The organism is Sphingomonas sp. SORGH_AS_0438, from assembly GCF_031453475.1.
Taxonomy (GTDB): Bacteria; Pseudomonadota; Alphaproteobacteria; order Sphingomonadales; family Sphingomonadaceae; genus Sphingomonas.
On the sequence record NZ_JAVIZS010000001.1, the window covers coordinates 2,387,505 to 2,500,813 of the forward strand.

The 113,309-nt window shown below is 68.3% G+C and carries 104 protein-coding genes (2 of these 104 cut by a window edge); 46 read left to right on the forward strand and 58 right to left on the reverse strand.

Annotation, left to right across the window (positions count from 1 at the left end; all coding sequences use genetic code 11):
* Both QE452_RS11215 and QE452_RS11220 read left to right on the forward strand, forming a co-directional pair.
* Window positions 1-143, forward strand: partial view of a hypothetical protein gene (locus QE452_RS11215; RefSeq protein WP_309657779.1) — the 3' portion only. Its footprint begins 76 nt before the window's first position; only the last 143 of its 219 coding nucleotides appear in the window; the start codon falls outside the window, past its left edge; it ends in the stop codon at window positions 141-143.
* Window positions 140-823, forward strand: coding sequence for an ATP12 family protein (locus QE452_RS11220; RefSeq protein WP_309657778.1), 684 nt, complete (start codon window positions 140-142; stop codon window positions 821-823). The genes QE452_RS11215 and QE452_RS11220 overlap by 4 nt, the downstream gene beginning before the upstream one ends.
* A gap of 142 nt (window positions 824-965) precedes the next feature.
* Here QE452_RS11220 and QE452_RS11225 read toward each other — a convergent pair whose 3' ends face one another.
* Together QE452_RS11225 and QE452_RS11230 are read right to left on the reverse strand one after the other, a co-directional pair.
* Window positions 966-1,382, reverse strand: a complete 417-nt coding sequence (locus tag QE452_RS11225; protein WP_309657777.1) for a GNAT family N-acetyltransferase — start codon at window positions 1,380-1,382, stop codon at window positions 966-968.
* Window positions 1,379-1,864: an SspB family protein gene (locus QE452_RS11230; RefSeq protein WP_125992941.1), complete on the reverse strand. Its 486-nt coding sequence runs from the start codon at window positions 1,862-1,864 to the stop codon at window positions 1,379-1,381. Before QE452_RS11230 ends, QE452_RS11225 begins: the two co-directional genes overlap by 4 nt.
* A 75-nt stretch (window positions 1,865-1,939) precedes the next feature.
* Between QE452_RS11230 and hisB the strand changes: the two genes are divergently transcribed.
* From hisB to QE452_RS11275, 9 genes are all read left to right on the forward strand, one after another.
* Window positions 1,940-2,548, forward strand: a complete 609-nt coding sequence (hisB, locus tag QE452_RS11235) for an imidazoleglycerol-phosphate dehydratase HisB (protein ID WP_309657776.1) — start codon at window positions 1,940-1,942, stop codon at window positions 2,546-2,548.
* The gene (locus QE452_RS11240) at window positions 2,545-2,844 is read left to right on the forward strand and encodes a YciI family protein (protein WP_309657775.1); all 300 of its coding nucleotides are present in this window, start codon (window positions 2,545-2,547) and stop codon (window positions 2,842-2,844) included. The genes hisB and QE452_RS11240 overlap by 4 nt, the downstream gene beginning before the upstream one ends.
* On the forward strand, window positions 2,841-3,446 hold the full coding sequence (hisH, locus tag QE452_RS11245; protein WP_309657774.1) for an imidazole glycerol phosphate synthase subunit HisH: 606 nt from the start codon (window positions 2,841-2,843) through the stop codon (window positions 3,444-3,446). The genes QE452_RS11240 and hisH overlap by 4 nt, the downstream gene beginning before the upstream one ends.
* A 31-nt stretch (window positions 3,447-3,477) precedes the next feature.
* Window positions 3,478-4,212: a 1-(5-phosphoribosyl)-5-[(5-phosphoribosylamino)methylideneamino]imidazole-4-carboxamide isomerase gene (hisA, locus tag QE452_RS11250; protein WP_309657773.1), complete on the forward strand. Its 735-nt coding sequence runs from the start codon at window positions 3,478-3,480 to the stop codon at window positions 4,210-4,212.
* Entirely contained in the window at window positions 4,209-4,979 is a 771-nt protein-coding gene (gene hisF / locus QE452_RS11255; RefSeq protein ID WP_309657772.1) for an imidazole glycerol phosphate synthase subunit HisF, read from the forward strand. Before hisA ends, hisF begins: the two co-directional genes overlap by 4 nt.
* A gap of 37 nt (window positions 4,980-5,016) precedes the next feature.
* Window positions 5,017-5,385 carry an STAS/SEC14 domain-containing protein gene (locus tag QE452_RS11260; RefSeq protein ID WP_309657771.1) on the forward strand — a complete coding sequence of 123 codons (369 nt, stop codon included), beginning with the start codon at window positions 5,017-5,019 and terminating at the stop codon, window positions 5,383-5,385.
* A 50-nt stretch (window positions 5,386-5,435) separates the two neighbouring features.
* On the forward strand, window positions 5,436-5,750 hold the full coding sequence (locus tag QE452_RS11265; protein ID WP_309657770.1) for a phosphoribosyl-ATP diphosphatase: 315 nt from the start codon (window positions 5,436-5,438) through the stop codon (window positions 5,748-5,750).
* A 32-nt stretch (window positions 5,751-5,782) separates the two neighbouring features.
* Window positions 5,783-6,160 (forward strand): histidine triad nucleotide-binding protein, encoded by a 378-nt coding sequence (locus QE452_RS11270; RefSeq protein WP_125992932.1) that lies wholly within the window; start codon window positions 5,783-5,785, stop codon window positions 6,158-6,160.
* 184 nt (window positions 6,161-6,344) lie between these two features.
* Complete coding sequence (locus QE452_RS11275; RefSeq protein WP_309657769.1) at window positions 6,345-7,883, forward strand: amino acid permease; 1,539 nt, start codon at window positions 6,345-6,347, stop codon at window positions 7,881-7,883.
* Window positions 7,884-8,024: 141 nt separating this feature from the next.
* Here QE452_RS11275 and QE452_RS11280 read toward each other — a convergent pair whose 3' ends face one another.
* On the reverse strand, window positions 8,025-9,023 hold the full coding sequence (locus QE452_RS11280) for an adenosine kinase (RefSeq protein WP_309657768.1): 999 nt from the start codon (window positions 9,021-9,023) through the stop codon (window positions 8,025-8,027).
* 56 nt (window positions 9,024-9,079) lie between these two features.
* On the opposite strand from QE452_RS11280, the gene QE452_RS11285 reads away from it, so the two are divergent.
* The 3 genes from QE452_RS11285 to QE452_RS11295 all read left to right on the forward strand — a co-directional run bounded on the left by QE452_RS11285 (window position 9,080) and on the right by QE452_RS11295 (window position 11,534).
* Window positions 9,080-9,793 (forward strand): EI24 domain-containing protein, encoded by a 714-nt coding sequence (locus QE452_RS11285; RefSeq protein ID WP_309657767.1) that lies wholly within the window; start codon window positions 9,080-9,082, stop codon window positions 9,791-9,793.
* Window positions 9,790-10,155, forward strand: coding sequence for a hypothetical protein (locus QE452_RS11290; RefSeq protein ID WP_309657766.1), 366 nt, complete (start codon window positions 9,790-9,792; stop codon window positions 10,153-10,155). Before QE452_RS11285 ends, QE452_RS11290 begins: the two co-directional genes overlap by 4 nt.
* Window positions 10,156-10,517: 362 nt before the next feature.
* Window positions 10,518-11,534, forward strand: coding sequence for a PEPxxWA-CTERM sorting domain-containing protein (locus QE452_RS11295; RefSeq protein ID WP_309657765.1), 1,017 nt, complete (start codon window positions 10,518-10,520; stop codon window positions 11,532-11,534).
* A gap of 54 nt (window positions 11,535-11,588) precedes the next feature.
* Here QE452_RS11295 and queG read toward each other — a convergent pair whose 3' ends face one another.
* Entirely contained in the window at window positions 11,589-12,644 is a 1,056-nt protein-coding gene (gene queG, locus QE452_RS11300) for a tRNA epoxyqueuosine(34) reductase QueG (protein WP_309657764.1), read from the reverse strand.
* A 38-nt stretch (window positions 12,645-12,682) separates the two neighbouring features.
* Here queG and QE452_RS11305 point away from each other — a divergent pair, with 38 nt between their 5' ends.
* From QE452_RS11305 to msrB, 3 genes are read left to right on the forward strand one after another with little or no spacing between them, the layout of a single operon-like run.
* Window positions 12,683-13,621 carry an ATP-binding cassette domain-containing protein gene (locus QE452_RS11305; protein ID WP_309657763.1) on the forward strand — a complete coding sequence of 313 codons (939 nt, stop codon included), beginning with the start codon at window positions 12,683-12,685 and terminating at the stop codon, window positions 13,619-13,621.
* Entirely contained in the window at window positions 13,618-14,859 is a 1,242-nt protein-coding gene (locus QE452_RS11310) for an ABC transporter permease (RefSeq protein ID WP_309657762.1), read from the forward strand. The genes QE452_RS11305 and QE452_RS11310 overlap by 4 nt, the downstream gene beginning before the upstream one ends.
* Window positions 14,860-14,899: 40 nt before the next feature.
* Window positions 14,900-15,394: a peptide-methionine (R)-S-oxide reductase MsrB gene (gene msrB / locus QE452_RS11315; RefSeq protein ID WP_309657761.1), complete on the forward strand. Its 495-nt coding sequence runs from the start codon at window positions 14,900-14,902 to the stop codon at window positions 15,392-15,394.
* A 15-nt stretch (window positions 15,395-15,409) separates the two neighbouring features.
* Here msrB and QE452_RS11320 read toward each other — a convergent pair whose 3' ends face one another.
* Window positions 15,410-15,955 carry a CHAP domain-containing protein gene (locus tag QE452_RS11320; RefSeq protein WP_309657760.1) on the reverse strand — a complete coding sequence of 182 codons (546 nt, stop codon included), beginning with the start codon at window positions 15,953-15,955 and terminating at the stop codon, window positions 15,410-15,412.
* Window positions 15,956-16,160: 205 nt separating this feature from the next.
* Here QE452_RS11320 and QE452_RS11325 point away from each other — a divergent pair, with 205 nt between their 5' ends.
* Window positions 16,161-16,946, forward strand: coding sequence for an SDR family oxidoreductase (locus tag QE452_RS11325; RefSeq protein ID WP_309657759.1), 786 nt, complete (start codon window positions 16,161-16,163; stop codon window positions 16,944-16,946).
* Window positions 16,947-17,125: 179 nt separating this feature from the next.
* Here QE452_RS11325 and QE452_RS11330 read toward each other — a convergent pair whose 3' ends face one another.
* Together QE452_RS11330 and QE452_RS11335 are read right to left on the reverse strand one after the other, a co-directional pair.
* On the reverse strand, window positions 17,126-17,791 hold the full coding sequence (locus QE452_RS11330; RefSeq protein WP_309657758.1) for a peptidylprolyl isomerase: 666 nt from the start codon (window positions 17,789-17,791) through the stop codon (window positions 17,126-17,128).
* Between the two features lies 1 nt (window position 17,792).
* On the reverse strand, window positions 17,793-20,051 hold the full coding sequence (locus QE452_RS11335; protein ID WP_309657757.1) for an NADP-dependent malic enzyme: 2,259 nt from the start codon (window positions 20,049-20,051) through the stop codon (window positions 17,793-17,795).
* A gap of 125 nt (window positions 20,052-20,176) precedes the next feature.
* Between QE452_RS11335 and QE452_RS11340 the strand changes: the two genes are divergently transcribed.
* Together QE452_RS11340 and mutS are read left to right on the forward strand one after the other, a co-directional pair.
* Window positions 20,177-20,353 carry a hypothetical protein gene (locus QE452_RS11340; RefSeq protein WP_309657756.1) on the forward strand — a complete coding sequence of 59 codons (177 nt, stop codon included), beginning with the start codon at window positions 20,177-20,179 and terminating at the stop codon, window positions 20,351-20,353.
* 171 nt (window positions 20,354-20,524) lie between these two features.
* Window positions 20,525-23,098 (forward strand): DNA mismatch repair protein MutS, encoded by a 2,574-nt coding sequence (gene mutS / locus QE452_RS11345; RefSeq protein ID WP_309658119.1) that lies wholly within the window; start codon window positions 20,525-20,527, stop codon window positions 23,096-23,098.
* Between the two features lie 89 nt (window positions 23,099-23,187).
* Here the strand turns inward: mutS and QE452_RS11350 are convergent, their stop codons facing one another.
* Entirely contained in the window at window positions 23,188-23,862 is a 675-nt protein-coding gene (locus QE452_RS11350) for a PEPxxWA-CTERM sorting domain-containing protein (RefSeq protein ID WP_309657755.1), read from the reverse strand.
* 458 nt (window positions 23,863-24,320) lie between these two features.
* Between QE452_RS11350 and QE452_RS11355 the strand changes: the two genes are divergently transcribed.
* Window positions 24,321-27,023, forward strand: a complete 2,703-nt coding sequence (locus tag QE452_RS11355; protein ID WP_309730055.1) for a [protein-PII] uridylyltransferase — start codon at window positions 24,321-24,323, stop codon at window positions 27,021-27,023.
* Window positions 27,024-27,044: 21 nt separating this feature from the next.
* On the opposite strand, the gene QE452_RS11360 is transcribed toward QE452_RS11355, so the two are convergent.
* From QE452_RS11360 to uvrA, 9 genes are all read right to left on the reverse strand, one after another.
* Window positions 27,045-27,221: a hypothetical protein gene (locus tag QE452_RS11360; RefSeq protein ID WP_309657753.1), complete on the reverse strand. Its 177-nt coding sequence runs from the start codon at window positions 27,219-27,221 to the stop codon at window positions 27,045-27,047.
* Window positions 27,222-27,756: 535 nt separating this feature from the next.
* Window positions 27,757-29,838 carry a catalase gene (locus tag QE452_RS11365; protein WP_405052763.1) on the reverse strand — a complete coding sequence of 694 codons (2,082 nt, stop codon included), beginning with the start codon at window positions 29,836-29,838 and terminating at the stop codon, window positions 27,757-27,759.
* A 152-nt stretch (window positions 29,839-29,990) separates the two neighbouring features.
* Window positions 29,991-32,855: a TonB-dependent receptor domain-containing protein gene (locus QE452_RS11370; protein WP_309657752.1), complete on the reverse strand. Its 2,865-nt coding sequence runs from the start codon at window positions 32,853-32,855 to the stop codon at window positions 29,991-29,993.
* Window positions 32,856-33,479: 624 nt separating this feature from the next.
* Window positions 33,480-34,013 carry a translation initiation factor IF-3 gene (infC, locus tag QE452_RS11375; RefSeq protein WP_125992916.1) on the reverse strand — a complete coding sequence of 178 codons (534 nt, stop codon included), beginning with the start codon at window positions 34,011-34,013 and terminating at the stop codon, window positions 33,480-33,482.
* A gap of 123 nt (window positions 34,014-34,136) precedes the next feature.
* Window positions 34,137-34,709, reverse strand: coding sequence for a sugar O-acetyltransferase (locus QE452_RS11380; RefSeq protein ID WP_309657751.1), 573 nt, complete (start codon window positions 34,707-34,709; stop codon window positions 34,137-34,139).
* 21 nt (window positions 34,710-34,730) lie between these two features.
* Window positions 34,731-36,737, reverse strand: coding sequence for a threonine--tRNA ligase (gene thrS, locus QE452_RS11385; RefSeq protein WP_309657750.1), 2,007 nt, complete (start codon window positions 36,735-36,737; stop codon window positions 34,731-34,733).
* A gap of 89 nt (window positions 36,738-36,826) precedes the next feature.
* The gene (locus QE452_RS11390) at window positions 36,827-37,105 is read right to left on the reverse strand and encodes a type II toxin-antitoxin system RelE/ParE family toxin (RefSeq protein WP_309657749.1); all 279 of its coding nucleotides are present in this window, start codon (window positions 37,103-37,105) and stop codon (window positions 36,827-36,829) included.
* Window positions 37,102-37,278, reverse strand: a complete 177-nt coding sequence (locus QE452_RS11395; protein WP_309657748.1) for a stability determinant — start codon at window positions 37,276-37,278, stop codon at window positions 37,102-37,104. Before QE452_RS11395 ends, QE452_RS11390 begins: the two co-directional genes overlap by 4 nt.
* A gap of 54 nt (window positions 37,279-37,332) precedes the next feature.
* Window positions 37,333-40,242: an excinuclease ABC subunit UvrA gene (gene uvrA / locus QE452_RS11400; RefSeq protein ID WP_309657747.1), complete on the reverse strand. Its 2,910-nt coding sequence runs from the start codon at window positions 40,240-40,242 to the stop codon at window positions 37,333-37,335.
* 173 nt (window positions 40,243-40,415) lie between these two features.
* Between uvrA and QE452_RS11405 the strand changes: the two genes are divergently transcribed.
* Complete coding sequence (locus QE452_RS11405) at window positions 40,416-40,829, forward strand: hypothetical protein (protein WP_309657746.1); 414 nt, start codon at window positions 40,416-40,418, stop codon at window positions 40,827-40,829.
* Window positions 40,830-41,038: 209 nt separating this feature from the next.
* Window positions 41,039-44,725, forward strand: a complete 3,687-nt coding sequence (locus tag QE452_RS11410; protein WP_309730058.1) for a DNA methyltransferase — start codon at window positions 41,039-41,041, stop codon at window positions 44,723-44,725.
* Here the strand turns inward: QE452_RS11410 and QE452_RS11415 are convergent.
* The 10 genes from QE452_RS11415 to QE452_RS11460 form a co-directional block, all read right to left on the reverse strand.
* Complete coding sequence (locus QE452_RS11415; RefSeq protein ID WP_309657743.1) at window positions 44,692-45,561, reverse strand: glycoside hydrolase family 16 protein; 870 nt, start codon at window positions 45,559-45,561, stop codon at window positions 44,692-44,694. The two genes, QE452_RS11410 and QE452_RS11415, sit on opposite strands and share 34 nt — an antisense overlap.
* Window positions 45,562-46,154: 593 nt before the next feature.
* Complete coding sequence (lpdA, locus tag QE452_RS11420) at window positions 46,155-47,558, reverse strand: dihydrolipoyl dehydrogenase (RefSeq protein WP_309657742.1); 1,404 nt, start codon at window positions 47,556-47,558, stop codon at window positions 46,155-46,157.
* A gap of 134 nt (window positions 47,559-47,692) precedes the next feature.
* Window positions 47,693-48,904, reverse strand: a complete 1,212-nt coding sequence (gene odhB / locus QE452_RS11425) for a 2-oxoglutarate dehydrogenase complex dihydrolipoyllysine-residue succinyltransferase (RefSeq protein ID WP_309657741.1) — start codon at window positions 48,902-48,904, stop codon at window positions 47,693-47,695.
* A gap of 124 nt (window positions 48,905-49,028) precedes the next feature.
* A complete protein-coding gene (locus QE452_RS11430) occupies window positions 49,029-51,989 on the reverse strand; it encodes a 2-oxoglutarate dehydrogenase E1 component (RefSeq protein WP_309657740.1) in 2,961 nt (986 codons plus the stop codon).
* Window positions 51,990-52,096: 107 nt separating this feature from the next.
* The gene (sucD, locus tag QE452_RS11435) at window positions 52,097-52,981 is read right to left on the reverse strand and encodes a succinate--CoA ligase subunit alpha (RefSeq protein WP_309657739.1); all 885 of its coding nucleotides are present in this window, start codon (window positions 52,979-52,981) and stop codon (window positions 52,097-52,099) included.
* 54 nt (window positions 52,982-53,035) lie between these two features.
* The gene (locus QE452_RS11440) at window positions 53,036-53,305 is read right to left on the reverse strand and encodes a GIY-YIG nuclease family protein (RefSeq protein ID WP_125993010.1); all 270 of its coding nucleotides are present in this window, start codon (window positions 53,303-53,305) and stop codon (window positions 53,036-53,038) included.
* Window positions 53,306-53,391: 86 nt separating this feature from the next.
* Entirely contained in the window at window positions 53,392-54,354 is a 963-nt protein-coding gene (gene mdh / locus QE452_RS11445) for a malate dehydrogenase (RefSeq protein ID WP_125992903.1), read from the reverse strand.
* Window positions 54,355-54,493: 139 nt separating this feature from the next.
* Window positions 54,494-55,600 (reverse strand): cell division protein ZapE, encoded by a 1,107-nt coding sequence (gene zapE / locus QE452_RS11450; protein WP_309657738.1) that lies wholly within the window; start codon window positions 55,598-55,600, stop codon window positions 54,494-54,496.
* Between the two features lie 148 nt (window positions 55,601-55,748).
* Window positions 55,749-56,540 carry a succinate dehydrogenase iron-sulfur subunit gene (locus tag QE452_RS11455; RefSeq protein ID WP_309657737.1) on the reverse strand — a complete coding sequence of 264 codons (792 nt, stop codon included), beginning with the start codon at window positions 56,538-56,540 and terminating at the stop codon, window positions 55,749-55,751.
* 89 nt (window positions 56,541-56,629) lie between these two features.
* Window positions 56,630-57,205, reverse strand: coding sequence for an ATP-dependent Clp protease proteolytic subunit (locus QE452_RS11460; RefSeq protein ID WP_309657736.1), 576 nt, complete (start codon window positions 57,203-57,205; stop codon window positions 56,630-56,632).
* A 113-nt stretch (window positions 57,206-57,318) separates the two neighbouring features.
* Between QE452_RS11460 and QE452_RS11465 the strand changes: the two genes are divergently transcribed.
* Window positions 57,319-58,326, forward strand: a complete 1,008-nt coding sequence (locus QE452_RS11465; RefSeq protein WP_309657735.1) for an SDR family oxidoreductase — start codon at window positions 57,319-57,321, stop codon at window positions 58,324-58,326.
* 219 nt (window positions 58,327-58,545) lie between these two features.
* Here the strand turns inward: QE452_RS11465 and QE452_RS11470 are convergent, their stop codons facing one another.
* From QE452_RS11470 to sdhC, 4 genes are read right to left on the reverse strand one after another with little or no spacing between them, the layout of a single operon-like run.
* Window positions 58,546-59,451, reverse strand: coding sequence for a glycoside hydrolase (locus QE452_RS11470; protein ID WP_309657734.1), 906 nt, complete (start codon window positions 59,449-59,451; stop codon window positions 58,546-58,548).
* A gap of 22 nt (window positions 59,452-59,473) precedes the next feature.
* The gene (sdhA, locus tag QE452_RS11475) at window positions 59,474-61,276 is read right to left on the reverse strand and encodes a succinate dehydrogenase flavoprotein subunit (RefSeq protein WP_309657733.1); all 1,803 of its coding nucleotides are present in this window, start codon (window positions 61,274-61,276) and stop codon (window positions 59,474-59,476) included.
* Window positions 61,276-61,653: a succinate dehydrogenase, hydrophobic membrane anchor protein gene (gene sdhD / locus QE452_RS11480; RefSeq protein ID WP_125992897.1), complete on the reverse strand. Its 378-nt coding sequence runs from the start codon at window positions 61,651-61,653 to the stop codon at window positions 61,276-61,278. Before sdhD ends, sdhA begins: the two co-directional genes overlap by 1 nt.
* Window positions 61,653-61,997 carry a succinate dehydrogenase, cytochrome b556 subunit gene (gene sdhC, locus QE452_RS11485; protein ID WP_405052799.1) on the reverse strand — a complete coding sequence of 115 codons (345 nt, stop codon included), beginning with the start codon at window positions 61,995-61,997 and terminating at the stop codon, window positions 61,653-61,655. Before sdhC ends, sdhD begins: the two co-directional genes overlap by 1 nt.
* Window positions 61,998-62,249: 252 nt before the next feature.
* On the opposite strand from sdhC, the gene QE452_RS11490 reads away from it, so the two are divergent.
* The 5 genes from QE452_RS11490 to QE452_RS11510 all read left to right on the forward strand — a co-directional run bounded on the left by QE452_RS11490 (window position 62,250) and on the right by QE452_RS11510 (window position 66,184).
* Window positions 62,250-63,629: a methyl-accepting chemotaxis protein gene (locus QE452_RS11490; protein ID WP_309657731.1), complete on the forward strand. Its 1,380-nt coding sequence runs from the start codon at window positions 62,250-62,252 to the stop codon at window positions 63,627-63,629.
* A gap of 111 nt (window positions 63,630-63,740) precedes the next feature.
* The gene (locus QE452_RS11495) at window positions 63,741-63,917 is read left to right on the forward strand and encodes a hypothetical protein (RefSeq protein WP_309657730.1); all 177 of its coding nucleotides are present in this window, start codon (window positions 63,741-63,743) and stop codon (window positions 63,915-63,917) included.
* On the forward strand, window positions 63,914-64,543 hold the full coding sequence (locus tag QE452_RS11500) for a hypothetical protein (protein WP_309657729.1): 630 nt from the start codon (window positions 63,914-63,916) through the stop codon (window positions 64,541-64,543). Before QE452_RS11495 ends, QE452_RS11500 begins: the two co-directional genes overlap by 4 nt.
* Window positions 64,544-64,575: 32 nt before the next feature.
* Window positions 64,576-65,265, forward strand: a complete 690-nt coding sequence (locus QE452_RS11505; RefSeq protein ID WP_309657728.1) for an SDR family oxidoreductase — start codon at window positions 64,576-64,578, stop codon at window positions 65,263-65,265.
* Window positions 65,255-66,184 carry a 50S ribosomal protein L11 methyltransferase gene (locus tag QE452_RS11510; RefSeq protein WP_309657727.1) on the forward strand — a complete coding sequence of 310 codons (930 nt, stop codon included), beginning with the start codon at window positions 65,255-65,257 and terminating at the stop codon, window positions 66,182-66,184. The genes QE452_RS11505 and QE452_RS11510 overlap by 11 nt, the downstream gene beginning before the upstream one ends.
* A 129-nt stretch (window positions 66,185-66,313) precedes the next feature.
* Here QE452_RS11510 and phhA read toward each other — a convergent pair whose 3' ends face one another.
* Complete coding sequence (phhA, locus tag QE452_RS11515; protein ID WP_309657726.1) at window positions 66,314-67,186, reverse strand: phenylalanine 4-monooxygenase; 873 nt, start codon at window positions 67,184-67,186, stop codon at window positions 66,314-66,316.
* A 22-nt stretch (window positions 67,187-67,208) separates the two neighbouring features.
* Between phhA and QE452_RS11520 the strand changes: the two genes are divergently transcribed.
* Window positions 67,209-67,877, forward strand: coding sequence for a TIGR02117 family protein (locus tag QE452_RS11520; RefSeq protein ID WP_309657725.1), 669 nt, complete (start codon window positions 67,209-67,211; stop codon window positions 67,875-67,877).
* Here QE452_RS11520 and QE452_RS11525 read toward each other — a convergent pair.
* Both QE452_RS11525 and QE452_RS11530 read right to left on the reverse strand, forming a co-directional pair.
* Window positions 67,874-68,158, reverse strand: a complete 285-nt coding sequence (locus tag QE452_RS11525) for a hypothetical protein (RefSeq protein WP_309657724.1) — start codon at window positions 68,156-68,158, stop codon at window positions 67,874-67,876. The two genes, QE452_RS11520 and QE452_RS11525, sit on opposite strands and share 4 nt — an antisense overlap.
* Entirely contained in the window at window positions 68,151-69,116 is a 966-nt protein-coding gene (locus QE452_RS11530) for a glycerophosphodiester phosphodiesterase (RefSeq protein ID WP_309657723.1), read from the reverse strand. The genes QE452_RS11525 and QE452_RS11530 overlap by 8 nt, the downstream gene beginning before the upstream one ends.
* Window positions 69,117-69,214: 98 nt before the next feature.
* On the opposite strand from QE452_RS11530, the gene QE452_RS11535 reads away from it, so the two are divergent.
* Genes QE452_RS11535 through QE452_RS11555 form a run of 5 tightly spaced genes read left to right on the forward strand, consistent with a single transcriptional unit; the run spans window position 69,215 to window position 74,556 of the window.
* On the forward strand, window positions 69,215-69,751 hold the full coding sequence (locus QE452_RS11535) for a 2Fe-2S iron-sulfur cluster-binding protein (RefSeq protein WP_309657722.1): 537 nt from the start codon (window positions 69,215-69,217) through the stop codon (window positions 69,749-69,751).
* Window positions 69,748-70,731, forward strand: a complete 984-nt coding sequence (locus QE452_RS11540; protein ID WP_309657721.1) for a xanthine dehydrogenase family protein subunit M — start codon at window positions 69,748-69,750, stop codon at window positions 70,729-70,731. The genes QE452_RS11535 and QE452_RS11540 overlap by 4 nt, the downstream gene beginning before the upstream one ends.
* Before the next feature lies 1 nt (window position 70,732).
* Window positions 70,733-72,976 carry a xanthine dehydrogenase family protein molybdopterin-binding subunit gene (locus tag QE452_RS11545; RefSeq protein ID WP_309657720.1) on the forward strand — a complete coding sequence of 748 codons (2,244 nt, stop codon included), beginning with the start codon at window positions 70,733-70,735 and terminating at the stop codon, window positions 72,974-72,976.
* Between the two features lie 24 nt (window positions 72,977-73,000).
* Window positions 73,001-73,930 (forward strand): XdhC family protein, encoded by a 930-nt coding sequence (locus QE452_RS11550; protein ID WP_309657719.1) that lies wholly within the window; start codon window positions 73,001-73,003, stop codon window positions 73,928-73,930.
* Window positions 73,927-74,556 (forward strand): NTP transferase domain-containing protein, encoded by a 630-nt coding sequence (locus QE452_RS11555; protein WP_125992883.1) that lies wholly within the window; start codon window positions 73,927-73,929, stop codon window positions 74,554-74,556. The genes QE452_RS11550 and QE452_RS11555 overlap by 4 nt, the downstream gene beginning before the upstream one ends.
* On the opposite strand, the gene QE452_RS11560 is transcribed toward QE452_RS11555, so the two are convergent.
* The 12 genes from QE452_RS11560 to QE452_RS11615 all read right to left on the reverse strand — a co-directional run bounded on the left by QE452_RS11560 (window position 74,525) and on the right by QE452_RS11615 (window position 88,689).
* A complete protein-coding gene (locus QE452_RS11560) occupies window positions 74,525-75,730 on the reverse strand; it encodes an ABC transporter permease (protein WP_309657718.1) in 1,206 nt (401 codons plus the stop codon). The genes QE452_RS11555 and QE452_RS11560 overlap by 32 nt on opposite strands.
* A gap of 175 nt (window positions 75,731-75,905) precedes the next feature.
* Window positions 75,906-76,628, reverse strand: a complete 723-nt coding sequence (locus tag QE452_RS11565) for an ABC transporter ATP-binding protein (RefSeq protein WP_309657717.1) — start codon at window positions 76,626-76,628, stop codon at window positions 75,906-75,908.
* Window positions 76,618-77,994, reverse strand: coding sequence for an efflux RND transporter periplasmic adaptor subunit (locus tag QE452_RS11570; RefSeq protein ID WP_309657716.1), 1,377 nt, complete (start codon window positions 77,992-77,994; stop codon window positions 76,618-76,620). Before QE452_RS11570 ends, QE452_RS11565 begins: the two co-directional genes overlap by 11 nt.
* Entirely contained in the window at window positions 77,994-79,469 is a 1,476-nt protein-coding gene (locus QE452_RS11575) for an efflux transporter outer membrane subunit (protein WP_309657715.1), read from the reverse strand. Before QE452_RS11575 ends, QE452_RS11570 begins: the two co-directional genes overlap by 1 nt.
* 108 nt (window positions 79,470-79,577) lie before the next feature.
* Window positions 79,578-81,560 carry a biotin carboxylase N-terminal domain-containing protein gene (locus tag QE452_RS11580; RefSeq protein ID WP_405052800.1) on the reverse strand — a complete coding sequence of 661 codons (1,983 nt, stop codon included), beginning with the start codon at window positions 81,558-81,560 and terminating at the stop codon, window positions 79,578-79,580.
* A gap of 270 nt (window positions 81,561-81,830) precedes the next feature.
* Window positions 81,831-82,076 (reverse strand): hypothetical protein, encoded by a 246-nt coding sequence (locus QE452_RS11585; RefSeq protein ID WP_309657713.1) that lies wholly within the window; start codon window positions 82,074-82,076, stop codon window positions 81,831-81,833.
* Window positions 82,073-83,110 (reverse strand): biotin synthase BioB, encoded by a 1,038-nt coding sequence (gene bioB, locus QE452_RS11590; RefSeq protein WP_206433054.1) that lies wholly within the window; start codon window positions 83,108-83,110, stop codon window positions 82,073-82,075. Before bioB ends, QE452_RS11585 begins: the two co-directional genes overlap by 4 nt.
* A 49-nt stretch (window positions 83,111-83,159) precedes the next feature.
* Complete coding sequence (gene scpA, locus QE452_RS11595) at window positions 83,160-85,376, reverse strand: methylmalonyl-CoA mutase (RefSeq protein ID WP_309730065.1); 2,217 nt, start codon at window positions 85,374-85,376, stop codon at window positions 83,160-83,162.
* Window positions 85,377-85,431: 55 nt separating this feature from the next.
* Window positions 85,432-86,214 carry an enoyl-CoA hydratase-related protein gene (locus QE452_RS11600; RefSeq protein ID WP_309657711.1) on the reverse strand — a complete coding sequence of 261 codons (783 nt, stop codon included), beginning with the start codon at window positions 86,212-86,214 and terminating at the stop codon, window positions 85,432-85,434.
* Entirely contained in the window at window positions 86,211-86,630 is a 420-nt protein-coding gene (gene mce, locus QE452_RS11605) for a methylmalonyl-CoA epimerase (protein WP_309657710.1), read from the reverse strand. The genes QE452_RS11600 and mce overlap by 4 nt, the downstream gene beginning before the upstream one ends.
* Before the next feature lie 81 nt (window positions 86,631-86,711).
* The gene (locus tag QE452_RS11610; protein ID WP_405052764.1) at window positions 86,712-86,981 is read right to left on the reverse strand and encodes a GIY-YIG nuclease family protein; all 270 of its coding nucleotides are present in this window, start codon (window positions 86,979-86,981) and stop codon (window positions 86,712-86,714) included.
* Between the two features lie 181 nt (window positions 86,982-87,162).
* Window positions 87,163-88,689 (reverse strand): acyl-CoA carboxylase subunit beta, encoded by a 1,527-nt coding sequence (locus tag QE452_RS11615; RefSeq protein ID WP_309657709.1) that lies wholly within the window; start codon window positions 88,687-88,689, stop codon window positions 87,163-87,165.
* A 114-nt stretch (window positions 88,690-88,803) separates the two neighbouring features.
* Between QE452_RS11615 and QE452_RS11620 the strand changes: the two genes are divergently transcribed.
* From QE452_RS11620 to QE452_RS11635, 4 genes are all read left to right on the forward strand, one after another.
* On the forward strand, window positions 88,804-90,150 hold the full coding sequence (locus QE452_RS11620; RefSeq protein ID WP_309657708.1) for a short-chain fatty acyl-CoA regulator family protein: 1,347 nt from the start codon (window positions 88,804-88,806) through the stop codon (window positions 90,148-90,150).
* A gap of 16 nt (window positions 90,151-90,166) precedes the next feature.
* Window positions 90,167-91,456: a Gfo/Idh/MocA family oxidoreductase gene (locus QE452_RS11625; RefSeq protein WP_309657707.1), complete on the forward strand. Its 1,290-nt coding sequence runs from the start codon at window positions 90,167-90,169 to the stop codon at window positions 91,454-91,456.
* 338 nt (window positions 91,457-91,794) lie between these two features.
* Entirely contained in the window at window positions 91,795-92,508 is a 714-nt protein-coding gene (gene otsB, locus QE452_RS11630; protein ID WP_309730068.1) for a trehalose-phosphatase, read from the forward strand.
* Complete coding sequence (locus tag QE452_RS11635) at window positions 92,505-93,881, forward strand: trehalose-6-phosphate synthase (protein WP_309657705.1); 1,377 nt, start codon at window positions 92,505-92,507, stop codon at window positions 93,879-93,881. Before otsB ends, QE452_RS11635 begins: the two co-directional genes overlap by 4 nt.
* A gap of 7 nt (window positions 93,882-93,888) precedes the next feature.
* On the opposite strand, the gene QE452_RS11640 is transcribed toward QE452_RS11635, so the two are convergent.
* The 4 genes from QE452_RS11640 to dnaK form a co-directional block, all read right to left on the reverse strand.
* Window positions 93,889-94,962, reverse strand: a complete 1,074-nt coding sequence (locus QE452_RS11640; RefSeq protein ID WP_309657704.1) for a mechanosensitive ion channel domain-containing protein — start codon at window positions 94,960-94,962, stop codon at window positions 93,889-93,891.
* A gap of 234 nt (window positions 94,963-95,196) precedes the next feature.
* Complete coding sequence (locus QE452_RS11645) at window positions 95,197-95,616, reverse strand: hypothetical protein (protein WP_309657703.1); 420 nt, start codon at window positions 95,614-95,616, stop codon at window positions 95,197-95,199.
* 34 nt (window positions 95,617-95,650) lie between these two features.
* Window positions 95,651-96,775 carry a molecular chaperone DnaJ gene (gene dnaJ / locus QE452_RS11650; RefSeq protein WP_309657702.1) on the reverse strand — a complete coding sequence of 375 codons (1,125 nt, stop codon included), beginning with the start codon at window positions 96,773-96,775 and terminating at the stop codon, window positions 95,651-95,653.
* Window positions 96,776-96,853: 78 nt separating this feature from the next.
* Window positions 96,854-98,767 carry a molecular chaperone DnaK gene (gene dnaK / locus QE452_RS11655; protein WP_309657701.1) on the reverse strand — a complete coding sequence of 638 codons (1,914 nt, stop codon included), beginning with the start codon at window positions 98,765-98,767 and terminating at the stop codon, window positions 96,854-96,856.
* A 174-nt stretch (window positions 98,768-98,941) separates the two neighbouring features.
* Between dnaK and QE452_RS11660 the strand changes: the two genes are divergently transcribed.
* Both QE452_RS11660 and QE452_RS11665 read left to right on the forward strand, forming a co-directional pair.
* Window positions 98,942-99,421 carry a copper chaperone PCu(A)C gene (locus QE452_RS11660; RefSeq protein ID WP_309657700.1) on the forward strand — a complete coding sequence of 160 codons (480 nt, stop codon included), beginning with the start codon at window positions 98,942-98,944 and terminating at the stop codon, window positions 99,419-99,421.
* 47 nt (window positions 99,422-99,468) lie between these two features.
* Window positions 99,469-99,888, forward strand: coding sequence for a vgr related protein (locus QE452_RS11665; protein ID WP_309658116.1), 420 nt, complete (start codon window positions 99,469-99,471; stop codon window positions 99,886-99,888).
* Between the two features lie 9 nt (window positions 99,889-99,897).
* Here the strand turns inward: QE452_RS11665 and QE452_RS11670 are convergent, their stop codons facing one another.
* Both QE452_RS11670 and QE452_RS11675 read right to left on the reverse strand, forming a co-directional pair.
* Complete coding sequence (locus QE452_RS11670) at window positions 99,898-100,839, reverse strand: rhodanese-related sulfurtransferase (RefSeq protein ID WP_309657699.1); 942 nt, start codon at window positions 100,837-100,839, stop codon at window positions 99,898-99,900.
* Entirely contained in the window at window positions 100,836-102,062 is a 1,227-nt protein-coding gene (locus tag QE452_RS11675) for a threonine synthase (protein WP_309657698.1), read from the reverse strand. The genes QE452_RS11670 and QE452_RS11675 overlap by 4 nt, the downstream gene beginning before the upstream one ends.
* Before the next feature lie 231 nt (window positions 102,063-102,293).
* On the opposite strand from QE452_RS11675, the gene QE452_RS11680 reads away from it, so the two are divergent.
* Window positions 102,294-103,457, forward strand: a complete 1,164-nt coding sequence (locus QE452_RS11680; protein WP_309657697.1) for a glycosyltransferase — start codon at window positions 102,294-102,296, stop codon at window positions 103,455-103,457.
* 48 nt (window positions 103,458-103,505) lie between these two features.
* Here QE452_RS11680 and grpE read toward each other — a convergent pair whose 3' ends face one another.
* Together grpE and hrcA are read right to left on the reverse strand one after the other, a co-directional pair.
* Window positions 103,506-104,066: a nucleotide exchange factor GrpE gene (grpE, locus tag QE452_RS11685; protein WP_125992859.1), complete on the reverse strand. Its 561-nt coding sequence runs from the start codon at window positions 104,064-104,066 to the stop codon at window positions 103,506-103,508.
* A 13-nt stretch (window positions 104,067-104,079) separates the two neighbouring features.
* Window positions 104,080-105,123, reverse strand: a complete 1,044-nt coding sequence (gene hrcA / locus QE452_RS11690) for a heat-inducible transcriptional repressor HrcA (protein WP_309657696.1) — start codon at window positions 105,121-105,123, stop codon at window positions 104,080-104,082.
* 76 nt (window positions 105,124-105,199) lie between these two features.
* Here hrcA and rph point away from each other — a divergent pair, with 76 nt between their 5' ends.
* Both rph and rdgB read left to right on the forward strand, forming a co-directional pair.
* On the forward strand, window positions 105,200-105,916 hold the full coding sequence (rph, locus tag QE452_RS11695; RefSeq protein ID WP_309657695.1) for a ribonuclease PH: 717 nt from the start codon (window positions 105,200-105,202) through the stop codon (window positions 105,914-105,916).
* Complete coding sequence (gene rdgB, locus QE452_RS11700; protein ID WP_309657694.1) at window positions 105,913-106,542, forward strand: RdgB/HAM1 family non-canonical purine NTP pyrophosphatase; 630 nt, start codon at window positions 105,913-105,915, stop codon at window positions 106,540-106,542. Before rph ends, rdgB begins: the two co-directional genes overlap by 4 nt.
* 42 nt (window positions 106,543-106,584) lie before the next feature.
* Here rdgB and QE452_RS11705 read toward each other — a convergent pair whose 3' ends face one another.
* A complete protein-coding gene (locus QE452_RS11705) occupies window positions 106,585-107,886 on the reverse strand; it encodes a hemolysin family protein (protein ID WP_309657693.1) in 1,302 nt (433 codons plus the stop codon).
* A 135-nt stretch (window positions 107,887-108,021) separates the two neighbouring features.
* On the opposite strand from QE452_RS11705, the gene QE452_RS11710 reads away from it, so the two are divergent.
* On the forward strand, window positions 108,022-108,690 hold the full coding sequence (locus QE452_RS11710; RefSeq protein WP_125992854.1) for an OmpA family protein: 669 nt from the start codon (window positions 108,022-108,024) through the stop codon (window positions 108,688-108,690).
* Between the two features lie 94 nt (window positions 108,691-108,784).
* Window positions 108,785-109,162 carry a hypothetical protein gene (locus tag QE452_RS11715; RefSeq protein WP_309657692.1) on the forward strand — a complete coding sequence of 126 codons (378 nt, stop codon included), beginning with the start codon at window positions 108,785-108,787 and terminating at the stop codon, window positions 109,160-109,162.
* A gap of 261 nt (window positions 109,163-109,423) precedes the next feature.
* On the opposite strand, the gene QE452_RS11720 is transcribed toward QE452_RS11715, so the two are convergent.
* From QE452_RS11720 to QE452_RS11730, 3 genes are all read right to left on the reverse strand, one after another.
* Window positions 109,424-110,905 (reverse strand): undecaprenyl-phosphate glucose phosphotransferase, encoded by a 1,482-nt coding sequence (locus QE452_RS11720; protein ID WP_309657691.1) that lies wholly within the window; start codon window positions 110,903-110,905, stop codon window positions 109,424-109,426.
* Between the two features lie 76 nt (window positions 110,906-110,981).
* A complete protein-coding gene (locus QE452_RS11725) occupies window positions 110,982-112,151 on the reverse strand; it encodes a glycosyltransferase family 2 protein (RefSeq protein ID WP_309657690.1) in 1,170 nt (389 codons plus the stop codon).
* Window positions 112,148-113,309, reverse strand: the 3' portion of a protein-coding gene (locus tag QE452_RS11730; protein ID WP_309657689.1) for a glycosyltransferase family 4 protein. The gene runs 50 nt beyond the window's last position; 1,162 of the gene's 1,212 nt are visible here — the last part of the coding sequence; its start codon lies off the right edge, out of view — the gene reads right to left on this strand; it ends in the stop codon at window positions 112,148-112,150. The genes QE452_RS11725 and QE452_RS11730 overlap by 4 nt, the downstream gene beginning before the upstream one ends.

A 113,309-nucleotide genomic window follows, 5' to 3' on the forward strand; every position in this document is an offset into this window, starting at 1 on the left:
CGATCCTGGGCCTGATGCTGGTCGCGCGCGCACCCGACTGGCCGAGCAAGGTGATCGGCATCGCCCTCACCCTGTCGGCGATCGCCGTGACCGTGATCGTGCCGGCCGGACTGGCGCATCGCTGGCGGAGTGAGGATACGTGAAGCGGTTCTGGAAAGACGTGTCGATCGCCGATGGCGAGGTGGCGCTCGACGGGCGGCCGGTGCGGACCCCCGGTCGGGTCGCGCTGCGCCTGCCGACAGCGGCGCTGGCGGAGGCGGTGGCCGAGGAATGGCGCGCGGTCGGCGAACGGGTCGATCCGCGCACGATGCCGCTGACCGGCCTCGCCAATGCCGCGATCGACCGGATCGCGCCGGCCCCCCAGGGCTATGCCGAAACGCTTGCCCGTTATGGCGAGAGCGACCTGCTCTGCTACCGCGCCGAGTCGCCGCCCGAACTGGTCGCGCGGCAGGCCGCCGCCTGGGACCCGCCGCTCGCCTGGGCGATGCGCCGCTATGACGCGCATTTCGAAATCGCGACCGGCATCATCCATGTCGCGCAACCGCCCGCGACTCTTGCACGACTGCATGAGGCGGTGGCGGCGCTCGACGCCTGGACGATCACCGGCCTGACGCCGCTGGTGACGGTGACCGGATCGCTGATCCTGGGCCTGGCGCTGGTCGAGGGGGCGATGGACGCCGACTCGGTCTGGCACGCCGCGCGGATCGACGACGACTGGCAGGTGGAGCGCTGGGGCGAGGACGAGCTCGCCACCCGCACGACGGAGGCGCATCGCGCCGAATTCGATGCGGCGGTGCGGTTCCTGGCGGCGCTTCGGGGATGATGCGGCGCTGATCCCCCTCCCCCACCTCGTTCCCCGGCGAAGGCCGGGGCCCGGTTGGGGGACGCTGGTGACGAAGGGAAGCGCCCTGTTACATCAGCCTTCCCAACTGAGCCCCGGCCTTCGCCGGGGAACAGATTGTCAGTCAATCCAGCCGCTTGGACAGGAAATACCGCGCCTCGCCCGGCGGATAGTCGGCGATCTCGCCGAACACCGCATAGCCCAGCTTTTCATAGAACCCACGCGCCTGGAAGCTGAACGTATCCAGCCACACGCCCGTGCAGCCCAGCCGCCGCGCCTCCGCTTCGGCGGCCAGCATCAGCGCGCGCCCCTGCCCGCGCCCACGCGCCGCCTCCGGCACGACCAGATATTGCACGAACAGCCAGCCATAGCTGGCCATGCCCCATAGGCCGCCGGCCACCACGCCCGATTCGTCGCGCAGCACGATGGCGACCGGATGGCGCTTGCCCGGCGCGACGCGCGTGTCGTTATAGGCGACCAGCGCAGCCAGGATCGCCTCCCGCTCGGCATCGCCGGGCGCAGCGACGATCTCGGGCGTCATTTCTTGCGCTTGAAGTCCACCGCGACGACGTTGGAGCCGTCCTCGACCGGGGTGGCGATGGGGCCGTCATTCTCCGCGGCGTCGTGCGCGTCGGACAATTCCTCCATCGACTCGGTCGCCTGGAAGCGCAGCTCGAAATTGACCGCCGGATCGTGGAAGCCGGTGATCGCCGAATAGGGGATGACCAGCTTGGACGGCACCTGGTTGAAGCTGAGCCCGACCGAGAAGCGCTGGTCGTCGACGGTCAGGTCCCAAAAGCGGTTCTGCATCACGATCGTCATCTCGTCCGGGAACCGGTCGATCAGCCGCTTGGGGATGTCGACACCCGGCGCCTGGGTCTTGAAGGTGATGTAGAAATGATGCTCGCCCGGCAATCCGCCGGACTGGGCCACCGATCCCAGGACGCGGCCCACCACGGCCCGCAGGGCTTCCTGCACGATCTCGTCATACGGGATCAGGCTGTCGGGCAAAGTATCGCTCATGTCCCCGGGGTTAGGCCTGTCCTGCCCCGAGCGTCAAGCTTGCATGGCGCGTCATGCGCGTTAGGGACCGCTTTCATGCGCAGCGCCACCATCACCCGCGACACCAGCGAGACCCGGATCGCCGTCACCGTCAACCTGGACGGCACCGGTGCCTATGACGTGAAGACCGGAGTCGGCTTCTTCGACCATATGCTCGAACAGCTCTCCCGCCATTCGCTGATCGACCTGCACGTCCGCACCGAGGGCGACCTGCATATCGACGAGCATCACACGGTCGAGGATACCGGCATCGCCATCGGCATGGCGGTGGCCAAGGCGCTGGGCGACAAGCGCGGCATCCGCCGCTATGGCGACACCCTGTCGCCGATGGACGAGACCCTGACCCGCGTCGCGCTCGACATTTCCGGCCGTCCCTGGCTGGTGTGGAAGGACCTCTTCACCCAGTCGCGCCTGGGCGGCATGGATACCGAGATGTTCCAGCACTGGTTCCACAGCTTCGCCCAGGCCGCCGGCATCACTTTGCATATCGAGACGCTGTACGGCAGCAACAACCACCATATCGCCGAGGCCGCCTTCAAGGGGCTGGCACGCGCGCTGCGCACCGCGATCGAGATCGATCCGCGCAAGGCCGACGCCATTCCCTCGACCAAGGGGACCCTGGGCGGCGAGGAGCACGCATCATGATCGTCATCACCCTCACCTATGTCGTACCGATCGAGCGGATCGACGAACTGCGCGCGCCGCATCTCGACTGGCTGCGCGAGGCGGCGGCCTCGGGCCGGCTGCTGGTCGCGGGGCGGCAGGTGCCGCCGGCCGGCGGGCCGGTGAACGGCGGCATGATCATCGCGCGCGGCAGCCGCGACGAGGTCAAGGCCTGGGCCGCCACCGATCCCTTCGCCATCCACGGCGCGGCCGAATACAGCTTCGTCGAGGTCGCCCCGTCGGTCATGGCGCCTGGGCTCGAAGCCCTTAGCGCATGACGCTGGCGCTGATCGATTACGGCGCGGGCAACCTCCATTCGGTCGCCAATGCGCTGAAGGCGGCGGGCTGCACCGATCTGGCGATCACCGCCGATCCCGCGCTGGTCGCGCGCGCCGACCGGATCGTGCTGCCCGGCGTCGGGGCGTTCGGCGCTTGCGCGGCGGCGCTACGCGGCGTCGACGGCATGGTCGAGGCGATGGAGCAGCGCGTGCTGCGCGAGGCTGCGCCCTTCCTGGGCGTGTGCGTCGGGATGCAGTTGCTCGCCGAGACGGGCGAGGAACTGGGCACCCATCGCGGCCTGGGCTGGATCGCCGGCACCGTGCGCCGGATGGAGCCGACCGACAGCACCGCCAAGGTGCCGCATATGGGCTGGAACGACGTGGTGCCGGTGGCCGACCATGCGCTGGTCCGGCCGGGCGAGGCCTATTTCCTGCACAGCTACGCCTTTGACGGCGCGGACGTGATCGCGACGACCGACCATGACGGCCCGGTCACCGCCGCGATCGGCCGCGACACCATGTTGGGCGTGCAGTTCCATCCCGAAAAGAGCCAGCATTACGGCCTCGCCCTTCTCCGCCGCTTCCTCGACTGGCGGCCCTGACCATCACGCCTTCACGGGCAGGAGTGTTTCTTTGAGCCTGATCGTCTTTCCCGCCATCGACCTGAAGAACGGCCAGGTCGTCCGCCTTGCCGAGGGCGATATGGACCGCGCCACCATCTATGGCGACGATCCCGCCGCGCAGGCGATGCTCTTCGCCGGGGCGGGCGCGCAGCATCTGCACGTCGTCGACCTGGACGGTGCCTTTGCCGGCCAGTCGGTGAACGGCGAAGCGGTACGCGCGATCGTCGAGCGCTTCCCCGGCCATGTCCAGCTCGGCGGCGGCATCCGCAGCCGCGACAGCGTCGAGCGCTGGTTCGACCTGGGCGTCGCCCGCGTCGTCATCGGCACCGCCGCGCTGGAGGACCCGGACTTCGTGCGGGGCGCGGCGCGCGACTTTCCAGGCGGCATCGTCGTCGCGGTCGACGCGCGCGACGGCATGGTCGCGACCAAGGGCTGGGCCGATGTCTCGACGGTCAGCGCCACCGATCTCGCCCGCCGGTTCGAGGATGCGGGCGTCGCCGCCCTGCTCTTCACCGATGTCGGTCGCGACGGGTTGCTGAAGGGCTGCAATGTCGAGGCGACGGTCGACCTCGCCCGCGCCGTCTCCATCCCCGTGATCGCCAGCGGCGGCGTCGCCGGCATTGCCGACATCCATGTGCTGGCGCTCCACGCGCGCGACGGGATCGAGGGGGTCATCACCGGCCGCGCCCTCTATGACGGCCGGCTCGACCTCGCCGCCGCGCTCAGCGTCGCAGGCGCGGCGTGACCGTCCGCGCGCGCGTCATCCCCTGTCTCGACGTCGCCGCCGGCCGCGTCGTCAAGGGCGTGAACTTCGTCGAGCTGCGCGATGCCGGCGATCCGGTGGAGCAGGCGCGCGCCTATGACGCGGCGGGGGCGGACGAACTCTGCTTCCTCGACATCACCGCCAGCCACGAGGATCGCGGCACCATCCTGGATGTGGTGCGGCGGACGGCGGCGGTGTGCTTCATGCCGCTGACCGTGGGCGGCGGCGTCCGCACCGCCGACGACGCGCGCGCGCTGCTGCTGGCGGGGGCGGACAAGGTGGCGGTCAACAGCGCCGCCGTCGCCCGGCCGCAGGTGGTGGCTGAGATCGCCGAGCGGTTCGGCAGCCAGTGCTGCGTCGCCAGCGTCGATGCACGCCGGACCGAGCGCGGCTGGGAGGTCTTCACCCATGGCGGCCGCCGCGCGACCGGCATCGACGCGATCGACCACGCGCTGCGCCTGGCCGATCTGGGCGCGGGCGAGTTGCTGGTCACCTCAATGGACCGCGACGGCACACGCTCGGGCTATGACCTCGACCTGATCCGCACCATCGCCGACCGGACGGGTGTGCCGGTCGTCGCCTCGGGCGGGGTCGGCGGCCTGTCGGACCTGGTCGACGGCATCGTCACCGGCCATGCCTCGGCGGTGCTCGCCGCCTCGATCTTCCATTTCGGCGAGGCGAGTGTCGCCGACGCCCATGCCGCGCTCGCCGCGGCGGGCGTGCCGGTCCGAAAACCCATCATGGATTAGGTATTTTGCAAGGTCGTGCCTATAGGATGCGCCCTCTATGTACAGCATCGCCTTCCGTCATGACCTGAACCTGCTCGACGTGGCCTGGACCGGCCTGATGACCGAGGCCGTCGCCCATGCCTATGTCGAGGAACTGACCGCTCGCTTCGTGCGCGAGGGCTTCCGCAGCGGCTATCGCCTGCGCATGGATTTCTCCCGCGTGGCCGTGCAGCCCCAGGAGGCGGTGATGACGATCAACAGCCGGTGCCGGGGCTTCCCCCGGGCCAGCCGGATCGCCATCGTCACGACCAGCGGCATCACCCGGCTGCAGGTGCGCCGACTGATGCCGCAACCCTATCTGTCGATCTTCGACACCGCCGATGCGGCGCTCGCCTGGCTGGTCCAGGGCAACGCGATCGCCGCCTAAATCCGGCGAACGGGATTGACCGGGCCGTTCCGCTCGGCCACCCGCAGGCGATGGATGCGCTCGACCGTCTCGAAGCCACGATCCGCGCGCGGCGCGGAGAGGATGCCGCCACCTCCTACACCGCCAGCCTGTTCGCGCGCGGTCGCGGCAAGATCGCGCAGAAGCTGGGTGAAGAGGCGGTGGAAACCGTGATCGCCGCGATGGGCGACGACCCGCAGGCCATCGTGCCCGAGGCGGCCGACCTGCTCTTCCATCTCTGCGTGCTGCTGGCGGATGCCGGCCTGTCGCTGGACGATGTCCGCGCCGAACTCGCCCGGCGCGAGGGCGTGTCCGGCCATGCCGAAAAGGCCGCCCGGCCGCGCTGATCCCTTCCCCCTTTCGATCCGGAGAGCCTGCGATGCCGATCGACGCCACCCTGCCCTATGACGACGGCAACATCTTCGCCCGCATCCTGCGCGGCGAGATCCCGTCGAACCGCGTGTACGAGGATGCGTGGGCGATCGCCTTCCACGACATCGCGCCCCAGGCGCCGGTGCATATCCTGGTGATCCCGCGCGGCCGCTATGTCTCCTGGGACGATTTCAGCGCCCACGCCTCGGCGGAGGAGATCGCCGGCTTCGTTCGCGCGGTCGGCACGGTCGCGCGCGAGCAGGGACTGGTCTCGCCGGGGTATCGCCTGCTCGGCAATGTCGGTCCCGACGCGGGACAGGAGGTGCCGCACCTCCATGTCCATCTCTTCGGCGGCACGCCGCTCGGCCGCATGATCGCCAACTAAGGCGTTAACAAATATCGGTAAATCGCGATCGACCGCGCCGAGGCCGCTCGGCTGGGCGCGGATCGGCGGGCGGAGGCGCACTAAGGGATTGCGCGTACCGTATTTACGATTAGGCTCGTTCCCTTAACTTATACGACATGGCGGCCCGGTCGGGGACCGTCTTCCCTTGGGGGGATCTGAATCGATGATTTTCGGACGTGTTAAGTCCCTGGACGCCATTTTGGCGACCGCCGAGAAGCGAGGATTGCACCGATCGCTCGGCGCGTTCCAGCTCACCATGCTGGGCGTCGGGGCGGTCATCGGCACGGGCATCTTCGTCCTGACGTCGGAGGCCGCGCAAAAGGCGGGCCCCGGCATGATGCTGTCCTTCTGCATCGCCGGCTTCGTCTGCGCGGTGGCGGCGCTCTGCTATTCCGAGCTTGCCTCGATGGTGCCGGTCGCCGGCTCCGCCTATACCTATACCTATGCGGTGATGGGCGAATTGCTGGCCTGGATGGTCGGCTGGGCGCTGATCCTCGAATATGCGGTCGGCGCCAGCGCGGTCGCGGTCGGCTGGTCCGGCTATGTCGTCGGGCAAATCCGCAGCCTGCTCCACATCGACATACCGATGGAATGGGTCAACGGCCCCTCCTCGGGCGGCTATATCAACCTGCCGGCGGTGATCATCTCGCTGCTCGTCACCTGGCTGCTGGTGATCGGCACCACGGAGAGCGCGCGCGTCAACGCCGTGCTGGTGGCGATCAAGGTGGCGGCGCTGACGCTGTTCATCGCGCTGTCGGTGCCGGTCATGAACGGCGCGAACTTCACCCCGTTCATGCCGACCGGGTTCAGCGGCGTCGCGGGCGCGGCGGCCTCGATCTTCTTCGCCTATGTCGGCTTCGATGCGGTGTCGACCGCCGCCGAGGAGACCAAAAACCCGCAGCGCAACGTACCGATCGGCCTGATCGCCTCGCTGGTCTTCTGCACCATCTTCTACCTGCTGGTGTCGGCGGGCGCGATCGGATCGCCGCTCGGCGCCCAGCCGGTGCGCGACGCGGCCGGCACGGTGCTGTCGCCCGGCACGCCCGAGCTGGCCGACCGCTGCCGCGCGATCGTCGCGAGCGGCGCGCTGGAGCCGCTGTCCTGCTCGCGCGAGGCGCTGGCTCATGTGCTGCGCGTGATCGGCTGGGAGAAGATCGGCAACCTGATCGGCCTGGCGGCGACGCTGGCACTGCCCTCGGTCGTGCTGATGATGATGTTCGGCCAGACCCGCGTCTTCTTCACCATGGCGCGCGATGGCCTGCTGCCGGACAAGCTCGCCTCCGTGCACCCCAAGTACCGCACGCCGCACGTCGTCACCATCGTCACTGGCTGCGCCGCGACGCTGGCCGCCGCCTTCCTGCCGGTCGGCAAGCTGGCGGACTATTCGAACTCGGGCACGCTGTTCGCCTTCTTCATGGTGGCGCTGTCGGTGATGGTGCTGCGCAAGGCCGATCCGGGCCGCCGCCGGCCATTCCGCACCCCGGCCGTGTGGATCGTGGCCCCGCTGGCGATGGCCGGTTGCGCCTATCTCTACTTCTCGCTGCCGCTGGTGGCGATCCTGGTCCTGCCGGGCTGGGGGGCGATCGGGCTGCTGATCTATTTCGGCTATAGCCGCCATCGCAGCCATGTCGGCCGCGGCATCGACGACAGCGTCGCCGATCCGTCGCTCCAGCCGGAAACGGCGAAGCCGCTGGAGCCGTAAGGCTCCGGTTACCGGTATGACGAAAAAGGGCCGCGGGAGGATGCTCCCGCGGCCCTTTTTCCGTGCCGTCATATGGAAGGCCTCTCCCCTACCGTTCCCCGGTGAAGGCCGAAGAACTCAGAAAAAGGCCGCGGCGTCCCCTCAGCTCAGCGTCCGCGCCGCCAGCGCCTTCAGGTCGACCTGCGGGCGCGCGCCGACATGGCTGATGATTTCCGCCGCGCACAAGGCGCCCAGCGTCAACGACGCCTCCAGTTCGCGGCCCTGCGCCTGCGCATGGAGGAAGCCCGCCGCGAACAGGTCGCCGGCCCCCGTCGTGTCGACCACCTGCGCCACCGGCGCCGCCGGCACCGTGGTGCGCGCACCGCCACGGACCGCGCACGCGCCCTTCTCGGCCAGCGTCACCACCACCGTCTCGACCTTGTCCTGCACGGCCGCGATCGCCGCATCCACATCGCTCGTCTCGGTCAGCGCCATGATCTCCGCCTCATTGGCGAACAGCACATCGATCATCCCGCCATCGATCAGCGCGTGGAAGTCCGCGCGATGCCGGTCGATCACGAACTCGGCCGAGGCGGTGAAGGCGATCTTGCGGCCGGCCTCGCGCGCGACCTCGATCGCGGCGCGCATCGCGGCGCGCGGCTCCTCCGGATCCCACAGATAGCCCTCGATATAGAGATAGGCCGCATCCGCGATCAGCGCGCGGTCGAGCGCGCCGGCGGGCAAATAGTGCGACGCGCCGAGAAAGGTGTTCATCGTGCGCTGCCCATCGGGGCTGACGAAGATCATGCAGCGGCCGGTGGTCGGCTGGCCGGCCCGCTCCGGCGTGTCGTAGCGGACGCCCGCCGCGCGGATGTCATGGGCGAAGACCGCGCCGAGCTGGTCGTCGGCGACCTGGCCGATGAACGCCGTCTTGCCGCCGAGCGCGGCGATGCCGGCCAGCGTGTTCGCGGCCGAGCCGCCCGACACTTCAAGGCCGGGGCCCATCTTGGCATAGAGGGCATCGGCCTCCTCGGGCGAAAAGACGAGCTGCATTGCGCCCTTGGTCATGCCCTGTTCGGCGAGGAAGGCGTCGTCGGCCTGGGCGAGGATGTCGACGATGGCATTGCCGATCGCGACCACGTCATAATGCGGCTGGGTCAAGCGTAAGCTCCGAGAATGGAAAGCCGTCGCCGTAGAGAGACGGGACGCCGCACGCAATGTTGACGCTCGGGCGACGCCACGGCATCGCATCGATCATGTTCGGCGCGCTCCTCCTGTCGATCGGCCAGCTCGGCGACCCGCCGGTGCTGCGGGTCTTCGTCCGGTCGATGACGGTGACGCTGGCGATCTTCGCGCTCACCGGCATCGGCGTCTGGTGGGGGACGCAGGCGCTGCTGGCGCATTGGATCGGATGGGGCGCGGGCGGCATCGCCGCCGCCGTCGCGATCGTCGTGACCGGGCTGGCGCTGTGGGTGCTGTTCCGCGCCGTCGCGGTGGCCGTGGTCGGGCTGTTCGCCGACGAGGTGGTGGCGGCGGTCGAGGCGCGCCACTATCCGCCCGCGCTGGCGACCGCCCGCCCCCTACCCTTTGCCGCCAGCCTGTCGCTGGGCCTGCGCTCGGCGGCGCGGGTGGTGATCGTCAACCTGGTGATGCTGCCCGTCTATATCGTCCTGCTCGCCACCGGCGTCGGCACCGCCGCCGCCTTCTTCCTGGTCAATGGCTGGCTGCTCGGCCGCGACCTGGGCGACATGGTCGCGACCCGGCATCTGCGGGGCGACGCGCTGGCGGCGTGGCGGCGGCGGACGCGGGGACAGCGTTTCCTGCTCGGCCTGGGCGGGACCGCGCTGTTCGTCGTGCCGATCATCGCGCTCGCCGCACCGATCCTGGGCGCGGCGATGGCCACGCATCTCTATCACCGGAAACCCGCATGAAGCCTCTGCCGCCGCTGCTCCTGTCGCTCGCCCTCGCCGCCTGCGCCGCCCCCGCGACCAGGGTGCCCGCCGTTTCGCAGCCGGTCGCCATCCCCTATACCAATGTCGGGCTGGAACGCGTGGTCGGCGCCGACGCCGCCGGCCTGGCCAAGCTGTTCGGCCAGCCCGACGCCGATGTCCGCGAGGGTAGTGCGCGCAAGCTGCAATATAGCAGCGGCATCTGCGTGCTCGACGCCTATCTCTACCCCAAGGACGGAGGCGAGCCCAAGGTCACCTATGTCGACGCACGCGAGCCCGACGGCAGCGCGATCGACCGCGCGAGCTGCGTCGCCGCGCTGGTCCGCCGCGACGGCGGGCGGTAGCCGGCACATCTGAACAGTCACGGACGGTAGCACGTTTGCCACCCGATTCCGTCAACGTCGTGCAACAGTCATGATCGATCACGGGATCACCGATCCTTGTGCATGCTCAACCGCCCTGGTCCCGAAGCAGGGGTAAGCTCGTGCGTCCGGCTGATCGGTAATTCCATCCGCCATGGATGAGTTGCCGCACGATCTTCGTTAAGCTCTTCTACAAAAGCAATATTCGCCTTGTCGCGCCTTTGCACTAAGTAGTTTATCCAAGTGCACAACCCCGCCACCCATGGTTAACAAGACATTAACCGAGGCAATCGACAATGTACTTCTGGTGCATATACCCATTGTCGAGAAAATGGGGGGAATATATGAAGAAAACTAGCATTAAATTCATGACGTTACTGGCTATGATGGCGGCGCCATTCGCCGCACCGACGGCCGCCAATGCCAGCCTCACCTTGTTTCAGCAGTTTAACGGCAGCTACGGCCTGTCGACCAATGGTCGCGGCTCGCTGTCGAGCAGCTATAGTCTCCAAGCCTTTGTTCCGAAGGGAGCGACTGTCGCCGGCGCCTATCTCTATCAGGCAAATTTCTCCGTCAGCAACAATTGGGCAAACCAGCCGGTCACGTTCAACAATCAGCAGGTCGTGTTCGGAACGCCGGCGATCAACGTCACCGGAAAGTCCACCCTCTCGATGACCTCGGCCCGCGCCGACGTCACCTCGCTCGTTGCCGCGATCGTGGACGGAGGAGCTGGCGGGACATATGACTTCGCGGTGACCGAGGGCAACTCGGGGATGACCGACGGCACCGCGTTGGTCGTGGTGTACAAGGATGCGGCATTGGCGCAGCAGACAGTCGCCTTGTTCGACGGTTACTCCGCCGTCGGGGGCGACGCCCTGTCCATGACGTTTGAAAAGCCGCTTGATCCGACCAGTTCGGGCTTCGTCGCCGATCTACGTCTCGGCATCAACTTCAGTGCGGCTGGACAAGCGTCGAACGTCTTTGTCAACGACCGCATCATCACGAGCGCGGCCGGCAACTTCGACGATGGCGCCGGTTCCAATGGCGCGCTGATCACGGTCGGCGGCAATGACGACCCCTACTCGCCGATCAATCCCAGCTATGCCGATGATCATGAACGCTACAATATCGCACCGTACATCGCGCCGGGCAGTTCCACGATCCGCGTGACGACGAACAACCCGTCGCGGGACGACAATATCTTCCTGGCCACGATGGTCGTCAGCGGCAATGGCAGGGCGACAGCCGTCTCCGCCGTCCCGGAGCCGAGCAGCTGGGCGCTGATGATGGTGGGACTGGGCGCGGTCGGCGCATCGCTGCGGCGTCGTGGACGGCGACCGGTCACCCGTCTAGCGGCCTGACCCGCGGCCTTATCCATCCGGGGAGCCGGCGGCATTGCCGGACGGCTCCCCGGCTCATGACATAGTCCGGTCACCCTCCAGCCGCGCCAGCGCCCAGCCCGCCGCGTCGCGGACCACCGGGTCGGGATCGTCCAGCAACGGGCGCACGGCGCGGGCCAGTTCCGGTCGGCCGCTATTGCCCGCCGCGATCGCGGCGTTGCGGACCATGCGGTCGCGGCCAATCCGCTTGATCGGCGATCCGGCGAAGACCTGCCGGAAGCCGGCATCGTCCAGCGCAAGCAGGTCGGCGAGTTCCGGTGCGGCCAGCTCCGCCCGCGCCGCGAAGGCGAGGTTGGCCCGCGCCGCCGCCGCGAACTTGTTCCAGGGGCAGACCGCCAGGCAATCGTCGCAGCCATAGATGCGGTTGCCGATCCCGACCCGGAACTCCTCCGGGATCGGCCCGGCATATTCGATCGTCAGATAGGAGATGCAGCGCCGCGCATCGATCTGATAGGGCGCGGGAAAGGCATCGGTCGGGCAGGCGCGCAGGCAGGCGTCGCACGATCCGCAGCCGCCCCGCCCAGCGCCATCGGGCGTCAGGTCCAGCGTGGTGTAGATCGCCCCCAGGAACAGCCAGCTTCCCGCCTGCCGGCTGACCAGATTGGTGTGCTTGCCCTGCCAGCCGAGCCCTGCCGCCTCCGCCAGCGGCTTCTCCATCACCGGCGCGGTATCGACGAAGACCTTGAGGTCGCACCCCGCCTCGCGCGCCAGCCAGCGACCGAGCGCCTTCAGCGCCTTCTTCACCACGTCGTGATAATCGGCCCCTTGCGCATAGACGGAGATGCGGCCGCGATCCCCCTCCCCGGCCAGCGCCAGCGGATCGCCGGCGGGGGCGTAGCTCATGCCGAGCGAGATGACGCTGCGCACCGCCGGCCACAGGGCGGCGGGGCCGACGCGGTGATGCGCGCGCTCCTCCATCCAGATCATGTCGCCATGCCGCCCCTCGTCCAGCCACTGGCGCAACCGCACGCCGGCCAGCGGCGCGGCGTCGGCCGGCGCGATGCCACAGGCCGCGAAGCCCAGTTCCGCCGCCATCGCCTTGATCCGGTCTTCGAGCTTGTCTCCGGCCATGACCGCCCGCTACCACGCGGAACGGCAGGGGATAAGTCATGACGACAGCATGGGCGGTGACCGCCGAGACTCTGGTGAAGCGGTTCGGCGAGCGCCCGGTGGTGGACGGTGTCGACCTGCGCGTGCCACGCGGCGCGATCTACGGCGTGCTGGGGCCGAACGGCGCGGGCAAGACGACGACGCTGCGGATGCTGCTCGGCATCATCGAACCCGATTCGGGCCGGCGCACGCTGCTCGGCGAGGATGCCCCGCGCGAGGCGAGCGACCGGGTCGGCTATCTGCCCGAGGAACGCGGCCTCTATCCGACCATGAAGGCGCGCGAGGCGGTCGCGTTCCTGGGTGCGTTACGGGGCCTGCCCCTGAGCGAAGGCCGCCGCCGCGCCACCGACCTGCTCGAACGTGTCGGCCTGGGCCATGCGGTGGACGAGAAGATCCGCAAATTGTCCAAGGGCATGGCGCAGCTCGTCCAGCTGCTCGGCGCGATCGTCCACCGGCCCGAGCTGATCGTGCTCGACGAACCCTTTTCCGGCCTGGACCCGGTCAATCAGGAGAAGCTGGAGGCGCTGATCGTCGGCGAGCGGGATCGCGGTGCGACCATCCTCTTCTCCACCCATGTCATGGCCCATGCCGAACGGCTGTGCGACCGGCTGGCGATCATCGCCGGCGGCAAGCGCCGGTTCGAGGGGACGGTGGACGAAGCACGCGCCACCCTGCCCAGCCGCGTCCATTATCTGCCGCGCCATCCAGGTCCCGACATCGCCGCATTGCTCCCCGCCGATGCGGCGCCGGAGGGGGATGGCGGCTGGCGCTTCACCCTGCCGGATGCGGGGGTGGAGCCGGTGCTGCTGCCGCTGATCGCAGCCGGACACGGCATCGCCGGGCTGACCATCGAACGACCCAGCCTGCACGAGGCGTTCGTGCGGATCGTCGGCGACCATGCCGGCCATGACCGCACCGCCGGGGAGACGCACGCATGAGCCGCCTGCCCCGCTCGCTGCGCCAGATGCTGACGATCGCGCGGCGGGATTTCATCGCCACGGTGTTCACGCCGATCTTCCTCCTCTTCCTGTTCGCGCCCGCGCTGATGGGATCGCTGAGCGCGCTCGGCGGCATGAGCGCGGCGGCGATGGACGACAGCACCGCCGACAAGAGCCGGATCGTCGCGATCGTCGCCCCCGCCACCGCCGAGGTGATGCGGCGCGAGGATGCGCGGCTGCGCGCCCTCTATCGCCGTGACGACACGCCGTCCGACCTGCTGATCCAGTCCCCCGGCCGCGATCCCGCCGTCCAGGCGCGCGCGCTGATGGCGGACCGCACGCGCGATGTCGATGCGGTGCTCTACGGTCCGCTCGACCGGCCGCAATTGCTGCTCGCCCCGCGCAACCGGCGCACCGGCGACTATATGGACGCGCTGGCCCAGGCGACGCTGGCGGCCGAGCGGCTGGGCGGCACCCTGCCCCGCGTCATCGCGACGCGGACCGTGGTCGAGCGGCGGACGACCTCGATCGGCGGCCAGCACCAGGCCGGCTTCTTCGCGGTGTTCGGCATCTTCTTCCTGACCCTGTTCCTCGCCAGCCAGGTGGTCGGCACCATGGCGGAGGAACGCAACAACAAGGTGATCGAGGTGCTGGCCGCCGCCGTGCCGCTGGAGGCGGTGTTCGGCGGCAAGCTGATCGGCATGTTCGGCGTCGCGCTGCTGTTCGTCGGCTTCTGGGGGACGATCGTCACCCAGGTCGCCAGCCTGTTGCCGCCCGCCGCCGCCGGTGCGCTCGGCGACATCGCCCCCGCGATCGGCGGCCCCGCCTTCGCGCTGCTGTTCGCCGCCTATTTCTCCATGGCCTATCTGCTGCTCGGCTCGGTTTTCCTGGGGCTGGGCGCACAGGCCTCGACCCCGCGCGAGATCCAGATGCTGTCGCTGCCGATCACACTGATTCAGGTCGGCATGTTCGTCCTCGCCTCCGCCGCCGCGCGCCGGCCGGACAGCTGGGTCGCGACCGTGGCGGAGATCTTCCCGCTCTCCTCGCCCTTCGCCATGGCGGGACGCGCGGCGAACGCGCCGGAGGTCTGGCCCCACCTGCTCGCCCTGCCGTGGCAGATGCTGTGGGTGGTGCTGTTCGTCACCATCGGCGCCCGGCTGTTCCGGCGCGGCGTGCTGCAATCGGGCAGCGCCACCCCCTTCTGGCGGCGCGGCCGGCGTGGCGGCGCCGCGCGCTGACCCCCCTCGCAAGCCGGAGAAGCCATCTTATATCAGCGGGATGGAACATTCATCCGATCGTCGGGGCTTTCTCGGCTTGGCCGGCGTCACCAGCGCCGCACTGGCGCTGATCGGCTGTCGCGGCAGCCGGGCGGAAGCGGCCACCGCCTATCCGGTCCAGCATAGCGACGCCGAATGGCGGCAGCGGCTCGATCCCGCCGCCTATGACGTGCTGCGGCATGAGGGGACCGAACGCCCCTATTCCAGCCCGCTCAACGCCGAGCATCGCGCCGGGCGGTTCCTGTGCAAGGGCTGCGCGCAACCGCTGTTTAGTTCGCGCACCAAGTTCGACAGCGGTACGGGCTGGCCCAGCTTCTGGGCGCCCTTGCCGGACAGCGTCGGCACCTCGACTGACCGGTCGATGCTGATGCGGCGGACGGAGGTGCATTGCGACCGCTGCGGCGGCCATCTGGGTCATGTCTTCGACGACGGGCCGAAACCGACCGGCAAACGCTATTGCATGAACGGCGCGGCGATGACCTTCCGCCCCGCCTGACCGGCGATCAGCGGATCAATGCGTCGGGGCGGCGAAGGTCAGGATGCCCGACGCGCGGTCGAAGCCATGGGCATATTGCACCGGGGCGACCGGCTCGGCGGCTTCGGGGGCCCGGCCGGCATAGATGAAGCCCTTGACCGGATAGGTGGAGGTGCCGAGATCGCGCTGCGGCCCGTACCAGACCTTCACTTCGCTCCAGTCGCCCGCCGGCGACACATCGACCGCGCGGACATCGGTCTCGATCCCGCCGCGGCGCGACCAGTTGGCGTGGGTCAGCAGCACCTCGCGGTCGCTGACCACCTTCGACACCATAGCGACATGGCCGACGCGCATCCGGCGGGTCGCCTCGAACGCCAGCACCGCGCCGACCTGCGGGGCATGACCACGGGCATAATGGCCCTCGGCCTGCGACCACCAGGTGTTGGCATTGCCATGGATATCGATGCCCGAAATCTCGCGGGCATAGGGCGCACACTGCCAGAACTGGGCCGCCGCAGGAGCGGCCATCATCAGGCCGCACGAAACCACCAGCGCAAAACGCGCTGCCAACGCCTTGATCATCTTCGGGAACCCCCCGGCTCTCAATCGGTGTGAGGTTCGGCTACGGGCCTTGGGGACAAAAGAAAAGTGGCCCGGGAACCTTATCCGACGAACCGTGTTAACGCGCCGTTCAACGCCCTGTCGGGTCAGGACCCATGTCCTTCTTCACCGTCTTCCCAGCCGCCCGGCACGCTTCTACCCTGTCCGAAACGATAGGAGAGCGCCGATGGATTGCAGCAGCCTGTTCCGCCTCGATGGCCGCATCGCCCTGGTCACGGGGGGCAGCCGGGGCATTGGCCGGATGATCGCCGAGGGATTCCTGGCGCAGGGCGCGACAGTCTATATCGCCGCGCGCAAGGCGGCGGCCTGCGCGGCGACCGCCGAGGAACTGGGGCCGAACTGCATCCCCCTGCCCGTCGACGTCGCCACCGTGGAGGGGTGCCGCGCGCTGGCGGCGGCGCTGGCGGAGCGCGAAGCGCGGCTCGACATCCTGGTCAACAATGCCGGCGCCGCCTGGGGCGTGGCGTTCGAGGAGTTTCCCGAACAGGGGTGGGACAAGGTGATGGACCTGAACGTCAAATCGCCCTTCTTCCTCACCCAGGCGCTGCATCCGCTGTTGAAGGCGGCGGGCGGCGACCGGCCGGCCAAGGTCATCAACATCAGCTCGATCGACGGACAGCGGCTCAATCCCTGGGAGACGTACAGCTATCACGCGTCCAAGGCGGCGCTGATCTACCTGACCAAGCGGATGGCGGCGCGGCTGGTGCGCGACCGGATCAACGTCACCTCGATCGCGCCCGGCGCCTTCGCCAGCGAGATGAACCGCGCCGCGCGCGACCATGGCGATGCGGTGGCGCAGGCGATCCCGGCCGGGCGGATCGGCGAGCCGGAGGATATGGCGGCAGCGGCCATCTACCTGGCGTCGCGCGCCGGCGACTATGTGGTGGGGGAGACGATCACCGTCGATGGCGGACTGGTCCATGCGGCGCTGGGGGCCAGCATCGACGGTTGAGGGGTTCCTTGTTGCCCCGCTGTTACCCCTCCTGTTCCCCGGCGAAGGCCGGGGCCCAGTTGGGAAGGTTTTGGTAACGGAGCGCAGACCTCTCCAATCAGCGTCCCCCAACTGGGCCCCGGCCTTCGCCGGGGAACAAGGAAGTCATCAGGAAAGCCAGCCTAACCCTCGGCCCGTCTCTATCTCCGCCCCTGCATCAGCAGCCACACCTTGGGCTGCCCGGTCGGCTTGGGCTTGCCGTCGAGCCGGACGGCGCGGATCAGCGTCACCGGCTTCAGGATCATCTGCCCCTTGAACGCATCGAAGCCGCCGCCGGAGGGGAGCGCCAGGATGCGGCGCGCCACGTCCATCCCCGCCACCGCATGACCGAAGGCGGCATAGCCCGAAAAGTCCGGCCGCCAGTCCATCTGCGGCGCGGGGCCGATGGTGATGACGAAATTGCCGCCGGCTGAATCGGGATTCGCCGCTCGCGCCATCGAGACGGTCGCGTCGAGATGCCGGATGCCGGTCATCTTCGTCGTCTCCAGCGGAAAGGGCGGCAGGATGCGGCGCGCGTCCTGGCGGATGCCCGCCTGGATGAAGCCGGTCCGGGGATCGGCCTTGCTGCGCGCGGCGCGGTAGAAGCTGGTCCCGTCGAACCGCCCGTCATCGACATAGGCGAGGAAATTCTCGACCGTCTTGGGCGCACGGCGCGCATCGAGCGCGAGCAGGATCGGCCCCGCGCTCGTCTCCAGCCGCACCCGGACGATCCCCGGCCGGGGACCGGTCTGGTCCGCCGGCCGTGCCCCGCCGGCAGGGGTGGCGATCAGGCACGCGATCGCCACCAGGTACAGGGATTTCAACATCTCAGCGCGCAATGCCTCCCGCCGCCAGCACCGCCAGCGTCACCAGCTCCCCGGCGGTGGAGGCCATGGGCGCGATCTGCACCGGCTTTTCTAGGCCGATCAGCATCGGGCCGATCATCGTGTCGCCACCCAGCTCGCGCAGCAGCTTGGCGGAGATGTTCGCCGATTGCAGGCCCGGCATGATGAGGACGTTGGCCGGCGCGGACAGGCGCGCGAAGGGGTAATTGGCCAGCTGGCGCGGGTTGAGCGCCGCGTCCGGGGCCATTTCGCCCTCATATTCGAACCCGACCTGCCGCCCGTCGAGCACGCCCACCGCCGCGCGGATATTGTCGAGATAATGCCCCTCCGGATTGCCGAAGGTCGAGTAGCTGAGGAAGGCGACGCGCGGCTCATGGCCCATGCGGCGCGCGACCTGCGCGGTCTGCTCGGCGATGTCGGCCAGTTCCTCGGCGGTCGGCCGCTCGTTCACCGTGGTGTCGGCGATGAAGACGGTGTGGCTCTGCCCGACCAGGATGTGGATGCCGAACGGGGTACGGCCCGGCTCCGGATCGATCACCCGCTTCACCTCGCGCATCGTATGCGCCCAGGTGCGGGTGATGCCGGTGATCATCGCATCCGCCTCGCCCAGCTGGAGCATGACGGAGGCGAAGATGTTGCGGTCCTGGTTGATCATCCGCTCCACGTCGCGGTGCAGGAAACCGCGGCGTTGCAGGCGCTTGTACAGGAAGTCGACCATCTTAGGCACCAGCGGCGAATGCCGGCTGTTGTGCACCTCATATTCCTCGGGCCGGGTCACGCCCAGCGCGCGGAGGCGGTCGTGCACGTCGTCGCGACCGACCAGCACCGGCGTACCGTAACCGCCCTCCTTGAACGAGATGGCGGCGCGCAGCACCACCTCCTCCTCGCCCTCGGCGAACAGCACGCGCTTCGGATGCGCGCGCGCGCCCTCATAGGCGAGCGTCAGCAGCGAGGTGGTCGGGTTCAGCCGCTCGCGCAGCGCCTGGCGATAGCGGTCCATGTCGAGGATCGGGCGGTTGGCGACGCCCGAATCCATCGCCGCCTTGGCGACGGCGGAGGGCACCAGCTCCATCAGGCGCGGATCGAACGGCGCGGGGATGATATATTCCGGGCCGAAGCTGTGACGGACGCCATAGGCGATCGCGACCTCCTCGGGCACCCGCTCGCGCGCCAGTTCGGCGATGGCGTTGGCGGCGGCGATCTTCATCTCGTCGTTGATCGCGCTCGCCCGCACGTCGAGCGCGCCGCGGAAGATGAAGGGGAAGCACAGCACGTTGTTGACCTGGTTCGGATAATCCGACCGGCCGGTGGCGATGATCGCGTCGGGCCGCGCCGCCTTGGCCAGTTCGGGGCGGATCTCCGGCTCGGGATTGGCCATGGCGAAGATGATCGGCGACGGCGCCATGTCCTTCACCATCTCCGGCTTCAGCGCGCCCGCCGCCGACAGGCCGATGAACACGTCCGCGCCGACCAGCGCCTCGGTCAGCGTGCGCGCCTCGGTCCGGGCGGCGTGCGCCGACTGCCATTGGTTCACATCGTCGCGGCCCTGGTAGATCACGCCGGTCCGGTCGCACATCACGACATTGTCCGGGCGCACGCCCATCGCCTTCATCAGCTCGGTGCAGGCGATCGCCGCCGCGCCCGCGCCGTTCACCACCACCTTGATGTCCTCGATGCGGCGATTGGTCAGCAGGCAGGCGTTGATCAGGCCGGCGGTGCAGATGATCGCGGTGCCGTGCTGGTCGTCATGGAAGACGGGGATGTTCATCCGCTCGCGCAGCGTCTGCTCGATGATGAAGCATTCCGGGGCCTTGATGTCCTCCAGGTTGATGCCGCCGAAGGTCGGCTCCATCAGCTCGACCGCGTCGATGATCCGGTCGACATCCTCGGTCTTCAGCTCGATATCGATCGAGTCCACATCGGCGAAGCGCTTGAAGAGGACCGCCTTGCCCTCCATCACCGGCTTGGAGGCGAGCGCGCCCAGATTGCCCATGCCCAGGATCGCGGTGCCGTTGGAGATGACGGCGACCAGATTGCCCTTGGCGGTATAGTCATAGGCGGTGGCGGGATCGTCGGCGATCGCCTGCACCGGCACCGCCACGCCGGGCGAATAGGCCAGCGCCAGGTCGCGTTGCGTCGCCATCGGCTTGGTGGCGACGATCTCCAGCTTGCCGGGGCGTCCCTCGGAGTGGAACAGTAGCGCCTCGCGTTCCGAAAATTGTACGTTGACGACGTCGGACATGGCATCAGGCTCCCGGGTATTTTGCGATGGCTTTGGCGGTTTCGGGAGCAGCTTTCAACCCGTCGCGGGGGATCGGCCAAGGATAGTGGACGACACGGGGTCGCCACCATATCTCCCTCTCCATCATGATCGTCGTCGGTTGCCTCGCTCTTGCCGTCTTCCCCTTGATCGGCCTGACGATCGGCGGCCTGGCCGATGGTCGCGGCGGTGCGGAAATCGGGGCCGGCATCGGCTTCGCGCTCGCCCTCGCGCTATGCGGCATGGGTTCGGCCGCACTGTGGAAGGCGCGGCGCACGCGCTGAGCGGAACCCGGAGCCGTTGCCTCCGACCGGGCATGCGAACTGGTGATGGTGCTGTCCGCTTTCCTCCGCTACGCGGTCGGCGATGCCTGTCTCTTCACCCCCGGTGCCCGCCAGCCCTGACGGGTCCGCCACGTCGCGATTGATACGAGAATGACCGCCGCCCCCACGCCGATGATGGCGCAATATCTGACGCTCAAGGCGGAGGCGGGCGATTGCCTGCTCTTCTACCGCATGGGCGATTTCTTCGAGCTCTTCTTCGACGATGCGCGGATCGCCGCCGCCTGCCTCGATATCGCGCTGACCGCGCGCGGCGAGCATGACGGCGACAAGGTGCCGATGTGCGGCGTGCCCGTCCATGCCGCCACCGCCTATCTGCAACGCCTGATCAAGGCCGGCCACCGCGTCGCCATCGCCGAGCAGACCGAAAGCCCGGAGGCCGCCCGTAAGGCGCGCGGGTCCAAGGCGCTGGTCAACCGCGCCATCGTCCGCTTCGTCACCGCCGGCACGCTGACCGAGGAAGCGCTGCTCGACGCGCGCGCGGACAATTGGTGCGTCGCGATCGGCGAGGCGGCGGGCGGCGTCGCGCTGGCCGCCGCCGATGTCTCGACCGGCCGCTTCCTGGTCGTCGCCCTGGACGGCGGCAACGTCACCGCCGAACTGGCCCGCCTCGCCGCCGCCGAGGTGGTCGCGGCCGAGGACAGCGCCCATGCCGCACTCGCCGGCACCCTCCGCCCCAAGGCGGAGTTCGACAGCGGCGCGGCCGAAACGCGGCTGAAGCGCCTGTTCGGCGTGGCGACGCTCGATGGCTTCGGCCAGTTCGGCCGCGCCGAGCTGGCGGCGGCGGGCGGGCTGGTCGCCTATCTCGACCATACCGCCAAGGGGGCCCTGCCCTTCCTGCGCCCGCCGGTCGTCCACCGCGCCTCGGCGACCATGGCGATCGACGCCGCCACGCGCGAGAGCCTGGAGCTGACCTGCACCGCCGCCGGGCAGCGCAAGGGTTCGCTGCTCGACGCGGTCGACCGCACCGTGACGGGGGCCGGCGCGCGCGCGCTCGCGGCCGATCTCGGCGCGCCGCTGATGGACCGGGTGGCGATCGACGCGCGGCTCGACCTGGTCGGCTGGCTGCACGACGATGCCGGCCAGCGCGAGCGGCTGCGCGCCGCGCTACGCGCCATGCCCGATATCGGCCGCGCGCTCGGCCGGCTGGTGGCGGGGCGTGGTTCCCCGCGCGACCTGGGCCAGTTGCGCGACGGGCTGGACGGCGCATGGCTGCTCGGCGAGCGGATCCCGGCCGATGGCCCGGCGCTGCTGGCGGAAATCGCGCCGCGCCTGCGCGGACATGGTGCGCTGATCGACCTGCTCAAGCGCGCGCTGGTCCCCTCGCCCCCGATCGACGCGTCGGACGGCGGCTATATCGCGGCCGGCTATGACGTGGCGCTCGACGAGCTGCGCGACGCCGGAGCCGGCGGCCGCCGCGCCATCGCCGCGCTGGAGGCGGAGATGCGGACCCAGACCGGCGTCTCGGCGCTCAAGGTCCGCCACAACAATGTCCTCGGCTATCATGTCGAGGTGCCGGCCCGGGCGGCCGATGCGCTGATGAAGCCCGACAGCGGCTTCACCCATCGCCAGACGCTGGCGGGCGTCGTCCGCTTCAACACGCCCGCGCTGCACGAGGTCGCGGCCCGCGTCGCGCAGTCCGGCGCGCACGCCCTCGCCGCCGAGGCCGCGCATCTGGAGGAACTGACCGCCACCGCGCTGGCCCAGCGCGAGGCGATCGCCGCCACCGCCGACGCGCTCGCCCGGCTCGACGTCGCCGCCGCGCTGGCCGAACGCGCGGTGGAGGGCGGCTGGGCGCGGCCGCAACTGGTCGAGCATAGCTGTTTCGAAATCACCGGCGGCCGCCATCCGGTGGTCGAGGCGGCGGTGGCCAGGGCCGGCGAGCGGTTCGTCGCCAATGACTGCCACTTGTCCGAACAGTCGCGGCTATGGCTGGTGACGGGCCCCAACATGGGCGGCAAGTCGACCTTCCTGCGCCAGAACGCGCTGATCGCGGTGCTGGCCCAGGCGGGCAGCTATGTCCCCGCGACCGCCGCGACGCTGGGGCTGGTCGACCGGTTGTTCAGCCGCGTCGGCGCATCGGACAATCTGGCGCGCGGTCGCTCCACCTTCATGGTCGAGATGGTCGAGACCGCCGCGATCCTGGCCCAGGCGACCCCGCGCAGCTTCGTGATCCTGGACGAGGTGGGGCGCGGCACCTCCACCTATGACGGGCTCGCCATCGCCTGGGCGGTGGTGGAGGCGATCCATGAGGACAATCGCTGCCGCTGCCTGTTCGCCACCCATTATCACGAGCTGACCCGGCTGGCGGAACGGTGCGCGGCGCTGTCACTCCACCATGTCCGCGCGCGCGAGTGGAAGGGCGAGCTGGTGCTGCTCCACGAACTCGCCGACGGGCCGGCGGACCGCAGCTACGGCCTGGCGGTCGCACGGCTGGCGGGGATGCCGCCCGCGACCGTCGCCCGCGCCAAGGCGGTGCTCGCCAAGCTGGAGGCGGGCCGCGCCAAGACCGGCGGCCTGGCGGCGGGCCTCGACGACCTGCCCTTGTTCGCCGCCGCGCAAGTCGCGGAGGAAGCGCAATGCGATGCGATCCGCGCCGAAGTGGAGGCGCTCGACATCGACGCGCTCACCCCGCGCGAGGCGCTGGATACGCTCTATCGGCTGAAGGCGCTGGCGCGGGAGGGGTGACGACTGTCGCGTCACACCGAGGTTCTGCTTGCCGCAGACGGGAATGGGCGCTGAGTGTGGTCCAGCGCGCATTCCCGCCTTCGATGACGTCAGGCAAGCGCCGTGGCGAGGCTGTTACGCCGCCGACGGACCATGGCGGCCACAGCGCCCAGACCCAACGTCATCATCGCCCAGGTTGAAGGTTCGGGCACCGTTGGCGGCAGGCCGCCGATGTCGATCGCGGAATAACGGATCGTACCGCCAGCGTAGAGTGCCTCACCAAAGCCGTCACCCCAGAACTCGGCCGTGGTGAATGTGCTGGAATCATCCAGCGCGCCGACGAACATCGAATATGCGCCGTTCGTCCGCGGTACATCCTCGTCGGAAAGGGCGGTACCGACCAGGATCGCGGGACCGCCGTCGAACGCGATATAGAGCGACGACGGATAACAGCATGTTCCCCAATCGCCGACATTAAGCCCAAAGGCGTTGATCGGCGCGGCAAAGGTGAATTTGATGCCGCTGGGGCGGGAATCACCATTGGGTCCACGAACCGTCCCGTCCGGCGCGATATCCGTCAACTGTCCGGTTATTTCGGGGTAGGTATTCAATGCCGGCTTACTGATGGTGAAATCGGTGTAGCTGGTCGTCACACCAAGGATTTGCGTCTCCAGCACACCACCGGCAGCGGCAACGGTCGCGTCAAATGCGCTCTGCCCGTTCGGCACATTGTTATAGACGACGGAGGTGGTAGCCTGAACGGTAGCAGGCGCCAGCATCAACATGCCGGCTGCGATTGATTTCATACATCCACTAATCATGGCCAATCCCTTTCCCGCAAGGATAGTAGCGCACCTTCTCATGAAGGAAGATGAGCCGATTGCCGCACCACGATGCCAATACTACGCCATCTCACACGACGCGCGCCAATCTCGACCTACCAACGCATTCCTGGATTTACCATATTCAAACATTGGTACATTAACGCCATTATTTGAATTATAGTATACAACCCATGCCGCTCAAAAGGCATTTACAGCCATGTATATCTATAGACCCCCTCCGAATGGAGGGCCTTTACTAAGGATCACATATCCGATTCCTGTCGACGAAGAGGGTCGTGCTTGGTCGAGATTCCACGGTACACGATGCGTAGTGACAGCATACCCCGTCGGCCCGCCCGGTTCACCGCCACATGCCAAACCCGCTGGCGCCTCGCCCTCAAGCCCGCCATGAAGCGGGCATGAGCCAGTTCGACCATCTTGCCAACCGCCGCGCGATCATCGACCGTCGGGCGATCGCCGAGCGGATCGCGGCGATGCCCGATGCCATTCCCGCCACCATCGTGCCGCTGCTCAAGGATGCGCTGGCGGCGGGGCGGGCGGAAATCGCGCGGCGGCTGGCCGAACGCCCCAGTCGCGGGCTGGAGGCGGCGGCCGGACAGGCCTATCTGACCGACCAGATCCTGCGCCTGCTGTTCGAAAGCGCCGTGCGCCTCTATCCGGCGGCCGAGCCGATCGCGCTGGTCGCGGTCGGCGGCTATGGCCGGGGCGAGATGGCGGCGCATTCGGACGTCGATATCGGCTTCCTGACCCTCGCCACCGCCAGCCGCGAGGCGGAACATGTGTTCGAGGCGATCCTCTATGCGCTGTGGGACCTGGGGCTGAAGGTCGGCCACAGCTCGCGTTCGATCGACGAGATGCTTCGCCAGGCCAAGGGCGACATCACCGTCCGCACCGCCTTACTCGAACGTCGCCTGGTCGCGGGCGACGAGGGCGTCCATGCGGAGGCGACGCGCCGCTTCAAGGCGGAAGTGCAGCATGGCACCGAGCGTCAGTTCATCGCCGACAAGCTCGCCGAGCGCGACACGCGCCACCGCCGGATGGGCGATACCCGCTATGTCGTCGAGCCCAACGTCAAGGAGGGCAAGGGGGGCCTGCGCGACCTGCACGCGCTCTTCTGGATCGGGAAATATGTCTATGACGTGCAGCGCGCGCGCCAGCTGGTCGGGGTCGGGCTGTTCACCCCGGCCGAATATCGCATGTTCCACCGCGCCGACGAGTTCCTATGGGCGGTGCGCTGTCACCTGCACATCATCACCCGCCGCGCCGAGGACCGGCTGACCTTCGACGTGCAGCGCGAGGTGGCGCAGCGGATGCGCTTCCGCGACGGCGCGGGCAAGTCGGCGGTCGAGCGGTTCATGCAATATTACTTCCTCCAGGCGCGCGCCGTCGGCACGCTGACCGGCGTGTTCCTGGCGCATCTGGACGAGCGGTTCGCGGCGCGCGGCAGCCGCTTCGGCCTGCCGACGCTGCGACGAAAACCCCGGAGGCTCAACGGCTTCGCGCTCGATCGCGGTCGGCTGGCGCTGCCCGATGACGGCTTCTTCCGCGCCGATCCGGTGCGGCTGATCGAGATCTTCCAGCTGGCCGACCTGCACGGGCTGGAGGTCCATCCGCTGGCGATGCGCGCCGCCGCGCGCGATGCCAAGCTGATCGACGACTATCGCCGCGATCCCCGCGCCAATGCGCTGTTCCTCGACGTGCTGACCAGCCCGCGCGATCCCGAACTGGTGCTGCGCTGGATGAACGAGGCGGGCGTGATGGGCCGCTTCATTCCCGATTTCGCGCGCGTGGTCGCGCAGATGCAGTTCGACATGTACCATCACTATACGGTCGACGAGCACACGATCCGCGCGATCGGCCTGCTTGCCCGGATCGAAGCGGGGCTGGAGCGCGAGGCGCATCCGATCGCCACCGGCATCGTCCAGCAGATCGTGTCGCGCCGGGCGTTGCGCGTCGCGGTGCTGTGCCACGACATCGCCAAGGGGCGCGGCGGCGACCATTCGATCCTGGGCGCGGCGGTGGCGCAGCATCTGGGGCCCCGGCTGGGCCTGACCCCGGCGGAGACGGAGACGGTCGCCTGGCTGGTCCGCTATCACCTGCTGATGTCGGCCACCGCGTTCAAGCGCGACCTGGCCGATTTCAAGACCATCCTGGATTTCGCCACCACCGTCGCCAGCCCGGAACGGCTGCGGATGCTGCTGGTGCTGACCGTGGTCGATATCCGCGCGGTGGGGCCGGGCACCTGGAACGGATGGAAGCGCCAGTTGCTCGGCGACCTGTTCGAGGCGGCGGAGGAGGTGCTGCGCCTGGGCCACAAGCAGCGCGGCCGTGACGAGCGGATCACCGATCGCCAGCAACGGCTGCGCGAGACGATGGGCTGGGACGCGGACCGGCTGGCGGCGGCCGTCCACCGCTTCCCCGCCGCCTATTGGATCGCCGAGCCGGACGATGTGCTGGCCCATAACGCCCGGCTGATCGAGACAGCCGGCGACGCGCCGCTGACGATCGACGCGCAGGTCTATGCGGAACGCGGCGCGACCCTGGTCAGCATCTATGCCGCCGACCATCCCGGCCTCTTCTATCGCATCGCCGGCGCGATCAGCCTGGCGGGCGGCAACATCATCGATGCGCGCATCCACACCACGCGCGACGGCATGGCGATCGACAATTTCCTGGTCCAGGACCCGTTCGGCCGCCCCTTCGACGATCCGGCGCGCCTCACCCGGTTGAAAGCGGGGATCGACGATGCCCTGGCCAATCGCGGCAAGCTGATCGACCGGCTGGTCGCCAAGCCCGCCGTGCGCCCCCGCGCCGATGCCTTTCCGATCGAGCCCAATGTCCTGATCAACAACGACGCGTCGAACCGCTTTACCGTCATCGAGGTCAATGCCCGCGACCGGCCGGCGCTGCTCAACCAGCTCGCCCATGCGCTGTTCCAGTCGAAGGTAACGATCCACTCCGCGCATGTCGCCACCTATGGCGAGCGGGCGGTCGACACCTTCTACGTCACCGACCTGACCGGCGACCGGCTGACCGCCAGCAGCCGGCTGCGGACGCTGGAGAAGCGCCTGCTGGAATCGGCGGACGGCACGACCGCCTGAGAATGGCCGCGTCGATCGCGTTCAGGGACTGGTGAGGATGCAATAGAGAAGCAGGGGGATGCCGAGCAGCAGCACCATCAGCAACAGGGGAATGTCCACCAGTCGCTCCAGCATCCTGGTGAAGCGTGCATCGCCGGTCGGATGGTCAGTGCGATAGAGGGTCGGGCGATCGCCCGTGTCGATCTTGGTCCGGTCCATGGCGGTTGGTCCGCTTATTCGAGGTGGCGGGCGCGGATGACGCCGCCCGCAAGAGGATCGAATAAGGCCCGGGTCCGCCCCGACACCTGTGCGCCGGAACGGCCCGGGCTAGACTCGTGCGGCCAGTTGACCGCTATGGTTGCGAAACCGCTGGTATGGCACCGGCGTGATCATGATGAATGGATGAGCTTAGTTGGCTTGCGAGTCAAGCAACGCCATGGCCGAGGCGCGTCGCAAAATGCAAACTTCCTTATTCCAGAGGTAAGTTATTTGCATTCTTGAAATGGACTGTTGCACCGCACTGCAACACTCCCGCCGAATAGATCAGACAATAGATGTCAGAGCGGGATGACATCCGCTCGCCCCACGCTGTCATCTCCGCAAAGGCCGGGATGGCGTTGGGCGATCTTTGCCAATCATTCGAATCGCTTCGTGACCGAACCTTGGCTTCCACCACGGTCCGGTCACGGGAGCGAAACATCGAGGGCCCCGCCCCCGCCCGGATGCCTGCATCCAGACGAAGGGCGATATCGCCTCAGGCCAGGGTGCGCACCTTGGGCTCGCGGTCCCAATAGCGCCGCTTCGCCGCCTCGACGAAGCCGTCCAAGGCGACCACGCCCTCGTCCGGCTCGACGCCCGCCTTGTCGAGCAGCGGCTGCGCGGCCGCATTGTGGCCGATCGCCTTCAAGTGACCAAAGGCATCCATCACCCATTGCACCGCCGCGCCTTCCTTGGTCAGCTTGGCGGTCGCCTCGGCGGAGAGGATCACCGCACAGGCATCGACCGTGACCGAAGGCTGGCCGAACAATTGCGCGTCCGCCTTGACGGTCGTGCCGTCCGACAGCGGCACCTGCCCGACCTTGGGCGCGATCAGCAGCGGGTGGCCGCCCGCCGCCTTCACGCCCTTGCGCACCATCGCCAGTTCGCCGGCATCGCTGCCATCCGCGAACAGGATGCCGACCGTCCGGCCTTCCAGCGTGTGCTTCTCCAGCGGCCCGCGAATGATGCGGAGCGCGGGCGACGGGTCCATGTCGATCACCGGGGCTGCGGCCGGGGCCGCCTCCGGCAGGTCCATCGCCAGCCCCTCGGCGACGCGGGTCGCCAGTTGCTCGTCCACGTTGCGCAGGTTCGCCATCACCTGCCGACGGATATGCTCCAGCGACACCTTGCTCAGCTCGAACACGAAGGCGGAGGCGATATGCGCCTGTTCCGCCGGGTCCATCGACCGCCAGAACAGCCGCGCCTGGCTATAGTGATCGGCGAAGCTTTCGGGGCGGATGCGCAGCTTCGGTCCCTGTTCCTCCGCCGGATAGGTGACGAAGCCGGCCTTGGGGTCCTCGCGCGGACCGCCCTCTTCGCCCGCCAGATGCAGCGAGTTGGGTTCGTAATTGGCGCGGCCCTTGGGCACCTGCATCTGCATATGGCCGTCGCGCTGGAAATTGTGGAACGGGCAGCCGCCTTCGCGGCCCTTGGCCTGGTTGATCGGCAGCTGATGCCAGTTGGTCGAGCCGAGCCGCTTGATCTGCGTGTCCTGATAGGAGAACAGCCGGCCCTGGAGCAGCGGGTCGTTCGAGTGATCGATGCCCGGCACCATATGGCTGGGGCAGAAGGCGACCTGCTCCGTCTCGGCGAAGTAATTGTCCGGGTAACGGTCCAGCACCATCTTGCCGACGATGCGGACGGGCAGCACCTCTTCCGGGATGATCTTGGTCGCGTCGAGCACGTCATAGGGCTGGCTGGCGGCGAATTCCTCGTCGAACAGCTGCACGCCCAGTTCCCACTCGGGATAGTCGCCGCGCGCGATGCGCTCGAACAGGTCGCGCCGCTGGTAATCGGGGTCCGCGCCGGCGGTCTTCACCGTCTCGTCCCAGATCGACGAGGCCAGCCCCGCCTTGGGCTTCCAGTGGAACTTGACGAAGGTGCTCTTCCCCTCGGCATTGACGAAGCGGAAGGTGTGGATGCCGAACCCCTCCATCGTCGCGAAGCTCTTGGGCAGCGTACGGTCCGACATCGCCCACATGATCATGTGGGTCGATTCCGGCATCAGCGAGATGAAGTCCCAGAAGGTGTCGTGCGCCGTCGCGGCCTGGGGATAGCCACGATCCGCCTCCATCTTGGCGGCATGGATCAGGTCGGGGAACTTGATCGCATCCTGGATGAAGAAGACCGGGATGTTGTTGCCGACCAGGTCCCAATTGCCCTCGCGCGTGTAGAACTTCACCGCGAAGCCGCGCACGTCGCGCGGCGTGTCGACCGATCCCGCGCCGCCCGCGACGGTCGAGAAGCGGGTGAACACCTCGGTGCGCTGGCCCTTCTTCTGGAACAGGTCGGCGCGCGTGATGTCGGACAGGCTGTCGGTGCACTCGAAATAGCCGTGCGCGGCCGTGCCGCGCGCATGGACGATCCGCTCCGGGATACGCTCATGGTCGAAGTGGTTCATCTTCTCGCGATAGACTTCGTCCTCCAGCAGAACGGGGCCGCGTGCGCCCGCCTTGAGCTGGTTCTGATTGTCCGCGATCGGCATCCCGTGATTGGTGGTGAGAACCGGGTGGTCGGCATCGGCCACCTGATGGGTCTCGCCGCCATTGCCGGGGTTACGGTTGGCCATGTCGTGCATCACGTTCGTCCTGTCTGAATTCAGGACGCAAACGCGTGCCGACAGGCCCAAGTTGCGGATATTGGATCGGTTCGGCGGATAAATCGGCCTGACCAGGCGAAAGGGCCGGCCCGCCTTGGCGAACCGGCCCCTGCCCCTCCCCCGATGGCGCGTCAGAAGCGCGAGCGGAGCGTCACGCCATAGGTGCGCGGCTCGGCCAGGAACGCCGAGTAGAGCGCGTTGGAGGTCGAGCCGAAACGGATCGTGTTCGCGACCGATCCGGCCCCCTGGTACGGCGTGTTGAACGCGACCTGGATGTAGTTCTTGTTGAAGATGTTCTGGCCCCAGAACTCCAGCGCCCACAGGTCCTTGTCGCCCCGGATGCCGATACGGGCATTGACCAGGGTGAAGCCGTCCTGCCGCTTCTCCGGCGCGAGGTCCGATCCAGTGTTATAGTCGGAGGTGGTGCGCTGATCGATGTAGAACAGCGCCGACATGCCGTTCGAGCCGATGTCCGGCGTCCAGGCCAGCGAGCTGGTGACGACATGGCGCGGCGCGTTCGACATCTGGCTGCCGGGCAGCAGGAACAGCGCCGGGTCGAGGCCCTCGCCCTCCGAACTGCCGACCAGGTTGCGGCGGAAATGCGTGTCGGCATAGGTATAGCCGGCCGAGACGTTGAAGTTGCGCGCCGGGGTGATGGTCGACTCGATCTCGACGCCCTGCGAGATCACGCCCGGCCGGTCGGCATTGCCGACACAGGTGCCGTTGGCCGCGACATTGTCGGTATCCGCGCCGTTCAGGTTGGTCTTGCAGGCCTGGATGTTCTGCACCACGAACACCGAGCCGTTGAAGGTATTGAGCTGGAAGTCCTTGAATTCCTGGCGGAAGGCGGCGACGTTCAGGCTGAACTGGCCCCGGATGTTGTACTTGGCGCCGATTTCATAGGCGTTCACCTTCTCCGCGTCGAAGCGCAACCCAGCGGCATCGGCGTTGGAGCGCGGGCCGAACACGCCGTTCAGGCCGCCCAGGTCCGACCGGTCGAGATTATAGCCGCCCGCTTTATAACCCTTGGCATAGGAGGCATAGGTCATCAGCCGCGGCGTCGGCTTCCACGAGATGACGCCCGTGCCGGTGAACTCGCTGTCCTTGAACCCGTCGTTGAGGTTCAGCGTGTTGAGCTGCGCGCTGTTGTTGCCGGTGCAGCTCAGCGTGACGATGCCGGCGATGTACTGGCGCGCGGCGGCGGGCACGGCGGCATTGGCGATCAGCGGCGACAGCGAGGCCTGCTGGACCGGGCAGAGCGTGTTGTTGTTGTTGAAATTGGCGCGGAAATCCTTCTGCTCATGCGTGTAGCGCAGGCCCAGCGTCACCGACAGCGTATCGGTGATGTTGAAGATATTGTGGGTGAAGAAGGCGTAGTTCTCGCTGTCCTGGCGATAGGTCGAGCCATTGTCGCCGACATTGCGGATCTGCGACAGGCGATCGAGCCCGCCCAGCACCGCCCCGCCCAGCGTCGCGCCGAACGCGCCGGTGATCGTCGCCCGGCCCACCGCCGACAGACAGCCCGGATTGGCCTGGTTCTGGAGCGCGGTCGCCGGGTTGAGCGTCGCGACCAGGCGACAGGCGGCGAAGGTGCCATATTGCGAGCCGAACTGGATGTTATCGACCAGCTTCAGCTTCTCCTTCGAATAGAAGCCGCCGACCAGCCAGTCGAGCTTGCCGCCGAACAGCGAACCGTTCAGCCGCACTTCCTGGGTGAAAGTGTGGAACTGGCGATAGGCATTGCCGTCACCCGCGCGGCTGGTCAGGTCGACATTGGTATAGTCGACATCGCCGGCATTGCCGGCCTTATATTCGCGATACGCGGTGATCGAGGTCAGCGTCGCGCCACCCAAATCCCAGTCGAGCTGGCCCGACCCGCCATAATCCTTGGTCACGTTGCGGAACGTCTTGCCGGGGCTGATCGCCACCACCCGGTCGAACGGGTTGGCGCGCACGCTGGTGGTCGGCCGCACCGCGCCGAGGCGGTTGAGGATCTCCAGGATGCGGTTCTGCGCATTATAGGCGAAGGCGCCGTCGGCGTTGACGGTCGCGCCGTTGGCACCGGTGGTATTGGTGCCGGGCGTCGGGTCGACCGCCTCGTTCTTGCCGTAATAGGTCGCGCCGCAGCAGCTTTCGCGCCGCCACGTATAGTCGCCGATCAGGCGCAGGCTGATCGAGTCGGTCGGCTTGAACAGCAACTGCCCGCGCACGAAATAGCGGTTGCGGTCGTTGACGCGCGCTTCGTTGCCGTTCTGCGTCAGGTTGCGGTAGAAGCCGTCGCGCTTGTTGTAGATGCCGTCGACGCGGAAGGCGAGCACGTCGCGGATCAGCGGCCCCGTGATGCCGCCCTGGAAGCGGACATTGTCGTAATTGCCATAGGTCGCCTCGGCGATGCCGCCGAATTCGAACTCGGGCGCCTTGGTGACGATGTTGATCAGACCGGCCGAGGCGTTGCGGCCGAACAGCGTGCCCTGCGGCCCGCGCAGCACCTCGACCCGCTCGATCTCGCCCAGTTCGTTGAGGCCGACGCCGGTGCGGCTGCGATAGACGCCGTCGATGAAGGTCGCGACCGAGCTTTCCAGGCCGGGATTGTCGCCGACCGTGCCGATGCCGCGGATCCGCGCCGAGGCGTTGGCTTCCGAGCCCGTCGAGGAGACCAACAGCGAGGGGGCGAGCTGGTTGAGCTGGCGGATGTCGTTGCCGCCGGTGTTCTGCAGGCTTTCCTGCGTCACCGCGCTGACCGCGATCGGCACGTCGCTCAGCGGACTGGCGCGGCGGGTGGCGGTGACGATGATGTCGCCGGCGCTGGCCCCGCTCAACTCGCTGTCGGCGGCGGGGCCGCTATTGGGTGATTGCGACTGGACCGCCGCATTGGCGGTCGCCTGGCTCGGCACCTGCTTTTCGCTGGCGGTCAGCGGAGTGGCCTCTTGCGCCAGGGCCGGAGCGGCGATGGCGACGGTGGCCACGGCAGACAGCAGATACGCAGCCAGACGCATTGGCATCTCTCCCTATGATGACATTCGATTTATTTTGAATGTCTGGTTTGACGCCATCCTATGGACTGCCTTGGGGAAAGCAAGAGTTTCGAAGAACGAATATGGTTTGTCGCCGAGTGTTGCGCGGACGCGACAGGCGGCCGATCCTGCCGTTTCGCGGGCGCTGTCGGGGTCGGACGGGGAGCAGAGACGCGACAGGCTGCCCGGATCGGGGATGGAGGCTGACCGATTCCGCCCCGCCGCCGATCAGCGCCAAGCCGAGACCCGCCTCGACCGAGGCTTCGCACCCCACAAAGGTCAGGCCTTCACGAAACGGCCGCAGATCGCCACCTCGGGCCCATGGTCCTGGGATGGCAGAAATCGCGAGAAAGATGATGGCGGGGCGCGGCTCAGCATCGCTTCGATGTACGCGCGATGGTCAGGCGGGGCGACGCCAGCACGCCCCTATGCTCCCGCATCCGCAGGAGAAGGGTCGAGCATATGGATGGAGAAGGGAGTTCGGCAACGCGATGGCGGCGGTGACGCTTCGACGCCTACCCGCCCGATAGCCTACCAACAGCCGAATAAGCGCGACTCACCTGCCGAGTCGCGGCGGGTGCGCCGATCCGCACCCGCCATCGTCCTTCACTTGGGCGCGAGCACCATCAGCATCTGACGGCCTTCCATGCGCGGATAGGCCTCGACCTTGGCGACCTCGGCCACCTGCTCAGCGACGCGCTGCAGCACGTTCATGCCCAGCTGGCCATGGCTCAGCTCGCGACCACGGAAGCGCATGGTCACCTTGACCTTGTCGCCCTCCTCGATGAACTCGACGACCTTCTTCATCTTGGTGTCATAGTCATGGTCGTCGATGTTCGGACGCATCTTGATCTCCTTGATCTCCTGCGTCTTCTGCGACTTGCGAGCGAGGTTCGCCTTCTTCTGCGCCTCGTACTTATACTTGCCGACATCGAGGAACTTGGCGACCGGCGGATCGGCGTTGGGCGAAACCTCGACCAGATCGAGCCCGATCTCCTGTGCCTGGGCCATGGCTTCGCGCGTGTACATCACGCCAAGATTCTCGCCCTCATGGTCGATCACACGGACCTTGGGGCTTTGGATCCACTCGTTGAAACGGGGACCATTCATTGGCGGCGCCTGGTTCGGCCGGCGCATCATGGGAGGACGTATGGGTAAAGCTCCTGTAACGGTTGCCCTGTTAATATAAGACACACCGGCTGCAATGGAAAGACGGGGGCCGGCAAATATCCGCACCCTCCCGATGGCCCTTCGCGAAGTGGCTCAAGCGGCGGATATTTCCGCCCGCGGCGTATGGATTCGCGCCGGATTGCCGATGACCGTCGCGCCGGCCGGCACGTCGCGCGTCACCACGCTGCCCGCCCCGACGATCGCGCCGTCGCCGATCGTCACGCCGGGCAGGATCAGCGCACCGCCGCCGATCCACACGTCCCGCCCGATCGTGATTGGCCGCCCCCATTCCGCGCCGCCAGCCCGCTCCGCCGCATCGCGCGGATGATCGGCGGTCAATATCTGCACGCCCGGGCCGATCTGGGTCCGGTCGCCGATCGTCACCGCCACCACGTCGAGGATGACGCAGTTGAAGTTGAGGAACACGCCGTCCCCCAGGCGGATGTTATAGCCATAGTCGCAGTGGAAGGGCGGCCGGATCACCGTCCCCGCCCCCACCGCGCCCAGCCCCTCGGCCAGCAGCGCCGCCCGCGCCCCCGCCGGGGCGCCCAGCGCCGCCGCGTAGCGGACGATCCACTCTGCCGCCCGCGCCTGGTCGGCGACCAGTTCGGGATCGTCGGCGCGATACGGATCGCCGGCCAGCATCTTCTGCTTTTCGGTCCGCATCGCGCCCACGCCCCCGGCCCGTCAGCGCAGGTCGGGCGGGGTCGCCTCGACCTTCAAGGCCGCGATCGCCTCGTCCAGCGTCATGATCTCCTGCTGCTGGCTGCCGAGCCGGCGGATGGCGACCTTGCCCTCCTCCGCTTCGCGCTTGCCGACGACCAGCAGGTTGGGGACCTTGGCCAGCGAATGCTCGCGCACCTTGTAGTTGATCTTCTCGTTGCGGCGATCCGTCTCGACCCGCAGGCCCGCCGCGCGCAGCTTCGCCGCGACCGCCTCGGCATAATCGTCCGCATCCGACACGATCGTCGCGACCACCGCCTGCACCGGCGCCAGCCAGAGCGGGAAGCGGCCGGCATGATGCTCGATCAGGATGCCGATGAAGCGCTCGAACGTGCCCAGGATCGCGCGGTGCAGCATCACCGGGCGATGCCGGTTGCCATCCTCGCCGACATAGGAGGCGTCGAGCCGGTCGGGCAGCACGCGGTCCGACTGGATGGTGCCGACCTGCCAGGTGCGGCCGATCGCGTCGGTCAGGTGGAATTCCAGCTTGGGCGCGTAGAAGGCGCCCTCGCCCGGCAATTCCTCGAACTTCGCCTTGATTCCCTCGGGCAGGTTCGACGCCTGCACCGCGTCGCGCAGCTCCTGCTCGGCGATGTCCCACATCGCGTCGGAGCCGAAGCGCTTCTCCGGGCGCAGCGCCAGCTTCACCGCATAGTCGGTGAAGCCCAGATGCTCATAGACCGAATGGAGCAGCTCACAGAACTTGCGGACCTCGTCGACCAGCTGGTCCTCGCGCACGAAGATATGCGCGTCGTCCTGGGTGAACTGGCGGACGCGCATGATGCCGTGCAGCGCGCCATGCGGCTCGTTGCGGTGGCAGCAGCCGAACTCGGCCATGCGGATCGGCAGGTCGCGATACGACTTGATCCCCTGCTTGAAGATCAGGACGTGCGCGGGGCAGTTCATCGGCTTGAGCGCCATCAGGTCGGCCTCGCCCGACAGCACCGCGCCCTCATCCTCGGTATTGGGGATTTCGTCGGGGACGACGAACATGTTCTCGCGATACTTGCCCCAGTGGCCGGACTGCTCCCACTGACGCGCGTCCATCAGCTGCGGCGTCTTCACCTCGGCATAGTCGGCCGCGTCGAGGCGGCGGCGCATATAGGCCTCCAGCGAACGCCACAGCAGATAGCCCTTGGGGTGCCAGAAGACCGAACCCTGCGCCTCCGACTGGAGGTGGAACAGGTCCATCTCCTGCCCGATCTTGCGATGGTCGCGCTTGGCGGCCTCCTCCAGGCGGAAGAGATGCTGGTCGAGCTGCTTCTTGTTGAGCCAGCCGGTGCCGTAGACGCGGCTGAGCATCGCGTTCTTCTGGTCGCCGCGCCAATAGGCACCCGACACGCGCGTCAGCTTGAAGGCGGACGGGTCGAGCCGGCCGGTCGAGGGCATGTGCGGCCCCCGGCACATGTCGAGCCACTCGCCCTGGCGATAGATGGTCAGCTCCTCGCCCTCGGGCAGTTCGGCGGCCCATTCGGCCTTGAACGTCTCGCCCTGCGCGGTCCAGCGGTCGATCAGCTCCTGGCGGCTCCACACTTCGCGGACGAACGGCTCGTTGCGGGCGATGATGGCGCGCATCTCCGCCTCGATCGCGGGAAGGTCGTCATCGGTGAACGGCCGGTCCTTGGGCGCGAAGTCGTAATAGAAGCCGTCCTCGGTCGCCGGGCCGAAGGTGATCTGCGTGCCGGGGAAGAGATGCTGCACCGCCTCCGCCATCACATGCGCGAAGTCGTGGCGCGCCAGTTCCAGCGCGGCGGCCTCGTCCTTCATGGTGATCAGCGCGAGCTGCGTGTCGCCGTCGAAGGGCCGCGACAGGTCGCGCACCTCGCCATCGATCCGTGCCGCGATCGCCGCCTTGGCGAGGCCTGGCCCGATCGCCGCCGCGACATCGGCGGGGGTAGTCCCGGGCGCGACCTCGCGGACGGAACCGTCGGGAAGCGTGATGCGGAACAACTCGGCCGGATGGGCGGACATGATGACACTCGGTGGTTGGAGAGGGGGCCGAGGCTTATGCGACGCGTGGTGCGGGGGCAAGGGTGGAGGGGAAAGCTCTGGCGCCGGGCTCAGGGATATTGCTGGCGCGCGTGAAGAACAGCCAGGATTTCCACCACGTCCGCCGCCACCCGATATACAAGGATGTAATTGGGGTGCACGATCGCCTCACGTGTTCCCGACACGCGGCCAGGACGGTGAATATAGGGATGATCGGGCAGATGCTCGGTCATATGCTCGATCATCGCAAGAAGGCGATCGGCCGCCGTGATGTTGCGCTCGGCGATATAGTCGAAGATGTCGAGCAGATCGGTGACAGCCTCGTTCCGCCAAACGAGGGCGAGCGTCACTTCGAGCGATATCGACCAATGACGTGCGCCACCTTCGCCATCACCGCATCATGCGGCACCGTCTTCCCGGCGGCCGCGAGGGTCTTCTCGACCTTCGCGCGGAACCAGGCGTCATAGGCCGCCGCATCCTCGCTGGTGGCGAATTCGGATTCGATGGGAGACAGGTCGGTCATGCCGCGACCCTATCATATCGACGACATGGTGGAAGGGCGCGGAACACCCTCCCTTTACTCCGCGGCCTCCGCCTCGACTCCCCGTCCCTTCAACAACGGCGCGAGATACTTGCCCGTATAGCTACGCGGTTCCTTCACCACCTGCTCCGGCGTGCCGACCGCGACGATCTCGCCGCCCTTGACGCCGCCTTCCGGCCCCAGGTCGATGATATGGTCCGCCGTCTTGATGACGTCGAGATTATGCTCGATCACCACCACCGTATTGCCCTGCTCCACCAGCGCGTGCAGCACTTCGAGCAATTTGCGCACATCCTCGAAATGCAGGCCGGTGGTCGGCTCGTCCAGGATGTAGAGCGTGTTGCCCGTCGCGCGGCGGGCCAGTTCCTTGGCCAGCTTGACGCGCTGCGCCTCGCCGCCGGACAGGGTGGTCGCCTGCTGCCCGACCTTGACATAGCCCAGGCCGACCTCGACCAGCATCGCCATCTTGTCGCGGATCGGCGGCACCGCCTTGAAGAACTCGGCGGCATCCTCGACCGTCATGTCGAGCACGTCGGCGATCGAATGCCCCTTGAACTTCACCTCCAGCGTCTCGCGATTGTAGCGCGCGCCGTGGCACACGTCGCAGGTGACATAGACGTCGGGCAGGAAGTGCATCTCGATCTTGAGCACGCCGTCGCCCTGGCACGCCTCGCACCGCCCGCCCTTGACGTTGAAGCTGAACCGGCCGGGCTTGTAGCCGCGCGCCTGCGCCTCGGGCAGCCCGGCGAACCAGTCGCGGATCTGGGTGAAGGCGCCCGTATAGGTGGCCGGGTTCGATCGCGGGGTGCGGCCGATCGGCGACTGGTCGATGTCGATCACCTTGTCGAGATGCTGGAGCCCGGACACCTTGTCGTGCTTACCCGCCAGGATGCGCGCGCCATTCAATTGGCGCGCGGCGCTGGCGAACAGCGTGTCGATGGTGAAGCTCGACTTACCCGATCCCGACACGCCGGTGATGCAGGTGAAGGTGCCGAGCGGGATCGAGGCGGTCACGCCGGTCAGGTTGTTGGCGCGCGCATTATGGACGGTCAGCTTCTTGCCGCTGCCCTTGCGGCGCTTGGGCGGCACCGGCACCTCGCGCACGCCGTTGAGGTAGTCGGCGGTGATGCTGGTCTTGGACTTGAGCAGTTGCTTGAGCGTGCCCTGCGCGACCACCTGCCCGCCATGGACGCCCGCGCCCGGCCCCATGTCGATGACATAGTCGGCGGTGCGGATCGCATCCTCGTCATGCTCGACGACCAGCACCGTATTGCCCAGGTCGCGCAACCGGCGCAGCGTCGCCAGCAGCATGTCGTTGTCGCGCTGGTGCAGGCCGATCGACGGCTCGTCCAGCACGTACAGCACGCCCGACAGCCCCGAGCCGATCTGGCTGGCCAGCCGGATGCGCTGGCTCTCGCCGCCCGACAGCGTGCCGCTGGTCCGGTTGAGGTTCAGGTAATCGAGCCCGACATTGTTGAGGAAACCCAGCCGCTCGACGATCTCCTTCAGGATACGCTCGGCGATCGCACGCTGTTGGTCGCCCAGATGGTTGGGCAGATCGGTGAAGAAGGCCAGCGCATCGACCACCGACAGATGCGTCGCATGGCTGATGTCCTGCATCGCCACCTTGACCGCCAGCGCCTCGGGCTTGAGCCGCGCGCCCTTGCACACCTCGCAGGGCTGCGACGACTGGTACTTGCCCAGCTCCTCCTTCATCCACGCGCTCTCGGTCTGGAGCAGGCGGCGGTTGAGGTTGCCGATCACGCCCTCGAACGGCTTCTTGACGTCATAGCTCTTCTTGCCGTCGACGAAGGTCAGCGTCACCGCCTTCCCGTCCGTGCCGAACAGGATGACGTCCTGCACCTCGGGGTGCAGATCCTGCCACGGCGTATCGAGGCTGAAGTCATAGGCCTTGGCCAGGCTGCCCAGCACCTGCATGTAATAGGGCGACGGCGGATTGGACTTGGCCCAGGGCACCACCGCGCCCTTCTTGATCGACAATTCATGATTGGGGACGACCAGATCCTCGTCGAAGATCAGCTTCTCGCCCAGGCCGTCACAGGCCGGGCACGCGCCCTGCGGCGCGTTGAACGAGAAGAGCCGGGGCTCGATCTCGGAGATGGTGAAGCCGCTGATCGGGCAGGCGAACTTCTCGGAGAAGACGATACGGCCCGGCGGCGCGTGATCGCCCAGCACTTCGGACTTGGGGGTATGCGGCTCGACCGGATCGGCGGGGTCGACATAGGCCAGGCCGTCGGCCAGCTTCAGCGCCGTCTCGAAGCTCTCCGCCAGCCGCGTCGCGATATCCTCGCGCACCACGAGGCGGTCGACCACCACCTCGATATCGTGCTTGTACTTCTTGTCGAGCGTCGGCGCCTCGTCGATCTCGTGGATCGTGCCGTCGATGCGGACGCGGGTGAAGCCCGCCTTCTGCCACTCGGCCAGTTCCTTGCGATACTCGCCCTTGCGGCCGCGCACGACGGGGGCGAGCAGATAGAGGCGCGTGCCCTCGGGCAGGGTCAGCACCCGGTCGACCATCTGGCTGACCGTCTGCGCGGCGATCGGCTCACCGGTCGCGGGGCTGTACGGCACGCCGACCCGCGCCCAGAGCAGGCGCATGTAATCGTAGATCTCGGTGACGGTCGCCACGGTCGAGCGCGGGTTGCGGCTGGTCGTCTTCTGCTCGATCGAGATGGCCGGCGACAGCCCCTCGATATGATCGACGTCCGGCTTCTGCATCAGCTCCAGGAACTGGCGCGCATAGGCGGACAGCGACTCGACATAGCGACGCTGCCCCTCGGCATAGATGGTGTCGAAGGCGAGGCTCGACTTGCCCGATCCCGACAGGCCGGTGATGACCGTCAGCGTGTCGCGGGGAATGTCGATATCGACATCCTTGAGGTTGTGCTCGCGCGCGCCGCGCACCGAAATCTGGGTCAGGGACATGGGCTTGGTTCTACTTCCGTTCCGCGCGGGAGGCTAGTGCCAGGAGATAGGAAGCAGGACGCGCCACCGCCAGCGGGGTTGCGTCGGATCGATATCGCCGCCGCCCGCCCCTTGTCAGCGGATGGCGAAAGGACCATCTGTGTTGCAACGCTAATACACATGCGGAGCCGGCCATGGGCAAGAAGAAGAAGCACAAGCAGAAGTACGACCACGCCGGAAAAGGCGCGTCGTCCCAATCCGGCCTGCCGCCGCAGGTGGCGGGTGTCGCCGCCGCCCTGTCGCGCCATCTGTCCAGTCCGGAGGGCCGCCACCTGCTCGCGACCGGCCTGACCATGGCCGCCGCCGCCGCCAGCGCCGCGCTGACCCGCCCGGCCGCGCAGAGCGCGCAACGCCCGCCGGAACCGCCCCGCCCGCCCGAGCCGCCCGTACCGCCGCAGCCAGCTGCTGAAGCGTCCGCACCACCGCCCCCGCCCCCGCCGGAGCCGCCACAGGGCACCACCAAGGCCCCCGACGCGCAGGTCATCGCCAATGTCATCGGCGACGTGGCCGACCAGATTTTCGGCAAGCTGTTCGCGCACCGGAAATAATCGTCTCTCGGCCCACCCCGTGCGGGAGGCCGGAACGCGCCTTTCCACACCGCGCCCCCTGCCGGGGATGAATCGAACCCGTCGATGCATCCGGGATGGAGTCGAAACCGACTTGCGTCCCGGAGGCTGCCCCGGAACGGAGCCATCCGCGCTCGCACCCGTGACGGCCGCGCGCCACCACCGCCGGCCCGAACCGGGAGGCGGGTGCGATGGCCGAGACCGCGATCGAGTGTTTCATCGAGCGCTGGCGGCGCAACGAAGGCGGGGCCGAGCGAGCCAATTTCCCGCTGTTCCTGACCGAATTATGCGCGCTGCTCGACCTGCCGCCGCCCGATCCGGCCGACGCCACTCGCACCCATAACGACTATGTCTTCGAGCGCGCGGTCGACGAGATCGCGCCCGACGGATCGGTCCGCCACCGCCGCATCGACCTCTACCGGCGCGGCTGCTTCGTACTGGAGGCCAAGCAGAGCCGCGAGCGGGGCGGCGCCAAGGAGGTTCCGCTGGACTCCGCCCCCGCGACGCTGGCGGGCCTGGAGCCGCCACGCGGCCGGCGCAGCGCGCATCGCGGCTGGGACGTGCTGATGCGCAACGCGCGCGAGCAGGCCGAACTCTATGCCCGCTGCCTGCCGACCGATCATGGCTGGCCGCCCTTCCTGCTGGTGGTCGATGTCGGCCATGCGATCGAGCTGTTCGCCGACTTTTCCGGCCAGGGGAAACATTACCGCCAGTTCCCCGATCGCGCCGGCTTCCGCATCTATCTCGACGACCTGAAGACGCCCGCGATCCGCGAACGGCTGCGCGCGCTGTGGCTCGATCCCTTCTCGCTCGATCCCGCCCGCCATGCCGCGCGCGTCACCCGCGACATCGCCGGACGCCTCGCCAATGTCAGCCGCTCGCTGGAGGACCGCGGCCATGCCGCCGAGCCGGTCGCGCATTTCCTGATGCGCTGCCTGTTCACCATGTTCGCCGAGGGGCACACATTGCTCGCCAGGGGCAGCTTCTCCGGCCTGCTCGCCGCGTCGATCGCCGCGCCGGAGGGCTTCCCCGCCCTGCTGGAGGAATTGTGGCGGGCGATGGATGTCGGCACCTATTCGGTCGCGGTGCGCGAGAAGATCCGGCGCTTCAACGGCGGCCTGTTCGCGGACGGCGTCGCCCTTCCGCTGACCCGTGCGGAGATCGGCGAACTCCATGCCGCCGCGCTGCACGACTGGCGCGACGTGGAGCCGGCGATCTTCGGCACGCTGCTGGAACAGGCGCTCGACACGGACGAACGGCGGCGGCTGGGCGCGCATTATACCCCGCGCGCCTATGTCGAGCAGCTGGTCACCGCCACCATCCTCCAACCCTTGCGCGACACATGGGAGATGCAGGTGCTGGGCGCGGTGGAGCGGCTGCGCCTGACCGACCTGCCCGCCGCGATCCGCGCCGTCCACGACCTCCACGAGACCCTGGCCGGCATCCGCGTGCTGGACCCCGCCTGCGGCACCGGCAATTTCCTCTATGTCGCGCTCGAACTGATGAAGCGGCTGGAGGGCGACGTGCTGGAGGTGCTGGCCGATCTCGGCGGGCAGGAGGCGTTGCAGCTGGAGACTGCCACCGTCCATCCCCGCCAGTTCCTGGGGCTGGAGCTCAACCCGCGCGCCGCCGCCATCGCCGAACTGGTGCTGTGGCTGGGCTATCTGCAATGGCAGTTGCGCAATCGCGGCGTGATCGCCGATCCGGTGCTGGAGCGGCTGGACAATATCGCCGCGATGGACGCCGTGCTGGCCTGGGACGGACCGCCCGCCGCCCGCCGGCCGCGCCGCCCCGACTGGCCGGCGGCGGACTATATCGTCGGCAACCCGCCCTTCATCGGCGGCAAGGATCTGCGCGACCGGTTGGGCGACGCCTATGCCACCGCGCTGTGGCGGGCGCATCCGCAGATGAACCCGTCCGCCGACTTCGTCATGTACTGGTGGGACCGGGCGGCGACCCTGCTGACCGAGCCGGACGCACGCCTCAAGCGCTTCGGCTTCGTCACCACCAATTCGATCACCCAGGCGTTCAGCCGCCGCGTGATCGAGCGGCACATGGCGGCCGATCCGCCGGTCGGCCTGGTCCTGGCGATCGCCGACCATGCCTGGACCAGGGCGACGCCCGACGCCGCCGCCGTCCGCATCGCGATGACCGTGGCGCAGGCGGGGCGGCCGGAGGGCGTGCTGCTCTCCGTTCTGGCGGAGGCGGATCTGGACAGCGATACGCCCCGCATCGACCTGGGCGGCACCCGTGGCCGGATCCATGCGGACCTGACGATCGGCACCGATCTCGCCGCCGCCCGGCCTTTGATCGCCAATGACGCGCTGTGTTCGCGCGGCATGTCGCTGCACGGCGCGGGCTTTCTCGTCTCCCATGCCGAAGCGGTCGCGCTGGGCCTCGGCCGGCGCGCGGGGCTGGAGCGGCATATCCGCCCCTATCGCAACGGCCGCGACCTGATGGGCGGGTCGCGCGACCTTTGGGCGATCGACCTGTTCGGGCTGGAGGACGACGCGGCGCGGCGGCGCTTTCCGGAGGTCTACCAGCATCTGCTCCGCACCGTCCGGCCCGAACGGGCGGGCAACCGCCGGCCCGCCTATCGCGACCGCTGGTGGATCTTCGGCGAGCCCGCGCCGCGCCCTCCGCCCCGCGCTAGAAGGGCTGGGCCGCTACATCGTCACGGTGGAGACGGCGAAGCACCGCCTCTTCCAGTTCCTGGACGGCGGCGTCCTGCCCGACAACAAGCTGATCTGCATTGCCAGCGACCAGGCCCGGCATCTGGGCGTGCTGCAATCGCGTGTCCATCGCGCCTGGTATCTGGCCCATGCCGGGATGATGGGCGTGTACGACCGTCCCGCCGTCTATGCCAAGACCAGCAGCTTCGACCCCTTCCCCTTCCCGCCCGACGACGACGCGACCGATGCCGCCATCGCCGCGCTGGCCGAGGAGATCGACGCGATGCGGCGCGAGGTGGTCGCCGCCCATCCCGACCTGACGCTGACCGGCCTCTACAATCTGCGCGAACAGGTGATGCTGAACAGGCCGCTGACCCGGTTGCAGGAGGATCGCCGCCAGCGGGGCCGCATCGACATCCTGATGGAATTGCACGACCGGCTCGATCGCGCGGTGGCGACGGCCTATGGCTGGCCCGGCGATCTGGACGATGCGGCGATGGTCGCGCGCCTCGTGGCACTGAACGTGGCGCGCCGTGCCGAGGAACGACGCGGGCATGTCCGCTGGCTCCGCCCCGACTGGCAGCGTGCGGCGGCGGGGGCCGCGATCCCACCCCTCCATCTGGTATCGCCGGACATGGAGCCTGCCCGCCCCGTCCCGACACGATCGCCCAAGCCCGTCTTTCCGCGCGACGCGATCGGCCAGACCGCGCTGGTGCTTGCCGCGCTCCGCATGGCCGGCGAGCTGGATGCGGCGACGATCGCGCGCGGCTTCGCGCAGGGGCGACGGATCGAACGGCGCATCCAGGCGACGCTGGAGGCGCTGGTCCGGCTCGGCCATGTCTCGGTCGAGCGCAGCGGCTATCGCTTGCGGCGGATCGCCTGATCCTTGCCGCGCCAGGCCAGCGACTGCCGGTTCATCGCCGCCAGGTCGGCGATACCGTCGCGCACCGCCTCCGCCAGCGTCACCGCGCGGGCCAGCACCGCGTCATCGGCATGGGCATAGGCCGGCCGCCCGGCAATATGATCGTACCAGCGCCCGCCACAGGCCTGGTCGAGCAGGATTCGCTGGAAACAATGATCGGCCCGCACCGGCCAGCCCCGCGGCCCCGCCAGTGCCGGCAGTTCGTCGCGGGTCAGCGCCAGCCAGCGCGCCTCCAGCGCGTCACGCTCGACTATCGCCTGGGCTCCTGCCAGACGCGGACATAATCCACCTCCATGGCCTGGGGCAGCGCCGCATCGTCGATCCCCTTAGCCCCGCCCCAGTCCCCGCCGATCGCCAGGTTGAGGATCAGGTGGAACGGGCGGTCGAACGGCCATGCCCCTCGCCCGCCCGGCTGGTCGTTGCGCACGCGCATATAAGCGCGGTCGTCGACACCGATCGTGATCGAGTCCGGCCGCCAGTCGAGCTGATAGCGATGGAAGGCCGAGCAGGCGGTCGGCAGCGGCAGCTGCGCGCCGCGCTGCGTGCCCTTGGTATGGACGAACAATTCCGTATGGAGCGTCGCGTGCACCACCTCCGGCTGCCAGCCGACCGCCTCCATGATGTCGATCTCGCCCGCCTTGGGCCAGGGGGCCTGCTCGTTCGGCATCATCCAGATCGCCGGCCAAGTGCCAAGCCCGCAGGGCAGCTTGGCGCGGATCTCGTAGAAGCCATAGGTCCAGCCCGCCTTGCCGGCCGTGTCGATCTTGGCGGAGCTATAGGCCTGCCCGCCATAATCGGCGGCCCCGGTCACCCGCTCCTTGCGCGCGGTGATGACCAGCCGGCCATCGGCGACGCGGGCGTTCTCCGGCCGGTCGGCGGCATAATATTGGCGCTCGTTGTTATACCAGCCCTGGCGATTGCGGCTGGTATCGTAGCGCCACTTGGACGGGTCGAGCCGCGTTCCGTTGAACTCGTCCGACCAGACCAGCCTCGCGTCCGCCGGCCGAGTCAGCGGCGCATCGACCCGGTAATTGCTCGCCCCCAGCCCCGCCGGCGGATCGGCCATCGCGCCGACCAATATGGGAAGCGCGAGCGCGGCGAGGCGGAAGACCGGATGCATGGCGGCAATAGGCCATGATTGTCCTTGCCAGGCAATGGGTTGGAGGGTGGTAGCGGGATGTGCCGCACGGTCGCGGGACGCGTGATCGCTCTATTGTGATGGCGTCCTCGCGACCCCACCCCAGCGAAGGCGAGACCTCTGCGACAATCGCTATCGTGCTCCTGCGGACGCAGGAGCCCAGGGACAAGAATGCCATTAGACGTTGTTGTGCTCGGCTCTGGAGCAGGACTGACAATGGGTCGCCCCACGCCGTCATTGCGAGCGCAGCGAAGCAATCCAGGGCGTCATGCGCGGACGTGGATTGCTTCGCTGCGCTCGCAATGACGATTTCAGGTCCAGACCCTGCATCGGGTTCCAGGTTCCTGCCTCGTCAGGGGCACAAGCCTGTCCGGCCGGTTTGCCCGACCTTCGCGGAGGTTCTGCGGAAGCCGGGATGACCTATCCGAAAGAGGCCATCATTCCGTTGAGAATCGAACAGCCTTCCAGTGAATAATGGCGAACGCGGCGGCCAGCCTCCCTACGATCCCCCATACGACAAAGGGGTGCCACCGGCCACGACCGGTGACACCCCTCATGAAAGCCGGAGCAGCGGATCAGATGTGGATCGGCTTGCCCTGCACCGCCATCGCGGCTTCCTTCATCGCTTCCGAATGGGTCGGGTGCGCGTGGCAGGTATAGGCGATGTCCTCGCTGGTCGCGCCGAACTCCATCGCCTGCGCCGCCTGCGCGATCATCGTGCCGGCGAGCGACGAGACGATCCACACGCCCAGCACCCGGTCGGTCTGGGCATCGGCGATGATCTTGACGAAGCCGTCCGTGTCGCGGTTCGTCTTGGCGCGGCTGTTCGCCATGAACGGGAACTTGCCGACCTTTACCTCGCCCTTGGCCTTGGCGGCCTCCTCGGACAGGCCGACGCCGGCGATTTCGGGCATGGTGTAGACGACCGAGGGGATGACGTCGTGATTCACGATGCCGGTCTGCCCCGCGATATTTTCCGCCACCGCGACGCCCTCGTCCTCGGCCTTGTGCGCCAGCATCAGGCCGGGGGCGACGTCGCCGATCGCCCAGATGCCGGGCACGTTGGTGCGGAAGTCATGGTCGATGCCGACCTGGCCGCGCTCGGTCAGCGCGACGCCGGCCGCCTCCAGTTGCAGCCCGTCGATGTTCGGCTTGCGGCCGATCGCGACCAGCACCGCATCGGCGGCCAGCACCTGGCCCTCGCCGCCCGCCGCCGGCTCGACCTGCACGCTGGCCCGGTCGCCCTCGACGGTCACGCCGGTCACCTTGGTGCCGGTCAGCAGCTCCATGCCCTGCTTCTTGAACAGCTTCGCCGATTCCTTGCGGACCTCGCCGTCGAAGCCGGGCAGGATCTGGTCGAGATACTCGACCACCGTCACCTTCGCGCCCAGACGCCGCCAGACCGAGCCCAGCTCCAGCCCGATCACGCCGCCGCCGATCACCACCAGATGCTCGGGCACCTTGGGCAGCGCCAGCGCGCCGGTCGAATCGACCACGACCTTCTGGTCGATCTCGACGCCGGGCAGCGGAGTCACCGACGATCCCGTCGCGATCACGATGTCCTTGGCGGTGACGACCTGCCCGCCGATCTCGACGCGGTGCGCGTCCTGGAAGGCGGCACGGCCCTTCAGCCAGGTCACCTTGTTCTTCTTGAACAGGAATTCGATGCCGCCGGTCAGCTCCTTGACCGCCTTGGCCTTCTCGGCATGCATCTGGTCCAGGTCGAGGCTGACGCCCTGGATGTTGACGCCGAACTTCGACAGGTGACCGCCGGTCGCCTCCTCATAGAGCTCGGACGCGTGCAGCAGCGCCTTGGACGGGATGCAGCCGACGTTCAGGCAGGTGCCACCCAGCGTCTCGCGGCTCTCGGCGCAAGCGGTGCGCAGACCCAGCTGCGCGGCGCGGATCGCCGCGACATAGCCGCCGGGGCCGGCGCCGATCACGAGGACGTCATAGTCGTAGGTCTGTTCGTCGGCCATTTTCTATCTCCTCCCCGGCGCAGGCCGGGGTCCAGTTGGGGGACATATGGGAAGAGCGTGGCGCGTCGTCACCGCCGCCTTCCCAACTGGGCCCCGGCTTTCGCCGGGGTGGTTTGAAGTTTACGCGGAAAGGATCAAAGGTCGATCAGGATGCGGGTCGGGTCCTCGATCGCGTTCTTCAGCGCGACCAGGAAGGTCACCGCCTCGCGACCGTCGATCAGGCGATGGTCGTAGCTGAGCGCGAGGTACATCATCGGACGCACCACGACCTGGCCACCGACCACGACCGGCCGCTCCTCGATGCGGTGGAGACCCAGCACCGCCGACTGGGGCGGGTTGATGATCGGGGTTGACATCAGCGAGCCGAACACGCCGCCGTTCGAGATGGTGAAGGTGCCGCCCTTCATCTCGTCCATCTTCAGCGTGCCGTCCTTGGCGCGCTTGCCGAAGTCGCCGATCGTCTTCTCGATGCCGGCGACCGACAGGTCCTGCGCGTCGCGGATCACCGGCACGACCAGGCCGTTCGGCGCGCTGACCGCGACCGAGATGTCGGCATAGTCGTGATAGACGATCTCGTCGCCCTCGATCGAGGCGTTGACCGACGGGATGTCCTTCAGCGCCATGGTCGCGGCCTTCACGAAGAAGCCCATGAAGCCCAGGCGGACGCCATGCTTCTTCTCGAACAGGTCCTTGTACTTGGCGCGCGCGGCGATCACCGCGCTCATGTCGACGTCGTTGAACGTCGTCAGCATCGCGGCGCTGTTCTGCGCTTCCTTCAGGCGCTTGGCGATGGTCTGGCGCAGGCGCGTCATCTTGACGCGCTCTTCCTTGCGACCGCCCGTCGCAGCAGCAGGCGCAGCGGCCGGAGCCGGAGCCGGCGCCGATGCGGCGGCGGCCGGCTTGGACGAGGCGGCGGCGGCGACGTCTTCCTTGGTCAGGCGGCCGTCCTTGCCAGTGCCGGTGATCGTCGAGGGATCAACGCCATGTTCCAGCACCGCACGACGCACCGAGGGCGACAGCGCGGCGGCGGCGGCGCTTGCCGGGGCGGCGGCGGGCGACTCGGTCACGGCGGGCTGCGGCGCCGGGGTCGGCGCGGCGGCGGCGCTGCCGCCGGCGTCGACGGTCGCCAGCAGCGCGCCGACCTGCACCGTGTCACCGACCTTCACGGCATGTTCGCCCATCACGCCCGCGACCGGCGAGGGCACTTCGACCGAGACCTTGTCGGTCTCCAGGCTGGCGATCGGCTCGTCGGCGGCGACCTTGTCGCCCGGCTGCTTCAGCCATTCGCCGACCGTGGCTTCGGTGATCGATTCGCCCAGCACGGGGACGAGAACTTCGGTGGCCATCTTCGCTGCTTCCTTCCACCCGGCGGAGGGTCCGGGTCCAGTGGCGCAAACGCCGGATCGTCCGGCCGTTACGCGGGATGAGATAATGGGCCGGCCGGGTCTATGCCACGGCCGGCCAGGGACTTCAGGACGCCGCCTTGCCGCCCTTGCGGTCGGTTTCGCGGCCGCGACGGATCTCGTCGCGGACATTGTGGCCGAGCGCGTCGGCGATCAGCGCGCCCTGCTCGGTCTGGTGCCGCTTCATCAGGCCGGTGGCGGGCGACGCCGCCGCCGCGCGACCGGCATAGCGCGCGCGCTGCACCGATGCGTTCGCCTTGGCCAGCGCCTCCTCGATCAGCGGCTCGACGAAGAACCAATAGCCCTGGTTGCGCGGCTCTTCCTGCGCCCAGACCACGTCCTCGAGCTGCGGCATCCGCGCCAGACGCTCGGCCAGCGGCTCGCCCGGGAAGGGATAGAGCTGCTCGACGCGGATGATCTGCGTGCCGGTATCGTTCGCCGCGTCGCGCGCCTCGATCAGGTCGTAAGCGACCTTGCCGGTGCACAGCACCACGCGCTTCGTCTCGGCATCCGGCGCGCCATTGGTGTCGGACAGGATGCGCTTGAAGTGCGAGTCGCCCTGGAAGTCCGCCGCGGTCGAGGTGGCCAGCTTGTGGCGCAGCAGCGACTTGGGCGTGAACACGATCAGCGGCTTGCGGAAGCTGCGATGCATCTGCCGGCGCAGCAGGTGGAAATAGTTGGCCGGCGTGGTGCAGTTGGCGACCTGCATATTGTCGCCCGCGCACAATTGCAGGAACCGCTCCGGCCGCGCCGAGCTATGCTCCGGACCCTGGCCCTCATAGCCATGGGGCAGCAGCATCACCAGGCCGTTGGCGCGCAGCCACTTGGCCTCGCCGCTCGCGATGAACTGGTCGATCATGATCTGCGCGCCGTTGACGAAATCGCCGAACTGCGCCTCCCACATCACCAGCGTCTTCGGATCGGCGAGCGCATAGCCATATTCGAAGCCGAGCACGCCATATTCGCTGAGCGGCGAGTCGAGCACCTCGAACCGGCCATGCTCGACCGTGGTCAGCGGCACGTACTTGTGCTCGTCGGTCTGGTCGACCCAGACGGCGTGACGCTGCGAGAAGGTGCCGCGCCCGGAGTCCTGACCCGACAGGCGGACGCCATAGCCCTCCGACATCAGCGAGCCGAAGGCCAGCGCCTCGCCGGTCGCCCAGTCGAAATTGGCGCCGGTCGCGAACATCTGCTTCTTGGCATCGATCACGCGCGACAGCGTCTTGTGGATCTGGATGCTCTCCGGAACCGTGGTCAGCGTGCGGCCCAAGCTGTCGAACAGCTTGGGCGTGATGCCCGTCTCGGCGGTGCGGCGCGCGGCCTCGCCCTCGGTCGGGGCCGACAGGCCCGTCCAGCGGCCGGCGAACCAGTCCGCGCGGTTCGGCTTGTAGCTCGCCCCCGCCTCGAACTCGCCCTCCAGCCGGGTGACGTACTGGCCGACATTGTCGTCCACCCAGGCCTGGTCCACCACGCCCTCGGCGGCGAGCCGCTTGGCATAGATGGCGCTGACCGGCGGGTGATCCTTGATCGCCTTGTACATCAGCGGCTGGGTGAAGCCCGGCTCGTCGCCCTCGTTATGGCCGAAGCGGCGATAGCACCACATGTCGATGACGATGTCGCGGTGGAACTTCTGGCGGAACTCCATCGCCATCTTGGTCGCGAAGGTCACCGCCTCCGGATCGTCGCCATTGACGTGGAAGACCGGCGCCTGGACGCCCTTGGCCACGTCCGACGGATAGGGCGAGGAGCGCGCGAATTGCGGGCTGGTGGTGAAGCCCACCTGGTTGTTGATGATGAAGTGGACGCAGCCGCCCGTGTTATAGCCACGGATGCCCGAGAAGCCGAGGCACTCCCAGACGATGCCCTGGCCCGCGAAGGCCGCGTCGCCATGGATCAGCACCGGCAGCGACGCGCTGTGGTCGGTCAGGTCGCCGGCGATCGTCTGGATCGCGCGGGTCTTGCCCAGCACCACCGGGTCCGCCGCTTCCAGATGCGACGGGTTGGCGACCAGCGACATATGGACGGTGTGGCCGTCGAACTCGCGGTCGGTCGAGGTGCCCAGGTGATACTTCACGTCGCCCGAGCCGCCGATGTCGTCGGGATTGGCCGAACCGCCGGCGAACTCGTGGAAGATCACGCGCAGCGGCTTGGCCATGACATTGGCGAGCACGTTCAGGCGGCCGCGATGCGCCATGCCGAACACGATCTCGCGCACGCCCATCTGGCCGCCATATTTGATCACCGACTCGAGCGCCGGGATCATCGACTCGCCGCCGTCCAGGCCGAAGCGCTTGGTGCCGACATATTTACGGCCCAGGAACTTCTCCCACTGCTCGGCCTCGATCACCTTGTTCAGGATCGCCTTCTTGCCGTCCTGGGTGAACTCGATCGCCTTGTCCTGGCCCTCCATCCGCTCCTGCAGGAAGCGGCGCTCCTCGACATCGACGATGTGCATATATTCGAGGCCGACATTGCCGCAGTAATTCTTGCGCAGCGTGTCGACGAGCTGGCGGATCGTCGCCCATTCGAAGCCCATCGTGCCGCCCAGATAGACCGGACGGTCGAGATCGGCATCGCTGAAGCCGTGATAGTCGGTGCGCAGATCCTCGGGCATCTCACGCTTGGCGAGGCCCAGCGGGTCGAGATTGGCGGCCAGGTGGCCGCGCACCCGGTAGGTGCGGATCAGCAGCTGCGCGCGGATCGCGTCGCCGGCCGCCTTGACGATATCGGCCTGGGTCGCCGCCGGGGCCGCCGCCGCGGGGGCGGGCTTGCCGCCGCGCGCGGGCTTGGGCGCGGGCTCCATCTGCGTCGGGTCGAGCCCGGCGGTCAGATCGTCGGTGGTGGTCAGCGGCCAGCGGCTGCTCTGCCAGCTGGGCTGCGAAGGTCCGGCTTCCAGTCCTTCGAAGAAGGCGCGCCAACCGGGCTCCACCTCCGACGGGGATGCCTGGTATTTGGCATAGAGCGCTTCGATGAACGCGGGGCTGACGCCCGACGCGACGTCGCTGAAATCCTGACCTTCGTAGCCCATTTTACCGTCTCCTCCGCCACCCCGGCCGTGCCGGGGTCCGGGTCCGGCCGGGCGACATGCCCGGCGGGACCCGAAGGCCGGCCCGCGCCGACCTGACGGCTATTTGCTTAACCGTTCAGCACCGACAGCAGCGTCGAGCCGAGTTCGCTGGGGCTCGCCGCGACCTTGATCCCGGCCGCTTCCATCGCCGCGATCTTGTCCTCGGCGCCGCCCTGGCCGCCCGACACGATCGCGCCGGCATGGCCCATGCGACGACCCGGAGGCGCGGTGCGGCCGGCGATGAAGCCCGCCATCGGCTTCTTCCGGCCGCGCTTGGCCTCGTCGCGCAGGAACTGCGCCGCTTCCTCTTCGGCCGAGCCACCGATCTCGCCGATCATGATGATCGACTTGGTCGCCTCGTCGGCCAGGAACAGCTCCAGCACGTCGATGAAGTTGGTGCCGTTGACCGGATCGCCGCCGATGCCGACCGCCGTGGTCTGGCCCAGACCGGCGTTGGAGGTCTGGAACACCGCCTCATAGGTCAGCGTGCCCGAGCGCGACACGACGCCGACCGAGCCTTCCTTGAAGATCGAACCGGGCATGATGCCGATCTTGCACTGACCGGGGGTCAGCACGCCGGGGCAGTTCGGGCCGATCAGCCGCGACTTGCTGCCCGACAGGGCGCGCTTCACCTTGACCATGTCCAGCACCGGAATGCCCTCGGTGATGCAGACGATCAGCGGGATCTCGGCGTCGATCGCCTCCAGGATCGAGTCGGCGGCGAAGGGCGGCGGCACGTAGATGACCGAGGCATCGGCGCCGGTCTTCGACTTGGCCTCCGCCACCGTGTTGAACACGGGCAGGCCGAGATGCTCGGTGCCGCCCTTGCCGGGCGTGACGCCACCGACCATCTGCGTGCCGTAATCCAGCGCCGCCTTGGTGTGGAAGCTGCCGGTCTCGCCGGTCATGCCCTGGGTGATGACCTTGGTATTCCGGTCGACGAGGATGCTCATCTGCTTTTCGTCCTTACCACCCCGGCGAAGGCCGGGGTCCAGTTGGGAAGGCGGTCATGGAAGAGCGATATGATCGTACAGATCATCCCATCCGGGATTGAAGCCTTCGATCTCACGCAGTTTCCAGGCTCGCTTCCATTGCTTCATCTGCAGCTCGCGCTGCCGTGCGGCGTCCCGGCTGCCCGTCACCTCGTACCAGACAAGGTGGTGACAACCATAATCCTTCGTGAACCCGTCGACGACACCGTTGCGATGTTCCCAGACCCGCTTCGGCAGATTGCTCGTCGACCCGATGTAGAGAGTGCCGTTGCGGCCGCTTGCCATGATGTAGACGGCAGCGGCCTCGTCCTTCACAACGGCTTTCCCAACTGGACCCCGGCCTTCGCCGGGGTGGATTCATCCTTCCAATCTTACGCCAGCGTCCCGTCGATGCCCTTGCACGCGACCAGCAGCTCCTTCACGGCGTCGACCGACACCTGCAGGTTCTGCTTGGCCTCGTCGGTCAGCTTGACCTCGACGACCTTCTCGACGCCGCCGGCGCCGATCACCACCGGCACGCCGACATAGAGGTTGTCGATGCCATATTCGCCCGACAGGTGCGCCGCCGCCGGCAGGATGCGCTTCTGGTCGTACAGATACGCCTCCGCCATCGCGATGCCGCTGGTCGCGGGCGCGTAATAGGCCGAGCCGGTCTTGAGCAGCGCGACGATCTCGCCGCCGCCGCCACGGGTGCGCTTGATGATCGCATCGACCTTCTCCTGGGTGGAGAAGCCCATCGCGATCAGGTCGCTGACCGGGATGCCGCTGACGGTCGAATATTCCAGCACCGGCACCATGGTGTCGCCATGGCCGCCCAGCACGAAGGTGTTAACGTCCTTCACCGACACGCCGAACTCCTCGGCGAGGAAGTGGCTGAACCGCGCCGAGTCGAGCACGCCGGCCATGCCGACGACCTTGTGGGCGGGCAGGCCGGAGAATTCGCGCAGCGCCCAGACCATCGCGTCGAGCGGGTTGGTGATGCAGATCACGAAGGCGTCGGGGGCGTTGGCCTTGATGCCCTCGCCCACCGCCTTCATCACCTTCAGGTTGATGCCGAGCAGGTCGTCACGGCTCATGCCGGGCTTGCGCGCGACACCGGCGGTGACGATGATCACGTCCGCGCCGGCGATGTCGGCATAGTCGTTGGTGCCGGTGATCGTGGCGTCGAAGCCCTCGACCGGGCCGCACTGCGACAGATCGAGCGCCTTGCCCTGGGGAACGCCCTCGACCACGTCGAACAGGACGATATCGCCCAAGCCCTTGAGCGCTGCGAGGTGCGCGAGCGTGCCACCGATATTACCGGCGCCGATCAGCGCGATCTTCTTACGGGCCATCCAATCCATCTCCGTCCTGAGGCGAGCGATTGGTCACGCCGCCTACGCCCATCATAGGCCGAGGGCAACCGCTAAAGCGCAAGGCTTAAGGATTAGTTTTGATAATAGTTCGCAGGATCAACAAGCGTTCATCCTCTGGTCAGGCGGACGCCGCCCCATGGCCCGCGTCGAGATAATCGTCCGACCGCATCTCTTCCAATCGGCTGACCGTCCGCTGGAATTCGAACGCCCCGTCGCCGCTTTCATATAGCCGGTCGGGCTCGGCATCCGCGGCGGCGAGCAGCTTGACCTTATGCTCGTACAGGGCGTCGATCAGCGCGACGAAGCGCGCCGCCTCGTTGCGGTTCTCCGGTCCCAGGCGCGGGATGCCGACCAGGATCACCGTGTGATAGCGCCGCGCCACCGCCAGGTAATCGGCCGCGCCGCGCGCCTCGCCGCACAATTTCTTGAACGAGAAAACCGCCACGCCCTTCAACGCCTTGGGCACGTGCAGCGTCCGCCCCTGCACGACCAGATCGTCGGACGGGATCGGCTCGCTCACCTCATGGTCGGTCAGCCGGAAGAAGGCGGCGGAGAGGTCGGCGGTCGCCTCCGGCCCGTTCGGCACCAGCCAGGTGTCCTGCGACCCCAACCGGTCGCGCCGGTAATCGACCGGGCCGTTCAGCGCCAGCACGTCGAGCCGTTGCTCGATCAGCGCGATGAAGGGCAGGAAATGCTCGCGGTTGAGGCCGTTCTTGTAGAGGTCGGCCGGCGCGCGGTTGGAGGTGGTGACCACCGTCACCCCCGCCTCGATCAGCGCAGTGAACAGCCGCGACAGGATCATCGCGTCGGGGCTGTTGGTCACCATCATCTCGTCAAAGGCGAGCAGCCGCGCCTCGTCGCGCAGCGCCGCCGCGACCGGCGGGATCGGATCGCCGACTTCCTTGCGCCGCTCCTCGTTGATGCGGGCATGGACCTCGAGCATGAACTCGGAGAAATGGACGCGCCGCTTCCGCTCGATCGCCACCTGGTCGAAGAACAGGTCCATCAGCATCGACTTGCCGCGCCCCACCCCGCCCCACAGATAGAGGCCGCGCGGCGCCTGCGGCTTGCGCCCGGCCAGCCGCCAGAGCAGCGAGCCACGGCGCGGCGCGGCCTGGAGTTCGCCGGCCAGCCGGTCGAGCCGGGCGGCGGCGGCGGCCTGTTCGGGATCGGGGCGAAGCTCGCCGGCGGCGAGCAGCGCGTGATAGGCGGTGAGGACGGTCATCGGGCCTTCCAGCCGGCGGGTCGTTCCCCGCACGGACCGGGCGGGCGCCCTGGGTCGAGCCCTGTCGAAAGGGCCATAATCATGGGAGGGAAGCGACCGGCGGGGGCATGAGAGCCGCCCCGCCGGTCCTGTCATCCCGCAAGCGCGATCAGACGATCCGCTCGGCTTCCATCTTCTTGATCTCGGCGATCGCCTTGGCGGGGTTCAAACCCTTGGGGCAGACATTCGCGCAGTTCATGATGGTGTGGCAGCGATAGAGGCGGAACGGGTCCTCCAGCGCGTCGAGCCGCTCGCCGGTCATCTCGTCGCGGCTGTCGGCCAGCCAGCGATAGGCCTGGAGCAGGATCGCCGGGCCCAGGAACTTGTCGCTGTTCCACCAATAGCTGGGGCAGCTGGTCGAGCAGCAGGCGCACAGGATGCACTCGTACAGACCGTCCAGCTTGGCGCGGTCCTCCGGCGCCTGGAGCCGCTCCTTGCCCGAGGGCGGCGGCGTCACCGTCTGCAGCCAGGGCTTGATCGAGCTGTATTGCGCGTAGAAGTGCGTGAAGTCCGGCACCAGGTCCTTGACCACGTCCATGTGCGGCAGCGGGGTGATGCGCACCTCGCCCTTCACATCCTCGATCGCGGTCGTGCAGGCCAGGCCGTTGCGCCCGTCGATGTTCATCGCGCACGATCCGCAAATGCCCTCGCGGCACGACCGGCGGAAGGTCAGCGAGCTGTCCTGCTCGCTCTTCATCTTGATCAACGCGTCGAGCACCATCGGCCCGCATTCGTCCAGATTGACCTCGAACGTGTCGTAGCGCGGGTTCTGGCCGCTGTCCGGATCGTAGCGATAGACCTTGAACGCTTTCATCCGCTTGCGGTCGGACGCTTTTACAGGCGCGGCGTGGTGCTGCCCCTTGGTGATCTTGCTGTTCTTGGGAAGGGCGAATTCGGCCATGATACGTCCCGATCTCTGATTACGTTCCCGCTATGCCCTTAGCGGCGGCGGCGCAACCCCGTGATGGTCCGATCGCCCTCTCCAGTGCTTTATATCACGTCCAGCACCAGTCCCAGGTCGAGCGCGTCCGCCGCATCGACATACCAGTTGGCGGTGGCGCGCGACTTGAGGTCGTCCAGCGTCAGCCGCGATCCCTTGACGATCGCGGCAAAGCCCTCGTCCTGGATGCGCATCGAATGCTCGATCTCGTGCAGCTTGGCCTTCAGGATGTCGGGCAGCGTCGACAGGGGGCCGCTGAGCTGCACGGTCGAGGTCAGCGACCGCTCATGGATCATCAGCCGCGTGCCGCGCGTCAGGAAGCGGCAATTCACCGGGAAGGCGGACATGAAGGTCGCTCCGGCCGAATAGACCGCCACCTTGCCCAGGAACAGCGCCTCTCGGCCGGTATAGTCGCGCAGCAGGCGGATCGAGTCGCCCATCGCCCGCGCCATCTCCGGGTCGCCGCCCAGCGTCGTGATCGACACGACCAGCGGCCCTTCGGTCGGGGCATCGGCATATTGTTGCTTGAAGCTGGTATACATCGCTTCGTCCACGGTGCCGTAAAGCTGGATATGCGGCACCGCGAGCAGCGGATATTGCAGGGCGGTGTTGGGCTGATCGGTCATGGCGCGGCAAACCGGGACGAGGGGGGCGGGGTTCCGGCCGTCCCGGTCTTTATTTGCGGGGGAACTCCGCCCCCTCCCCCCTGTTGGAGGGGCCGACCAGCAGGAGCATCAGCATGACAATCCGACTCAAGCCATTGAACGAACAAGTGATTGTCATCACCGGCGCGAGCTCCGGCATCGGCCTGGCCACCGCGCGGACGGCGGCGGAGGCGGGGGCCCGGGTGCTGATGGTCGCCCGGTCGGAGGATGTGCTGCGCGACCTGGTCGCCCGGTGGCAGGCGGAGGGCCTGCGGGTCGAGGCCAAGGCCGCCGATGTCGGCGATGCCGCCGGCGTGCAGGCGGCGGCCGACTATGCGGTGGAGGTGTTCGGCCGCATCGACACCTGGGTCAACGATGCCGGCGTCGCCCTCTATGCCAAGCTGATGGAGACGCCGGACGACGAGCATGAGCGTCTGTTCCGCACCAATTATTTCGGCGTGGTCCATGGCTGCAAGGCGGCGGTCCCGCATCTGACCAAGCAGGGCGGCGCGCTGATCACGGTCGGCTCGACCGTGTCGGACATGCCCAGCCCGGTCATGGGCGCCTATGCGGCGTCCAAGCACGCGATCAAGGCCTATGTCGCGGCGCTCCGGATGGAATTGCAGGCCGCCGGCGCCCCGATTTCGGTGACCCTGGTCAAGCCCTCGGGCATCGACACCCCGATCGGCCAGCACGCCGCCAATCACGAAGGTGGCGAGGGCCAGATCCCGCCGCCCATCTATGATCCGCAACTGGTCGCGGACGCGATCCTGGCCTGTGCGGTGACGCCGCGCCGGACGATCACAGTCGGCGGCGGCGGTCTGGCGCAGGTGCTGTTCGCCAATCACTTCCCCACCCTGTTCGAGTGGATCGCCCCGATCGGCGCGAAGGCCTTCACCGACCCGCGCAAGACGCAGCCGGAGCCGAGCAACCTGAAATGGGGCGTCGGGGCCGGGCGAATCCGGTCGGGCGAGCATCCCCATGCGCGCAAGACCAGCCTCTATACCAATGCAGCGCTCCACCCCGGCACGATGAGCGCGATCCTGGCGGGGCTGGCGGGTTCGGCTATGGCCTGGTGGTGGGCGGGTCGACGGCGGACCTGATCTCCGCCCGCGCTGCGAAGGAGATCGCCGAAGATCCCGGCTCACCACCCCGGCACCACACCGCCCCGGCGAAGGCCGGGGCCCAGTTGGGGGAGGTCTGCAAGTGGTTCGACACGATCCGTCACTGGACCCCGGCCTTCGCCGGGGTGGTGGCAGTAAAAGGAAGGCGGGCGAGGGCGACGATTCCCGACACGGGCGGGATAATCGCCCCGCCCCGTCTCAACACACTTCGGCGGTATATTCCGGGATCGGCCCCTTGGGCACGCGGTCGGGATGCTGCCAGAACAGGTCGCCCGCCGCCTGGTGCCCGGCATAGACCTCCGCCAGCACCGCATGGAGACGCGGGTCATAGGCCTTCAAATCCGCGTCCGACAGCACTCGCACCGCGCCGAAGCTGGCAAGCGGCGCGGAGTTGAACCAGAATTGCGTGCCGACCGCCCAATATTCCTCGATCGTGGTCGAGGCATATTCATCCTTCCACAATCCCGTCTCGCGGGCGTGGAAATAGGCCTTCTCCACCCGGCGGAAAAAGGCCGGGTCGATCCGCGCCGCCGCGCGGAAGATGGCGTGGCTGAACTCGTGCACGAAGGTGTTCTGGCCGTGATAGCGGTCGTTCGGCCCGGCGAGCAGATTCTCCGCCGCCGCGCTGGTCAGCAACCCGCCCATGCCGCGCGCGCGATAGTCCCAATATTGCCGGTCGGTCAGCCGGCCGATCCGCTCGGGATAATGTTTCCGCTCGCACCGGGTCAGGCGGGGATCGTCGATCGCCGGCTTCTTCCAGTCGCGCTGTTCGGGAATGTCCAGCGTCGACTCGTCCGCCGCCATGATCGCGACGCGCAGCCCCTCGCGGCGCAGTTCGGCGGCGATGTCGGGGCGCTTCGCCAGCATCGACAGCACGATCTCGCGCGCCAGCAGCAGCGCCCGGTCGGGCGTGCGGGTCGAGGACAGGATCGGGATACCGCCCGCATCGACATAGCGAGCATAGAAGGGATCGGTGGCATAGACGGCCGGCGGCGCGGTCACCACCGGTGCCGCCGGCTGCGCCATGGCCGGTGCCGCGATCAGCAGGGCGAGAAGGCCGGACAGGGTGCGCATTACCGTCAGGCCCGGCGGCGACGTCGCCATCGCCGCCGGGCCCCAGGCGCGATCAGTAGACGCGCTTCTTCGGCTTGATATAGTCGATATCGTCGGTCATCGTGTAGTCATGGACCGGGCGATAGTCGATCGCGACGCCGCCGCCTTGCCCGCCCCAGCCCTCGAAGCTAGTCAGCGTGTGCTTCATCCAGGTCGCATCGTCACGCTCGGGGAAATCCTCGTGCATGTGCGCGCCGCGCGATTCCTTGCGGTTCTCGGCGGCCTGGATCGTCACCGTCGCCTGCGCCATCAGATTGTCGAGCTCCAGCGTCTCGACCATGTCGGTGTTCCAGATCAGCGAGCGATCCTTGACCGACACGTCCTGCATCCCGGCGTAGATGTCCTTCATCTTCGCCACGCCCTCGGTCAGCAGCGCCGAGTCGCGGAACACCGCGCAATGCTTCTGCATGGTGCGCTGCATCTCGGTGCGCAGCTTGGCGGTCGGCGTGGCGCCGTTGGCGTTGCGGAACCGGTCGAGACGGCTGAGCGCCAGCTCCTCCGAACCCTTGGGCAGCGGATTGTGCGGCGTGCCGGGCTTCAGCTGGTCCTTGATGCGCAGGCCGGTGGCGCGGCCGAACACGACGAGGTCGATCAGCGAGTTGGAGCCCAGGCGGTTCGCGCCGTGCACCGACACGCAGGCCGCCTCGCCCACCGCGAACAGGCCGGGGACGACATGGTCGGGGTTGCCGTCCTTCAGGCAGACGACCTCGCCATGATAATTGGTCGGGATGCCGCCCATATTGTAATGGACGGTCGGCGTCACCGGCAGCGCCTGGCGGGTCAGGTCGACGCCCGCGAAGATCTTGCCCGTCTCGGTGATGCCGGGCAGCCGCTCCGCCAGCACCTTGGGATCGATATGATCCAGGTGCAGGTAGATATGGTCCTTGTGCTCGCCGACGCCGCGCCCTTCGCGCATCTCCATCGCCATCGAGCGCGACACGACGTCGCGCGACGCCAGGTCCTTCGCCGAGGGGGCATAGCGCTCCATGAAGCGCTCGCCCTCGGAATTGGTCAGATAGCCGCCCTCGCCGCGCGCGCCCTCGGTAATCAGCACGCCCGCGCCGTAGATGCCGGTCGGGTGGAACTGCACGAACTCCATGTCCTGAAGCGGCAGGCCGGCACGCAGCACCATCGCATTGCCGTCGCCGGTGCAGGTGTGCGCCGAGGTGGCCGAGAAGTAGCAGCGGCCATAGCCGCCGGTCGCCAGCACGACGTTATGCGCGCGGAACCGGTGGATCGAGCCGTCTTCCATGCACAGGGCGATCACGCCCCGGCACACGCCATTCTCCATGATCAGGTCGAGCGCGAAATATTCGACGTAGAAGTCCGCGTCATACTTCAGCGACTGCTGGTAGAGCGCGTGCAGCATGGCGTGGCCGGTACGGTCGGCGGCGGCGCAGGTGCGCTGCACCGGCGGGCCATCGCCCATATTCTGCATGTGGCCGCCGAACGGGCGCTGGTAGATGGTGCCGTCGGCGTTGCGGCTGAACGGCACGCCGGCATGTTCCAGTTCGTACACCGCCTGCGGCGCCTCGCGGCACAGATATTCGATCGCGTCCTGGTCGCCCAGCCAGTCCGACCCCTTGACGGTGTCGTACATGTGCCAGGACCAATGGTCCGGCGTGTTGTTGCCGAGCGAGGCGGCGATGCCGCCCTGCGCCGCGACCGTATGGCTGCGGGTCGGGAACACCTTGGTGATGCAGGCGGTCTTCAGCCCCGCCTCGGCGATCCCCATGGTCGCGCGCAGGCCGGACCCGCCCGCCCCGACGACCACCGCGTCATAGGTATGGTCGATGATCTTATAGGCAGCGGACATCAGGCGGCGGCTCCGAAGGCGATCTTCAGGATCGAGAAGATGGCGGTGGCGCCCAGCGCCACCACGAAGAAGTTGAGCAGGACCAGCAGCACGACGCGACTCTCGTCATGCTGGTAATCCTCGATCACCACCTGCAGACCCAGGCGGAAGTGATAGAAGACCGACAGGATCAGCAGCGCCATCGGCACCGCCACCCAGGCGCTCTGCATCCAGGCGTGCAGCGTGGCATAGTCATAGGCCGGCTGGCGCGCGATCGCGATCAGCAGCCACAGCATCAGCACCAGGTTCGACCCCGCCGTCAGGCGATGATACCACCAGTGATGCGTACCTTCCTTGGCGGAGCCGAGGCCCCGGACACGGCCGAGCGACGAACGCATCACTTCATCCCCAGATAGAGCCAGAAGACCGCGGTCAGCGTCACCGACGCGACCATGGTCAGCATGGCGAAGGTCTTGTTGGTCTTCAGTTCGAAGCCGGCACCGGTGTCGAGGAACAGGTGGCGGATGCCCGACATCATGTGCTGGAACAGCGACAGAGTCAGCCCGACGCCGATGATGATGCCGAACACGTTCAGCGCGCCGCTGTCGGTGGTGAACACGCCGCGGAACGTGGCATAGCTTTCCGCGCCGCCGGCCAGCGCCGCCAGCCACCAGACGAGCAGCAGCGACCCCACCGTCGCCATGCCGCTGCCGGTCGCGCGGTGAAGGATGGAGACCAGCATATGCGGTCCCCAGCGCCAGATCTGGAGATGCGGGCTCAGCGGCCGGGCGGGATTACGGGAAGCCAAGGCGACGGTCCTCGATCGATGCAATTCCGCCGCCCTATGAGGCGCACGCGGCCGCGATGCAAGCCAAGCATGGCCCGGATGTCACATGGGATGCCCGATTGCACTCGCTTCCGTTCCTTTTTCTAACTCGTCGTTAACTTAACGGGCCTAGCGTGACGGCTACGAGTTTCAGGGGACGTCTTCGGCATGACCACCAGCGGCGCCAGCAGCGCGAACGATCTTCCCGTGCCCGGCACGATCGCGGCCGGCATCGACATGACCGCCCGCATCCGCGCCTTTGACGGCGGCGACGGCGCGCTGGTCGGCGATGCGCGCGCGCTCTACGCGATGATCGAGGAGGATCTCGACGATATCGTCATGGCCTATTGGGCGCATTACCGCACCGCCAATCCCGGCGCGGCCGAATGGAGCCCGCTCGACCATAGCCGCCTGCTGGAGGCGGGACGCGCCTATCTGCGCAACCGGTTCTGCGACCTGGCCGGCATCGCCTGGGTCGAGTCGCTCGAACGCTCGGTCGCGGCGGCCTATAGCGCCGGGGTCGGCACGATGGACATGCTCGCCATGTCCTGCGCCAGCGACCGCGCCGCGCTCAAGGCGCTGATGAGCCGGCTCGACGGCAATCATCCGGACCGCGCGCGCCTGACCGACACGCTGATGCGGCTGTTCGCGCTGGAGACGGAGCTGACCGTCGCGCTCTATGCCGGCTTCATCGACCATACGGCGCAGGGCACGCGGGCGCGCCTGGCGGGCGAGTTCCGCGAAAATATCGGCGAGACAGTCGAGGAGGCGAGCCAGAGCAGCTCGCACCTGCGCCAGCAGAGCGACAAGGCGTCGTTGCTCGCGCGCGGGATGCTGGGCAAGGCGTCGGAAGTCGCCGCCGCCGCCGAACAGTCCGCCGTCGCGATGCGCGAGGCGGCGCAGACCGCCGCCGGCCTGATCCGCGCGATCGAGGATGCGCGGATCGAGGTCGAGGCCGCCGCCGAGATCGCCACCCGCGCCTCCGCCCAGGCGGGCCAGGCGGTGGGCATGTCGGAGGCGCTGTCCGACCATGCCAAGTCGATCGAGTCGATCCTGGGCCTGATCCGCGACATCGCCGGCCAGACCAACCTGCTCGCGCTCAACGCCACGATCGAGGCGGCGCGCGCGGGCGATGCCGGGCGCGGCTTCGCGGTGGTGGCGCAGGAGGTGAAGAGCCTGGCCAGCCAGACCGCGCGCGCGACGGACGACATCGCCGCCAAGATCGCCGCCATCCAGTCGGCGACGCGCGGCACTGTCGAGACCAACGCCTCGATCAAGTCGACCGTCCATGAGGTGCAGGAAAGCGCCGACCGCATCCGCTATGCGATGGAGGCGCAGGCGCAGACCGTGACCGCGATCACCGCCGCCGTCGACGAGACCGCGCTCGCCGCCGACTCGATGTCGAGCACCATCGCCGCGATCCGCGAGGATACCGAGACCGTCGCTTCCGAGATCGACGGCGTCGGTCGCGGCTTCGACTCGCTCGACGGCCGGCTCGGCACGCTCAAGGCCAGCGCGGGGGATTTCGTGGCGAAGGTGGCGGCGTGAGGGTTGGAAGGGCGGCTGGGCGTCGCGATCGGTATTGATGGATAGTCTGCGACCTGCCATGCGTTGCCATCTTGTGGATGATGGCTTTCCAAAGACGCGAAGGAACGGGGCATGACCAGCGAGAAACGCCGGGCCGCGATCATCGGGCTGATCGAACAATATACCGAGACGCACTTGGCCACGCCGGATACCGCTCGCGCAGCGCTCATCAACGAGGGCATCTATACGAAGGCCGGGAAGCTTCGCGCCGAATATGGAGGATCTGGCAAGAAGACGCTGCCGGCGTGAGCCGGCTCGCCACCTCCTTCGTCCTAGGCTATCATGGCTGCGACCAAGACATAGCCAGGAAGGCCATCAGCGGCGATTTCAAGCTGGTGGAAAGTGATCGCGACTATGACTGGCTTGGACCAGGCGCCTATTTCTGGGAGGGCGATCCGACGCGGGCAATGGAATGGGCGAGGTGGAAAACCGAAATAGGGCATTATAAGAATCCAGCGGTCGTCGGGGCCGTCATCGATCTGCGCAACTGCCTGGATCTGCTCGTCCGCGATGAGATTGAACTGCTGGCGACGGCATATAGGTCGTTCGTGGCTCTTCGAGCAAAGGCTGACATGCCGATGCCCGAAAATAGGAGTGTGAAAGGCCAGCCCAACCAGGATCGCGTCCTGCGTTATCTGGACTGCGCCGTGTTCCGGCATCTTCATGAGATGATCGATGCTCAAGCATCGGAGGATCGTAGCATCGAACCCTATGACACTGTCCGCGGCATGTTTACGGAGGGCGGGCCACTTTATCCCGGATGCGGTTTCGAGAAGCGGAGCCATGTTCAGATCGCTGTTCGCAACGACGCCTGCATCAAAGGGTTCTTCCTTCCCCGATACATCACTGCCTCCACCCACCACGCGGCGGGATGACCCGGCCCGCCGCGCGCGCTAAGCCCCATGCCATGACCATTCTTCTCACCGGATCGAGCCGCGGCATCGGCGCGGCGATCGCCGAGCGGCTGCGCGCCGACGGACAGGCCGTGATCGGCCATGGCACCGCCAGCGGCATCCCCGCCGATTTCGACGAACCCGGCGCCGCCGCCGCGCTGTGGCGCGCCGCGCTGGACGAAGCGGGCGGCGCGATCGACATCCTCGTCAACAATGCCGGCGTGTTCGAGGCCAATCCGCTGGACGATCCCGACTGGCTCGCCGGCTGGGAACGCACCATGCGGATCAACCTGACCGCCTCGGCCGAACTCTGCCGCCTGGCGGTGCTGCACTGGCAGGAACGGGGCGTCGGCGGGCGGATCGTCAACGTCGCCAGCCGCGCCGCCTATCGCGGCGACTCGCCCGCGCACTGGCATTATGCCGCGTCCAAGGCGGGCATGGTCGCGATGACCAAGACGATCGCGCGCGGCTATGCGGCGCAGGGCATCCTCGCCTTCGCGGTCTGCCCCGGCTTCACCATGACCGGCATGGCCGAGGATTATCTCGCCAGCCGGGGCGGCGACACATTGCTCGCCGACATCCCGCTCGGCCGCGTCGCCGGCCCGGAGGAGATCGCGACCACGGTCCGCTTCCTGGCGCTGGAGGCGCCGCCATCGATGACCGGCGCGGTGCTCGACGTGAACGGGGCCAGCTATGTCCGATAGCTGGAAGATCAGCCTGCCCTGCACCCGCGCGGAGGCGGAGGCGATCGACATGGCCGACGAACTGATCGCCGGCGCGGTGCTGATGACTACCGAGGAGGTGGAGGACGATCGCGAGCATTGGCGGCTCGACGCCTATGTCGAGGCGGAGCCCGACGCGGCGCTGGTCGCGCAAGTGCGCGCGCTGGTGCCGAGCGCGGGCGACCGCCCGGCGACGGTGACTCATCTGCCGCCCGAGGATTGGGTGACGCTGAGCCAGGCGGGGCTGGAGCCTTTGTCGGTCGGCCGCTTCTTCGTGCATAGCGGGGCGGCGACGGTGCCGGCGGATGTCCGCGCCTTCCACATCCCGGCCGGCCGCGCCTTCGGCACCGGGCATCACGAGACGACCAGCGGCTGCCTCGCCATGCTCGACGGCCTGGCCGAGCGGCGCTTCGCCAGCGCGATCGATGTCGGGACGGGCACCGGCCTGCTCGCCTTCGCCGTCGCGCATCTCTGGCCCCAGGCGCGGATCGTCGCGACCGATATCGACCCGGTGGCGATCGAGGTGACGGCGGAGAATGCCGCGCTCAACCAAGTCGAGGGGATCGACCTGATCGTCGCCGATGGCGCGCTGGCCGATTCGATCACCGAGCGCGCGCCCTATGAATTGGTGATCGCCAACATCCTGGCCGGGCCGCTCGTCTCCATGGCTCCCGAACTGGCGGCGATCGCCGGCCCGTCCGCGACGATCGTGCTCGCCGGGCTGCTGGAGACGCAGCGGGCCGAGGTGGTCGCCGCCTATCAGGCGTGCGGCTGCACGCTGGAGGCGGTCGACCGGCGCGGCGACTGGAGCGTGCTGCGGCTGACGGCGGGGGCGGAACGCTTCGTGCCGGCGGGACCGTTCGATCCCAAGGGCCGCGACGGCTGGGCGCTGGATCTCTAGCCCCCGCGTCCCTCCATCCCGACGAAGGCCGGGGTGGAGGGACGGAACGCTCGCGGGAATCGGCGGCGTCCCCCGACTGGACCCCGGCCTCCCGTCGGGGAGTCGTAACGGAGAGTTACGAAAGCCCCCTCACCCCGCCACGCGGCTCCGCGCATAATCCTGCGTCCCGTGGGTCAGCACCGTGTCGCCCGGCACGATCTCGGCCACCGGGATATCCGCCTGCGCCTTCATCTCGGCATAGAGCGGCGCGAAGTCGGTCTCGACCGTCTGGCGCAGCAGCTCCTCGAAGCTGGGGATGACGAAGTAATTCTGCTGGAAATCGTCGATCCGATATTCGGTGCGCATCACCCGCGCCATGTCGAAGGCGATGCGGTTGGGCGACGGGTCCTCCAGCGCGAACCGGCTTTCGGAGAAACTGGAGACGATGCCCGCGCCATAGATGCGCAACCCTTCCGGCTCGGCGACCAGGCCGAACTCGACCGTGTACCAGTAGAGCCGGCCCAGATATTTGAGCGCATCCAGCCCCAGCGCCCGCTGCCCGCCCCGGCCATAGGCGGCCAGGTAATCGGCGAAGACCGGATCGGCGAGCATCGGCACATGGCCGAACACGTCGTGGAAGACGTCGGGCTCCTGGAGATAGTCGAGCTGGTCGGGCCGGCGGATGAAATTGCCCGCGACGAAGCGGCGATTGGCCATATGATCGAAGAACACGTCATCGGGCACCAGCCCCGGCACCGCCACCACCTGCCAGCCGGTCAGCTTCATCAGCCGCTCGGACAGCGCCTCGAAATCGGGGATGCCGGGCTTGTCGAGCTTGAGCACGTCCAGCCCCTTCAGCCACGCGTTCGAGGCGCGGCCCGGCAACAGCGTCGCCTGACGGGCGAACAGCGTGTCCCAGGTGGCGTGTTCCTCGGCCGTGTAGCGATCCCAATGCTGCGGGATCGTCCAATCCGCATTCGCGCCCTCCGGCGGGCGATCCAGAACGTGCGTTTCCTCTGCCATGCGATTCTTCTAGCATGGCCGTGTGGGAAGACGAAATCCGTGCGCGGCCCGGTGGATCGGGCGGATAGCTGCGGCACTGGCCGCGCTGCTGATCGCCTATGGCCTGGCCGGACTGATCGGCGGGGCGCTACCCGCGCATCCCGGCTGGCGACCGCCGGCGGACGGGGTGGAGATCTTCGTCGAGTCGAACGGCGTCCATACCGGCTTAATCCTCCCGAAACAGGCGGCGGGCGTCGACTGGCGCGACATCTTCCCGCCCGGCCATCTCGCCGATCCGCGGTTCGGCGGCTGGGATCATCTGGCGATCGGCTGGGGCGAGCGGACCTTCTATCTGGAGACGCCGCACTGGGCGGACGTGCGCCCCGCGACCGTCCTGGCGGCGGCCCTGGGCAGCCGCCGCACCCTGCTCCATGTCGAGCATGTCCCGCGACCGATCGCCGACGCCAATATTCGCCGCATCATGCTGCGGCCGGACGAATATCGCCGCCTCGCCGCCTTCATCCGCGCCGCGCTCGCGCCGGGGGCGGCGCGCTATCCCGGCTATGGCCGCGACGATGTCTTCTACGAGTCCAACGGCCATTACTCGGTGCTCCGCACCTGCAATGCCTGGACGGGCGATGCGCTGCGCCAGGCCGGGATGCGGGTCGGGCGCTGGACGCCCTTCCCCGCCACCCTGCTCTGGTTGCGTTAGCGCCGGCCCGCCACGAAGCCCTGATAGCCCCGCCGGCATTCATCGCTGTCGGGATCGCGGCGGCAGCGCTTGTCGAATTCGCGGCGCTCCTTACCCTCGCGCGCCTCCTCCTTGCGCATCTTGCGGCCGTAATTGCGGTCCGCCTCCTCCTGGCTGGTCGTCGTCCAGTCGACCGCCTTGCCCGCGACCTGGAACGGCGCCTTGACGATCGACGTCGCGGTGCTGACGCAGCCGGCGCTCGCCAGCGGCAGGAGGACGAGAAGCGGCAGGGTCTTACGCATTACGGGTTTCCTTGGCGACGGCATCGCGGGTCTGGACGCCGATTAGCGGATGATCGGTGAAGAATCCGTCGATTCCGAGGCGGAGCGCGGCGGCGATCTCTCCGGCCAGGTCGCCCTGCCCCCCGTCCCGCTGGAACGGCGCGGCCAGGAACGGATTCTCTGCCCGGAACGTCCAGGGATGGACGCGCAGGCCCGCCGCATGGGCATCGCGGACCAGCTCGCCCTGCTCCAGCTGCGCCTTGTTGGGCCCGATCCCATAGGCATAGGCGGCCACCGCGCGCAGCCCGCCGGGCGTCGCCATCATCGCATAGCTGGGCACCGCGCCGTCCGCCGGGCCGCCATGACCATCCATCAGCTGGATCAGGCGCAGCCGCGTCAGGCCGGCAATGCGCTTGAGATTGTCGACCTCGAACGACTGGATGAAGACGGGATCGTCCGGCCCGCTCCACCCGGCGGCATGAAGCTCCGCGACCAACGGCGCATCCGTCCCCAGTCCGATCCCGGCGAAATAGGTCGGATGCTTGGTCTCCGGATAGATGCCGACGCCCCGCGCCTTGGCGAGCGCGATGATCTCCGCCAGCGTCGGAATCTCGAACCGGCCATCGAACGCCGTATTGGCCGGCCGCAATTCGGGCAGGCGTTCGCGCGCGCGCAACGTCTTGAGTTCGGCGAGCGTAAAGTCCTCGACGAACCAGCCGGTCACCGCCTGCCCGTCGATCGTCTTCGTCGTCCGCCGCGCGGCGAAGTCGGCGCGGCCCGCGACATCGGTGGTGCCGCCGATCTCATTCTCGTGCCGGGCGACCAATATGCCGTCGCGGGTCGGCACCAGGTCGGGCTCGATCACATCCGCGCCCTGGTCGATCGCGCGGGCATAGGCGGCCAGCGTATGTTCGGGCCGTTCACCGCTGCATCCGCGATGCGCGATCACGATGGCTCGCGGGGCAGGACGGTTATCCATGTGACCGCCCCCGCAGATTCCTGTCGTGATAACGGCTCGCAACGGGAGCCGCACGCGCAAGTCCGCGTTCTGGCAGTAATTCGTGACGAGGCGGTGGCATGAAATTTAACATCAACGGCAAGACCCATGACGCGGACGTGGACATCCGTACCTCGCTGCTCGACCTGTGTCGCGAACATCTGGGACTGACCGGCTCCAAGAAGGGTTGCGACCATGGCCAGTGCGGCGCGTGCACCATGCTGGTCGACGGCCGACGCATCAACAGTTGCCTGACGCTCGCCGTCATGCACCAGGACAGCGAGATCGTGACGATCGAGGGTCTGGGCCAGGTCGGCGACCTCCACGCGATGCAGGACGCCTTCGTCCGGCACGATGGCTATCAGTGCGGCTATTGCACGCCGGGCCAAATCTGTTCGGCGGTCGGGATGCTCGGCGAGGTGGAGAAGGGTTGGGCCAGCCATGCCTCGGCCAACCTGACCGCGGTCGAGCTGACCGATGCCGAGATCAGCGAGCGGATGAGCGGCAATCTGTGCCGCTGCGCCGCCTATCCCAATATCGTCGACGCGATCCGCGAGGTGGCCGGCAAGGGCGATCGCCAGCCGGTGCTGGAAGCCGCACGGGAGATCGGCGCATGAAACCCTTCGCCTATGCTCGCGCCGACAGCACCGACCAGGCCGTGTCGGAAGCACTCGCTCCCCAGACGCGCTTCATCGCCGGCGGCACCAACCTGCTCGACCTGATGAAGCTTCAGATCGAGACGCCCGCCAAGCTGGTCGACATCACCCGCCTGCCGCTGAACGGCGTCACCCCACGGGACGAGGGCGGCGTGTCGATCGGCGCGCTGGTTCCGAACAGCGATCTGGCCGCCGACCGCCACATCATCGCCGATTACGAGGTGCTGAGCCGCGCGCTGCTGGCCGGCGCATCGGGCCAGTTGCGCAACAAGGCGACGACCGGCGGCAACCTGCTCCAGCGCACCCGCTGCTATTATTTCTACGACACCGCCACGCCCTGCAACAAGCGGGAGCCGGGCAGCGGCTGCTCCGCGATCGGCGGCGTCAACCGCATCCTGGCGGTGCTCGGCACTTCGGAGAAGTGCATTGCCACCCATCCGTCCGACATGGCGGTGGCGATGCGCGCGCTCGACGCCACGATCGTCACGCAAAAGGCCGATGGCGACCGCCGTCGCATCGCGATCGGCGATTTCTATCGCCTGCCGGGCGACACGCCGCATATCGAGACGGTGCTGGAGCCGGGCGAACTGATCACCGCCGTCGAACTGCCGCCCAAGGTGGAGGGCGCACGGCATCTGTATCGCAAGGTGCGCGACCGTGCTTCCTATGCCTTCGCGCTGGTCTCGGTGGCCGGCGTGGTGGTGATGGACGGCGACACGGTCGCCTCCGCCTCGCTCGCCTTTGGCGGGCTGGCGCCGATGCCGTGGCGCAACCCGGCCGTCGAGGCGGCGATCGTCGGCAAGCCGGCGACCGACGCCAATTTCGCCGCCGCCGCCGATGCGCTGCTCGCCGATGCCAAGGGTTTCGGCAGCAACGATTTCAAGATTCCGCTCGCCCGGCGCACGCTGATCGCGTCGCTCCGCGAACTGACGGGGAAGTAACATGCTCGAATCGATCTTCGGCCAGGGCGACCATAACAGCCTGACGGTGGACAAGCCGCATCCGGACAGCCTGCTCGACACGGGCGTCCAGGGGCTGATCTCGCGCCCACTCGACCGGGTGGACGGACCGTTCAAGGTGTCGGGCACCGCCACCTATGCCGCCGAATACAAGATCGACAATCTTGCGCATGGCGTGCTGGTCGGGGCCAAGATCGGCCACGGCTCGGTCAAGTCGATCGACGCCTCGGCGGTCAAGGCGATGCCGGGCGTGATCGACGTCATCACCGACTACGACACCTTCATCCGCAACCCGCAACAGGGCGGCGAGACGACCGCCCCGACCCAGGGCGTGAAGGAGGTCGGCTATTTCGGGCAGATCGTCGCGATCGTGCTGGCGGAAAGCTTCGAGATCGCGCGCGACGCGGCGCAGCGGCTGCACATCGAATATGACTATGCCGCCGGCGCCTATGATTTCCAGGCGAACCGGGACGCGTCGGATACGCCGCCGGATGCGCAGATCCCCGCGCATTACACCCAGGGCAATGTCGACAAGGCGATGACCCAGGCGCCGGTGACGATCGAGTCGACCTATGTCACGCCCAGCCAGAATTCGGCGGCGATGGAGCCCCATGCGTCGATCGCCGTGTGGAACGACGATGCGCTGACGCTCTACGGCTCTTACCAGATGCCGACCTCCGACGCGCAGCAGCTCGCCAAGTCGCTCGGCATCAGCGCGAAGAAGGTGCGGATCATCGCCCGCTATATCGGCGGCGGCTTCGGCTCGAAGCTCGGCATCGCGCCCGAAAGCGTCGCGGCGGCGATCGCGGCGAAGCGGCTCGGCCGCCCGGTCAAGGCGGTGATGGCCCGGACCCAGGTGTTCGACGCCACGGTGCGCCGCTCCAACACCGAGCAGCGCGTGCGTCTCGCCGCCGGCAAGGACGGCAAGCTGACCGCGATCGGTCACGACTCGCTGACCTCCAACCTGCCGGGCGAGGATTATTTCGAGCCCGTCGGCATCGGCACCCACTTCCTCTATCGTGGCGAGAACCGCTCGATCACGCACGACATGGTGCCGCTCAACCTGCTGCTGTCCGGCTCGATGCGCGCGCCCGGCGAAGCGGTCGGCATGATCGGGCTGGAATGCGCGATGGACGAACTGGCGGAGAAGCTGGGCTTCGATCCGATCGACCTGCGCAAGGCGAACGATATCGACACCGATCCGGAAAAGGACATCCCCTTCTCCTCGCGCCAGCTCAGCCGCGCGCTCGAGGTCGGTGCGGAGAAGTTCGGCTGGGACCAGCGCAATCCCCGCCCGGCGCAGCGGCGCGAGGGCGAATGGCTGATCGGCATGGGCGTCGCCTCCGCCGCCCGCGCGAACATGTTGCAGCAAAGCGCCGCCAAGGTGGAAATCCATGCGGACGGTAGCGCCACCGTATCCTCGGCGATGACCGATATCGGCACCGGCAGCTACACGATCCTGGCGCAGATCGCGGGCGAGATCCTGGGCATCCCGGTCGAGAAGATCCGCATGTCGCTGGGCGACACCAATGATCCGCCGGCCGCCGGTTCTGGCGGCTCCTGGGGCGCGACCTCGGCGGGATCGGCGGTCTATCTCGCCTGCGAGCTGCTGCGCGACAAGCTGGCCAAGGCGATGAAGGTCGATCCGGGCGAGCTGACGCTCAAGGACGGACAGGCGATCGGCGCCAATCGCTCGGTCCCGCTCGGCGAGCTGGTCGGACAGGGCATGGAGGCGACCGGCGAGATCAAGCCGGGCAAGATGGAAAAGTCGATGACCCAGGCCTCCTTCGGCGCGCATTTCGCCGAGGTCGCGGTCAATGCCGTGACCGGCGAGGTGCGGGTGCGCCGGATGCTGGGCGTCTTCGCCGCCGGTCGCGTCCTGAACGCCAAGACCGCACGCTCGCAATGCCTGGGCGGCATGACCTTCGGCATCGGCGCGGCGCTGACCGAGGATCTGATCCACGACCAGCGCAACGGCAAGCTGGTGAACCGCGATCTCGCCGAATATCATGTGCCGGTGAATGCCGACGTGCCGCAGCTCGAGGTGCATTTCCTCGACGAGCGCGACATCTACGCCAACCCCATCCATGCCAAGGGGATCGGCGAGCTGGGCATTTCCGGCGCGGCCCCGGCCGTGGCGAACGCGGTCTACAATGCCTGCGGCGTGCGGGTGCGTGAGTTCCCGATCACCTGCGACAAGTTGCTGGACGGCCTGCCCGCGCTATGACGATCCGAAGCGACAGGGGTCAGCATGGCGGAGAATGACAGCGTCCTCGCGGCGGCCAGGGCCTGGGCGGGCGAGCCGCTCGCCCTCGCCACCGTCGTCTCGACCTGGGGCTCGGCCCCACGTCCGCGCGGCAGCCACATGCTGGTGCATGGGGACGGCCGGTTCGAGGGATCGGTCTCCGGCGGCTGCGTCGAGAGCGACATCCTCCAGACCGCCGCCGAGGTGATCGCCGGCGCGCCCTTCCAGGTGCGCCGCTACGGCGTCGCGGACGCCGCCGCCTGGGAAGTCGGCCTGCCCTGCGGCGGCGAGATCGCGGTGATGGTCCAGCCCGTCTCCGCCGAGGGGTTCGATCCCGAACTGTTCGACCGCATCGCCGATGCGCGCGAACAAGGCGACTCGCTTGCCGTCCATACCGATCTCGGCACCGGCCATTCGAGCGAGCGGCCGCTGGAGACGGGCGAGGTCTTCATCAACCGCTACGATCCGCCGCGCCGGCTGCTGATCGTGGGCGCGGTCCAGATCGCGCAGAGCCTGGCCGCGCTCGCCCGCACGCTCGGCATCGAGGTGGTGGTGATCGACCCGCGCGCCCGCTTCCTGACCGAGGAGCGCTTCCCCGGCGTCACGCTGGACGATCGCTGGCCGGACGAGGCGGTCGCCGCCTATCGCCCCGGCCCCGCCACCGCCGTGGTGACGCTCAGCCACGACATCAAGATCGACGATCCGGCGCTGATCGCAGCGCTGGGGAGTGAGGCCGGCTATGTCGGTGCGCTCGGCAGCCGGCGCAGTCATGCCGCGCGGCGCGAGCGGCTGGCCGCGGCGGGCCTTTCGGCCGAGACGATCGACCGTGTCGACGGTCCGGTCGGCATCGACATCGGCGCGATCGGGCCGTCGGAGATCGCCTTGTCGATCGCCGCCGCGATGATCGGGGCCTTTCATGACAGGGCCAAGCCATGATCCGCGTGGAGACCACCGTCCTCATCCTGCTCGCCGCCGGCCGGTCGAGCCGCTTCGGCGATATCGGCTCGAAGCTGGACCAGGAATTTCTCGGTCGCCCGCTCGGCCTGCATGTCGCGGTTGCGCTGGAATCGATGCCGTTCCAGGAGCGGCTGGCGATCGTCAACGGCAGCGCGCTGGATTACAGCCGCCACGGCTTCACCGTCATCCACAATGACGATCCGGGCGATGGCATGTCGCGATCGATCCGGCTGGGGGTCACCCGCGCTCGCGAACAGGGGGCGGAGGCGGTACTGATCGCGCTCGCCGACATGCCGCGCGTCACCGCCGCGCATATCCATCGCATGTACGATGCGGTCGACGGTCCGGCCGCGGTGGTGTCGTCGAGCGACGGGATGGAGCCCAAGCCCCCGGCGCTGTTCGGCCGCGACTGTTTCGATTACCTCATGACGCTGACCGGCGAGCGCGGCGCGGCGGATATGGTGCGGCGCGGCCGCCATGTCGTCACCACACCGGCCGAACTGATCGACGTCGACACGGCCGAGGAACTGGAACAGCTACGCGCGCTGGTCCACGACCCCGCCGCGCACACCATCATTCATGCCGGAGCGCGTCGATCGGGTTGAGCGCCGCCGCGCGCCGCGCCGGAAAATAGCCGAACACCACGCCGATCACCGCCGAGATGGCGAAGGCGATCAGGTTGATCTGCGGATCGAACGTCCACGGCACTTGCATCAATGGCACCAGCGCCAGGATGACGAGCTGCGCCAGCGCCAGCCCGATCAGGCCGCCGAGACAGGACAAGGCCACCGCCTCGACCAGGAACTGCATCAGCACCTCGTTCGCCACCGCGCCGATCGCCAGGCGGATGCCGATCTCGCGCGTCCGCTCGGTCACCGACACCAGCATGATGTTCATGATGCCGATGCCGCCGACCACCAACGAGATGGCGGCCACCGCCGCGACGATCCGGGTCAGCATCGTCGTCGTGCTGGTCAGCGTGTCACTGATCTGCTTGGTGTCGAAGATGTTGAAATCATCGTCCTTGCCGCCGGTGATATGCCGCCGCTCGCGCAGCAGGTCGGTGATCGCCGCCTGGACCGTCCCGGTCGAATAGGCCTGGTTGACGCCGACCAGCATCAGGCGGATGTCCTGCGTGCCGGTGAAGCGGCGCTGCACCGCCTTGATCGGCATCACCACCACATCGTCCTGGTCGCCGAACCCGCCCTGCCCGCGCGTCGACAGCACGCCGATCACGTCGCAGGTGATGTTGCCCAGCCGCATCCGCTTGCCGACCGGATCGTCGGTGCGGAACAGGTTCTGGCGCACGGTATTGCCGATCAGGCACACCGCCTTGCCCGCCTCCTCCTCCGCCGGGGTCCAGTATCGGCCCGCCGCCAGCGGCCAGGGCTGCACGGTCAAGAAGGCGCTGGTCGTGCCGTTGATCGTGGTCGACCAGTTCGCGCCCTCATAGATGGCGGTGGCGGTGGCGCTCGCCTGGGGCGCGACGGCGGTGACGCCGGCGACCTGGTTGGCGATGGCGGTCACGTCCTCCGGCTTGAAATCCGGCGGACGCGGACCGCCGCCGCCGCGCCCGAAGCCCTGGCCGGGGCGGATCTGCAGCACATTGGTGCCCAATGCCGAGATCGACGCCTGCACGGCGGCGGTGGTCGCCTTGCCCAGGGTCACCATCGTCACCACCGCGCCGACGCCGATGACGATACCCAAGATCGTCAGGAAGGATCGCAGCAGGTGCCGGCGGATCGAGCGGAGCGCGAGGACGAGCGTGGTGCCGAACATCAGGAATGCGCCTCGGGTACGCGACCTTCCCCCCACAACCCGTTCCCCGGCGAAGGCCGGGGTCCAGTTGGGAAGGCCGTGGTAACGGCGCGCTGCCCACTATCATGATCGTCCCCCAACTGGGCCCCGGCCTTCGCCGGGGAGCAGTAAGGTTTGGAAACAGCACGAACCACCCTCACGCCTCCACCGCCGCGCCCTGGCGGTGCTGCGCCTCGATCCGCTCGACCAGCCCGTCCTTGAAATGGACGACGGTGCGCGCGAACGCCGCCATGTCGGGTTCGTGCGTCACCATCAGCACGGTGATCCCCGCGTCGCGGTTGAGGCCGGTGAGCAGTTCCATGATCTCCACCGACCGTTCGGAATCGAGATTGCCGGTCGGCTCGTCCGCCAGCAGCACGTCGGGCTCGGTCACGATCGCGCGGGCGATCGCGACGCGCTGTTGCTGGCCGCCCGACAATTCGGCCGGCGTATGGTCCCACCAGCGGTCCAGCCCGACCTTGGCCAGCGCCCCCATGCCCAGTTCGCGCCGCCGCGCCTTGCTTTCGCCGCGATAGAGGAGCGGCAGCTCGACATTCTCCAGCGCGGTGGTGCGCGACAGCAGGTTGAACCCCTGGAACACGAAGCCGAGATATTTGCGCCGGAGCAGCGCGCGCTGGTCGCGGTCCAGCGTCTCGATATGATGCCCCCGGAACAGGAACTCGCCCGCCGACGGCACGTCGAGACAGCCCAGGATGTTCATCGTCGTCGACTTGCCCGATCCGGAGGGACCCATCACCGCGACGAAATCACCTTGCTGGATGTCCAGGTCGACACCCTTCAGCGCCTGGAACTGGGTCGCCCCCGATCCATAGACCTTGCGCACGCCGCGCAGCCGGATGAGCGGGGCGTTATCGGCCACCCGCACCCCCGCCGCCGCGCCGACCGCCGCCGTTGCGCCCGCCGCCGGCCGAATCGTCGCCGGTCGCCAATTGCCCGGTGATCACCTGCGCGCCCGGCTTCAGGTCGCCGCCCAGCACCTCGGTCATCGTGCCGTCGGTGTCGCCCGTGGTGATCTGCACCGGCTGCGGCTGGCCGTCCGCGCCCTTCACATAGACGGTCTGGGTCGCGCCCCGGCTGACCCGCGCGGTGCGTTCCGGCCGGTCGCGGCGCGGGCGGAAGGTCAGCGAACCGGCAATGCCGCCCCCGCCGCCGCCGGAACCGGCCTGCGGCTTGAAGCGCAGCGCCGCGTTCGGCACCAGCAGCACGCCCCGCTTGTCCGACGTGATGATGTCGGCGGTCGCGGTCATGCCCGGCCGCAGGATCAGCTGCGGATTGGCCACGGTCAGGTCGGCGGCATAGCTGACCACCTGTCCCGTCGTCGCGGTGGTGCTGGCGGTCGTGCCGGACGCGGTCGCGCTGCTCACCGTCAGGTTCGACCCCAGGTCGACGCGGGTGATCTGCGCCGGGAAGGTCTGGCCCGGATAGGCGTCGACCGTGAAGCTCGCCTTCTGCCCCAGCTTGACCGCGCCGACATCCGCCTCGTCGATCGCGACCTCCAGCTTCATGCGGGTCAGGTCCTCGGCGATCACGAACAATGTCGGCGTGTTGAACGAGGCGGCGACCGTCTGGCCTGGATCGACCTGGCGCGCCAGCACCACGCCCGACACGGGGCTGCGGATGATCGCGCGGCTGCGCTGCGTCTGCGACTGGGCGAGCTGCGCCTGCGCCGCCTCGACATTGGCCTGGGCCGTGCGCAGCGCCGCCACCGCGCGCTGGGCATTGGCGCGGCCGGTCTGGAGCTCGGTGGCCGAGGGCACGCGGCCGTTCGACAGCTTGTACACTTCCTCCAGCCGGGCGAGCTGCGCATTCGCCTCCGACACGGTGGCGCGCGCCTGGGCGACCTGCGCCTGGTTGGCGGCGAGCTGCGCCTGGCCGGCACGGATCTGGTCGTCGATCTGCTCCGGATCGATCAGCGCCAGCGCCTCGCCCGCGCGGACGCGATCGTTGACGTCGACCACCACCTTGGTGACCAGGCCCGACAGCTGCGATCCGACCGTCACCTGGTTGGTCGGGGCCAGCTTGCCCGTGGCGGAGACGCTGACGGTCAGGTTGCCGCGCTTCGCCGCCTGGGTCGAATAATTGGGCGCTTCCTTCGCGCCGAAACAGCTTTTCAGCAGCAGGGCGAGCAGCACCACGCCGATCGCCACCACGATCCATTTCACATAGCGCCGCCACGGCGCGACCGGCTTCACGCCCAGGAATTCGTCGGTCGTCTGGTCGGCCATCAGCGCGCCTCGTTACCGGCGCGCGGCGGCGCCTCTGGAATGGTGGTCGCGTCCCAGCCGCCGCCGAGCGCGACATAGAGCGCGATCTGCGCGGCGGCGGCGTCGGACCGTGCCTGGGTCAGGCCGTTGCGCGCGGAGAGCAACGCCGCCTCCTGCTGGTTGAGCGTAGTGAAATCGGTCAGGCCGGAGCGATACTGGCTGCGGCTGAGGATCGCGGAGGTGTTGGCGGCATCCAGCGCGACGGTGAACTCGCGTGTCCGCGCCTGCGCGGATTGCAGCGCGGCGATGGCATTCTCGATATCCTCCAGCGCCAGCAGCACGGTGCCGCGATAATTGGCCAGCGCCACGTCGGTCGCCGCCTCCTGCGTGCGCACCTGGCTGCGCAGCCGGCCGCCGTTGAAGATCGCCTGGGTCAGGCCGGCGAACAGCCCGCCGGTGATCGCATCGCCGATATTGCCGATCGAGGTGGAATTGGTGTTGATGTTGCCCGTGATCGCCAGCGCCGGATAGAGCGCCGCCTTGGCCACCCCGATCCGCGCCGTCGCCGCCGCCAGCGCCCGCTCGGCCGAGCGGATGTCGGGCCGCTGGCGCAGCGCATCGGCGGGGATGCCGACGCCGATCACGGCCGGCGCGACCGGGATCGGCCGCACCGCCGCCAGCTGCGCCTTGAGCGCGCCGGGGGCTTGGCCGGTCAGCACGCCGACGCGCGACACGGCGGCGTTATATTGCTGTTCGAGCTGTGGAATGGTCGCGGCGGTCTGCGCCCGCTGGCTGCGCGCCTGTTCCTGGTCCAGGCTCGACACCAGCCCCGCCTGCACGCGGAAACCGGCGATCTCCAGATTGTCGTCCTGAATGGCCAGCGACGCGCGCGCGTTGGCAAGCTGCGCCTGATAGGCCCGGGCGAGCACGTAATTGCGCGCGATCTCGCTCTCGACCGAGAGCAACACCGTGGCATAGTCGAAGCCCGAGGCCTCGTACTGCGCGCGGCTCGCCTCGACGGTGCGGCGGACCTCGCCGAACAGCCCGACCTGATAGCTGGCGGACAGGCCGACCGAGAAATTGTTGGTGCCGCCGCCGCCGGTGTCGACCACCGTGCCGTCGGGCAGCGTAAAGGACCGGCCGCCGCCGCGCAGATTCTCGTTGCGCTGGTATCCGGTCGATCCCGACACGGTGGGCAGCAACGACGCCCGGCTCTGCACCAGCGCCTCGCGCGCTTGGCGCAACCGGCCGATCGCCTGCGCGACATCGGTGTTCGCCGCCGCGCCCTGCTCCACCAGGGACCCGAGCATGGGGTCGTTGAAGCGCGTCCACCAGCGCGTCAGATCCTCGCGCGTCGGCGGGGCGGTAACGGAATAAGCGTCCGGCACGCCCAGATCGGCGGCGCTGCGCGGCGTATAGTCGGGGCCGACCGAACAGCCGGCCAGCGCCGTGGCAGCGATCAGGACGGACGGGGCAAGAGCGCGGAAACGCGGCATATGTGTAGGAGATGGCCAACACACCTCCGCCTGTCCAGCGCAATTATGTCGCAGTCTGTCGCGGCTGTCACAATCCTCCCCCGCGATGCAGGGGAGGATGCGATCCCGCTATTCCAGCTCCAGGATCACCTGGTCGACAGCCAGGCTGTCGCCGGCCTTGGCCTCTATCACCTTGATCACGCCGGATTTCCCCGCGCGCAAGATATTCTCCATCTTCATCGCCTCGACCACGGCGAGCGGCTGGCCCGCCTCCACCCGGTCGCCGGCCGCGACGTCCAGTCGCACCAGCAGGCCCGGCATCGGCGCGATCAGGAAGCGCGACAGGTCGGGCGGCACCTTCTCGATCAGATGTGCCGCATAGGGGGCGATCCGCGCCGGCAGCACGCGCGCGACATGCAACGCGCCCCGCGCGCCCAGCTTGAAACCGCTGCGCACCGGCTCGATCCGCACGGCGAGCGCCGTCTCGCCCGCCTCCACCTGCACCAGCCGGTCGCCCGGCGTATATTCCATCGCGAAGTCGATATCCGCACCGTCGACCAGGATGCCGTCGGTCGACACCGTCACCGCATGATCGGCCCCGCCGATCCGCACCACCCAGTCGGCAGGCGGGCGCAGCCGGCTGCCCAACTGCCCGTCGATCCGCCGCGCCCGGTCGGCCTGCGCGGTGGCGGCGAAGGCGGCGGTGGCGGCGAGGATGCCGAGCAGGTCCGACGAGGCCGGGGCGCCGGTGAAGCCCTCCGGATATTCCTCGGCGATGAAGCCGGTGGTCAGCGCGCCCGCGCGAAAGCGCGGATGCTGCATCAGCGCCGACAGGAAATCGAGATTGGTGCCCGGCCCCTCGATCACGAATTCGTCCAGCGCGGCGACCTGCGCGTCGATCGCCTCCTCGCGCGTCGGGGCCCAAGTGACCAGCTTGGCGATCATCGGGTCGTAGAACATGCTGACCTCGCCGCCCTCGACCACGCCGTCATCGACGCGGACATAGGCGTCGCCCCCCACCCCCGCATCGGCGAAGGGCGTGGCCGCATAGGGCGCGGGCGCATCGGCCGGCGGCGCATAGCGGACCAGCCGGCCGATGCTCGGCAGGAAGCCGCGATACGGGTCCTCGGCATAGACGCGATTCTCGATCGCCCAGCCGTTCAGCCGCACGTCCTCCTGCGCGAAGGCCAGCGTCTCGCCCGCCGCGACGCGGATCATCTGCTCGACCAGGTCTAGGTCGGTGATCGCCTCGGTCACCGGATGCTCGACCTGAAGCCGCGTGTTCATCTCCAGAAAGTAGAAACCGTCGCCGCTGGTGTCCGCGCCCGACACGATCAGTTCGACCGTACCGGCCGAATAATAGCCGACCGCCCGCGCCAGCGCGACCGCCTGCTCGCCCATCTTGCGGCGCATCGCGGGGCTGACGAAGGGCGACGGCGCTTCCTCGACCACCTTCTGGTGGCGGCGCTGCACCGAACATTCGCGCTCGCCCAGATAGACGATCGTGCCATGCTGGTCGCCCAGCACCTGGATCTCGATATGGCGCGGGCTTTCGATGAACTTCTCGATGAAGACGCGGTCGTCGCCGAACGACGCCAGCCCCTCGCGCTTGGTCGCCTCGAAGCCTTCGCGGACATCCGCCTCGCTCCAGGCCAGCCGCATCCCCTTGCCGCCGCCGCCGGCCGACGCCTTCATCATCACCGGATAGCCGATCTCGGACGCGATCCGCACCGCTTCGTCGGTATCGGCGATCTCGCCCAGATAGCCGGGCACGACGTTGACGCCGGCGGCCTTGGCCAGCTTCTTCGACTCGATCTTGTCACCCATCGCGGCGATCGCGTTCGGCGGCGGCCCGACAAAGGCGATCCCCGCCTCCGCACAGGCCCGCGCGAAGCTCTCGCGCTCGGACAGGAAGCCATAGCCGGGATGGATGCAGTCGGCGCCCGTCTCCTTGGCCGCCAGCAGGATCAGCTCCGCCTTCAGATAGCTGTCCGCCGCCGGCGCCGGCCCCAGCCGCACCGACTCGTCGGCCATCAGCACATGCGGGCTGCGCGCATCGGCATCCGAATAGACCGCGACCGTCGCGATCCCCATCCGCTTCGCCGTGCGCATCACCCGACACGCGATCTCGCCGCGGTTCGCGACCAGGATCTTCTTGAACACTGCCCTCTCCCAGTTTCTTGTCATGTCATCGCGGCAGAGGCGACGACCCTGCGGAACGCCGCATCACCATCCTGGTGCAGGCGACACCCGTGCCGGAGTCGGCGCGACACTCCCGTTCAGCTCCACCCCGGCGAAGGCCGGGGTCCAGTTACGGATCGATCCTGATACGTCACCGGCGTCTCCCCAACTGGATCCCGGCCTTCGCCGGGATGGCGGCCGTTACCATGACGCCTTCGACAGCACGGGCCGGCGCCACGCCTGGCCAGCCAGCACCGATGTCGCCACAAGGAACAGGAGCGACACCGGCCCGTAAAATCGCACGAACGGCGCGGCACAGGCGCGCGCCGCTGCGCCCAGACCATGACAGCGCATCGCCTCCTGATCGGCCAGCACCAGCATGACCAGGCCGTAACCGGCCCAGGCCGCCAGCAGGGCAACCGGGATGACGATACGCCGCTTCGTCACTCCGCCGCCTCGCACACCCGCTGGCGCATCGGCTCCTCCGCCACCATTGGCCGCACGCCCAGCTTGGCGAACAGCGCGGCGTCGGCGCTGTCGCCGCGATTGCCGGCGGTCAGCAGCTTGTCGCCGGTGAAGATCGAATTGGCCCCCGCCATGAAGCACAGCGCCTGGGTCGATTCCGACATGCTCTCGCGCCCCGCCGACAGGCGCACCATGCTCATCGGCATGGTGATGCGCGCCACCGCGACGGTGCGGACGAACTCGATCTCGTCGATCCGCGCCAGCGGCGTGTCGGCGAGCATGTCGCCCAGCACCGTGCCCTTCACCGGCACCAGCGCGTTGACCGGCACGCTTTCCGGATGGCGCGGCAGGGTGGCGAGCGCATGGACGAAGCCGACCCGGTCCGGTCGCGTCTCGCCCATCCCGACGATGCCGCCGCAGCAGACGTTGATGCCGGCCTGACGGACATTCTCCAGCGTATCCAGCCGCTCGCCGAAGCTGCGGGTGGTGATGACCTCGCCGTACCGCTCGGGCGCGGTGTCGATATTGTGGTTGTAATAGTCCAGCCCCGCCTCGGCGAGCTGCGCCGCCTGGGCCGGGGTCAGCATCCCCAGCGTCATGCAGGTCTCCATCCCCATGCCGCGCACGCCCTGGATCATCTGGATGATCGCGGGCATGTCGCGGTCCTTGGGATTGCGCCACGCCGCACCCATGCAGAAGCGCTGCGACCCCGCGTCGCGCGCCTCGGCCGCGCGCTGGAGCACCGACTGCACCTCCATCAGCTTGGTCGCCTTGACCCCGCTGTCCGCCGCCACCGATTGCGAGCAATAGCCGCAATCCTCCGGGCAGCCGCCGGTCTTGATCGACAGCAGCGTGCACATCTGCACCTCGGACGGCGCATGGTGCGCGCGATGCACCGTCTGCGCCCGGTACATGAGTTCGTCGAACGGCAGGTCGAACAGCGCGGCGATCTCCTCGCGCGTCCAGTCGTTGCGGGTCGTCGCTTCGGTTACCGTCGTCACATCAAGCCTTTCCATCATCGGCTGCGGTCCTTGTCCGCGCCAGCCCGCGCCTGCAAGCGCGCCGTCACGCCGCCGCATCCTCGGGCGGCATATTGTGGCCGAGCAGCCGCAACACCTCCTCGGCGGCCTTCACCAGATTGGTGCCGGGGCCGAAGATCGCCTGCACGCCCGCGTCGCGCAGCGCCTGGTAATCCTGGGCCGGGATCACGCCGCCCGCGATCACCTTGATGTCGGCGCGCCCGGCGTCGCGCAGATGCCCGATCAGCTCGGGGATCAGCGTCTTGTGCCCCGCTGCCAGGCTGGACGCGCCGACCACGTCGACATCCTCCGCCAGCGCCAGCGCCGCCGCCTCGGCCGGGGTCTGGAACAGCGGACCGGGCACCACCTGGAACCCCAGGTCGCCGAACATCGAACTGACCAGATTGGCGCCGCGATCATGCCCGTCCTGCCCCATCTTGGCGACCAGCATCCGGGGCCGGCGGCCCAGCCGTCGCTCGGTCGCGGCGACGCCCTCCTCCAGCCGCGCCCAGCGCGCGTCGTCCTGATAGGCGCCGCCATAGATGCCGCGCACCGGCGTGGGCTGGGTGCCGTAGCGGTCGAACGCCACCTCCATCGCCGCCGAGATCTCGCCCAGCGTCGCGCGCGCCCGCGCCGCCTCGACCGCCAGCGCCAGCAGATTGGCCGTGCCCCCGGCCCCGTCGCGCAGCGCGGCGATCGCCGCCTGGCACGCCGCTTCGTCGCGGGACGCGCGCACCTGCTGGATGCGGCGGATCTGCGCCTCGCGCACCGCATGATTGTCGACGTCGAGGATGTCGATCGCATCCTCGTCCTTCAATCGGTACTTGTTGACGCCGACGATCACGTCCTCGCCCCGGTCGACCCGCGCCTGGCGCGCCGCCGCCGCTTCCTCGATCATCGCCTTGGGCCAGCCGGCGGCGACCGCGCGCGCCATGCCGCCCTCGCGCTCGACCCGCTCGATGATCTCCCACGCACCGTCGACCAGCTGCTGGGTCAGGCTCTCGACATAATAGCTGCCGCCGAGCGGATCGACGACCTTGGTCATCCCCGTCTCCTCCTGCAGCACGATCTGCGTGTTGCGCGCGATCCGGGCGGAGAAGTCGGTGGGCAGCGCGATCGCCTCGTCCAGCGCATTGGTGTGGAGCGACTGGGTGCCGCCCAGCATCGCCGCCATCGCCTCGATCGTGGTGCGCATGACGTTGTTGTACGGGTCCTGCTCGGTCAGCGACACGCCCGAGGTCTGGCAATGGGTGCGCAGCATCTTGGACCGCTCGTCCTTCGCGCCCAGTTGCGTCATCACCCGGTGCCACAGCACCCGCGCCGCGCGCAGCTTGGCGACCTCCATGAAGAAGTTCATGCCGATCGCGAAGAAGAAGGAAAGGCGGCCCGCGAACTTGTCGATGTCCAGGCCCGAGGCGACGCCGTATTTCACATATTCCATGCCGTCGGCGATGGTGAAGGCCAGCTCCTGGAGCTGCGTCGCCCCCGCCTCCTGCATGTGATAGCCGCTGATCGAGATGCTGTTGAACTTCGGCATCTCGGCGCTGGTATAGGCGAAGATGTCGGAGATGATCCGCATCGAGGGTTCGGGCGGGTAGATATAGGTGTTGCGGACCATGAACTCCTTGAGGATGTCGTTCTGGATGGTCCCGTCGAGCAGCTTGCGGTCGACGCCCTGTTCCTCGCCCGCGACGATGAAGAAGGCGAGGATCGGGATCACCGCGCCGTTCATCGTCATCGACACCGACATCTGGTCGAGCGGGATGCCGTCGAACAGGATCTTCATGTCCTCGACCGTGTCGATCGCCACGCCCGCCTTGCCGACATCGCCGACCACGCGGGGATGGTCGCTGTCATAGCCGCGATGGGTGGCGAGGTCGAAGGCGACCGACAGCCCCTTCTGCCCCGCCGCCAGGTTGCGGCGATAAAAGGCGTTCGATTCCTCGGCGGTGGAGAAGCCGGCATATTGGCGGATCGTCCAGGGCCGCCCGGCATACATGGACGCGCGCACGCCGCGCGTGAACGGCGCGAAGCCCGGCAGGCCGGGATCGGTCGTCACATCCTCGGCCGTGTAGAGCGGCTTGACCACGATCCCCTCGGGCGTCGTCCAGTCGAGATCGCGCCCCTTCACCTCGCGCGCGGCGGCGGCGGCCCAGGCGTCACGCGTCGGCGCAGGGCTAGGCTCGGGCAGGTCGCGCTTCGGCGGGGCGACGCCGGCATCCTCGCCGGTATTGATGTCGATCGGGGGGGTGGGGTCGGTCATGCGGGGTTCCGGTCGACGGGGATCAGAATGGGGAAATCAGGACAGGTCGCGGCGATCAGGCGCCACGGAACACCGGCGCGCGCTTTTCGAGGAAGGCGCGGCCGCCCTCGCTCGCATCGACGGTGTCGCGCATCGCGCGCTGGTTCTCCGCCTCCAGCGCCATGGCGGCCGCATAGTCGCCCTCATAGCCGGCGAGCAGCTGGCGCCGGATCGCGCCATAGGCTCGGGTCGGCCCGGCGGCGAGCCGCTGCGCCAGCGACATCGCCTCGCGCTCCAGCATATCGTCGGCGACGATGCGGTGGATCATCCCCCATTCAAAGGCCTTGGCCGCCAGTACCCGCTCGCCGAGCATCATCATCTCGGTCGCGCGCGCCTTGCCGATCAGGCGCGGCAGCATCCACGACGCGCCGCCATCGGGCACCAGGCCGATATTGACGAAGGCCTGGAGGAAATAGGCGGTGTCGCTGGCGACGCAGAAATCGGCGGCCAGCGCCAGGCTGCACCCGATCCCCGCCGCCGCGCCCCGCACCGCGCTGACCACCGGCACGTCGAGCGCCGCGATCCGGGCCAGCGCCGGATTATAGCTGCGGGTCAGCGCGGCGAAGGTCGCCTCGCCCGGATTGGCCGCGTTCAGCGCCCCGCCGCCGACATCGGCCCCGGCGCAAAAGGCACGGCCGGCACCCTGGATCAGCACGGCGCGCGCATCCTCCACCCGGTCGAGCGCGGCGGTGATTGCCTCGAACATGGCGGGCGGCGCGGCGTTCAGCCGGTCGGGCCGGTCGAGCGTCAGGCACAGCACGTCGCCCTGCCGGTCGGTGCGGATCAGCATCTCGGTCATCCATGCTCCTCGGGCGTTTCCATCAGTTCGATCAGCACCCCGCCCATGTCGCGCGGATGGACGAAGACGATCGGCGTGCCATGCGCGCCGATGCGCGGCGCCCCCAGCACGGTGGCGCCTTGGGCGGTCAGTTCGGCGATCGCGGCGTGGATGTCCGCCACCTCGAAGCAGAGATGATGCTGCCCACCGGCTGGGTTCTTGCGGAGGAAGCCCGCGATCGGCGACGCATCGTCATAGGGCTGGATCAGCTCGATCTGCGTGTTGGGCGCGTCGATGAAGCACACCCGCACGCCCTGCGCCGGCAGGTCGAACGGTTCCCCGATCGCGGTCGCGCCGAGCAGGGTACGATAGGTTTCGACCGACGCATCGATCGACGGCGTCGCGATGCCGACATGGTTGAGGCGGCCCAGGGTCATCGCGTTCTACCGATCGATGCGGGCTTGGCTCTGGACGGCGTCTCTGCGCTCGCCATGACGATGGGCGGGACGGTCATGCTGCTATCCATGGGCCACCTGGTCGAACAGATCGGCCCAATCGGGGTTCATCCCCTCGATCAACGCCAGCTTCTTCGCGCGTGAGCCGCCCTTGATCTGCTTCTCGCGCAGGATCGCAGCCTCCATCGTGTCTGCCGCCTCGAACCAAACGAGCAGCTTGCATCCATATCGTTTGGTGAAGCCATCGGCGACACCGGTCCGGTGCTGCCAGGCTCGCTGACCCAGATTCGAGGTGACGCCGACATAGAGCGTGCCGTTGCGTCGATTGGCCATGATGTAGATTGCTGGCCGCCGCATCATTCGCCACCCCTCCCTACGCCCGTCATTGCGAGCGTAGCGAAGCAATCCAGCGTCCCGCGCGACGCTCTGGATGGCGTCGCTGCGCTCGCCATGACGGCCGTGGATGATCACTGGTCGTGTACCGCCAGAACCCCGTCGACCTGCCGCCGCCAGGTCACAACGGGATATTGTCATGCTTCTTCCACGGATTCTCCAGCGTCTTGTTCTTCAGCTTCCTGAGCCCCAGCGCGATGCGCCGCCGCGTGGAATGCGGCTGGATCACCTCGTCGATGAAGCCCTTGCCCGCCGCGACGAAGGGGTTGGCGAAGCGCGCCTCATATTCCGCCGTCCGCTCGGCGATCTCCTCGGGCGTCCTGCCCCGGAAGATGATCTCCACCGCGCCCTTGGCCCCCATCACCGCGATCTCGGCGGTCGGCCAGGCATAGTTGAGGTCACCGCGCAGATGCTTGGACGCCATCACGTCATAGGCGCCGCCATAGGCCTTGCGGGTGATGACGGTGATCTTGGGCACCGTGGCCTCGGCATAGGCGAAGAGCAGCTTCGCGCCATGTTTGATGATGCCGTTATGCTCCTGCGCGGTGCCGGGCAGGAAGCCGGGCACGTCGACGAAGGTGACGATCGGGATCTCGAACGCGTCGCAGAACCGCACGAAGCGCGCGGCCTTCTTGGAACTGTTGATGTCGAGCACACCCGCCAGCACCATCGGCTGGTTGGCGACGATCCCGATCGTCCGCCCCTCGATCCGGCCGAAGCCGGTGATGATGTTGGCGGCGTGCGCCGGCTGCGTCTCGAAGAAGTCGCCCTCGTCGACCACCTTCCGGATCAGCTCGTGCATGTCATAGGGCTGGCTGGCGCTGGCGGGGATCAGCGTGTCGAGACTGTCCTCGATCCGGTCCCACGCATCCGCCGTCGGCCGCTCCGGCACCGGCTCGCGGTTCGACAGCGGCAGGAAGTCGATGAAGTCGCGCGCCGCCAGCAAAGCCTCGATGTCATTGTCGAAGGCATTGTCCGCGACCGAGGTGCGGGTAGTGTGCGTGACCGCACCGCCCAGCGCCTCCTGGGTCACCACCTCGTTGGTCACCGTCTTCACCACATCGGGGCCGGTGACGAACATGTAGCTCGAATCCTTCACCATGAAGATGAAGTCGGTCATCGCCGGGCTGTACACCGCGCCGCCCGCACAGGGGCCCATAATGAGGGAAAGCTGCGGCACCACGCCCGAGGCCAGCACGTTGCGCTGGAACACCTCGGCATAGCCGCCGAGCGAGGCCACACCCTCCTGAATGCGGGCGCCGCCCGAATCGTTCAGGCCGATCACCGGCGCGCCGACCTTCAGCGCCATATCCATGATCTTGCAAATCTTCTGGGCATGGCGTTCCGATAGCGAACCGCCGAACACGGTGAAATCCTGGCTGAACACGAACACCAGCCGGCCGTTGATCGTCCCCGATCCGGTGACCACGCCGTCGCCGGGGATCCGCTGGTCCTGCATCCCGAAATCGGTGCAGTTATGCTCGACGAACATGTCGAGCTCCTCGAAGCTGCCCTCGTCAAGCAGCACGTCGAGTCGCTCGCGGGCAGTGAGCTTGCCCTTGGCGTGCTGGGCGGCGATCCGCTTCTCGCCGCCGCCCAGCTTCGCCGCCGCGCGCTTCGTCTCCAGCATTGCGATGGTCGACGTCATGGCAGTTCCTCTCGTTGCGGACACGGCGATCGACCTTGTGCCCCGCCGCGCGGCCTCAGGCAAATGTGAAGTTGCGAAGTTGCGAAGGATGGCCTTGCGAACTACACCGCCGCCATGGCCAGACTCTATGCCGGCGACCAGTTGCGCGCCCTCCGCCGCGCCGCCGGGCTCAATCAGCGGGCGATGGCGACGCGGCTCGGCCTGTCGGTCAGCTATCTGTCGCAGCTCGAAAGCGGCGAGCGACCGCTGACCGCCGCCGTCAGCGCGGCGCTCGCCCGCCATTATCCGCAGGCGCTGGCCGCGATCGAGGGGGCGGAGCCGGCGCGGCGGCTGGCCGCACTGGGCGCGGCGCTGGCCGATCCCGCCCTGCCCCCGCTGGAGGCGGAGGCGGCGGCGCGGCTGGCAGTCGAGCGGCCGGAGATCGCCGACCGGCTGATCGGGCTCCACGCCGCCAAGCGCGCGGCGGAGGAACGGCTGGCGCTGGCCGAGGAGACGCTGACCGCCGGCGGCTCCACCCGCCTGCCCTGGGAGGCGGTGCGCGACTGGTTTCACGAAGCGGGCAATTATATCGATCCGCTCGACCGGGCGGGCGAGGCGCGGGCCGGCGATGTCGAGGCGGCGCTGGCCGCGCATGGCGTGACCGTCCGCACCGATCCCGATCCGGAATCGCCGATCGCGCGCATGACCGGGCGCGACTTGGTGCTGAACGCCGCGCTGCCGCCGGAAAGCCGCCGCTTCCAGATCGCGCACCGGCTGGCGGCCGTGGCGCTCGCCGATCCGGTGGCGGCAATCGTGGCGGCGTCCGGGCTGGAGAGCGCGGAGGCGCGGCGGCTGCTGGCCGTCGGTCTCGCCAATTATGCGGCGGGGGCGATCCTGATGCCCTATGACCGGTTCCGGGCGGAGGCGCGGCGGTTGCGCCACGATATCGACCAATTGTCGCGCGCGTTCGGCGTCAGCTTCGAACAGGCCTGCCACCGGCTGTCCACCCTGCAACGGCCGGGGGCGGAGGGTGTCCCCTTCTATTTCTGCCGGGTCGACATGGCCGGCAACATCACCAAGCGGCATTCGGCGACGCGACTGCAATTCGCCCGCTTCGGCGGGGCCTGCCCGCTCTGGCATGTGCATGAGGCGGTGGCGATTCCCGACCGCATCCTGGTCCAGCTCGCCGAGACGCCGGACGGCGTCCGCTATGTCTCGATGGCCAAGGGGCTGGTGAAGCCCTCCGGCCGCTTCGCCCGCGCACCGCGCCGCTATGCGGTGGTGCTGGGGTGCGAGGCGGGCCATGCCGCCGACTTCGTCTATGCCGATGCGGTCGACCGCGCGGGGGCCGCGACGCCGATCGGCATCTCCTGCCGGCTCTGTCCCCGCCCCGATTGCGATCAGCGCGCCTTCCCGCCGGCGGACCGGCGCATTTCGGTGGAGCCGGATACGCGCCGGGTCGTTCCCTATCGCATTGTCTGAACAGGGAAGTTCACCGATGCCCGACGCAATCGATCGCCGCGTGATGCTGAAGATGGGCGGGGCCGCCGCCGGGCTGGTGCTGGGTGCCCGCGCCGCCGATGCCCAGACATTTCCCCCGCCCTCCGATGTCGATCGCGGCCGGGTCGAGAATGGCAAGGTGGTCTTCCCCGAATGGCGGGGCGAGGCCGATCCCAAATCGGCGCCGCCCCCGGCCCCGATGCCGCCCGAACAGCGGGTCGGCTTCGCGATCGTCGCGCTCGGTCGCCTGTCGCTGGAGGAGATCCTGCCCGCCTTTGCGGAGTGCAGGAAGGCGAAAGTCACGGCGCTGGTGTCGGGCAGTCCGGAGAAGCTGCGCACCGTCGCCGCGCAATATGGCATCGCGCCGGAGCATTGCTACGACTATGCCGGGTTCGACCGGCTCCGCGACGATCCCAGCGTCAAGGCGGTCTATATCGTCCTGCCCAACGGGATGCACCGCGAATATACCGAACGCGCCGCCCGCGCGGGCAAGCATGTGCTGTGCGAGAAGCCGATGGCGACCTCGTCCAAGGATGCGCGCGCGATGGTCGCGGCCTGCGACAAGGCGGGCGTCAAGCTGATGATCGCCTATCGCATCCAATATGAGCCGTATAACCAGCGCGCCCGTCGCTTCGTGCAGGAGGGGAATTTCGGCCGGCTGGTCGCCGCGTCGATGACCAACACCCAGACGGTCGCCCCCGACGGCGCGAAGCAGTGGCGGCACAAGCGAGTGCAATCGGGCGGCGGCTCGCTGCCCGATATCGGCCTCTACTGCATCAACACCGCCCGTTTCCTGACCGCGCAGGAACCGGTCGAGGTCGTCGCGCACCAATATTCGCCGCCGGGCGACCCCCGCTATGCCGAGGTGGAGGAGACGGTTTCGTTCACCTTATGTTTCCCGGGGGAAACCTATGTGCAATGCCTGACCAGCTATGGCGCGCGCGACAACAAGGCGCAGACGTTGAACTTCGCCCGCGCGACGCTGGAGATGCCCAAGGCCTATCAATATCGCGGCCAGCAGATGTACATCGCCCAGAACCAGGGCGAGCTGGACGAGCGCCAGCAGGTCAACATCCCGCCCAAGAACCAGTTCGCCGAGGAGATCGACCATATGGCCGACTGCATCCTCGCCGATCGCAAGCCCCGCACCCCGGGCGAGGAAGGCGTGCAGGACCATGTCGTCATGGAAGCGATCTACGAGAGCGCCCGCACCGGCAAGCCGGTGAAGCTGGCGGCGGTCAGCGGCAAGGATGCCTTCCGGGGGCCGATGCCGCCGTCCGAGGCGTAGACGGCCGGCGCGCGACGGGTCGACATGCTTCCCGTCCGAGGCGACCATCGCCCATCCGCCCGGCACATGCGCATGGTGCTGGTGCTCCTGCGAAGGCAGGAGCCCAGGGCCAAGCAGGACGATGCCTGATGATATGCGGGACTCGGCGCTTCCGCCCTCAAAGGAGCACCGAAGAACGTCGCCGCACGCCCGCCTGAAAATCCTTTCTTCGTCGCGACTTCGCGGTTTTTGGCGGAATCCGGCGTCGCGGAACCCGTCAAAGGCCGGAACATGGCCCCATGGCAACGGGTTCCTGTGCCATGGTCAACGATCTTGCCCCACCGCCGCTGCCGGACCCCATGTCCGTCAGCCTCTTCCTCGATTTCGACGGCACCCTAGTCGACCTGGCCCCCACCCCCGATACGGTGGTGGTCGATGATGGGCTCGGCATGCTGCTCGGCCGGCTGGCGACCGCGATGCCGGGCCGCGTCGCGATCGTCAGCGGTCGATCGATCGCGCAGCTCGACGGGTTCCTGCACCGCCATCTCGAACAGGTCGCCGTCGCCGGCAGCCATGGCGCCGAACGACGCACCCCCGCCGGCGGCCATGTGACGCCGCCACGCTCCGAGGCGCTGGAGGCCGCCTGCGCCGAACTGCGCGCTTATGCCGATCTGGAGGGTTTGCTGTTCGAGGCCAAGTCGCTCGGCGCGTCGCTCCACTTCCGCCAGCATCCCGAGCGCGAGGCCGATGCGGTGGCGATGGCGGAACGGGTCGCGCAGCAATTCGGCCTCCACGCCAATCGCGGCAAGATGATGGTCGAGGTCCGCCTGCCCGGCGACAAGGGCGAGGCGGTGCGGTCGCTGCTGGACGACCCGGCGATGCAGGGCAGCAAACCCTGGTTCTTCGGCGACGACCGGACGGACGAGGACGGCTTCGCCGCCGCGCAGGGCCTGGGCGGCGCGGGCGTGCTGGTCGACGATCCGCGCGAGACGCAGGCCCGCTACCGGTTGAGCGGCGTCGCGGCGATGCGCGACTGGCTGACCGCCCTCGCCGACAAGGCGGGTGCCGCATGAGCCGGCTGATCGTCATCTCCAACCGCGTCGCCGTGCCGCAAAAGGGCGCCAGCGCCAATCAGGGCGGGCTGGCGGTGGCGCTGCAATCGGCGCTGCGCGAACATGGCGGCCTGTGGTTCGGCTGGTCGGGCGACACGTGCGAGACGTTCGACGGCACCATTCACCGCGCCGAGGGCGATGGCGTCAACACCGCGACGATCGATCTCGAAGAACAGGATATCGACGAATATTATAACGGCTTCGCCAACCGCACGCTCTGGCCCCTCTTTCACTACCGGATCGACCTGACCGAGTTCGAACGCGATTTCGAGGGCGGCTACCAGCGCGTCAACGGCCGCTTCGCCGACACGGTGATGCCGCTGATCGAGGAGCCGGACCTGGTCTGGGTCCATGACTATCACCTGATCCCGCTGGGCCAGATGATGCGGCGGCGGGGGATGCGCAATCGCATCGGCTTCTTCCTCCATACGCCCTGGCCGCCGACCCGGCTGCTGACCGCGCTGCCCAGCCACCGCAAGCTGGTCGACTCGCTCTTCGCCTATGACGTGGTCGGCTTCCACACCGCGGACTGGCTCGACAGCTTCCAGCATTATGTCACCAGCATCATGGGCGGCACGGTGGACGGCGACATCGTGTCGGCGGGCGGTCGCACGATCCGCGCGATCGTCGCGCCGATCGGCATCGACACCGCCGAGTTCGAGGCGGCGGCGCAATCGCCCGAGGCGAATTTCGCGCGCGACCGCATGTTCATGTCGGCCACCGGGCGCAGCCTGCTGGTCGGCGTCGACCGGCTGGATTATTCCAAGGGCCTGCGCCAGCGATTCCTGGGTTACGACCGGTTCCTGGCCAACCATCCCGACCGGCGCGGGCTGACCAGCTTCCTCCAGATCGCGCCGCCCAGCCGCGAGAAGGTCGACACCTATCAGGAGATCCGGTCCGATCTCGATGCGCTGTCCGGGCGGATCAACGGCGAATATGCCGATATCGACTGGACGCCGATCCGCTACGTCAATCACGGCTATCCGCGCGAGGAACTGGCGGGCATCTACCGCGCCGCCCATATTGCGCTGGTCACGCCGTTGCGCGACGGCATGAACCTGGTCGCCAAGGAATACGTCGCGGCGCAGGACCCGGACGATCCCGGCGTGCTGGTGCTGTCCGTCTTCGCCGGCGCGGCGGCGCAGATGCGCGAGGCGGTGCTGGTCAATCCGTACAGCGCCGAAGAGATGGCGGACGCGATCGTCACCGCCCTGTCCATGCCGCGCGAGGAGCGTATCCGCCGTTGGCAGGTGCTGATCGAAGGGGTGCGGCGCGAGGACGTGTTCTGGTGGTGCCGCCTGTTCCTCGACACGCTGCAAGCGGCGGGCGAATAGGCCCGCCTCAGCCGCCCGCCCGCTGGGGGAGTTCCACGCGGGCGCGCGGCATCGCCTCCGGCATCTCGCGCCGGATATAGTCGAGCACCGACTCGCGCACCTCGCAGCGCAGGTCGAAGGCGATCGAGGCGTTGCGGGCCGTCATCAGCCCGCGAATCTCGATCGCATCGGCCTTCACGTCCGTCACTTGGCAGTTCCAGAAGCGCTTGTCCCAGCGCTCGCTCGCCTCGACCGCGCGGCCGATGGCCTCCCGGATGCGCGCCACGTCCGCACCTGGATCGACATACCAGAAGACCGAGCCGAGCAGCTGGCTGGTCTCGCGCGTCCAGTTCTGAAAACTCTCCTCCAGGAACTTCGACACCGGCACCACCAGCCGGCGCTCGTCCCATAATTTGATGACGACGAAGGTGAGGCGGATTTCCTCGATCCGTCCCCATTCGCCGCCGACGATCACCACATCGTCGAGCCGGATCGGCTCGGTAAAGGCCATCTGGACGCCGGCGATCAGGTTCTTGAGCGCGGGTTGCGCGGCGGCACCGACCACCAGGCCGGCAATGCCCGCCGAGGCCATCAGCGTCACCCCGATCGACCGGATGCCCGGTACGCTCAGCAGCATCAGGCAGATGGTGACGAAGGCGATGGCGAAGCTGCCGATCCGCCCCAGGATGGTCGCGCGTGTCCGCTTGCGCCGCGCGGCGAGATTGTCCTCGACGCTGATGTCGGCGCGCAGTTCGACCAGGCGCTGCGTCGCTTGCAGCAGCCCCGCCGCCGTCCAGCCCAACAGCGCCGGGAAGCCGAAGCCGAGCAACCGCTCCCACAGGTCGCGCAGGTCGCGGTCCATCGGCAGGGCGCGCGCGACGAAGCTGACCGCGATGGCGACGAACAGCCATTGCAGCGGCCGGCGCACCTGCGCGACGACCAGCGTCCGCGCCTCTTTCCGCCGCCGGGTGCCGGCGCGCACCACCAGCCGCATCACCAGCGCATGGGCGAACAGCGCGAGCAGCACCGCGATCGACACGACCGCAACATTTTGCAGCCATGCCCAGTCGGCCGGCAGCCGAAACGAATGGATCAGGGTCATGCCGGGTCCAACCGCCATTCGCCATGGCGGTTCCGCTGCGGTGCAGCATGAGGATCGAGGTGGTTATCGGTCAGGGGGCGGATTTGATAGTTGGAACGGTTTGGTCATCCCGTTCCCCGGCGAAGGCCGGGGCCCAGTTGGGAAGGCTGTTGCAACGGAGCGCTGCACGTCGTCACCGGCATCCCCCAACTGGGCCCCGGCCTTCGCCGGGGAACAAGAGGGGGTGGAGGGGCGTCAGCGCGACCCGCAGTCCTCGCACCGTTGCGCCTCCGCATGATCCGGTTCGGGTCGAGCGTTTCGACGCCATCGCTGACCCAGAAACGGAAGACGCCCGAACCGCAGGCTCGCACCCGCCGCCAGACCCGCGATCATGAGGTCGATCAGGGTCGTGACTTCGAACGTCGCCGCCCAGCTCGCCAGTTCCGGCAGCGCCATGCCGGCCAGCGGCACGCTGTCCCGCCCCGCCAGCCAGGCCGTGGCCGGGATCAGGATCGCGACGATGACGAGCAGCGCGACATGGCCGCGTCCGATCCGGCCCAGCCACTCTGCGGGGCGAACGACCAGCCAGTGGCGGATCGCCACGGCGGCGGGGGTCGCGGGGGCGATCGCCATCATCGCCCATAAGCCGAGCAGCGCCAGCACGATCTCCGCCATGCGTCCCCCTGTCCGCCCGCCCCCGGGCATTGCGTCACTCGCCCGCGAACACACCCTTCAGCTTGGCGAAAAAGCCCTGGCTCGCCGGGCATTCGTCGCCCGTCTCCGTCTCGCGGAACAGTTCGAGCAATTCGCGCTGGCGCGTCGACAGCTTGGTCGGCGTCTCGACATCGATCTGCACGACCAGGTCACCTTGCCCGCGTCCCTGCAGGACCGGCATGCCCGCGCCGCGCTGGCGCAGTTGCTTGCCCGACTGGATGCCCGCCGGGATCTTGATCTCGTGCGTGCGGCCGTCCAGCCCGGGGATGGACAGCGATCCGCCCAGGGCCGCCGTGGTGAAGCTGATCGGCGCGCGCGCGAACAGCGACGTGCCCTCGCGCTCGAAGATCGCGTGGCGCTTCACATGCAGGAAGATGTAAAGGTCGCCGGCCGGTGCACCGCGCGGCCCCGCCTCTCCCTCGCCGGTCAGGCGGATGCGCGTGCCTTCGTCGACGCCGGGCGGGATGTTGACCTGCAATGTCTTGGTCTTGTCGACGCGGCCTTCACCCCGGCAGTCGCCGCACGGATCGGCGATCACCTGGCCCGATCCCTGGCAGACCGGGCAGGTCCGCTCGACCACGAAGAAGCCCTGCTGCGCGCGCACCTTGCCATGGCCGTTGCACTGGCGGCAGGTGGCGGCATGGGTGCCGGGCTTGGCGCCCGAGCCGTGGCAGGTGTCGCATTCGGCGGACACGTCGACCGTGATCTCGGTCTGCTTGCCGTGATAGGCCTCCTCCAGCGAGACATCCATGTCGTAGCGCAGGTCCGCGCCACGCCGGGCCTGCTGGCGACCGCCGCGCCCGCCCATGAATTCGCCGAAGACGCTTTCGAAGATGTCGGAAAAGCCGCTGAAATCCCCGGCCCCGGCATGGCCGCCACCGCCGCCGCCATTCTGGAAGGCGGCATGGCCGAACCGGTCATAGGCCGCGCGCTTCTGCGGGTCCTTCAGCACGTCATAGGCTTCGGACACGGCTTTGAACTTGGCCTCGGAATCCTTGCACCCGGCATTCTTGTCCGGATGATACTTCATCGCGAGCTTGCGATAGGACGACTTGATCGTCCCCGCATCCGCAGTGCGCTCGCATTCGAGCAGCTCGTAATAATCGATCTGGGTGCTCATGCGCGCCTCACAGGAAAGCGCCCCGCCAACCCGGACCGGCGAAGGCCGGCGGGTCGACGGGGCGCGATCGTCACTTCGTTACGCCTTGTGCGAGTCGTCGACTTCCGAGAACTCGGCGTCGACCACATCGTCGCCACCGGCCTGACCGCCGGTGGCCGCGCCGCCCGCGGGCGACGCCTCGGCCTGGGCCTGCTTCTCGTAGATCGCCTGGCCCAGCTTCATCGCGACCTGTGCGAGCGCCTGCGCCTTCTCGTTCATGCGCTCGACATCGCCGCTCTCGACCGCCGACTTGGCCTCGGCGACCGCCGCCTCGATCTCCGACTTCAGCGCCTCGTCGACCTTGTCGCCATTGTCGGCGAGCTGCCGCTCGGTGGTGTGGATTAGCGATTCGGCGTTGTTCTTCGCCTCCGCCGACGCACGACGCTTCTTGTCGTCCTCGGCGAACTGCTCCGCGTCGCGGACCATCTTGTCGATGTCGGCGTCCGACAGACCACCCGAGGCCTGGATGCGGATCTGCTGCTCCTTGCCCGTGCCCTTGTCCTTGGCGGACACGTTGACGATGCCGTTGGCGTCGATGTCGAACGTGACCTCGATCTGCGGCACGCCACGCGGCGCGGGCGGGATGCCGACCAGGTCGAACTGGCCGAGCATCTTGTTGTCCGCCGCCATCTCGCGCTCACCCTGGAACACGCGGATCGTCACCGCGCCCTGGTTGTCGTCGGCGGTCGAATAGGTCTGCGACTTCTTGGTCGGGATCGTCGTGTTGCGGTCGATCATGCGGGTGAACACGCCGCCCAGCGTCTCGATGCCCAGCGACAGCGGGGTCACGTCGAGCAGCAGCACGTCCTTCACGTCGCCCTGAAGCACGCCGGCCTGGATCGCCGCGCCCATCGCCACGACCTCGTCCGGGTTGACGCCGGTGTGCGGGTCCTTGCCGAAGAACGACTTCACCACTTCACGGACGCGCGGCATGCGGGTCATGCCGCCGACCAGCACCACTTCCGACACTTCGGATGCGGAGACGCCGGCATCGGCCAGCGCCTTCTTGCAGGGCTCCAGCGTACGCTTGATCAGGTCCTCGACCAGACGCTCCAGATCGGCGCGGGTGATGGTCTTCACCAGATGCTTCGGGCCGTTCTGGTCGGCGGTGATGAAGGGCAGGTTGACCTCGGTCGACTGGGCCGAGGACAGCTCGATCTTCGCCTTCTCGGCCGCTTCCTTCAGACGCTGGAGCGCCAGCTTGTCCTTGGTGAGGTCGATGCCCTCATCCTTCTTGAAGCCGTCGGCCAGATAATCGACGATCTTGTTGTCGAAATCCTCGCCGCCCAGGAAGGTATCGCCATTGGTGGCCTTCACCTCGAACACGCCGTCGCCGATCTCCAGGATCGACACGTCGAACGTGCCGCCGCCCAGATCGTAGACCGCGATGGTCTTGCCGTCCTGCTTCTCCAGGCCATAGGCGAGCGCCGCCGCCGTCGGCTCGTTGATGATGCGCAGCACTTCGAGACCCGCGATCTGGCCGGCGTCCTTGGTCGCCTGGCGCTGCGCGTCGTTGAAATAGGCCGGCACGGTGATGACCGCCTGCGTCACCGTCTCGCCCAGATAGGCCTCGGCGGTTTCCTTCATCTTCTGGAGCGTGAAGGCGCTGATCTGCGACGGGCTGTAATCCTTGCCGCCCGCCGTGACCCAGGCGTCGCCATTGCTGCCGCGCGCGATGGTGTAGGGGACCAGCTCGGTGTCCTTGCGGGTGACCGGATCGTCGAAACGACGGCCGATCAGGCGCTTCACCGCGAAGATGGTGTTGTCCGGGTTGGTGACCGCCTGACGCTTGGCGGGCTGGCCGATCAGTCGCTCGCCATCCCTGGCGAAGGCGACGATGGACGGGGTGGTACGTGCGCCCTCGGTGTTCTCGATCACCTTGGGCTTACCGCCCTCCATCACCGCAACGCAGCTGTTGGTGGTGCCGAGATCGATTCCGATTACTTTTGCCATGTGACGTTGATGCCCCTCATCAAACAAAAAGCATGGCGATCACGCCCCGTTACGGCAGCGCAATCGCTGGTTGATGGCGGCGATATAGGGGGGCATCGGCTTGCCGCAAGACGGGGTGGTCCGTAGAACACAACGACCGTTGCGGGAAAGCCGCACGACAATGGGACAGAAGCGATGAAACGGACGGACGCGAATCCGGTTGCACGCACGGCGACGCTGCTCTGTCTGGCCACGGCCCTGATGCTGCCCGCATGCGGCCGGCCGGACGAGGTGACGGTGGACAAGGCCTGGGTGCGCCTGCCCGCCGTGCCGGGGCGGCCGGCGGCGGGCTATGCGATCGTGCAGGGCAGCGACCGGCCGATGACGCTGCTGCGCGTCTCCGCCGACACCGCGATCCGCACCGAGATGCACGAGACGATGCGGAACGGCCGCATGACGTCGATGCGACCGCTGGAGAGCCTGTCCCTGCCCGCCAGGGGCGAGATCGATTTCGAGCCCGGCGGCCGTCACCTGATGCTGTTCGGCATCAACCCCAGCGTGAAGCCGGGCGGCACGATGGTCCTGACCTTCAACTTCGGCGACGGCACCCGCGTCTCGCGAAAGGCGATGGTGGTCGCGGCGGGGGATGATGCGGGGGACAGCGGGGCGAAGTGACGGGCGACCGCCCCCTCACCCCCGCCGAAACGGCGCTCGCCGCCGCGATGTTCGGTGATGCGATCGATTATGGACGGGTTCGGCTGGCCAAACGCAAATGGGCCTTCTTCCAGCCGAAGGACGTGGTCATGGCGCCGCGCGGTTGCATCCACTTCCACCCCAAAGGCCAGCTCTGGTGCGAGGATTTCGGGGCCGCGCATGTCACCGCGCAGGGGCTGTTCCTGCATGAGATGACGCATGTCTGGCAGCATCAGCGCGGGATCAACCTGATGCTGCGCCGCCATCCCTTCTGCCGCTATGATTATGGCTTCCGGCCCGGCGTCACCCTGCCCCGCTACGGCATCGAGCAGCAGGCGGAGATCGTCCGCCATGCCTTCCTGCTCCGTCGCGGGCTGGTCGTGCCGGGTGCGCCGCCGCTCGCGCAATATGAGAGCTTGCTGCCGTTCCGGGGCACGCCGACCGTCTGACCGCCGTCGTCAGGCAGGGTCGTCGTCCCGCACCCGCCCGGGCTGCACCGCGCCGACATGCGCCTGCCCCCGTTCGGCGGCGAGTTGGGCCTGGCGATGGCGCTCCGCATAGCCGGCACGCTGTTCCTCGCTGCGGGTGGCATGGCAGCGCGGGCAGCTCACCCCCTCCTCATAGAGCGGCGAGGCGCGATCGGCCGTGCTGACCGGCATCCGGCAGGCGCGGCACAGCCCATGGCTGCCCGGTGCCAGGCCATGGCCGACCGCGACGCGCTCGTCGAACACGAAACATTCGCCCTGCCAGCGGCTGTCCTCCGCCGGCATGTCCTCCAGATAGCGCAGGATGCCGCCGTCCAGATGGTGGACATCCTCGAACCCCTCGCGCTTGAGATAGGCGGTCGCCTTCTCGCAGCGGATGCCGCCGGTGCAGAACATCGCCACGCGCCGCCCGGCCAGCCGATCGCGATTGGCGGCGACCCAGGCGGGAAAGTCGCGGAAGCTGGCGGTCTCGGGATCGACCGCGCCGGCGAAGCTGCCGACCGCGACCTCGTAATCGTTGCGCGTGTCGATCACCACCGTCTCGGGATCGTCGATCAGCGCGTTCCAGTCGGCCGGCGCGACATAGGTGCCGACCTCGTCCAGCGGATCGATATCGGCGACGCCCATCGTCACGATCTCGCGCTTCAGCCGCACCTTCAGCCGGTGGAAGGGCATGGCATCGGCGACCGCGAATTTCGGCTGCAACCCGGCGCATCCGGGCAGCGCGCGGATCGTCGCCAGCATCCGGTCGATCGCCTCGGGCGGGCCGGCGATGGTGCCGTTGATCCCCTCGCCCGCGACCAGCAGCGTGCCCCGGATTCCCGCCGCCTCGGCCGCCGCGTGGAGATGCGCGCGGATCGCCGCCGGATCGTCGAACCGGGCGAAGCGGTAAAGCGCCGCGATGCGGATCGTCATAGCGCGTCGAAGTCGATCGCCGCATGCCGGTCGAGCGTGCGCGGCGCGGGCGGCATCGGATATTTCAGGCCGGTGGCGCAGTTGAACAGCACCACCCGCTCCTCCTCGTCGACCTCGCCGGTGCGCAGCGCCTCGCGATAGGCGGCCAGCGTCGCGCCGCCCTCGGGACAGAGCAGCAGGCCGTCGCGGCGCGCGCAATCGTCCACCGCCTGCAGGATCGCCGGATCGCCGACGCCCAGCGCCTTGCCGCCGCTCGCGCGCACCGCACGCAGGATCAGGAAGTCGCCGACCGCGCGCGGCACGCGGATGCCCGCCGCCACCGTTTCCGCATCCTCCCAGCGCTCGGCATGTTCCTCGCCCGCCTCGAAGGCGCGGACGATCGGCGCGCAGCCCGACGCCTGCACGGCGTACATGCGCGGCCGCTTGGGCCCGATCCAGCCCAGCGCCTCCAGTTCGTCGAACGCCTTCCACATGCCGATCAGGCCGGTGCCGCCGCCGGTCGGATAGAAGATCGCATCGGGCAATTCCCAGCCGAACTGCGCGGCCAGCTCCAGCCCCATCGTCTTCTTGCCCTCGATCCGATAGGGCTCTTTCAGCGTCGAGAAGTCGAACCAGCGCCCCTCCGCCGCCCCCTTGCCGACGATCGCGCCGCAATCGTCGATCAGGCCGTTGACCCGCCACACCCGCGCGCCCTGCATCGCGATCTCGCGGACATTCACCTCGGGCGTGTCCTCGGGGCAGAAGACGATCGTCTCGATCCCGACGCGCGACGCATAGGCGGCCAGCGCCGCGCCGGCATTGCCGTTGGTCGGCATGGCGATGCGGGTGACGCCCAGTTCCTTGGCCATCGCCACCGCCATCACCAGCCCGCGCGCCTTGAAGCTGCCGGTCGGCAACCGCCCCTCATCCTTCACCAGCACATTGCCGCCGCCGCCGCTGTTGGGGATCGACACCAGCGGCGTCTCGATCTCGCCCAGGCTGACCACGTCGCGCGTGTGGCGCACCGGCAGCAGCTCGCGCCAGCGCCACAGATCGGTCGGCCGCGCCGTCAGCGCGTCGCGCGACAGCGCCGCCCCCGCCGCCGCCAAGTCGTAGCGGACCAGCAGCGGCCGGCCGACGCGCGACAGGCCATGCAGCCGATCCGCGTCATAGCGTTCGCCGGTCATGGAACATTCGAGATGGGTGACGAAGGTCGGGCGATCGGCGATCAGGTTGTGCGACATCCTGTATTCCTTAGCGCAATCGCGACCGGAGAGACAAATCCCGTCCCGCTCGGCAAGGGCACCGACCACCCTGCCGGTCCGATCGGTATCGGCCCGGGTGCGCAGGCGGCGGTAGACGAAGCCCCGACCTCTATGGCAGGTTAGGACATCGTCACCGGCGAGCTCATGATTCGGGAATATGACAGGATCGACCGTCTCCCGAACTGATCGCGACCTTCAAGGAATATCGTTTTGACGCGAACGCTGGTGGTGCTGCCGAGTGTATCGGCAGTTCCGGAGGGTGATGCCCTGTTCCTCGATCGCAAGGCGGTGGAGGGGCTCCAGGCCTATGCCCGGCTATGGCCCGGCCCGGTGCGCTGCGCGATGCGGGCCGGGCAGCGGCACGACATCGCCTTCGGATCGCTCTATCGGCCGCAGGACCTGCCGGTCGAGATCCGCGTCATCGGCCAGGACGCGCTGGCCGAGCCCGGCCTGTTCGACGACACGGCGGTGATCATGGCGGCGGGCGACATCCATGTGGACTTCGCGCTGGCCGGTGCGGTGTCCGCGCCCCTCGTCTATATCATCGAATATACGCTCGCCACGCGGTTGCGCATCAACCGGCTGTATAACGGCCTGTCGGTGCAGATGGCCAAGTCGGGCGTGTGGACGATCGGCATGGAGCGGCGGCGGCGGCGCGCCTTTGCGCGGTCGCAGGGCTTGCAGTGCAACGGCACCCCCGCCTTCAACGCCTATCGCCGGCTCACTCCGGCCCCCCTGCTCTATCTGGACACGCGCACCAGCGACGCCAAGCAGATCGGGGCGGAGGCGCTGGCCGAAAAGCATCGCCAGATGCGGGCGGGCGGGCCGTTGCGGATTGCCTTTTCCGGCCGGCTGGAGCGGATGAAGGGGGCCGACCATCTGTTGCCGGTGGCCGACGCACTGGTCCGCGCCGGGCTGGACTTCACGCTCGACGTCTATGGCGATGGTGATCTGCGCGCCGGCATGGCGGCGCGGATCGCGGCGACGGGTCTGGGGAACCGGGTGACGCTGCACGGCCCGGTGCCGTTCGAGGAGGCGTTGATCCCGGCGATGATCGCCCGGACCGACCTGTTCCTCTGCTGCCACCGCCAGTCGGACCCATCCTGCACCTATATGGAAACGCTGAGCTGCGGCGTGCCGATCGTCGGCTATAACAACGCCGCGTTTCGCGGCATCACCCGGTTGGGCGAGATCGGGCTGCGGGTCCCGATGGATTCGGTGGACGGCGCGGCGGCGGCGATCATCAGCCTGTCGAACGATCGGGCGCGGCTGGTGGCGCTTTCCACCAACGCCGCCGCCCTCGGCCGGGAGCATAGTTTCGAGCGCGAGTTCGAGCGGCGCATCGACCATCTGCGCCAGGTGGCGGGGCTTTAGTCCGCGGCACGGACCACCGCTCGACCGGCGAGCGGTGGTCCGGCGACATCAGCCGGCGGTCGGGGCCTTCGCCACCGCGACCAGCGCCGGGCGCAGCAGGCGGTCCTTGATCATATAGCCGGCCTGCATCTCCTGCACGATCGTGCCCGGCTCCGCGTCGCTCGGCATTTCCATCATCGCTTGATGCTGGTTGGGATCGAGCTTCGCGCCCATCGCCTGGATGCGGGTGATGCCGTGGCGGGTCAGCACGCTGTCCAGCTCGCGGCCGGTCGCGTCCAGGCCGGTGACCAGCCCCTTGAACCGCTCGTCCTCGCGCGCGTCGGCCGGGATCGCCGCCAGGCCGCGCGACAGGTTGTCGGCGACCGACAGCACGTCGCGGGCGAAGGCGGTGGCGGCATAGTTGCGCGCATCCACCACGTCCTTCTCGGCGCGGCGGCGCACATTCTGCATATCGGCCTGGGCATAGAGATATTGCTGCCGGGCCTCGGCCAGCTGGCTCTCCAGTTCGGCGATGCGCGCGGCGGCGGCGTCGTGCTCCGCCAGTTCGGGCGCGGCCTGGGCGGTCTCGGCGCGCAGAGTGTCGTCCTGCGTGTCAGTCGTATCGGTCATGTCGTTCCCTGTATCAGCCCATTAAACGGGCCAGCGTTGCGGCCGTGAAATCCACCATGGGCACGATGCGCGCATAGTTCAACCGCGTGGGGCCGATCACCCCCACCACGCCGACCACCTGCCCGCCCGGTCCGCGGAACGGCCGTGCGATCACCGACGAGCCCGACAGCGCGAACAGCTTGTTCTCCGCGCCGATGAAGATCCGCGTCGCATCGCCCGCCCGCGCGCTGTCGAGCAACGCCGCGATCTCCTGCTTGCCCTCCAGATCGTCGAGCAGGTCGCGCACCCGGTCAAGATCGGCGACGGCGGCGGCGTCGATCAGCCGCCCCTGCCCGCGCACGATCAGCACCGGCCGCCGATCGCCATCCTCCGACCAGACCGCCAGCCCGCGTTCGACCAGCGCGCGGCCGGCATCGTCCAGCGCGGCGCGGCCCGCCGCCAGTTCCTGTTCGACCCGCACCCGCGCCTCGCCCAGCGTCAGCCCGCCCAGCCGCTGCGACATGTAGTTGCCCGCCACGACCAGCGCGGACGGATCGATCCCGGCCGGCAGGTCGAGCACCCGGTTCTCGACCGATCCGTCCTCCGCCACCAGCACGGCGAGCGCCTGGTCCGGCGACAGCGGCACGAAGCCGATCGAACGCAGCCGCAACTCGCGCTTGGGCACCAGCACCAGCCCGGCACAGGCCGACAGGCCGGACAGCGCCGCCGTGGTCGCCGCCAGCGCCTCCTCGACCGGGCCGCCGCTGCGGCTGCGCTGCTCGATCTGCGCGCGTTCCTCGGCCGAGGGTTCGGCGGCCTGCATCATTCCGTCGACGAACAGGCGCAGGCCCCGGTCGGTCGGCACCCGCCCCGCCGAGGTATGCGGGCTGGCGAGCAGACCCAGCGCCTCCAGCTCGCCCATCACCCCCCGGATCGAGGCGGGCGACAGGTTGAGGCCCGAGGCGATGGCGATCGTCTTCGACCCCACCGGCATGCCGCTGGCCAGATAGCCATCGACGACAGCACGGAAGATCTCCCGCGCACGGTCGGTCAGTTCGGTGACGGGCGGGCTCATCATCCGCATGATCTAGGCTGGCCTGTTCCCGAACGGAAGGCTAGGCGTCGGCATAACCGACACTTGCAGGATAATGCCCATGCGCCCCAGCGGCCGCACCCCCGACCAGATGCGTGCGATCTCGATCCAGCCCCGCTTCACTCGTCACGCCGAGGGATCGGTGCTGATCGGCTTCGGCGACACCCGCGTGCTCGTCACCGCCAGCATCGAGGAGCGCGTGCCCCCCTTCCTGCGTGGCAAGGGCGAGGGCTGGGTGACCGCCGAATATGGCATGTTGCCCCGCGCCACCCATACGCGCGGCAATCGCGAGGCCGCCAAGGGCAAGCAGTCCGGCCGCACCCAGGAGATCCAGCGGCTGATCGGCCGCAGCCTGCGCTCGGTCGTCGACCTGAAGGCGCTGGGCGAGCGGCAGATCGTGCTCGACTGCGACGTGATCCAGGCCGATGGCGGCACCCGCACCGCCTCCATCTCCGGCGCCTGGGTGGCGCTGCGCCTGGCGGTCGACACGCTGCTCCAGAACGGCAAGCTGACCGCCGACCCGATCCGCCAGAAGGTCGCGGCCGTGTCCTGCGGCATCTACAAGGGCACGCCGGTGCTCGACCTCGACTATGACGAGGATTCGAACGCCGATGCCGACGCCAATTTCGTGCTGCTCGAAAACGGCCATATCGCCGAGGCGCAGGCGACCGCCGAACACGCCACCTATGACGAGGAGGCGCTGCTCCGCCTGCTCCGCCTGGCGCGGATGGGCTGCACCGAGATCTTCGCGGCGCAGGACCTGGCGGTGAAGGCATGAGCGGCGAGGGCGACGAGCCCCAGGCGATCCGCAAGCTGACGCCCGGCAAGCTGGTGATCGCCAGCCACAATGCCGGCAAGGTGCGCGAGATCGCGGCGCTGCTGGAGGGCCGCGGGCTGGACGTGGTGTCGGCCGCGTCGCTCGACCTGCCCGAGCCGGAGGAGACGGGCACCACCTTCGTCATGAACGCCGAGTTGAAGGCGCGGGCGGCGGCCGACCTGTCCGGCCTGCCCGCGCTCGCCGACGACAGCGGCCTGTGCGTCGACGCGCTGGGCGGCGATCCCGGCATCTTCTCGGCGCGCTGGGCCGGCGAGGACAAGGACTTCGCCCGCGCCATGGACCTGATCGAGACGCGCATCGGCGAGAGCGGCGACCACCCCGCCCGCACCGCGCATTTCGTCTGCGCGCTGGCGCTCGCCTGGCCCGACGGCCATGTCGAATGGTTCGAGGGGCGGGTCGACGGCACGCTGGTCCATCCGCCGCGCGGGGACAAGGGCCATGGCTATGACCCGATCTTCCAGCCCGATGGCCATGACGTGACCTTCGCCGAGATGGACGAGCCGCTGAAGAACCGGATCAGCCACCGGGGCGACGCGTTCCAGCAGATGGTCGCGGCCGTATTCTGACGACGGGCCGGGCGGATGACCCCGGTCATCCGCCCGTGCACGCTAGGCGCGGCTCACCAGCAGCTTGTCGATCCGGCGGCCGTCCAGATCGACCACCTCGAACCGCCAGCCCTGCTCGACGAAGCTCTCGCCCTCCGCCGGCAGGTAGCGGAACACCGCCAGCGCCAGCCCGGCGGCGGTGGCATAGTCGCGGTCCTCGGGCAGTTCGATGCCCAGTCGCTCCGCCAGCATGTCCGCCGCCGCCGTGCCCGCTACGAGCAGCGAGCCGTCGTCGCGCTGGACGATCGCCGGGCCGTCCTCCGACGACGCCTCGGCCGCATCGCCGCCGGCGATCGCCGCCAGCAGGTCGGCCGGCGTCACGATCCCTTCGAAATGGCCGTATTCGTCGTGGATCAGCGCCATCGGCACCTCCGCCGTCCGCAGCGTGACGAAGGCGTCGGGCGCGTCGACCTGGTCGATCACCACCGGCGCCTTGCGCATCAGCGCCGCCAGGTCGAGCGGCTCCTGTCGCAACAGCGCGGCGGCGATGTCGCGCGCCTGGACGACGCCCATGACCGAGTCGATCGAGCCGTCGCCGACCGGCAGCCGCGTATGCTGGGTCACGAGCAGCCGGGCGCGTACTTCCGCCTCGCCGGCCTGGAGGTCGAGCCAGTCGACCTCGGTGCGCGGCGTCATCACCTCGCGGACCGGCCGGTCGGCGAGGCGGACGACGCCGGAGATGATCGAGCGCTCATGCTCCTCGATCACGCCGGACTTGCTCGCCTCCGCGACGATCATCTGCAACTCCTCCGCCGTCACCTGCTCCTCGCCGCCCCGATCGAGCCGCAACAGGCGGAAGATCAGCGCGCTGCTCGAATCGAGCAGCCAGACCAGCGGCGCGGTGAAGCGCGCGATCCAGCGCATCGGGATGGCGACGCCGCACGCGACCGCCTCCGGCCGGCGCAGCGCGATCTGCTTGGGCACCAGCTCGCCGACGATCAGCGAGGCATAGGTGGTCAGCCCGATCACCAGCGCGAAGCCGACCGAGCGCGCGGTCGCGACGGGCAGACCCAGCAGTTCGAGGCGCGCGGCGGTGGGGGCGCCCAGGCTGGAGCCCGAATAGGCGCCGGCCAGGATGCCGATCAGCGTGATGCCGATCTGCACCGTCGACAGGAACTTGCCCGGATCGCCCGACAGCGTCAGCGCGGCGCGGGCCCCCGGCCGCCGGGCGCGCGCCATCGCCGCCAGCCGAGCCTTGCGCGAGGAGACCAGCGCCAGTTCGCTCATCGCGAAGACACCGTTCAACGCGACCAGCGCGAGGATGACGAAGACGTCGATCCAGGGAAAGGGAGGAAGCGGGGCCATCGGCGTGTCGGACGATCCTAGCGGGGGATCGGCCGGTTCGACAATCCGTAAACATCGGGTCAGGTGCGGTTCAGTGCGCAGGTGGAACAATCGCCGGCAAGACCGCATTGTTCAACGACAGCAAAGGGACACGACATGAAGACCCCCATCCTTCTCGCCAGCCTGGCCGCGCTGGTCGCGACCAGCGCCTGCACCACCGATCCCGAGACCGGGCAGCAGCGCATCTCCAAGACCGCGATCGGCGGCATCGGCGGCGCGCTCGGCGGCTATCTGCTCGGCGACATCGTCGGCGGCCGGCGCGACCGGACCGAGAAGATCGTCGGCGCGGGTCTCGGCGGCCTCGCCGGGGCCGGCATCGGCGCCTATATGGACCGGCAGGAACGCCAATTGCGCGAGCGCACCGCCGGCACCGACGTGCAGGTGATCCGCCGCGGCGACGACCTGGTGCTCAACATCCCGTCGGGCATCACCTTCGCCTATGACAGTTCGGCCGTGCAGCCGCAGTTCCAGCGCACGCTGGACCAGGTGGCGCAGACGCTGGCCGAATATAAGGAAACCTATATCGACGTGTACGGCCATACCGACGCGACGGGCAGCGACGCCTATAACCAGGCGTTGTCGGAGCGCCGCGCGATCGCGGTCGCGGACTATCTGGCCGGTCGCGGCGTGCAGGCCGCCCGCATCGCGACGCGCGGCTATGGCAAGACCCAGCCGATCGCCTCCAACGACACCGATGCCGGCCGCGCCGCCAACCGCCGCGTCGAGATCAAGATCGTGCCGATCCGGCAGAACGACCTGCGCTGATCACCGCGATCTCCTCTGAACCGCCGGGTCACTCGCCCATCATCGGGTGACCCCAGGCGGTGCGTATCGGGCAAGCTCGGGAGGACCCCATCGGATGCTTCTCACGGCACTATGGCTGGCATCCTCCCCGGCAGCCCAGCCCGATACGCAGCGGCCGCTGCCGCTCGACCTGATCCGGAAGGTGGAGAAGAGCCTGAAGCTGGAAAAATGCTTCGGACGTCGCGAGCCCCTCAGGCGGGAATATTCCTATATCGGCTGGACCGAGGGGATGGAGCAGAGGGTCGATCGGACCAAGATCGAATTTTGGGTCGCGGAGGCGGGCAAGGGGGCGAGAAAGCCCGGACTGTTCCTTTCCTTCCTTCGGCTGCCCACCCTCGACGACACTGATTTCCGATTCACCACGGGCGTGTACGACATCGCCAAGGGCCGCGTCGTCAGCGGGGGATGTTTCAGCAACAATCCGCCGCGTTGAAGTGAGGTGACATCGGACCCAATCACCATCGTCATTGCGAGCGGAGCGAAGCGATGCAGGGCATCCCGATCCGGCGCCGGGCCGCTTCGCGGCGCTTTCCATGACGGGCCGTCACCCCGTATCAGAGCAGGATGACATCGGTTTGACCCAAGCCGTCATTGCGAGCCGAGCGAAGCAGTCCATCACCGCGCGTGTGACGCCCTGGATTGCTTCGCTGCGCTCGCAATGACGATCCCAGGTCGGGCTTCCTGTAATCGGGCGCTAATACGCCGATTTGGGGAAGATCAGCGCGGCTATCGTGCGCGCCATGATGTACAGGTCGAAACCGACCGACCAGTGATCGATATAATAGAGGTCGTATTCGACCCGCTTCAGCAGCTTCTCGTCGGTATCGGTCTCGCCGCGCCAGCCATTGACCTGCGCCCAGCCGGTGATGCCCGGCTTCACCCGGTGGCGGGCCGCGTAATTCTGGGTCGCCTCGCTGAACAGCACGCCGGCCACGCGGGTCGAGGGCGCGTGCGGGCGCGGGCCGACCAGCGACATGTCGCCGAACAGGACGTTGAACAGCTGCGGGATCTCGTCGATGCTGGTGGCACGGATGATCCGGCCGACGCGGGTCACGCGCGGATCGCCCTGCCGCGCCTGGCTGATCTCGTCATATTGCAGCATGTCGGTGCGCATCGAACGGAACTTCCAGATGCGGAAGCGGCGATGGTTGAACCCCTCGCGCTCCTGCCGGAAGAAGACGGGACCGGGGCTGTCCAGCTTCACCGCCAGCGCCACCATCAACAGGAAGGGCGCGGCCAGGATCAGCAGGATCGAGCAGAGCAGCAGATCCTCGATCCGCTTGACGATCTGGTCGACGCCGCTGATCGGCCGCTCGAACACCGTCATCAGCGGCAGATGGCCGAGCATCACCATCGACTGGCCCGCCAGGGTGAAGGCGGACAGGTCGGGGGCCAGGCGGATCAGCACCGGGAACATCGCCAGCCGGCCGACCACGTCCTGCAACTCGTCGTCGCTGATATAGGGCATGGCGACGACGACCTGGTCGATCTCGCCCGCGCGGATATCGGCGAGCAACTGGGCCAGACCGCCGCGATGCGGGGTGCAGAGGCCGGGATGGATCGTGTCCGCCCCCCGGTCGTCATAGCAGCCGACCAGATCGACCGTCAGCATCGGGTTGGACTGGACATAGCCGGCCAGCCGCTGCCCCTGCGACGTCGCGCCCAGGATGGCGACGCGCTGGTTGAACACGCCCTGCCGCTTCATCCGCGACAGGATGCCGGTGGCGACGCCGCGCACCACGACCAGCGCGAAGCCGACCGACAGGAACCAGAAGATCGTCCAGCCGCGCGAAAACGCCTCCGACGCGCGCACGAAGAAGGCGAGCGTCAGCATAGCGATGCAGCAGCCCAGCCACGCCGCCGACACGCGCGGCCAGCTCGACCGCAGCGAGAAGCGGGCATCGACGTCGTAACAGCCCGCCAGCTCGGCGATCAGCGCGTAGAGGACCGAGCTGAGCCAGGCGACGCGGGCATATTGGTCGATCGGCGAGAGCAGGAAGACGGAATAGGTCGCCCAGATGCCCAGCAGGCTGACGACCAGCACCGTCAGCGCCTCCGCCACGCGGGTCGCCAGGCCGGCCATTTCCAGCAAGGCGGGCGCACGCTCGACCCGCCGGTCCTCTACCGGTGGACCGCCGCTTCCGGTCCCCTGCCGCAGGTCGGTTAATGGGCTCACGAGCGCTTCTTGCTCCCTGTTCGAATGCTTTGTCATATCGCGGGCGAGGTGACGGTCCGGTTAATCGATGGTGATGTCAATCACGGTCGGTCCGAATCCAGCTTCTCTCCCGCCGGAACAGGGCCGCTGCCGTAACGCCCAGCTTCCAGAGGATATAGCGTGGAATCGTCTGCCACCCCTTCAACAGGTCGCCGCGCCCGTGCAGCAGCAGCGACCCGAGCGTCGCGACCAGCGCCAGCACGGTCGGGATCGCGACCGTCGCCAGCGCCCCCCGGCCGATCCCGAACAGCGCGAGCAGCGACAGGAGCAGGATGGCCAGGATGTCGAGGGCGAGCAGCGGCAGGAAGGGCGGCGTCAGCAGATGCAGCCCCAACCAGGCGAGCGCCGGCCGGCCGCGCCGCAGCCCCTGCCCGATCACCGCCCCGGCATGATCGCCCGCGACCTGGAAGAAGCCCGATTCCCAGCGGCGGCGCTGCACCTCGGTGCCGCGATCCGAGCTGGTCGCGCTGGTGACGATGGCATGGGGATCGAACAGCGGCGGCGTGCCGTCCAGGCTGCTGCTGACGCCGAGCATCAGATCCTCGGCGACATGGCCGGTATCGAGCGGCAGGCGCAGGAAGACCGTCCAGGGGAAGGCCATGCCCGACCCGGTCAGCAGCGCGGGCGCCCCGATCCGCGAGCCCCCGAGCTGGCGCACCGCATTCTTGACGTAGAAGGCCGCGGCGGAAAAGCGCGCGGTGCTGGAGACGCTGTCGTCGACCGTCATCGTATAGGCGGCCTGCACCGGCCGGCCGCTGGCGATCGCCCGCGTCGCCAGCCGTGCGAGCGCGCCCGGGGCCGGCACGGTATCGGCATCGACCACGATCACGCAGGGCGGCGCATCGGCGGCGAGATGCGCGCGGCCGAAGTCGAGCGCGAAGCCCTTGCCGCGCCGGCTGGTGTCGTGCCGCTCGACCACCTCGGCCCCCGCCGCCCGCGCCACGGCGGCGGTCGTATCGGTGCAATTGTCGGCCACCACCAGCACGCGCATGGCCGGTGGCAGGGTGGCGAACAGGCCGGCGAGCATCGCGCCGATCCCCCGCGCCTCGTCATGGGCGGGGATCAGCACCACCCCCTCCGCCAGCGCGTCGAGCGTCGCGCCCTCGGGCCGGCGCGCGGGCATCATGCCCAATCCCGCCTCGACGACGAACACCATGGTCACGATCGCCAGCGGCAGGACCAGGATCAGGCACAGAAGGTCGATCATGCCGCCGCTCCCTCGCAGGCGCGCAGATAGGCGAGCAGCCGCGCCGCATTGCGTCGCACGTCATAGCCGGCGAGCGCCCGCCGACGCCCCTCCGCCCCCATGGCGGCGCGGCGTTCCGGGTCGACCGCCAGCGCCTCGACCATCGCATCGGCGAGGTGCTCGGCCGATCCGGCGGGCACGACCCAGCCGCAACTGGCATCGACCAGTTCGGGGACGCCGGCGATCGCGGTGGTGACGACGGGGGTGCCGACCGCCAGCGACTCCATGATCACCACCGGCAATCCTTCCGCGAAGCTGGGCAAGACCATCGCCTTGGCGGCGCGCAACTGTGCCGCCACGGTCGCGCCGTCGCGACTGCCCAGCAAGCTGATCTGCTCGCCCAGGCCCAGCCGTGCGATCTCCCGCTCCAGCATCGGCCGCAGGTCGCCGTCGCCGATCAGCGCGATGCGCGGCCGGATGCCCCGCTGCGCCAGCAGGTCGAAGGCATGGACCAGCACCGGCAGCCCCTTCTGCTCCGCCAGACGGGCGATGCAGCAGAAGTCATAGCCGGGCAGCGGCTCGACCCGGCTCGCCTCCAGCGCCGCGAAATCCGCGCCGCAGCCGACGATGCGGACCTTGTCCCAATGCTCCACCCCGGTCCAGCGCCACAACTGGCTGCGGCAGAAGGAGGTGATCGCCACCACCATCGCCGCATGCGCCGTCTTGGGCGCGATGGCGTTGCTGGGCGGATGGTCCAGCTCCTCCGGCCCATGGACGGTGAAGCTATAGGCCGGGCCGCCCATCCGCCGCGCCAGCATCGCCACCGTCGTCGCGTTGGTCGAGAAATGCGCATGGACATGGGTGATGCCCAGCGCGCGCGCGCGGCGGACGAAGTGGATCGCCTCCAGCAGCGCGGCGATGTGGCGCACGCCGCCATCGCCGGCAGCCTTGCGCACCTGCCACCACAGCGGCAGCACGCCGATCAGGCGCGGCAGGTTGGTCGCCAGCGCCAGCAGCAGCGACACGAGCAGCCCGGCGACATTGCCGCTGAGCAGATATTCCGTCTTCGCCTGTTCCTCGACATCGGTCGGCTCGACCAGCGTCTTGTCCCAGCGGCGGATGGCGAAGCGGGTGACCGGCTCCCCTTCCGCCTCGATCCCGCGAATCTCGCGCCGGATG

Bases quoted from the DNA above. Each gene is read 5' to 3' on its own strand.
- QE452_RS11225 (WP_309657777.1), bottom strand. From the start codon at position 1,382: ATGACGCCCGAGATCGTCGCTGCGCCCGGCGATGCCGAGCGGGAGGCG.
- QE452_RS11230 (WP_125992941.1), bottom strand. From the start codon at position 1,864: ATGAGCGATACTTTGCCCGACAGCCTGATCCCGTATGACGAGATCGTG.
- hisB (WP_309657776.1), top strand. From the start codon at position 1,940: ATGCGCAGCGCCACCATCACCCGCGACACCAGCGAGACCCGGATCGCC.
- QE452_RS11240 (WP_309657775.1), top strand. From the start codon at position 2,545: ATGATCGTCATCACCCTCACCTATGTCGTACCGATCGAGCGGATCGAC.
- hisH (WP_309657774.1), top strand. From the start codon at position 2,841: ATGACGCTGGCGCTGATCGATTACGGCGCGGGCAACCTCCATTCGGTC.
- QE452_RS11260 (WP_309657771.1), top strand. From the start codon at position 5,017: ATGTACAGCATCGCCTTCCGTCATGACCTGAACCTGCTCGACGTGGCC.
- QE452_RS11265 (WP_309657770.1), top strand. From the start codon at position 5,436: ATGGATGCGCTCGACCGTCTCGAAGCCACGATCCGCGCGCGGCGCGGA.
- QE452_RS11270 (WP_125992932.1), top strand. From the start codon at position 5,783: ATGCCGATCGACGCCACCCTGCCCTATGACGACGGCAACATCTTCGCC.
- QE452_RS11275 (WP_309657769.1), top strand. From the start codon at position 6,345: ATGATTTTCGGACGTGTTAAGTCCCTGGACGCCATTTTGGCGACCGCC.
- QE452_RS11285 (WP_309657767.1), top strand. From the start codon at position 9,080: ATGTTGACGCTCGGGCGACGCCACGGCATCGCATCGATCATGTTCGGC.
- QE452_RS11290 (WP_309657766.1), top strand. From the start codon at position 9,790: ATGAAGCCTCTGCCGCCGCTGCTCCTGTCGCTCGCCCTCGCCGCCTGC.
- QE452_RS11295 (WP_309657765.1), top strand. From the start codon at position 10,518: ATGAAGAAAACTAGCATTAAATTCATGACGTTACTGGCTATGATGGCG.
- queG (WP_309657764.1), bottom strand. From the start codon at position 12,644: ATGGCCGGAGACAAGCTCGAAGACCGGATCAAGGCGATGGCGGCGGAA.
- QE452_RS11305 (WP_309657763.1), top strand. From the start codon at position 12,683: ATGACGACAGCATGGGCGGTGACCGCCGAGACTCTGGTGAAGCGGTTC.
- QE452_RS11310 (WP_309657762.1), top strand. From the start codon at position 13,618: ATGAGCCGCCTGCCCCGCTCGCTGCGCCAGATGCTGACGATCGCGCGG.
- msrB (WP_309657761.1), top strand. From the start codon at position 14,900: ATGGAACATTCATCCGATCGTCGGGGCTTTCTCGGCTTGGCCGGCGTC.
- QE452_RS11320 (WP_309657760.1), bottom strand. From the start codon at position 15,955: ATGATCAAGGCGTTGGCAGCGCGTTTTGCGCTGGTGGTTTCGTGCGGC.
- QE452_RS11325 (WP_309657759.1), top strand. From the start codon at position 16,161: ATGGATTGCAGCAGCCTGTTCCGCCTCGATGGCCGCATCGCCCTGGTC.
- QE452_RS11330 (WP_309657758.1), bottom strand. From the start codon at position 17,791: ATGTTGAAATCCCTGTACCTGGTGGCGATCGCGTGCCTGATCGCCACC.
- QE452_RS11335 (WP_309657757.1), bottom strand. From the start codon at position 20,051: ATGTCCGACGTCGTCAACGTACAATTTTCGGAACGCGAGGCGCTACTG.
- QE452_RS11340 (WP_309657756.1), top strand. From the start codon at position 20,177: ATGATCGTCGTCGGTTGCCTCGCTCTTGCCGTCTTCCCCTTGATCGGC.
- mutS (WP_309658119.1), top strand. From the start codon at position 20,525: ATGATGGCGCAATATCTGACGCTCAAGGCGGAGGCGGGCGATTGCCTG.
- QE452_RS11350 (WP_309657755.1), bottom strand. From the start codon at position 23,862: ATGTTGATGCTGGCGCCTGCTACCGTTCAGGCTACCACCTCCGTCGTC.
- QE452_RS11355 (WP_309730055.1), top strand. From the start codon at position 24,321: ATGAGCCAGTTCGACCATCTTGCCAACCGCCGCGCGATCATCGACCGT.
- QE452_RS11360 (WP_309657753.1), bottom strand. From the start codon at position 27,221: ATGGACCGGACCAAGATCGACACGGGCGATCGCCCGACCCTCTATCGC.
- QE452_RS11365 (WP_405052763.1), bottom strand. From the start codon at position 29,838: ATGCACGACATGGCCAACCGTAACCCCGGCAATGGCGGCGAGACCCAT.
- QE452_RS11370 (WP_309657752.1), bottom strand. From the start codon at position 32,855: ATGCGTCTGGCTGCGTATCTGCTGTCTGCCGTGGCCACCGTCGCCATC.
- infC (WP_125992916.1), bottom strand. From the start codon at position 34,013: ATGATGCGCCGGCCGAACCAGGCGCCGCCAATGAATGGTCCCCGTTTC.
- QE452_RS11380 (WP_309657751.1), bottom strand. From the start codon at position 34,709: ATGCGGACCGAAAAGCAGAAGATGCTGGCCGGCGATCCGTATCGCGCC.
- thrS (WP_309657750.1), bottom strand. From the start codon at position 36,737: ATGTCCGCCCATCCGGCCGAGTTGTTCCGCATCACGCTTCCCGACGGT.
- QE452_RS11395 (WP_309657748.1), bottom strand. From the start codon at position 37,278: ATGACCGACCTGTCTCCCATCGAATCCGAATTCGCCACCAGCGAGGAT.
- uvrA (WP_309657747.1), bottom strand. From the start codon at position 40,242: ATGTCCCTGACCCAGATTTCGGTGCGCGGCGCGCGCGAGCACAACCTC.
- QE452_RS11405 (WP_309657746.1), top strand. From the start codon at position 40,416: ATGGGCAAGAAGAAGAAGCACAAGCAGAAGTACGACCACGCCGGAAAA.
- QE452_RS11410 (WP_309730058.1), top strand. From the start codon at position 41,039: ATGGCCGAGACCGCGATCGAGTGTTTCATCGAGCGCTGGCGGCGCAAC.
- QE452_RS11415 (WP_309657743.1), bottom strand. From the start codon at position 45,561: ATGCATCCGGTCTTCCGCCTCGCCGCGCTCGCGCTTCCCATATTGGTC.
- lpdA (WP_309657742.1), bottom strand. From the start codon at position 47,558: ATGGCCGACGAACAGACCTACGACTATGACGTCCTCGTGATCGGCGCC.
- odhB (WP_309657741.1), bottom strand. From the start codon at position 48,904: ATGGCCACCGAAGTTCTCGTCCCCGTGCTGGGCGAATCGATCACCGAA.
- QE452_RS11430 (WP_309657740.1), bottom strand. From the start codon at position 51,989: ATGGGCTACGAAGGTCAGGATTTCAGCGACGTCGCGTCGGGCGTCAGC.
- sucD (WP_309657739.1), bottom strand. From the start codon at position 52,981: ATGAGCATCCTCGTCGACCGGAATACCAAGGTCATCACCCAGGGCATG.
- QE452_RS11440 (WP_125993010.1), bottom strand. From the start codon at position 53,305: ATGGCAAGCGGCCGCAACGGCACTCTCTACATCGGGTCGACGAGCAAT.
- mdh (WP_125992903.1), bottom strand. From the start codon at position 54,354: ATGGCCCGTAAGAAGATCGCGCTGATCGGCGCCGGTAATATCGGTGGC.
- zapE (WP_309657738.1), bottom strand. From the start codon at position 55,600: ATGACCGTCCTCACCGCCTATCACGCGCTGCTCGCCGCCGGCGAGCTT.
- QE452_RS11455 (WP_309657737.1), bottom strand. From the start codon at position 56,540: ATGGCCGAATTCGCCCTTCCCAAGAACAGCAAGATCACCAAGGGGCAG.
- QE452_RS11460 (WP_309657736.1), bottom strand. From the start codon at position 57,205: ATGACCGATCAGCCCAACACCGCCCTGCAATATCCGCTGCTCGCGGTG.
- QE452_RS11465 (WP_309657735.1), top strand. From the start codon at position 57,319: ATGACAATCCGACTCAAGCCATTGAACGAACAAGTGATTGTCATCACC.
- QE452_RS11470 (WP_309657734.1), bottom strand. From the start codon at position 59,451: ATGGCGACGTCGCCGCCGGGCCTGACGGTAATGCGCACCCTGTCCGGC.
- sdhA (WP_309657733.1), bottom strand. From the start codon at position 61,276: ATGTCCGCTGCCTATAAGATCATCGACCATACCTATGACGCGGTGGTC.
- sdhD (WP_125992897.1), bottom strand. From the start codon at position 61,653: ATGCGTTCGTCGCTCGGCCGTGTCCGGGGCCTCGGCTCCGCCAAGGAA.
- sdhC (WP_405052799.1), bottom strand. From the start codon at position 61,997: ATGCTGGTCTCCATCCTTCACCGCGCGACCGGCAGCGGCATGGCGACG.
- QE452_RS11490 (WP_309657731.1), top strand. From the start codon at position 62,250: ATGACCACCAGCGGCGCCAGCAGCGCGAACGATCTTCCCGTGCCCGGC.
- QE452_RS11495 (WP_309657730.1), top strand. From the start codon at position 63,741: ATGACCAGCGAGAAACGCCGGGCCGCGATCATCGGGCTGATCGAACAA.
- QE452_RS11505 (WP_309657728.1), top strand. From the start codon at position 64,576: ATGACCATTCTTCTCACCGGATCGAGCCGCGGCATCGGCGCGGCGATC.
- QE452_RS11510 (WP_309657727.1), top strand. From the start codon at position 65,255: ATGTCCGATAGCTGGAAGATCAGCCTGCCCTGCACCCGCGCGGAGGCG.
- phhA (WP_309657726.1), bottom strand. From the start codon at position 67,186: ATGGCAGAGGAAACGCACGTTCTGGATCGCCCGCCGGAGGGCGCGAAT.
- QE452_RS11525 (WP_309657724.1), bottom strand. From the start codon at position 68,158: ATGCGTAAGACCCTGCCGCTTCTCGTCCTCCTGCCGCTGGCGAGCGCC.
- QE452_RS11530 (WP_309657723.1), bottom strand. From the start codon at position 69,116: ATGGATAACCGTCCTGCCCCGCGAGCCATCGTGATCGCGCATCGCGGA.
- QE452_RS11535 (WP_309657722.1), top strand. From the start codon at position 69,215: ATGAAATTTAACATCAACGGCAAGACCCATGACGCGGACGTGGACATC.
- QE452_RS11540 (WP_309657721.1), top strand. From the start codon at position 69,748: ATGAAACCCTTCGCCTATGCTCGCGCCGACAGCACCGACCAGGCCGTG.
- QE452_RS11545 (WP_309657720.1), top strand. From the start codon at position 70,733: ATGCTCGAATCGATCTTCGGCCAGGGCGACCATAACAGCCTGACGGTG.
- QE452_RS11550 (WP_309657719.1), top strand. From the start codon at position 73,001: ATGGCGGAGAATGACAGCGTCCTCGCGGCGGCCAGGGCCTGGGCGGGC.
- QE452_RS11555 (WP_125992883.1), top strand. From the start codon at position 73,927: ATGATCCGCGTGGAGACCACCGTCCTCATCCTGCTCGCCGCCGGCCGG.
- QE452_RS11560 (WP_309657718.1), bottom strand. From the start codon at position 75,730: ATGTTCGGCACCACGCTCGTCCTCGCGCTCCGCTCGATCCGCCGGCAC.
- QE452_RS11570 (WP_309657716.1), bottom strand. From the start codon at position 77,994: ATGGCCGACCAGACGACCGACGAATTCCTGGGCGTGAAGCCGGTCGCG.
- QE452_RS11575 (WP_309657715.1), bottom strand. From the start codon at position 79,469: ATGCCGCGTTTCCGCGCTCTTGCCCCGTCCGTCCTGATCGCTGCCACG.
- QE452_RS11580 (WP_405052800.1), bottom strand. From the start codon at position 81,560: ATGCGCACGGCGAAGCGGATGGGGATCGCGACGGTCGCGGTCTATTCG.
- bioB (WP_206433054.1), bottom strand. From the start codon at position 83,110: ATGGAAAGGCTTGATGTGACGACGGTAACCGAAGCGACGACCCGCAAC.
- scpA (WP_309730065.1), bottom strand. From the start codon at position 85,376: ATGACCGACCCCACCCCCCCGATCGACATCAATACCGGCGAGGATGCC.
- QE452_RS11600 (WP_309657711.1), bottom strand. From the start codon at position 86,214: ATGACCGAGATGCTGATCCGCACCGACCGGCAGGGCGACGTGCTGTGC.
- mce (WP_309657710.1), bottom strand. From the start codon at position 86,630: ATGACCCTGGGCCGCCTCAACCATGTCGGCATCGCGACGCCGTCGATC.
- QE452_RS11610 (WP_405052764.1), bottom strand. From the start codon at position 86,981: ATGGCCAATCGACGCAACGGCACGCTCTATGTCGGCGTCACCTCGAAT.
- QE452_RS11615 (WP_309657709.1), bottom strand. From the start codon at position 88,689: ATGACGTCGACCATCGCAATGCTGGAGACGAAGCGCGCGGCGGCGAAG.
- QE452_RS11620 (WP_309657708.1), top strand. From the start codon at position 88,804: ATGGCCAGACTCTATGCCGGCGACCAGTTGCGCGCCCTCCGCCGCGCC.
- QE452_RS11625 (WP_309657707.1), top strand. From the start codon at position 90,167: ATGCCCGACGCAATCGATCGCCGCGTGATGCTGAAGATGGGCGGGGCC.
- otsB (WP_309730068.1), top strand. From the start codon at position 91,795: ATGTCCGTCAGCCTCTTCCTCGATTTCGACGGCACCCTAGTCGACCTG.
- QE452_RS11635 (WP_309657705.1), top strand. From the start codon at position 92,505: ATGAGCCGGCTGATCGTCATCTCCAACCGCGTCGCCGTGCCGCAAAAG.
- QE452_RS11640 (WP_309657704.1), bottom strand. From the start codon at position 94,962: ATGACCCTGATCCATTCGTTTCGGCTGCCGGCCGACTGGGCATGGCTG.
- QE452_RS11645 (WP_309657703.1), bottom strand. From the start codon at position 95,616: ATGGCGGAGATCGTGCTGGCGCTGCTCGGCTTATGGGCGATGATGGCG.
- dnaJ (WP_309657702.1), bottom strand. From the start codon at position 96,775: ATGAGCACCCAGATCGATTATTACGAGCTGCTCGAATGCGAGCGCACT.
- dnaK (WP_309657701.1), bottom strand. From the start codon at position 98,767: ATGGCAAAAGTAATCGGAATCGATCTCGGCACCACCAACAGCTGCGTT.
- QE452_RS11660 (WP_309657700.1), top strand. From the start codon at position 98,942: ATGAAACGGACGGACGCGAATCCGGTTGCACGCACGGCGACGCTGCTC.
- QE452_RS11665 (WP_309658116.1), top strand. From the start codon at position 99,469: ATGTTCGGTGATGCGATCGATTATGGACGGGTTCGGCTGGCCAAACGC.
- QE452_RS11670 (WP_309657699.1), bottom strand. From the start codon at position 100,839: ATGACGATCCGCATCGCGGCGCTTTACCGCTTCGCCCGGTTCGACGAT.
- QE452_RS11675 (WP_309657698.1), bottom strand. From the start codon at position 102,062: ATGTCGCACAACCTGATCGCCGATCGCCCGACCTTCGTCACCCATCTC.
- grpE (WP_125992859.1), bottom strand. From the start codon at position 104,066: ATGACCGATACGACTGACACGCAGGACGACACTCTGCGCGCCGAGACC.
- hrcA (WP_309657696.1), bottom strand. From the start codon at position 105,123: ATGATGAGCCCGCCCGTCACCGAACTGACCGACCGTGCGCGGGAGATC.
- rph (WP_309657695.1), top strand. From the start codon at position 105,200: ATGCGCCCCAGCGGCCGCACCCCCGACCAGATGCGTGCGATCTCGATC.
- rdgB (WP_309657694.1), top strand. From the start codon at position 105,913: ATGAGCGGCGAGGGCGACGAGCCCCAGGCGATCCGCAAGCTGACGCCC.
- QE452_RS11705 (WP_309657693.1), bottom strand. From the start codon at position 107,886: ATGGCCCCGCTTCCTCCCTTTCCCTGGATCGACGTCTTCGTCATCCTC.
- QE452_RS11710 (WP_125992854.1), top strand. From the start codon at position 108,022: ATGAAGACCCCCATCCTTCTCGCCAGCCTGGCCGCGCTGGTCGCGACC.
- QE452_RS11715 (WP_309657692.1), top strand. From the start codon at position 108,785: ATGCTTCTCACGGCACTATGGCTGGCATCCTCCCCGGCAGCCCAGCCC.
- QE452_RS11725 (WP_309657690.1), bottom strand. From the start codon at position 112,151: ATGATCGACCTTCTGTGCCTGATCCTGGTCCTGCCGCTGGCGATCGTG.